This is a genomic window from Pseudomonas sp. B1(2018) (assembly GCF_003097365.1).
GTDB classification, from domain to species: Bacteria; Pseudomonadota; Gammaproteobacteria; order Pseudomonadales; family Pseudomonadaceae; genus Aquipseudomonas; species Aquipseudomonas laurylsulfatiphila.
This window is the reverse complement of the sequence record NZ_PYUK01000009.1, coordinates 172,041-287,383: the sequence shown is the minus strand read 5'-3', so window position 1 is coordinate 287,383 and position 115,343 is coordinate 172,041. Positions and strand designations below refer to the sequence as shown.

Here is a 115,343-nt window from a genome sequence, read left to right as displayed (position 1 = left end):
CCGCGAAGAGGCCGACACATCCAACATTAATGTTGGCTGACTCACCGCCTTCGCGAGCAAGCCCGCTCCCACAGGGGATTTGTGGTGTTTGGGAGGGTGTGGTCAGACCAGGCGCAACCGGGGGCCAGACGCCGGCACCGCCTCATCACCCAACCGCTCGCGCACAAACTCATTGGCCTTGCGCGTCAACTGGTCCAGATGCCGGTCGCGCTGTTTTTCCGCGTCGGTCATGGCCCGCTTGCCGTGCTTTTGCAGCAGGTAGGTATGAATCTGCCGCACTTCCAGCGAGCTGTAGATCGACGCCACGTCCAGCAGCGCCATCAAGCCATCGGTGCTGTGGTCGCGGGTGTTCATCAACACCTGGGTCGCACGCACGCCCACCACCTGAAAACCCATCGCCTCGAAATACGGCACCTTGGCCACCGCGCAGGTCAGCTCGGCATGGGGATAGCGGCCGACCATTTCCCGCAGCATCCGCCGGGCCACACCCTGGCGCCGATACTCGGCCTGTACCGCCATGTACGCCACGCCACACGCCTCGGGGTCGTCCTGCACCGGCAGGTACAGCACAAAGCCCAGCACCTTTTGCGGATCGTCTTCGTCCGTGGCAACGATCAGCTCCACGGCAATGCCTTTTTCACCGTTGAGCGCCTCCAGGTACAGGTGCACCTCATAGCCGATCGCGTATTGATAAAGGTTGTACAGCAGGTTGCTGGGCGGGATCGCGACCATGCTGATGTCGGTCAGGTTGTCGACCACCATCTGCAGGATCTGGCTATTGATGTGCTCGGGGCACGGGGTCTTGAAGTGGCTGATCAGGGGCATTGCGGTGACAGGCTCCGGGAGGCAAGGGCCGCCTATCATAACGCGCCCGACACCTGCGGTCCGAAGGGTGTTTTGGGGGGTAGCAGGTGATTGGGGAAATGGGTGGGTCAAGGCCCCCGAACCTGAGGATTGCTACCCACTTCGGCGCTACAGAAAAGTCTTAATATCTTGATACAAATCAGCCTTCCATACCTTCCGAGACTCCCTCGCGATTGGCGTAGCTCTTGCATCGACCCCATTGCGATCGTCAGCCACATCGGCGCGCCCCGAGGGAAACACCATGAAAAACCTGCCTGACCTCAAACCGCTCGGTTTCAGCAAACCGGGCATCGCCGCTGTGATGCTGATCAACATCAGCCTCGGCACTGTCAACGCCGCACCGCTGGACGATGTCAACCAGCCACCTCCGACGGACCCCTCGGCGTACAGCAACCCGGCAGCCGACCCCCAGGCCGCGCTGGACGCCTTGCTGACCATGCCACCCTCCAATCAGGGTTCCATCGCCCTGCCCAATGGCATGTACGGCACCCGCACCACGCCAACGACCGACAACGTGCTGCAACCAGCCCAGCAAACATCATTCAAGATCCCCACCAACGGCAAACCCAGCCCGTTGTTCGGGGCGCAGCCGTACACTCAGCAACTGCTGTTGTTCGAAGAATTCGGCACGGAAAAACTTGACCCGACACTGCCCGCGCCACCTCTGACCTTCCCGGTTCCGACCGTCGGCCCAGCGCCCAACCAGGACCCGAACAGCATCGCCCGCAGTGGTCCTTCGGCCACGGCGCTCGAAGCTTTCATGCGCCAGCCCGGGCTGTACCCGTTTCCGTCACAGTATTCCAACGTGCTGGACCGTAACCCGTGGCAAGCGCAGATCGAAGCCTTCCTCAACCGCCATCCGGTCGGCTCGCCGGCTGAAGGTCGTCCGCCAGGAAAAGGCTGGTCGCACCAACGCTGGAACGAGTTTTACCCGCAGGTCGCCTTCAAGACCGTGCAAGCCGGCGCCAAGCTCAACGGCGGCATGCGCGACCGTCGGCAATTGCACAACTACGCCGTCGGTGAGTTCGGGCCGGGCGGTCTCTACTACCAGACCTCGGACATCCCGACCACCACGGGCACCACCAAAGGTATCGACACGCGCTTCCACCCCAACATGCCGATTCAGAACCATAAGGCGCTCTGGACCTTCGACGGCACCTTTCCGCCAAAACTGTTGATGGTGCGCTACGGCCAACCGGTGCTGATGCGGCACTACAACGCCCTGCCGATCGATCCATCGGCCAACATGGGCTTTGGCCTGCACACCATTACCACCCACGAACACAACGGCCACTCCCCGGCCGAAAGCGACGGCTTTGCCAATGCGTTTTTCTTTCCCGGGCAGTACTACGACTATCGCTGGCCGATGCAACTGGCCGGTTACGACACCATCAACACCACTGCGCAGGATCCACGCGCGGCCTTCCCCTGCGCCCCGGGCGAAACCCTGTACGTCAACGACGCCACGCCAGGCCTGAAGACCTGCAACAACGGCAGCATCAAGATCCGTGGCGACTGGCACGAAACCATGAGCACCCACTGGTTCCACGACCACATGCTCGATTTCACCGCGCAGAACGTCTACAAGGGCAACGCGGTGATGATGAATTACTACAGTGCCCTGGACCGCGGCAACGAAGCCTTGGAAGACGGCGTCAACCTGCGCCTGCCCAGCGGCTCGGCCTTGCCCTGGGGCAACCGTGACTACGACGTCAACCTGATGGTGGCCGACAAGGCCTGGGACGCCAGTGGCCAGCTGTGGTTCAACCCGTTCAACACCGATGGCTTCCTCGGCGATCAGATCCTGGTCAACTGGCAGTACCAGCCACGCCTGAAAGTGCGCGCGCGCAGTTATCGCTTCCGCATCCTCAACGGCTCGGTGTCGCGCTACCTCAGGATCGCGCTGGTGCGTGAAGTCGCCGGCACCGGTGGCGAATTCCCCGGCCCCGCAGGTTCGGGCGTGTCCTATACCCGCGTGCCGTTCCACATGATCGCCAACGACGGCAACCTCATGGAACACGCCGTGCCGTTCGACGGCAGCATGGACCTGGACGGTGACGGTGATGTGCAGGACCACAACGCCATTCTGCCCACCCAGGGCATTGCCGAACGTTTCGACATCATCGTCAACTTCGCGAAAAACGGGATCTCCGTCGGCGACAAGCTGTACTTCGTCAACCTGATGGAGCACCAGACCGGCAAGCAGCCGGAAAAGAATCCGCTGAGCCTGGCCGATGTCCTGTCCGGCAAGTACAAAGCCGTGCTCAAGTCGGGCAGCAAGGGGCTGGAATGGGACGGCGGCGACCCGGTGGTGGGCAAGTTCATGCAGATGGTGGTGCAGCCTTATTCGGGCCAGGACGTGAGCATGAACCCTGCCGACTACGAACCCGCCAAACCGGGTAAACCGGCCGGCAAGGTGATGATCCCGCTGACCCTCAACCGCGACGATGCGGTCGTACAGGCCAAGCTCAAGGCAGCACGGCATCGCGAATTCATTTTCGGCCGCTCCGATGGCACCGACGAGGCCCCCTGGACCATCAAGACCGACGGCGGCCTGGGCTACAACATGGACCCACGGCGGATCAGCGCCGCCCCACAACTGGCCAACGGCCCGACCGATGCCGGGTTCTCCGGCGACGGCACCCTGGAAGTGTGGAAAATCAAGAACGGCGGCAACGGCTGGAACCACCCGGTGCATGTGCACTTCGAAGAAGGCATCATCCTCAGCCGCGACGGCAAGGCGCCGCCGGAATGGGAAAAATGGGCGCGCAAGGACGTCTATCGCATCGGTGAAGGTATCGACAGTTCGGGAGAGGTGGAAATGGCCATCCGCTTCCGCGAGTTCGCCGGGACCTACATGGAGCACTGCCACAACACCCAGCACGAGGACAACTCCATGTTGCTGCGCTGGGATATCGAGCACCCCGGCCAGTTCCAGTTGATGCCAACGCCCCTGCCTGGCTGGGACGGCGTCAACTACGTGAACTCCGCCGCGCTGCCAACCTTCCGCACGGGCGATACTCGCAACACTGATGGCGATAACAAAAAACCGATCGCCAACCCCGACAGCGCCGCCAGCAACGGCCAGCCAGTGACCATCAACGTGCTGGCCAACGACAGCGACCCTGACGGCAACGTGCCGCTCAAAGTGGTGGGCCTGGAGCAACCGGACTCCGGCAAGGGCACGGTGACCACCGATGGCGTGCGCGTGATCTACACACCACCGGCGACGGTCCCTGCGCCGTTCACCGCGACCTTTACCTACAAGGCCGCCGATGCCAAGGGTGCGGAGTCGGCACCGGCAACGGTGTCCGTGGCGGTCTCGGCAGCGGTCGTCGAGAACCTGATCGTCACCAGCGCTACCGTCACCGCCCGCAGCAACAACCGCTGGTATTGGGTGCTGTCCGGTACCACCTCGCGTGGCACGGGCAATACCATCACCGCGACGGCCACGACCACGACCGGTACGGCGAACCTTGGCACCGCCACCCTGACGCCTACGGCTACAGGCGCGCGCTGGAATATAGCGGTGACGACCGTCGGCAGTGCCCCCTCGCCGAGCCCGACAGCGACCATCAAGTCGGCCTTCGGCAAAACCGTGACAGTGCCAGTGCACTAGAGCGGATTGATCAGCGCCCGGTTCATGCAATGTGGACCGGGCGCTTTTTTTTGCGGATCGTGCGGGGGGACCGAGAGTCTTTTTATTGACTGTTACAACGCCTTCGCGAGCAAGCCCGCTCCCACAAGGAGCTTATGCTCGACGCAGATCCCCTGTGGGAGCGGGCTTGCTCGCGAAGGCGGCCACACAGTCACCGCTGCGGCGCCACCATCCGAAAGCGGATATTGATCTCGTTGGACACCATGCTGTCCGCCCACTCGCCCTCGCCTATCTTGAAGTCGTCACGCTTGAGCACCAGCTGGCCATCGAAGATGCCGATGGAACTCTCCGACTTCAGCAGCACCGGCACACTCACTTCCCGAGTGAGCCCACGCAGGGTCAGTTTGCCGGTGAAGCTGTAGCGGTCATTGCCGAGGGCCTTGATGGACGTCGACTCAAACGTCGCCACCGGATAAGTCGCGGTGTCGAACCACGCCGGTTTTTGCAGCTCGGTGTTGGCGTCGCTGCTACCGGCGTCGATACTGCTCAGGTCGATGGTCAGTGCGGCATGGGCGGCGCCCGGGTTCTCGGTGTCGAAGTCGAGATTGGCCTTGAACTTGCCGAAGGTGCCGTAGGTTTTAGAACCCATCTGCTGATAGGTGAAACTCAAGGTACTGGCCTTGGCGTTGACTTCCTTGTATTCCACGGCGTCAGCGAACGGCGCCAGGCCGAACACCAAGGTGCCGGCCAGAGCGATGCAACGCGCGGATCGAAGGTTCATGGCACTCTCCGGGAGGGCTCCCGTCTTGAGTTGGCGTGCCGCACACAAAGGCCGGCACCAGATGGACTAAAGCAAACAACCGGCGTTTATTCCACCTCAGCCGTTGAATGGCGACCACCTGCCGATGACCGCCAGCGCTACCCGCACGCCTCGCGTTGCCATGCACGCTGCAACAGCTCGATCACCTCGGCATCCGAAGTCTGGGAAAAGTCCATGTACCAATGGCCAATCGAAGTGAACCATTCGGGCATCAGCGGGCAGACCAGTTCATCCACCTCGCGGCGCAGCGCCTCCACCGTCTCTACTGGCGCCACCGGCACCGCCACCACGATACGCGCAGGTTCCTGCACCCGCAGCGCCTGGATAGCCGCCCGCATCGAAGCGCCGGTGGCCAGGCCGTCGTCGATCAGGATCGCCACCTGATCCTTGAGCTGCACCGGCGGCCGCGTGCCGCGGTAGACCCGCTCGCGGCGCAGCAACTCGCGGCTTTCCCGTTCGACCACGGCGTCGAACGCCGCACGGTCAATCGGGTGCACCCGCAGCGCCTCTTCATTACGCACCCGGATGCCACCGCTGGCAATCGCGCCCATGGCGTACTCCTGATGGGACGGCACGCCGAGCTTGCGCACCAGCATCAGATCCAGGCGAACCTTCAGCGCCGTGGCCACCTCATAAGCCACCGGCACGCCGCCACGGGGCAAGGCCAGAACGATGACATCGGGGCGATTGGCGTAAGGCAGCAGCGGCTCGATCAAACGCCGCCCGGCTGCCGGCCGGTCTTGCAGGATGGAATGGGACAAGGGGCTCATGTGAAAACCTCCCCAGGCGATTGCGCCTGTCGGTGAGTCCTGCTCCCACTGATGAGGTTCCTGATTTTCAGTGTGCACAAGACTACAAACACCACCGTCCCTGTGGGAGCGGGCTTGCCCGCGAAAGCGTCAGCACAGTCAACATCTACACCACTGAACCACCACAACCGCGAACAGGCAATCAAAAAACCAACTAAACCAACCGCTCAATCTTCTGATGTTGCCACACCAGTTTGTAATACAGCGTCTGCAGCACCAGCATCCCCGGATACGCCACCGGAAACGCCATCCACACCCCTTGCAGCCCGAAGGATGGAATGGGACAGGGGCTTATGTGGCAGAGGCTTTTGTGGCGAGGGGGCTTGCCCCCGCTGGGCTGCGCAGCGGCCCCAAAATCTCATGACAAACTCAGATCTTTGTGAGCGATTCGCACTCAAACGGGGGCAAGCCCCCTCGCCACAGGGTTCAGTGAACAGCATGCCCCTCCCGACGCGTCCCGCCTACACCAACCGCTCAATCTTCTGATGCTGCCACACCAGTTTGTAATACAGCGTCTGCAGCACCAGCATCCCCAGATACGCCACCGGAAACGCCATCCACACCCCTTGCAGCCCGAACTTCGCATCCAGCAGATAGGCCGCCGGCAACTGCACCCCCACCACGCACACAATCGAAATCGCCACCGGCACCATCACCGTGCCGCTGGCGCGCATGATGCCGCCGATGATCGCCTGGAAGCCAAACACCAACAGGCTCCAGAGCATGATGTGCAACAGGTGCTGAGCCATGGTCCGCGTCGCTTCTTCCGTGAGGAACGAGGCCAGCAGCCAATGCGACAGCAAATACCCGAGCACCACCAGACCACCGGTCAGGCACAGATTGATCATCAACCCCGTGCGCAGAATCGGCCCCATGCGCTCGATGCGCCCCGCCCCAATCGCCTGCGCCCCGAGGATCGACGCGGTAATCGCAATCGACAACGCCGGGAACTGCACGTAATTGACGATCTGCGTCACCGCGCCATAGGCCGCCGTCGCCTGGGAACCGTGCTGGTTCACCAGCGCCAGAATCACCAGCTCCGACAGCGACAACACCACCATCTGCAACCCGGTGGGCAAACCGATGCGCAGCACCTTGCCGAGAATCGCCATGTCCAGCTTCATCGCCGCAAAGAACTCGCGGTCCGGCGCCAGTGGATGGCCCTTGCCAATCAAGCGCCACGCCAGCAACCCCATCGCCACCAGGTTACCCACCAACCCGGCAATCGCCGCACTCTGAATCCCCATCGGCGGCAAGCCAATCCACCCACGAATCAACGCCGGTGTCAGCGCCAACCCGACCATGGTCGACACCACCAGCGCCAACAATGGCGACAAGGTATCGCTTACTCCGCGCAGCAGTTGCGTGAACAGCACAAACACCAACAGCGACGGCATGATCCACAACATCACATGGGCATACGCCACCGCATCGTCCAGCACGTCCGCGGGCGTGCCCAACCCGACCAACGCCGACCGCGCAAACACACTGCCCACCACCGCCGCCGTCAACCCGATCAACCCCCCCAACAACAGGGTTGCCCCGGCAATCGCCTTCACCAGATGCGTCTCCCGCGCGCCCCACGCCTGCCCGATCAACACCCCCGCGCCGGCACCGAGGCCGATCACCAGGGCGATGAAGAAAAACACGATGGGGAACATCCCCGACACCGCCGCCAACGCCTGGGTGCCGAGCATCTGGCCAATGTAGATGCTGTTGACCGTGCCGGACATGGATTGCAGGAAGTTCGACAGCACCATCGGGGCGAGGAAAAACAGGTAGGTGTTCCAGAGGGGGCGTTGGGGCTTGGGGGTTTGCATGGGCGAAGATCCATCTCGACGGCAGGAGCGATGATTAAGGATAGCGTGGGTGGCTGAAACCAAGGGGCGATGACCATCTCAGGTCTGTGTCTGGATTTCCAGCGACCTGAGGTGAAAGGTCTGAAGTTTCATCATCACGGATCTTACGTCAGCCTCGGAATTCCTCACCTTGCCCATGACCTTGATGAAGCTTATAGTCCGCCCCGTCGCCCTAATGGCGACCAGGTTTGGCGACCTGTTCGATCGGATGCAAAAGCACTGTGCTTTTTTGCAGATGCTGTTGCACCTACGCAAAGCTGTCTTTATGGCAGCTGTGCGCGGGAGACCTTCGGGTCTGCCGGTTTTCCGATCCCGGTTCGCCAACCTGCGTACAGCTGTCACCCATTCGTTTGGCGACGAGTGAGGGACAGTCAACCTTTAAACTGATCGGAGTTTCATCTATGGAAAGATACATGCCCCTCACCGGAATCGACCTGGTTCCGGCCTCCCTGCTCATCGACACCCAAGCCCCACTCGACGTCCTGCAAGCCATGGCCGATTACCGTATTCGGACAGTCACGCAGGTGCTGGAAAACATCGCCTACCGTTCCGAGCTCGGTTGCGACACGGTGGTGCTGGAAGACTTTTCAAAGCTGCTGGTCATTCCATTGCGCGATGGTTGTGACTTGATGGATGTGATTGGTCGGCGGCTGCGGGCGCAGGTGGCGCAGTAAATGAAAACGGGCGCAGAACGCGCCCGTCTTTTGTCCGACGAGAAAAATGGCTTAATAGGCGACGCTAGCCTTTGCCTCCGCTAACACTGCCACTTCCACTGCTACTCCCACTCCCACTGCTAGTTCCCTGGTCATTGTTGAACTTGACCTGTGGCCCGACGCCATCTCCCGTACGGAAGGTCGGTAACGCAACCGAGTCCACGAATTTCACGCCGTCCCAGCTGGGCAATGGCGTGGGCATCAACTGGATCTGGCCCGGGTGCTCGGAGTCCCAGCGCAGCAGCATCGAGGTGTCCTCATGCTGTGTGTTGTGGCAGTGCTCCATGTAGGTACCGGCAAACTCACGGATGCGGATGGCCACTTCGACATTGTCGCCGCTGTCCGGATCGGGGCCTATGCGATAGATATCCTTGCGCGCCCCTTTTTCCCATTCCGGTGGAGTCTTGCCACCTCGAGTGAGAATGACCCCTTCCTCGAAGTGCACATGCACCGGGTGATCCCAGCCATTGCCGCCGTTCTGGACCTTCCAGATTTCCAGCGTGCCTTCCCCCTTGAACCCTGCCGGTGTCGGCCCGGTAGCCAGTTGTGGCGCGGCCGAGATCCGGCGCGGGTCCATGTTGAAGCCTGGGCCGCCATCGGTCTTGATCGTCCAGGGCGCAAAATCGGTGCCGTCGGAGCGACCAAAGATAAAGGTGCGATGCCGCGCCTGGGCGAGCCGGGCGATATCGGCAGGGTCGTCGCGGTGCAAGGGCAGCGGGATCATGAACCTGCCCTCAGGCTTGCCAGGCTTGGCGGGCTCGAAGTCGACCGGATTCATGCTGACATCCTGGCCGGTGTAGGGCTTGACGTTCACTTGCATGAACACGCCCACGCCCGGGTCACCGTTGATCCACTGTGGTCCGTGGCTGGTTTGCCTGACCACAGGCAGGTACCTCTCGGAGAGTACATCCGCCAATGGAATGTCACGATTGGGACGCTTGCCGTTTTCATGCTCCTCGATGTTGACGAAGAAAATCCTGTCGCCCGGCTTGATGCCGTTTTTCGCGAAGTCAACGACGATGTCATAGCGTTCGGCAATGCCCATCATCGGCAAAATGGCATTGTTGTCTTGTCTGTCACCGTCACCATCGAGGTCCAGGCTGCCATCGAACGGCACCGCGTGTTCCATGATATTGCCGTCGTTGGCAATCATGTGGAACGGCACCCGGTTATAGGAAACCCCGGAGTTTTTCGGGCCAGGAAACTCGCCACCATTACCATTGACCTGGCGCACCAGCGCCAGCTTGAAGTAGCGGGAAACCGAGCCGTTGAGAATGCGCAACCGGTAGCGGCGGGCACGTACGTCCAGGAAGGGCTTGTACTCCCAGTTGGTCAGCACCTGGTCACCGAGAAAACCGTCGGTGTTGAAGGGGTTGAACCACAACTGGCCGGCCTGGTCCCAGGCCTTGTCGGCGATCGTCAAGTTGATGTCATAGTCGCGGTTGCCCCAGCCCAGCGCCGAACCGCTGGGCAAGCGCAGGTTGACCCCGTCGTCGACCGACTCGTTGCCACGGTCCACGGCGCTGTAGTAGTTCATCATCGTCGCGTTGCCCTTGTAGACATTCTGCGCGGTGAAATCGAGCATGTGGTCGTGGAACCAGTGGGTGCTCATGGTTTCGCGCCAGTCGCCACGGATCTTGATAGTGCCGTGGTCGCAGGTCTTGAAGCCGGGGGTGGCGTCGTTAACGAAAAGCTTTTCTCCGGGATCGCACGGGAACGCCGCACGTGAATCCTGAGCGCTGGTGTTGATGCTGTCGTAACCGGCCAACTGGATCGGCCAGCGATAGTCGTAGTACTGCCCCGGGAAGAAGAACGCGTTGGTAAAACCGTCGCTTTCCGCAGGTGAGTGGCCGTTATGTTCATGGGTGGTGATGGTGTGCAAGCCAAAGCCCCGGTTGGCCGACGGGTCAATGGGCAAGGCATCGTAATGACGCATCAGCATCGCCTGGCCATAGCGCACTAGAAGCAGTTTGGGCGGAAAGGTGCCGTCGAACGTCCACAACGCATTGTGGTCCTGCACAGGCATGTTGGGGTGAAACTGCACTTGAATGCCCTTGGTCGTGCCCTCGTTGGCCGGGTTGCCGTTGGTGTTGTGATAGAGCCCGCCTGGCGCGAATTCCCCCACGGCGTAGTTATGCCGTTGCATACGATCACGCAAGCCGCTGTTGACGTGCGCACCGGCTTGCACCGTCTTGAAGGCGTCGCGCGGGAAAAACTCATTGAAGCGCTGGTGCGACCAGCCTTTTCCCGGTGGCCGGCCTTCTGCGGGCGAATCGACCCGGCGATTGAGGAAATCCTCGATCTGCGCCTTCCAGGGGTTGCGGTCCAGCACATTGGAGAACTCTGTCGGGAAAGGCGTCAATGCCGGCTGCCTGAGAAAGGCATCCAGCGCAGCCGGCGACGGGCCGCTACGCGCCACCTTCAAGGGATCCTGCGCGGGTGCGGGGCCCACCGTCGGGACCGGAAACGGAACGGGTGACGGTGGGTCGGCTGCGTTCAGTTTGTTCGAGCCGAACTCCTCGAAAAGCTCGAGCTTCTGCGTGAACGGTTGAGCCCCGAACACTGGGCTGGCATTTCCGTTGGTGGGGATGTTGAAGCTGGTTTGCAGATTGGGTGGCAGCACATTGTCGGCCAAGGGGGTCGTGCGGTTACCGACCACGCCATTGGGCAGGTCGAAGGCGCCTACATTTGCGCGAGGCAGCTTGAGCAAGTCCCTCAAGGCAGCATTGGGGTCGGCGGGCTGATTGGTGAACGCCGACGGGTCAGTGGGAGGCGGTGCATCGGTGTTGTCGAGGGGGGCTGCCTGGGTCTGGGAAAAGCCCAGCCCCAGCATGATCGCGGCAGCAGAGATACTCAGCGCCAGTCTGGTTTTGGACAATGCACCAGGATTCAACCTTGCGGTATCCAGTTTCATCGCAAACACCTCTGACGGGTTCTACGGAGCGCATGGCAAGACAGGAGCAACGAGCCAATGCGCCTGGCCCGGCTGGCGAAACGCTTGATTTCGAGCCGGGATGGTAACGACGCAACTTCCCTGCCAAAAATGACAGGAGATGACCAATGGCTCCAGGCCATACCCCCGTTGTCTTCTGGCGTGTGGCAGGCGTATGAGAAGCCAGGATGAAAGCCCCGATGACGGGGAATTTCCCCCGATACAGGGTGCGCTGGTGGGGGGTATTGGGGCCACGAAAAATCGCCACTTTCTGAATGTATCGAGCGGTTGAATCCGCAGCCGATCGCTGCTTGTGACGAGTGACTGCATAGACCGATATCGGCCTCGTCAAAGGCTCCAGCGCGTCCCTGCATGCACCCCTATCCCCGCCAATTCGGCATTCCTTGCCTCTAAATCTGACATTGTTTCCCTCTGCCCCGCCAGCCCATCCAGGAATGATGGCAAACGGCTACACTCCTCAGGATTTCTCAACTACACCTCGACCATGGCGGCATCGATTTGCCTCATGGTTAAAGCGATAAAAGGCTTGTCTTCCGGTATCAGTCCAACCCCGGTTTCTTCCCGGTTCGATTACATGGAGTCAGCGTACATGCCCTTCCCCCCTCGCTTCCTCGACCACTACCGCAAAGCCGACCGCATCATGCTGGGCCTGATCTGGCTGATGTTCGCTTTCGCGGTGGGCCTGGCGTTCTGGCACGACACCTTCAAGCAGGCGCTGCTGGTGGGTGGCGGCACCAGCCTGTTGTTGACGCTGTTGTATCGCGCCATCGGCGGCTCGCGGTTGATGCGCTGTTTGCTCGGCGTTGGCTTGATGGTGATGGCGGCGTTGCACATCAATCAGGCCGAGGGGGTCATTGAGTCGCACTTCGGGATTTTTGCGTTGTTGGCGGTGCTCACGTTTTATCGGGACTGGCTGCCGATTCTGGTGGCGGCGGTGACGATTGCGCTGCATCACGTGGTGTTTCATGTGTTGCAGCATCAGGGGTTTCCGGTGTTTGTGATGGCGCATCACGGTGGCTGGACGATGGTGTTCGTTCACGCCTTTTATGTGCTGATGGAGACGGTCGCACTGCTCTATCTGGCGGTGCACAGCCAGGCCGATGCGGTGGAGAGCCAGGACATGCTGGACAAGATGCTCGCCGCGACTTCGCAGCTGACAACCGATCCTGGCAAGGGTGACAAGGCGCGGTTGCATGTGTCGCTGGCGCAGCGGTTCGATCAGTTCCTGATGCAGATCACCGCGTTGGTGGACGGGGTGGTGCGTGACTCCAACGGCTTGGGCCAACTGGGCCAGGAGCTGGCCAAGGCCAGCAACACGCTGGAGCAAGGCGCCAAACATCAGTTGACGGAAATCGCCCGGATGACCGGGTCGATGCAGCGCATGGGCGATGCGATGGAGCACATCGTGGTGCAGGTCGAGCATGCCGTTGAGCATGCCGGCCAGGCCAGTGTGCAGATCACCCGCGGGCAGGAAAGCGTGAACCGCGCGCGGCAGGAAATCACCCAGCTGGCTTCGCGCCTGGAAGGCACCAACCAGACCGTGCAGGTGCTGGCCGGGCAGGCGCAGCAGATCGGTACGGTGCTGGAGGTGATCAGCAGCATTGCCGAGCAGACCAACTTGCTGGCGCTCAATGCGGCGATTGAAGCGGCGCGAGCCGGCGAGCAAGGCCGCGGCTTTGCCGTGGTGGCCGATGAAGTGCGCAGCCTGGCGCAGCGCACGGCGGTGTCGACCAAGGAAATCCGGACGATTATCGAGGCCTTGCAGCAAGGCAGCCGCAAAGCCGTGGAGGCCATGCAGGACAGCCGCGAAGGCGTGGAGCGCTGTGTCGAGGACAGTCAACTGGCGGCGGCGATGTTGCAGGCCATCGGCAGCGACATCTCACAGATCGATGAACTCAACGGGCGAATTTTCACCACGACCCGCGAGCAATCCACGGCGAGTGTCGAGATTGTCGGGCGCTTGCAGTCAGTGCAGAGCATCGCGCAGAACACGGCGGATGATGTGCAGACGCTGGCGTCGAGCAGTCGTCAACTGCCGCCGATTGCCACGCGGCTGGATGCGCTGGGGCGTACCTTTCACCCATGAGGGAGCCGTGATGGGCATGAACAATTTTTCATCCAGTCCATCACGGCCTGATTTCAAAGGATGTGGCGCACACCGTCCCTTCAGCGCTAATGGTTTGTTCTCGATCTACTGACAATCCCATCACATTTCGCCCGATAGCCTTGCTGCTCCAGCCGCTTCTCCGTCGTCACGGTGAGCGCAACGTGCGAAATAATGATGAACCATTCGATAGTCAGGTTTCTGAAAAGTGACCGCGGTGCGCTGATCCTGCTGCTCGGCGTATCGGCGTTTCTATTGCTGTTCGGGTTGGGCGCAAGGGAGCTTTGGGGGGCGGAAACGCGCTGGGCGAACATCGCGTTGCAGATGCTGCAAACCGGCGATTATTTCGACCCTTACCTCAAGGGCATGCCCTATTACGACAAGCCGCTGCCTTCCTATTGGCTGATTACCGCCACGGCCCACCTGATGGGTGGCCTCGGGCACTGGTCACTGCGCCTGTCTTCTGTGTTGGCGGCGTGGCTGAGTATCTGGCTGGTCTATTTGATCGGTGAAAAGTTGTACAGCAAAGGCACCGGCCTGATGGCCGGCTGGTTTCTGGCGACGACCTTCTTTTTCGTGTTCTGGGCCCGGGTTGCCACGGCGGACGTGCTGACGGTTTGCGGTGTGTTGGCCGCTGTCTGGTGGTACTGGCGCGGGCCGGACGACACCCGGCTGAGTCGCTACAGCGTGTTTTTCCTGATGCTGGCACTGACGTCGCTGTTCAAGGGCTTGATCGGGTTCATCCTGCCGGGGCTGATGCTGTTGCCGCACCTGCTCAGCGAGAAGCGCTGGAAAAACCACCTCAATCCACGCCTGTTCCTGGCGATGCTGGTGGGCGGTGTGGTCTACATGCTGCCCTTCATGTTGTCACACCGTTATGGCACGCCGACCTATGGACCGAGCGGATTGGGCCTGGTGTTCCAGGAGAACGTGGTTCGGTTTTTCAAACCCTTCGACAATATCGGCCCGATCTACACCTATCTGCTGTACCTGCCGCTCTACACCCTGCCCTGGGCGCCCTGCTGGATGCTCGGCCTGTGGGTGGCCGTGCGCAGCTGGAAGCACACCGAGCCCAATGTTCGCTGGCTCATCGGGGGCCTGGGGTTGCTGTTCCTGTTCTTCACCGCCAGTGGCAGCCGGCGCAGCTATTACGTACTACCGCTGGTGCCCTTCGCGCAATTGCTGGCGGCCTGGTGGGTCACCCGGCGCATGGCGGCGCGTGAAGCGGCCGGCAAAGCCGGCGGCCTTGGTTGGACCCAAGGCATTGCCGGGGCGGCCGGATTCCTGTTTGTGGTCCTTGGCGTGGTCTATCCCTGGACCAACGGCGGCGCCGGCGGTGTCATGCAATTCACCCGGGATGTGCGTGCCGAAGCCATCAAGACGGCGCCGTGGAACGAATGGCGCATGGTGCTGGTGGATGTCGACAACAAACTGCCCATGTACCTGCAGAATAATGGCTCGCCGTTCTACTACGTGCTCCCGGATTCGGACATCCCACAAACCGGCGACACAGCGGCGCTGATGGCGTGGCTGGAACAGAAAAGTGGCGAGACCTGGAATCCCGAGCGCACGATCATCGTCGAGCAGTACAAGGACCTGAAACAACTGCCGCTGGAGTACCTGACGGCGGACCATCAACTGATCACCACCAAGCCCAACAACGGCGCCCGGTTGTTTCATGCGCATGAGAATGGCAGCGCGGCGTTTATTCCCTACGGGAAAACCGCGGTGGCAGGGCAAGCGGTAACGCAAGCATTGGATCAATGATGTTTTGAGGTGAGCCATCAATAAAAACGGGCGTTTAAGGAACGTCCGTTTGTTCAGATACGACAGTCCACCGGTCGCAGCAAATTTGCTCTACAGATTCATTACAACTATATTTGAATCTACAGACTCAAATAGAGTACGCGAATATGGCCGTCTCCATCCAAGCCCAATCCTTCACAAAAAACCAATGCGTCACCGGCCTGCGCGCCGCCGTGAGCATTCTGGAAAAGTGGCAGGCCACCAGCGACCAGGCCTGTCGCATCCTGCGCATTTCCCGCAGCACCTACACCCGCGCCCGTCAGCGTGACCCGGACTGGGCGGTGGCACTGGATGCGGATCAGATGCAGCGCATCAGCTTCGTGCTGAACATTCACGCCACGCTGCGCCTGGTGTTCGACAACCCGGACAACGTGTACGGCTTTGCCTCGATGGCCAACGACAACGAGTTTTTCAATGGCCGCAGCCCGTTGGAGATCATGGCCCAGGGCGACATGATTGCGCTGTATGAAACCTTCCGCCGCATCGACATGTTGCGGGGTGCGCAATGGTGATGGCGAGTGAGCTGGCGGTGTTTGCCGGTCAGTCGTTGCAGGCTTATCGCCTGGTCAATTCGAAGTTTCCGCCGATAGCGTTGTTTGATGACGTGGCGGATGCGGATGAGTTTGAGGTGCTGTTCGAGATTCAGGCGCTGACCAATCCGCGGTTGAAGAATGAAGTGGGTCAGTTGGAGTTGATTGCGCGCAGCGAGATCCCGTTCGGGATTGCCGGGTGCTCTTACGCCATCGCGCCGTTTACCCATGTCAATCCGGCGGGGTCCCGCTTCAGTGACGGCAGTTTCGGGGTGTTGTACCTGGCGGACTCGATGGAAACGGCGCTGGCCGAAGTGCGGCATCACCAGGCGCTGTATTGGTCGAAGGTGCCGAGCCTGAACTATGAGCGGTTTGTGTTTCGCGGGTTGGCCTGTGCCTTTGGCGATGGCGGGATGAAGGACGCCACCGCCCTGCCGCTGACCGATCCGGTGTATGCGTCGGACGATTACAGCCATTCCCGCGTGCTGGGGCGGGCGGTGCGGGACGCCGGCTGTCCCGGTTTGCGTTATCGCTCGGTGCGAATGCCAGGCAGTCATTGCTGGGCGTTGATGACGCCGAGGCCAGTCTCGTCGATTGTGCAGACGGCGCATTACGAGATGGTGTGGAATGGGCAGATCACCAGTGTCAGCCAGATCAGCGAGGCTTGAGCCCCATTGTCAGGCACATGAAAACCTGTGGGAGCGAGCTTGCTCGCGATTGCTGTGTGTCAATCGACACAGATGTTGAATGTGAAACTGCCATCGCGAGCAAGCTCGCTCCCACATGGATCTGCGATCCATTGACTGCGTCGATAGTCACCATCAGTTCAATGAAGTTCTCTTAAAAAATCCCCGGCGTAACATCTGCTCCATACCCACCCATAAGCACCCCGGAGCACACCATCATGAAACGCCAGACCCTCCTCAGCATCGCTTTCTCGGTTTTCGCAGTTAACGCTTTTGCCGCAAACTCTGCTCAACCTGTGGTCGCTGAAGGCGGCTCGGATCGTCTGATTGAAAGCCGTGTGGCTGAAGGTGGTTCCGATCGCCTGATCGAGAATCGTGTGGCCGAAGGCGGTTCGGATCGCCTGATCGAAAACCGTGTTGCCGAAGGCGGTTCCGACAAACTGCTGCAGAACCGCGTTGCCGAAGGCGGTTCCGACCGTCTGATCGAAAGCCGCGCTGTCTGAATGCAGGGCTTTACCGCAGGACTCAACGAAAAGCCCGGCCTCAACCGCCGGGCTTTTTCGTGCGGGTGATCAATTCGTTCGTTGTTCATGCACTTTCGCATAGCGCGCCAGGCCAATCTTGATGGCGACCAGGAGGGGCGCGGCAAAGACGAACAGCAGGGTCACGGCGAAGAACGCCGTGTCGAAGGCAATCACCGTGGCCTGACCTGACACCGCCTTGCCCAGCAGGCTGCTGGCTGCCCGGCCGGCGGTCAGCGGGTCCATGCCCTTGCCCGCCAGCATCGCGGTTGTGGTCGTCAGCCGCTCGATGAGCGCGTGCCCACCCGGAGTGACGTGTGTGCCGAGGACCACGCCGTTGGTGACGGCGTGATGCTCGATCAGGGTCTGCAGCCCGGCGACGCCCATCAGGCCACCCAGCTGGCGCCCTGTGTTGAACAGGCCGATGCCGCTGGCCAGGTTGCGGCTGTTGAGGTGGGTGAAGGCGATCAGTGTGATCGACAGAAACAGGAAGCCCAGGCCCAGGCCGCGCAACAGGATGGCCGCCATCATGTCATCGCTGCCGCTTTCGCTGGTGGAGCCGGACAGCATCCACATCGCCGCCATGATCAGCAGGATGCCCAAGGGCACGGTGGCCACCGGCGGCACGCGGCGGACCTGGAACAACCAGGCGGCGATGAGCAGCGAGCCGACAAAAAAACCGCCGCTGGGCAACAGCAGCAAGCCGGCATCGGTCGGTGTGAAGGCGAGTACCGACAGGGCGAACGCCGGGATCAGGTAGGCGCTGCCGAACAGCGCGGCACCGGCGACGAAACTGACGATAAAGGCAAAGGTGAAATCGCTCGATTTGAACAGGCTGAAGTCAAGCAGCCCCTGGCTGTCGGCCAGGACCTGTTGGCCGAGAAAGCCCAGCAACGCGCCGATACCGATCACCGTCAGCAGCAGAATGCGCGGCTCCTCGAACCAGTCCCAGCGGCTGCCCTGGCTGAGCACGTAGGTGAAACAGAACAGGGCCGCAGCGAGCAATGAGAACCCGAGCCAGTCAAACGAAGGCTGCCGGCCCCTGGCGGGCATGGGGTGGTCGGCGATGAGCAAGAGCCCGGTGGCAACCAATGCCAGCGGCACCACACTTAAGAAAATCCAGGTCCAGGACTGGCTGTCGATCAACCACCCTTGCAGGGCCGGTGCGAGGGTCGCGGACGCGACCACGGCCGCCATGGCGAACAGGGCTTGCAGGATCGGCTGAAGGGCGCGCAGATAACCGCGAAAGATCATCGCCTGGCCCGCCACCAGCAAAGCGCCGCCGGCGAAGCCTTGCAGGATGCGCAATGCGATCAGCAGCTCCAGCCAGGCGCTGACGGCAGCCACGCAGCACGCCAGGCCCATGACCAGGGTGGCGCCGATGAGCACGTTGCGTGGAGAAAACCGCTGCATCAGCCAAGGGGCAAGCATGAACCCGATCAGCTTGAGGGCGATGTAGCCGACATCCAGCCAGGCGAACTCGTCAGGCGTGGCATAGGTGTCGCCGATGATGTCGCTGCGTCCGAGGGCGAGCACGGTGCTGGCGATCGCTTCGGTCAACGTGGCCAGGACGATGCCCGCGATGAGCAGCACGCCGGTCGTCGGCATGTCGCGACTCATGAGCCGGCCCCTTGCGTAACCTCTACCCGCGCGGACAGCCCCGGCACGATGCGCCCCGGCAGCGGATTGTCAGCCAGGCGGATCTTCACCGGAACGCGCTGTACGACACGCACGAAGTTCCCGGTGGCATTGTCGGGCGGCAGCAGGCTGAACGCCGAGCCACTGCCCGGTGCAAAGCTGTCGACCACGCCGGCCAGTGCCGCATCGGGGTAGCCATCGACCGTGACGCGCACGGGCTGACCGGGGCGAATCTGTTCGAGCTGGGTTTCCTTGAAATTGGCCACGCCCCACACATCGTTGACCGGCACGATATCGAGCAAGGCGACACCCGGCGTGACGAAGCGGCCGAGGCGAACCTGACGATTGCCGACCACGCCATCCACCGGCGCATGCACCACGGTGTGATCGAGATCGATCCGGGCGAGATCACGGGCCGCTTCAGCCTGGGCCACCGCTGCCACGGCCGCCTCTCTTTGCGCCACAAACACACTGATGCGTTGCTGTTGGGCCTCGACCGTTGCCGAAGCGGCCGATACCGACGCCACGGCTCTGGATTGTGCCGTGCCGGTTTCATCGACCAGTGCCTGGCTCACGGCATTGCTGACGATCAGTTTGCGGCTGCGGTCGTGGGTCTTGGCCGCCAGGCTCATGTCGGCGGTGGCCGAGCGCCTTTGCGCTTCAGCCTGCCTGATCAGCGCATGCTGAAGCCGGATCTGCGCGTCGACATGGGTCAGGTTCGCCCGGGCGGCGCTGACATTGGCCTCGGCTTGTGCGAGTCTGGCGCGATAGTCGCGGTCATCGATGCGAAACAGCACATCACCCGCGCGCACGGTCTGGTTGTCCTCGACCTCGAGCACCGTGACATAGCCGGCGACCTTGGCGGCCAGCGAGGTGACGTCGCCGCGCACATAGGCGTTGTCGGTCGAGGTCACGCCACGGGTAAACACCATGGCACCCCAAACCGCCACGACCACCACGGCCGCGACACACAGCAACAGGCCGATGGTCTTGCGCTGGCTGCGCCACACCACGACCACCGGCGTTGCGGCGGCAATGGCGGCCTTGTCCTGGAGCGAGTTCATTTTTTCATTTCCTGTTCAGTGCCAAGCACCAGGCAGCCACGGGGCGGCAGGCTCTGCCGCCCGGCTGTCGGGCCTTCATGAGCGGGTTGACCGGCTCACTGTTTGATCGGGGTGACGAGTACCTTTTCCTCGGTGTCGAGGACGAACACCGCCAACAGGCGTGCCGGTTGGGTGTCACTGGCGTTGGCGCTGACCAGGTGCACGGAACCCGGCTCCTCTACGAAGTTTTCGCCGACCTTGTAGATCTTTTCCGGCTGGCCTTTGACCTGGATGCGAAACGAGCCTTCCAGCACCGTCGCATAGATGAAGGCCGTTTTCGGATGGGTGTGGGCCGGTGACGCGGCACCCGGCCCATACTCGACGACCACGCCCCTCATGCTTTTGCCAGGGATGTTGGGAATGGGACGGTCGAACACCACCGTCACCTTGCCGGGAGGCGGCTCGGCGGCCGAGGCGGCGCTGATCGAGAGCGCTGCGAAGACAGCGGCCATTAGCAATCGGGTAACCATGGGATTTCTCCTGGATGGGTAGGGAAATGTAAGGGTGCGATGCGTTACTGCGCTGTCGACCGGGCCAGCCAGTCGTCGAAGCGGATCGCGCCCAGGCGTGCGTTCTTGCCGGTGACCAGCGATTGATCATTGAGCACGGCGCCGAAGTAACGGGCATGTACATCCGGCACGACCTTGCGGCTGTCCTGGGTGGCTCGCAGATAGCGCCTGGCCAGTTCGTCGATCGGCATGGTTTCCGGACCGCCGACTTCAACCGTGCCATTGAGCGGTGCTGCCAGCACGACATCGGCCAGCGCCGCTACCACGTCGTCGGACGCTATCGGCTGGATCAGCGCCGGCGACGCATGAATCTCATCGCCAACGGCGAACGACTGGACAATGCCGCCGGCAAACTCGGAGAACTGCGTGGCACGCACAATGCTGTAGGGAATGCTGGACGCCTTGATAAGGGCCTCCTGCGCGACCTTGGCCCGGAAATAACCGGTATCGGGAAGCCGTTCGCTGCCGACAATCGACAGGGCCACGTGATGACGAACCCCGGCAGCCGCTTCGGCGGCCAGCAGGTTACGGCTGGAGGTCTGGAAGAAATCGAGAACGGCCTGGTCCTCCCACGACGGCGCGTTCGCCACGTCGACCACCACGTCAGCACCATCCATCGCTGCGGCCAGGCCTTCGCGGGTGATGCTGTTCACGCCCGTGCTGGGGCTGGCGGCGAGCGCATCATGGCCGCGCTCGCGAAGGGTGTTCACAAGTTTCGATCCGATGAGGCCGGAGCCTCCGATGACGACGATCTTCATGACTGTTCTCCACTTGTCGACGGCAACCATTGCGTCGGTATGGAGAGATTGCCTTCACGGGTCAGGCAAGTCCTTGCGTTTGCCTTGGAGAGCGCTTGGATTTTTGTCCAAGGCAACTGACGGTTGTCCAGCCTCCCTTGCCGCTGACGGTGCAGTGGCTGACGAGCTGCCGTATCATTCTTTGCAGTCACAACCAGCCGCCCGGGGATGCCCGTCTTGCCATTCAGCTTTGAAGATTACGTACTCGATCAGGAGCGCCGGGAACTGACCCTGCGCGGGCAAGTCGTGGCCGTCGGACCGCAGGTCTTCGACCTGTTGCTGCTGTTCGTCAACAATCCCGACCGCGTCGTCAGCAAGGACGAATTGCTCAAGGCGGTGTGGGGCGACCGGATCGTTTCGGAATCGACGATCACCAGCCACATCAATGCCGTGCGCAAGGCCATCGGCGATACCGGTGAGGAGCAGCGCCTGGTACGCACCGTCGCCCGCAAAGGCTACCGCTTCGTTGGCCGGATCAACGGCGACCTGACCGGGCAAGCGCGACAGCCCGAGAGCGATGAACACCCGACCGCCGCCCCGAAGCCAAACCCCTCCCCTGCGCTGGTCCTGCCAGAAAAACCCTCGATCACCGTCCTGCCCTTCCAGAACTTGAGCGGCGATCCGGAGCAGGAATACTTCGCCGACGGTGTCGTGGAGGACATCATCGCCGCCCTGTCGCGTCTTCGCTGGCTGTTCGTCATCGCGCGCAATTCGAGCTTCACCTACAAGGGCCAGACGGTGGACGCCCAAGGCGTTGGCCAGGCGCTGGGTGTGCGCTACGTGCTCGAAGGCAGCGTGCGCAAGAGCGGCAACAAGCTGCGCATTACCGGGCAACTGATCGACGCGACCAGCGGTACGCACCTCTGGGCCGAGCGCTTCGAAGGCCTGCTGGACGATATCTTCGAGCTGCAGGACCAAATCACCGAAAGCGTCGTCGGCGCGATCGCGCCGCAACTGGAGCGGGCAGAAATCGAACGCGCCAAGCGCAAGCCGACGGATAGCCTGGACGCCTACGACTACTACCTGCGGGCCATGGCCAAACTGCACAGCGGCGGCCGGGAAGCCATCGAGCAGGCCCTGCCGATGTTCTACCAGGCCATCGAGCTCGATGGGGAATTTGCCTCGGCCTATGGCATGGCTGCCTGGTGCCACTTCTGGCGCAAGCTCAATGGCTGGATGGGCAATCGGCCTGCAGAAATCGCCGAGGGCATACGGCTGGCGCGGCTGGCGGTGGCCCTCGGCCGCGATGATGCCGTCGCATTGACCCGGGGCGGACATGCGCTGGCCCACCTCGCTGGCGAAGTCGACGGCGGCATTGCACTGCTCGACCGGGCGCGCCTGCTCAATCCCAACCTCGCCCCCGCCTGGTTTCTCGGCGGTATCCTGCGGGCACTGCGCGGTGAAACGGACGCGGCCATCGAGCACCTCAACCATGCCGTTCGCTTGAGCCCGCTGGACCCGGAAATGTTCAGGATGCAGGTCGGCATGGCGCTCGCGCATTTCTTCGCCGGGGACTTCGATGCCGCTGCGGCCTGGGCGGACAAGGCGCTGGGTAACCTGCCCAGCCTGCTGGTCGCCGCGGCACTGGTGGCGGCCAGTCATGCGCTCGGTGGTCGAATGGACAAAGCGAATCTGGCGATGCAACGCCTGCTAGCGCTGGATCCCTCTTTGCGCCAGTGCGCTCTCAAGGACTGGCTGCCCATTCAACGGCCTGAGGATTTCGCCCGCTTCGTCGAGGGATTGCGCCTGGCGGGATTGCCGGAGTAAAGGCGACCACCCCTGACCTGTAGGAGCGAGCCTGCTCGCGATGGTCGTCAACGATGACGCGGGTTACCTGATTAAACGCGGCGTCCTCAAGTCCATCGCGAGCAAGCTCGCTCCTACAATAGTTGCACATTGCTACGGTAGGCTAAGCTTTGAGCAACTCGTTGCTCATGATGCTCGGTTCTGCAGGTTTTGGGTGTTTCTGGAGAGCGTCTGCAACAGCGATCTCAGACTGGCCAAAACCTTTCACGCAGGATTGACGTGATGACCGAGCCCCTCCTCAGCTTTGATGCACTCAAACGCGCCGCTGCCGCCGGCGAAATCGACACCGTGCTGGTCTGCATGGTCGACATGCAGGGACGCTTGGTCGGCAAGCGCTTCCAGGTCGAGTTTTTCATCGACAGCGGCCACGAAGAAACCCATTGCTGCAACTATCTGTTGGCCGACGACATCGACATGGAGCCGGTGCCGGGTTACGCCGCGGCCAGTTGGAGCAAGGGCTACGGCGATTTCGTGCTCAAGCCCGACATGTCCACCCTGCGGCGCGTGCCCTGGCTGGAATGCACGGCGCTGGTGCTGTGCGACGTGCTCGACCATCACCATCGCCAGGACCTGCCCCACAGCCCGCGGGCGATTCTGAAAAAGCAGGTCGAGCGCCTGCGCGAGCGTGGCTATACCGGCATGTTTGCCTCGGAACTCGAGTTCTATCTGTTCGATGAGAGCTACGAGGCGATCCACCAGCGCAATTATCACAAACCGAAAACCGCCGGCCATTACATCGAGGACTACAACATCCTCCAGACCACCCGCGAGGAGCCGGTGCTGCGGGCGATTCGCAAGCATTTGCAGGCCTCGGGCATTCCCGTGGAAAACTCCAAGGGCGAATGGGGCCCGGGCCAGGAAGAAATCAACATCCGCTACGCCGATGCCATGACCATGGCCGACCACCACGTCATCATCAAGCACGCCTGCAAAGAGATCGCGCAGTTGCAGGGCAAGGCGATCACCTTCATGGCCAAGTGGCGTTACGACGCCGCCGGGTCCAGCAGTCACATCCATAATTCGCTGTGGGACAAGAACGCGAAGAAGCCGCTGTTCTTCGACGCGAAAGCCGAGTTCGGCATGTCGAAACTGATGCGTGCCTGGGTCGCCGGGCAGCTCAAGTACGCCAACGACATCACCTGTTTTCTCGCGCCCTACATCAACTCCTACAAGCGCTTCCAGGCCGGCACCTTTGCGCCGACGCGGGCGGTGTGGAGCCGCGACAATCGCACCGCCGGCTTTCGCTTGTGTGCCGAAGGCAGCAAGTCCATCCGCATCGAATGCCGCATCGGCGGCGCCGACCTCAACCCCTATCTGGCCTTCGCCGCGTTGATCGCGGCGGGCCTGGCCGGAATCGACGAAAAGCTCGATCTCGTGCCGCCATTCGAAGGGGATGCCTACCAGGACGAGCATTTGCCGGAAGTGTCCAAGACCCTGCGCGATGCGAGCGCCGCCCTCAAGGCCTCCGCCATGTTGCGCGAGGCGTTCGGCGATGAGGTGGTCGACCATTACGTGCACACCGCCGAGTGGGAACAGAAAGAGTACGACCGACGAATCACCGACTGGGAACTGCAGCGCGGCTTCGAGCGCTATTGAGAACATCATGACTGCGAAGGTGCAATTGATCTCCCCGGTCGATGGCCGGGTGTACGTCGAACGAGAGATGGCCGATGCGGCGCAGGTCGAGCAGGCGCTGACCGCCGCTGCCAGCGCACAGGCGGCATGGCAACGCCGCTCACTGAGCGAACGCGCAGCATTGTGCAGCGCCGCAGTGGACGCGATGTTGTCGATGCAGGCCGACATCGTGCCGGAACTGGCCTGGCAGATGGGTCGCCCGGTGCGCTATGGCGCCGGCGAACTGCGCGGTTTTGCCGAACGCGCCCGGCACATGATCGCCATCGCGCCGCAAGCGCTGGCCGCTGTAGAGCCGGCGCCTGTGGCGGGTTTTCGGCGCTACATCAAGCGCGAGCCGCTGGGCACGGTGCTGGTGGTCGCGCCGTGGAACTACCCCTATTTGACGGCGGTGAACACGATCATCCCGGCGCTGATGGCCGGCAACAGCGTGATCCTCAAGCATGCCTCGCAAACCCTGCTGGTGGGCGAGCGTTTCGCCGAGGCCATGCGCCGTGCCCATCTGCCGGATGGCCTGTTCCACAACCTGCTGCTCGATCATCGGCAGACCGCCGCGATCATTGATTCGGGCCGGGTACAGCAGGTCAATTTCACCGGTTCAGTCGATGCCGGCAAGGCCATGGAAAGCGCCGCCACGGGACGCTTCATCGGCGTGGGCCTGGAGCTCGGCGGCAAGGATCCGGCCTACGTGCGGGCTGACGCCAACCTCGAACATGCGGTGGAAAACCTGGTGGACGGCAGCTTCTTCAATTCCGGGCAGAGTTGCTGCGCCGTGGAGCGCATCTACGTCGACCAGAAAATCTTCCCGGTGTTTGTCGAGCGCTTCGCCGAACTGACCCGCCAGTACGTGCTGGGCAACCCGCTGGACGAAGCCACCACCCTCGGTCCGATGGTGACACCGGGCGCCGCCTTTTTCGTGCGTGGCCAGATCGCCGAAGCGCTCGCCCAGGGCGCGACGGCGCTGATCGATCCGCAGGCCTTCAGCGCCGACGTGCCGGGCAGCGCCTACCTCGCGCCGCAGGTCCTGGTCGATGTCAGCCACCAAATGTCGGTCATGCGCGACGAAAGCTTTGGCCCGGTGGTCGGCATCATGCCGGTGGCCAGCGATGACGAGGCCATTGCCTTGATGAACGACAGTGAGTTCGGGCTCAGCGCATCCATCTGGACCCAGGACCTCGCAGCGGCCGAACGCCTGGGCAACCAGGTCGCCACCGGCACGCTGTTCATGAACCGCTGCGATTACCTGGACCCGGCGCTGGCCTGGACCGGCGTGAAGAACAGCGGGCGCGGCGTCACCCTGTCGCCACTGGGCTACGAGCACCTGACCCGGGCCAAATCCTTTCATCTGCGTCACGAGGTGTAGACCATGAACCTGACAGGAAACTGGAACTACCCCACGAGCGTTCGGTTCGGCGTCGGGCGCATCGCCGAGCTGGCCGACGTCTGTCGCAGCCAGGGTATCGAGCGCCCCTTGCTGGTCACCGACAGCGGCCTGGCCCGCGCGCCGATCACCACGTCGGCACTGGACGCGCTGCGCGCCGCCGGCCTGGGTGTGGCGTTGTTCTGTGACCTCAAGCCCAACCCGGTGGAAGCCAACCTGGCCGGCGGGCTCGACGCCTGGCGTGCCGGCAAACACGACGGTGTGATCGCGTTCGGCGGCGGCAGTGGCCTGGACATGGGCAAGCTGATTGCCTTCATGAGCGGCCAGACCCGCCCGGTCTGGGACTTCGAAGACATCGGCGACTACTGGACCCGCGCCGACGACAGCCGCATCGCCCCGGTCATTGCCGTGCCGACTACGGCGGGGACCGGCTCGGAAGTCGGGCGTGCGGCGGTGATCATCGATGAGCGCACCCACACCAAACGCATCATCTTCCACCCGAAAATGATGCCGCGCGTGGTCATCAGTGACCCGGCCCTCACCGTCGGCATGCCCGCCAAGGTCACCGCCGGCACGGGCATGGACGCGTTGTCGCATTGCCTGGAAGCGTACTGCGCCCCCGGTTTTCATCCCCTGGCCGATGGCATTGCAGTGGAAGGCATGCGCCTGGTGGCCAACGCCCTGGTGAAAGCGGTACACACGCCGTCGGACCTCGAGGCGCGCGCGCAAATGCTCGCGGCGGCGGCCATGGGCGCCACGGCATTCCAGAAAGGCCTGGGCGGGATGCATGCGCTTTCCCATCCGGTGGGTGCGCTGTACGACACCCATCACGGCATGACCAACGCCACCTTCATGCCCTATGTCCTGCAATTCAATCGAACGGCCATCGAGGAGCGCATCACCCGCCTGGCGGCGTACCTGCGCCTGCCCTCCCCGGGGTTCGACAGTTTCCTGGCCTTCGTCCTCAAGCTGCGCAAGGACATCGGCGTGCCCCATACCCTGGTTGAACTGGGCGTGGATGACCGGCAGGCGGACCTGATCGCGGACATGGCGATTGTCGACCCCTCGGCAGGTGGCAACCCGCTGCCCTTGACCCGAGACGGCGTGGCAAAGATTTTCGACGCGGCACTTCACGGCCGTCTGTAGGAGCGAGCCTGCTCGCGATGGACGTCAACGATGACGCGGGGAGCCTGACACCCCGCGTCGTCCTCAAGTCCATCGCGAGCAGGCTCGCTCCTACAGAAAACCAAGGTCGAGCCTACGGCGGCTCAGTTCGGCCTGTCCAACACCTGCAAAGGGGCACACAACAATGAACCCAACAAGCCAGCCGGGCACCGACGCGCATGACGAGGACGTCAAGGTGCTGCACAGCATGGGCTACGCCCAGCAACTCTCACGACGAATGGGTGTTTTCTCCAACTTCGCCATTTCCTTTTCGATCATCTGCATCCTCTCCGGTGGCATCAACTCACTGGCCCAGGGCACCTCGGGCGCGGGCGGCATATCCATCGGGATCGGCTGGCCGATCGGCTGCCTGATCTCCGGGGTGTTCGCCATGGCCATGGCGCAGATTTCCTCGGCCTACCCTACCGCCGGCGGCCTGTACCACTGGGGCTCGATCCTCGGCAACCGCTTCACCGGCTGGCTGACCGCGTGGTTCAATCTGCTGGGGCTGGTCACGGTGCTGGGGGCGATCAACGTCGGTACCTATTACTTCTTTTTCGGTGCCTTCGGACCGGCACTGGGCATGGAGGACACGACCACGGTCAGGGTGATTTTCCTGGCAATCCTCACGGGCCTTCAGGCCTTGTGCAACCACTTGGGTATCGGCCTGACGGCCAGGCTCACCGACTTCTCCGGCTACCTGATCTTCGCCACGGCGCTGGCGCTGACCATCGTCTGCCTGATCTCGGCACCCAGCTATGAATTCGCGCGGCTGTGGACCTTCGGCAACTATTCCGGCGAAGCCGGCGGCAGCGTCTGGCCGCAGGTCTCCAACGGCTGGGTGTTCATGCTCGGCCTGCTGCTGCCGATCTACACCATCACCGGCTATGACGCCTCGGCGCATACCTCCGAGGAAACCCGCAACGCGGCCATGTCGGTGCCCCGCGGCATGGTCATGTCGGTGGTCTGGTCGCTGCTGTTCGGCTGGCTGATGCTCAGCGCGTTCGTGCTGATGCTGCCGAGCATGGACGAGGCGGCCAAGCAAGGCTGGAACGTGTTTTTCTGGGCCATGAACACCCAGGTCAACCCGACATTGAAACTGGTGCTCTACCTGGCGATTTTCATCTCGCAGGTGCTCTGCGGGCTGGCCACCGTCACCTCGGTTTCGCGCATGATCTTCGCCTTCTCCCGGGACGGTGGCCTGCCCTGCTCAAAAGCCCTGGCCTCGGTCTCGCCGACCTTTCGCAGCCCGGTGGCGGCGATCTGGACCGGTGCCACCCTTGCCGTGTTGTTCGACTGGGGCTCGTCGGTGATCTCGGTCGGGACAACGCCGGTCTACACGATCGTGGTGTCCTGCACGGTGATCTTCCTGTTCTTCTCCTTCGCCATCCCCATCGTGCTTGGCCTGTTTACCTACGGGACGTCGAAGTGGCCGACCATGGGGCCATGGAACATGGGGCGATTCTGGTACTCGGTGTTCGCCATCCTCTCGATCCTGTCGATGATCATCATATTCGTCATCGGCATCCAGCCACCGAACGATTGGGCGCTGTACATCACCATCGGTTTCCTGGTGCTGACCGCCATCGTCTGGTTCGGTTTTGAAGCCCGACGCTTCCAGGGGCCACCGGTGGGCGACATGATCGTCAAGCGCCAGGCTGAAATTGCTGCGGCGGAGGCGGCGTTGAACAAGAAATAGAGAGCGCAACGAATAATCTGTGGCGAGGGAGCTTGCTCCCGTTGGGCTGCGTAGCGGCCCCAAAAATGTTGGCAACAATGCCGATTTTTGTGAGTGCTCCGCACTCAAGCGGGAGCAAGCTCCCTCGCCACAGGTACGGTGTTGTTTATCAAGTGAAAAACACTATCCTGTGCCTCCCCCGATTTCATCCCGGAGACACCTGTGCCCGCCCTCACCGCCCGCGAGGTTTACCAGCCGTTGCGCGATGCCGCCCAGGGTATTCGCACCTTCAAGCGTATCGATGAACACTGCACGTCGAACCTTGTACAGGTCGACATCGACGGCTGGCGCCTGTTGCTCGACGTCGACGCCGGCCACTTGCGCCACTGCCTGCACGGTCAATGCCCCGATGGCCGCGAGTATGCGTTCGACAACGGGCAGCGCTTCGGCACCGACCCGGTGAGTTTGCTCAGCACCTGGGAACTGGCGCAGATTGAGCGGTTGCTGGCCTGAATCATTCGCAACCTGTCGTTCCCTGGCCGCACTTGTGATACACAAGCCGGAGTGATTTTTGCGTCCAAGGAGTTTTTGTCCATGCCCCGTTCCCCACGCCTTTCGCACTGGCTGGCCTGCACCCTGCTCGGAATGTTCGCCGGCGGTGCCCAGGCCGGCACGACGCCCCCGGCACCCGATGCCCTGCAACCCTTGCTGGCGACCATGAACGAGCGCTTGAACATCAGTGAGCTGGTGGCGCTGACCAAGTGGGACAGCGGCAAACCGGTCCAGGACAATGCCCGGGAAGCGCAAGTCATCGCCAACGCGCGCCAGCAGGCGGACCAGCGCAAGCTCGACCCCGACGATGTCGCCGACCTGATCGCGGCCCAGATCGAAGCCAGCAAACTGGTGCAATACGGCCGGCTCGCACAATGGCAAGCGGCGCACAAGGCACCGGACACGCCACGGCCGGACCTCAACAACGACATCCGACCCAGACTCGACAAGCTGCAGAACCTGCTGCTCAATCAGTACGCCGCGTTCCTGCCCTACCGCAACGACCCGAACTGCCCGCAATGGCTGGCCACCGAACGCTCGGCGCTGATCAAGGATTACCTGCATGGGCAGGCAATGATTCGTGCGACCGGGGAGCTGTGTATTGCGGGGCGATAACGTCATATGAGCCGGGTTGAAACCCTCGCCAAAATTTTGCTCGGCCCATTGCTGCTGATGCAGGGCCTGTACACGCGACGGGTGACGCCCAGACTGCCGGAGGCCGAAGGTGAACGCCAGGGCGAGGCCGGCAGCGGCGACGTTCTGCGCTTGTTGATTGTCGGCGACAGTGCCGCGGCGGGTGTGGGGGCGGCGACTCAAGGTGAGGCGCTCAGCGGTCGGTTGGTGGAGCGCCTGGCCGATGATTATCGGGTGTCGTGGAAACTCTGGGCGCGCACCGGTCTGGATTCGCAAGGGTTGCTGGAGCTGCTCGAACAGCACGCCCCCGAGCCGTTCGATGTGGTGCTGTTGTCGATTGGCGTCAACGATGTCACCAGTTCGCTCCCCCTGGATCAGTGGCTCGCTCGGCAACAGCGATTGATGGCGCTGTTGTGCGACAGGTTCGCGGTGAGGCAGGTTGTGGTGTCGCCGCTTCCGCCGATGCATTTGTTCCCCGCCCTGCCACAGCCGCTGCGCTGGTTTCTGGGGTTCAGGGCAAGTCGTTTCAACGCACGGCTTGCGGATTTGGCCGCCGGCGTGGATCAATGCACGATGCTGACCACCCCGCTGGCGCCCGAACCGGGCTTGATGGCCAGCGACGGTTTTCATCCGGGGCCGATGCTTTATCGTCAATGGGCCGACGATGCCGCCATGGTTATCGATCAACGCTTTCGCACCACAACAATAAAAACAGGAGTTGAAGATGTCTGAGCTGAACCTGAACCCCAACGTCGCCGCGTCCTTGAAGCAGTGGCACGCGATGCTCGGCAACCGCGACTTGAGCGCCTTGCCCGAATTGCTCGATCCGCAGGCGGTGTTCCGCTCGCCGATGGCGCACACGCCGTATCCGGGGGCGCCGGTGGTGTCGATGATCCTCAACACGGTCATGAACGTGTTCGAGGATTTTGCCTATCACCGCGAGCTGGCGACGGCGGATGGCTTGAACGTGATTCTCGAATTCAGTGCGAGGGTCGGCGAGAAAGAGCTCAAGGGCATCGACATGATCCGCTTCAACGAACAGGGCAGGATTGTCGAGTTTGAGGTGATGGTGCGACCGCTGAGTGGCTTGCAGGCGTTGGGTGAGGAAATGGGGCGGCGCCTCGGGGCTTATCTGAAGGCCAGCAGGGCCTGATTTACCTGATTCACCCAAAACTCCTGTGGGAGCGAGCTTGCTCGCGATTACGGTGGGTCAGTGAACAAGATGTTGACTGACACTCCCTCATCGCGAGCAAGCTCGCTCCCACAGGTTTTGTGTAAGCCTGAAATCATCACACCATCGGCTGATGACTGGTCACGCAGTGTATGCCGCCCCCGCCCGCGGAGATCGCGTCGATGTCGAGCTGCACCACTTCACGCTCCGGGTAAAGTTCGGACAGCAGGTCGAAGGCCTTGGCGTCCGCTTCTTCGTCGCCGAACTGCGGCGCAATGATCGCGCCGTTGATCACGAAGTAGTTGATGTAGCCGGCGGCGAAGTCCTGGTTGTCCTTGCTGAACTGGCTGTTGCGCGGGTTGAGCGGTGGCGAAACGGTATGCACCTGCAATTTGCGGCCATCGGCATCCGTGGCGTTTTCCAGGATCTGCAGATGGGCGCGAGTGACCTTGTAGTCGTAGGACTCGGGGTCGTTGTCGAGGTTGGCGATCACCACCCCGGGCTTGACGAAGCGCGCATAGAAGTCGACGTGGGCGTCGGTGATGTCCTTGCCCTTGATGCCCGGCAGCCAGATGATTTTGCGCAGGCCCAGGCGTTCCTTCAGTTCCGCTTCGACCTCGGCCTTGCTCCAGTCGGGGTTGCGATTGCGGTTGATCCAGCTGCTTTCGGTCATGATCCCGGTGCCGTGGCCATCCACTTCGATGCCACCGCCCTCGCCCACCAGTTCGCTGCGCTGGTACTCGGCCTTGGCGTTTTGTGCGACCTGGGCGGCCAATTGCGCATCGTCCTCATGCTGCTGTTTGTTGCCCCAACCGTTGAAGTTGAAGTCCACGGCGCCGAGGTTGCCGTTGTCATCGACGACAAAGTTGGCGCCGATGTCGCGCATCCAGATATCGTCCAGTTCGGTGATCACGAAGGTGGTGTTGCGGCTGCCGCATTTGGCTTCGGCCAGGCGCCGCTCGCTCTGGCGACAGAACACCGTGACCGGCTCGTATTCGGCGATGCTGCGGGCGATCCGGCCAAGGGCGTCTTGCACGTGGGGCGTGAAATCCTCCCAGATCGCAGCCTGTGCGCCGAAGGCGATGAAGGCCCGCTGGTGTTTTTCACCTTCATCGGGCATGTACCCCTTGCCTTTGCCGGCCGCGCGCACCGGCAGAGCGGCAAAGCCCAATCCCATGGAGGCTACTGCGCCCAGCCCGGCGATGACCGATACCTGCTTGATGAATGTTCGACGTGTCGGCATGTGTTTTCCTGAAATCCGGGGTTTGGCCGGCCCGCGGGCCGGCCGGTGATCAATTGACCGTAGCAGTCTTGAACTTGGTCCAGGTGCGCATGCGTGCCCGCATGTCGGCCTGGGGAATGTCCTTGCCGGGAATCAACCGCGCGTAGGTGGCTTCATCGAGGTAGATGTCCGGGTTGTTGCGCATCGCGGCATCGACGTCCGGCCTTGCCTTGGCGTTGGAGGTCGGATAGCCGGTGAAGTTGCTGATGGCCGCCATGTTTTGCGGGCGCATCACGAAGTTGATGAACGCGTAGGCGTATTCCGGGTGCGGGGCGTCGACGGGAATGGCCATGGTGTCCATCCACACCGTGGTGCCTTCGCGGGGAATGCGGTAGTGGAAGGTGGTTTTCTTGCCGGCGCTGTCGGCCGTGCGCTGCGCCTGGGTCATGTCGCCGCTGTAGCCCAGGGACATGCACAGGTTGCCGTTGACCAGATCGGTCACCGGTTGCGACTGGAATTTGCGCACGTACGGCCGCATCTTCATCAACAACTCACTGGCCGCCGCCAGGTCCGCCGGTTTGCCGCTGCGTGGGTCGCGGCCGAGGTAGTTGAGCACCACCGCCAGCACTTCGTCCGGCGAGTCGATCATCGAGATGCCGCAGTCGGCAAACTTCGCCGCCAGCTCCGGCTTGAACAGCATGTCCAGGCTGTTGACCGGTGCGTCCGGCGCACGCTGGGCGACCTGTTCGGCGTTGTAGGTCAGGCCGATGGTGCCCCAGGTGTAGGGAACCGTGGCGTTGCTCGAATGCTCATAGTGCGAACGCAGCTTCTGCAACCCCGGTTCGACGTCGTTCAAGGCGGCGATTCTGGACTGATCCAGGGGTTGCAGGCTGCCGGCGCGCACCAGGCGTTCGGCCACGGTGTCACCGGGGAAGATCAGGTCGTAACCACTGCCGCCGGCGAGCATCTTGGCTTCCAGGGTTTCACTGCCGTCCATGACGTCGTAGATCACCTTGATCCCGGTTTCGGCGGTGAACCTGCTCAGGGTGTCCTCGGCAAAATAGTCGGCCCAGTTGTACAGCCGCAGGGTTTTCTCCTCGGCGTGCAACGCAGGCATCGCACAGGTCAGCGCCAGCCCCATGGCCAGGCAGAGCTTGTTGATCGTGTTCATGTCACACCCCTTGGGTTGCCCAGCGTGAGTGGATCTGGCGACCGTCCTGGGTCAGCAAGGCGCCGTACATGTCCGGACGGCGGTCGCGGTAGATGCCCCAGGTCAGGCGATCTTCGCGTATGGCCGCCAGGTCCAGGGTGTGGACCAGCACGCCGGTGCTGTCGCGGTCGGCTTCGGCGAGCAACTTGCCCTTGTGATTGCAGATGAACGACGAGCCGTAGAAGCTCATTTGCAGGGTCGGGTCGGTGGTCGCCGCTTCCCGGCCGACACGGTTGGCCGCCACCACCGGCAGCAGGTTGGCGGCGGCGTGACCGCGCATGGTCATCTGCCAGTGATCGCGGGAATCCAGGGTGGCGCAGCCAGGCTCCGAGCCGATGGCCGTGGGGAACAGCAGCACTTCGGCGCCCATCAAGGCCAGGCAGCGCGCGGTCTCGGGGAACCACTGGTCCCAGCAGATGCCCAGGCCGATGCGCCCGAACGCGGTGTCCCAGACCCGGAACCCGCTGTCGCCGGGGCTGAAGTATTCCTTCTCCTGATAGCCGATGGCGTTGGGGATGTGGGTCTTGCGATACACGCCCAACAGGCGCCCGTCGGCGTCGGCCACGCTCAACGAATTGAAGTAGGCATTGCCGGCCTTCTCGTACCAGCTCAGCGGCAGCACCACGCCCAACTCTTTGGCCAATGCGGCAAAGCGCTTGAGCACGTGGCTGTCGCGATATTCCTCGGCCAGCGCCAGGTGTTTGTGGTGTTGCTCGATGCAGAAGTACGGCGTGGCGAACAGCTCCTGCAACAGGATGACCTGCGCGCCCTTGGCCGCGGCCTCGCGGACCAGTTGCTCGGCCTGGTCGAGGTTATTTTTCAGGTCCCAGGTGCAGGGCATTTGCGTGGTGGCGATGGTCAACAGTGTCATGGCATCACCCCCGCACCGGCCAGGCCGGCTGTTGCTGGGTGATGCAATGCACACCGCCGCCGCCATGGGCCAGATGGTTGATCCGCACCGGCACCACTTCACGACCGGGGAACGCCTGCGCCAGCACTTCGGCAGCGACCTTGTCGGCATCGATGCCGTAGGCCGGCATGATGATCGCGCCGTTGGCGATGTAGAAATTGGTGTAAGAGGCGCAGAACACTTCGGCCTCGGTGTCCACCGCGTCGGTGGCTTCATGGAGTTCGATCAGCTCGAATTTGCGGCCTTGGGCATCGGTGGCCAGTTCAAGGGCACGACGATTCTCCCGGGCGACTTCGGCGTACACCGATTGTTGGTCGTGGGTGGCGTCCACCAGCAACACGCCAGGGCGGGCGAAGGCGCACACGCCATCGACGTGGCCGTCGGTCATGTCACCGGTCACGTAGTCCGGATCGCCCGGCAGCCAGATGGTTTTCTTCACGCCCAGCAGGCGGGTGAAGATCTCTTCGATCTCGGCCTTGGTCACGCCCGGGTTGCGGTTGGGGTTGAGCAATACCGACTCGGTGGTGATCAGCGTGCCCTCGCCGTCCACATGGATGGCGCCCCCCTCGTTGCTCAGCGCGGTGCCGAAACACTCCAGGCCCAGATGGTTGAGCGCGCGGCGGGCCAGGCTTTCGTCCAGATCGTGGGCCGATTTGCCGCCCCAGGAATTGAAGCGCCAGCTCACACCGGCCAGGCCTTGCTGCGGGTGGCAGACGAAGCTCGGGCCGGAGTCGCGGCACCAGCTGTCGTTGACCGCCAGTTCGATCAACTCGATGTTCGGCCCGCACAAGGCTTTGGCGCTGGCGACCGCTGAAGGATCGACCACCAGTTTCACCGGTTCGAATCGGGCGATGGCGTTGGCCACCCGGGCGAAGTCCTCTTGAACCTGGCACAGCGTCACCCGCCAGCCTGACTCCCACAGGGTCTTGTTGTGCGGCCAGACCATCCAGGTGGCGGCGTGGGTGACCCATTCGGCCGGCATCGTCCAACCGCTGTTTTGAATAACGTTCTGCTGCATGACAAGTACCTCTGAGTTAAGTCATTGTGTTCAATGAAAACGCCCTTGGCGGTCTTGGCATGCATGCTACGGCTGGTAAAACGGGCAAACAAACGATGTATTTTGCAGGAAACTGATTAGAGGAACTTATCGATATGCTCAAACACTGGCCACCCCTGAGCACCCTGCGCGGCTTCGAAGCCGCCGCCCGGCTGGGCAGTTTTCACAAAGCCGCCGAAGAGTTGCACCTCACCCAGTCGGCGATCAGCCAGCAGATCCGCAGCCTTGAGGCGTACCTGGAGCAACCGCTGTTCTATCGCAGTGGGCGCAGCGTCAGCCTGACCGATGCCGGTCACGATCTGCTGAGCACCACCCAGGCGTTGTTGCAGCAACTGGCCGTGGGCATTCGCCGGCTGGGGCAATACCAGAAACCCAATCAACTGGTGCTCAACACCACCCCGGCGTTTGCCCGGCACTGGTTGTTGCCACGCCTGGGGGATTTCCGTCGACAGCATCCGCAGGTCGATCTGTGGATCTTCAGCACCGATGAAGTGCCGGACATGGCCAGCCAGACCATCGACCTGGCGGTGCGCGATGACATCAGTTCCCAGGCCGAGTGCAGTTTCAAGGTGCTGCACGCCGACCGCCTCTACCCGGCCTGTCACCCGAGCCTGTTGGCCGTGCCGGTGCAACAGCGCACCACCCTGCATGGCGAGCGGGAAATGGACTGGAGCCACTGGGCGGTGGAATCGGGCATCGATGTGGGGCAGATGGATCAGGGGCTGAACTTTTCCGATCCGGGGCTGCTGCTGGACGCCGCCTGCACCGGGCTCGGCATTGCGCTGGTGAGCCAGTTGCTGAGCCGGCAGGCGCGGGCCACCGGGCTGTTGCAGCCGATGGTGGAACAAACCATCCGCGGCCCGAACTGGGCGCTGCTGACCCATCGTGACAGCGAAAACACGGCGATGGCGCGCAGCTTCACGCAATGGCTGGTGGAGAACCTGGGCGAGTGATTACTGCGCCGGAAACGTTTGCAGATAGGCCAACAGGTCTTCGATTTTTTCCGGGTCACTGAGGCCCCAGAAAATCATGCGCGTGCCGGGCACCACTTTCTTCGGCGCCTCGAGGTAGGCGATCAGGGTTTCGCGATCCCAGACCAGGTTGGCGGATTTCATCGCGTCGGAATACACGTAGTCGGTGGTGACGGCCGAGTGGCGACCGATCACGCCATTGAGTTGCGGGCCGAAGAAGGCGCGAGCCGATTCGCCGATCTGATGGCAGCCGCTGCAGAGGCGTTTGAACACTTTCTCCCCGGCCTGGACATCGCCCGCAGCCAGGGTGGGAGTGCTGAACAGGCCAGCGATGAGCGCCAGTGTGAAAGTCAGGGCGGCGATTTTCTTCATGTTGCGTTTCCAGTCTGCGAAGGCTCGCTATTGGAACATGACAGCTGAGCATATCCAAAATGGTCAGGTGGGCACCGCCCCCTGTGGGAGCGAGCTTGCTCGCGATGAGGGAGTGTCAGTCGACATCAAAGGTGCCTGACAGATCGCTATCGCGAGCAAGCTCGCTCCCACAGGGGGGCTGTGTACTGAGTTACTTTTTGATTCGGGAGGTATTAAGTTCAATCGCCGCCTGAATCAACGCCGTCAGCGCCTTTTCATCAATCTGCTCGCCCTCGCGAACATCGATGGCTCGGCGGGTATTGCCTTCAAGGCTTGCATTGAACAGCTTCGACGGATCGTCCAGCGATGCGCCCTTGGCGAAGGTCAGCTTCACCACTTGCTTGTAGGTCTCGCCGGTGCAGAGGATGCCTGCACGGGACCACACTGGCACGCGCCACTTCCACTCTTCGATCACTTCGGGGTCGGCCTGCCGTATGATCTTGCGCAGGCGGGCCAGGGTTTCGCCGCGCCAGTCGGCCAGATCCCGGATTCGCTCGTCGATCAGTGCCGAGGCTTCGTTTGATTCAACCTTGTCCGTTTTCATCACCGTCCGCACCCTCATCATGATGGTTGTGACCGATGAGGGTAGACGCTGTTGGCGGGTTTTCACGGTGACGAACCAAAACCCGGCGCTGAAGGCCAGGAAGACGGCCGGGACGGTACGGCGATCCGACAGGCTCCCTCGCCACAATTGTTCATTTGTCATCGAATTGTCATGAAGTGGGCGCCATACTCAGCTCATCCAATGCGTGCTTTAACTTTCTGCTGCCTCTCCCGGCGGCTTTTTTTTGCCTGAAATGGCGCTTACAGGCATTCCTGCGCTGCACGCTCGAAACTGGACGGCACGAAGGTCGACGCCAGCAGCTTGCGCTCGTACAGGAACACCTTGCCGCCGTTCGAGGCCTTGTAGGTTTCAAGCACGTTGTCCGCCGCCACTTTGCTCGATACGACAATCCGGTAGCTGCGCTGGGTCTGCGACACCGTGGGCGCCAGTGCATCGTGCTGCAACTTCGGCACCACGCAATGGGTGTATTCCTCGGGCGACTTGCTGGTCTGCAAGGTCAGCGTCGGATTGTTCGGCGTGGCGCAACCGGCCAGCAACAGCGAGGCGAAGGCCAGGGTCGGGGCAAAAAAAGTGCGCATGAGTCAGGTCCTGAAAAGCAATCTACGGTGAATGGGCTTGCCCGCCGTTCAACGGACGTCGGGCTGATTAATTTGTTGTTGCGGTCAATCCGGCGGTTACCAGCGCCTTCAACGACGCATCGAACTGTTTCAACGCGGTCAGTTGCAGGTCGCGTTGCTGTTCGATTTGCGCGGCAATCTCGGGCGCGGTCTTGTCATGTACCCACACCGACGGCAGCTGTTTTTCCACCGTGCCTTCGGCCTTGCCGATGTATTGCAGGCCGGCGTCGTAGAACCGCGCGGCGAAACGCGCCTCGACCCGGTCGTTACGCTGGGTCAGCAACTGGTTGTGGGTATCGAGCATCACCACGACATCGGGATGGGCCTGCACCAGGGCATCGAGGCTGTCGTAGACCGTCACGGACAGAAAGGTCTTGTGCAACGAACCCATCAGCCAGTCGATGGCCAGTTGCGGATCGGAGCTGTCGACGAAGGCCTGGCGAATTCGCGCATCCAGTGCGTGCTTCGCGCCATTGACGGCCACCGAGTGGTATTGCTCAAGGTATTGCAGGTTTTCCACAGTACGTTCGCTGTAGAGCACCCCGACCGTCTGCCCGTATTGCAAGCCGCCCTGGCTTCCGGTGATGGGCGGCAGGTGGCAGGCGCGTGCGTCCTCGGCAAAGGCCGATGCGGTAGACGCAACACTGCCCAGCAACAGGGCGATCACAGCCAGTCGGGTCAAGATTTTCATCGCGCAGGTTCCTTGAGCAGCGTGTTCAATGCCGGCAATTTTCCGCCTTTGCGCCAAAAACAGAACTTGCGATTCTTGATGGTGACTATTGACTGAACCAATAGTGCGGCGGCGCCAGCACAGGCCTCTGGCGCAAACTTGCCGGTGAATGTCGAACAAGCGGCTGTGCCGGGCGCCCACTGTTCATTACAGTGGCGACTGCCCCCAAAACCTGATCAAGGAGTGAAACAATGGTGACCTGCTACCTGAAATACGTGCTCGACCCCTACCAGCTCGACGCCTTCGAGCACTACGGCAAGTTGTGGATTCCCCTGGTGGAGAAGTTCGGCGGCCAGCACCACGGCTACTTTTTGCCTTCGGAGGGCGCCAACAATATCGCCCTGGCGCTGTTCACCTTTCCCAGCCTGGCAGCCTACGAACATTACCGGCAGCAATCGATGAACGATCCGGCGTGCATTGCGGCGTTCAAATACGCCGAAGACCGGAAATTCATCCTCAGCTACGAGCGTTCATTCATGCGGCCGGTGTTTGCCTGAAAGGCTCGCTGATTCAGTCTTTTTTCAGATCCAGGCAGTAGGTGTAGTAACCGGGGTCGCGCACCCAGCCCAGGGATTCATACAGGCGCTGGGCGGTGAAATTGTCGGTGGCGGTTTCCAGGGTCATGCCTTTGCCACCGGCCAGCCTTGCAAAATCCCGGGCGGTGTTCATCAGCAAGGTGCCGACGCCTTTGCCCCGTGCAGCGGGCGTGGTGAACAGATCACCGAGCAGCCAGGTGCGATGGGCATCGATCGAGGAAAAGGTCGGGAACAGCTGGACGAAGCCGAGGTTTTCTCCGTCGGTGTCCCGGGCAAGAAAAATCACCGATTCATCCCGGGCGATGCGCTCGGCGATGAAGGCGCGTGACTGCGCCAGGTTCGACGGCTGCTCGTAGAACATCCGGTAGGCGTCAAACAGAGGGGCGATCTGGTCGATATGCGATGCGTCGGCGCGCAGGGCCTGAATAGCCATGAGGGTGCTCCATTGCGGTCTCAAGGATTTACAGACTAGCAATGGAGATGCACAAGGCAAGATCAAAAGATCGCAGCCTGCGGCAGCTCCTACATTGGAATGTGTTTCCCTGTAGGAGCTGCCGCAGGCTGCGATCTTTGCTTTTGGATCAGACCCGCACGTTACGCCCTGGCAACGACGTCCGCTGGCTGCTCTCCCAACCCTCCACCAACCCCACCGGCACATCCGACGCCGGCAGCATCTGCACGCCACGCACCAGGTCGGACGCCCGCTCAGCCAGCATGATGGTCGGTGCATTGAGGTTGCCGTTCGGCTCGGTCGGGAACACCGACGAATCGATCACCCGCAGACCGGCGATACCACGCACGCGCAGCTCGGAGTCGACCACCGCCATGTCGTCCTCGCCCATGCGGCACGAACCGCAGGGATGGTAGGTGCTTTCCAGGTTGTCGCGCACGAAGGCATCGAGGTCTTCATCGCTGGTCACCTGCGCGCCTGGGGCGATTTCGCCGTCGCGGAAGCGGTCCATGGCTTTCTGGCCGATGATCTCGCGGGTCAGGCGAATGCAGCGGCGGAAGCCTTCGCGGTCCTCTTCCCGCTCCAGATAGTTGAAGCGAATCTCCGGATGCTCGTACGGGTCGGCTGAGCGCACGCGCACGTAACCACGGCTTTTCGGTTTGTTGGGACCGGTGAGCACCATGAAGCCATGGCCCTTGATCGGCTTGTTGCCGTCGTAGCGCATCGCTGCCGGCAGAAAGTGGAACTGGATGTCCGGCCAGCGCAGGCCTTTCTCGGAGCGAATGAAGCCACCGGCCTCGAAGTGGTTGGTGGCGCCCAGGCCGTCCTTGAACAGCAGCCAGCGCAGACCGATCATCAGCTTGCTCAGCGGGTCCATCTTGCTGTTGAGGGTCACCGGTTCCTTGCAGCCGAACTGGATGTACACCTCGGCGTGATCCTGCAGGTTCTCCCCTACTCCCGGCAGGTCATGGCGCACGCCGATCCCGGCCTTGCGCAGGACGTCCGCCGGGCCGATGCCGGAGCGTTGCAGCAGGTGCGGCGAGCCAATCGGGCCGGACGAGATCAGCACTTCGCGGTTGCAAAGCACCTGGTGGGTCTGGCCGCCGTGGTCATACATGACCCCCACCGCACGCTTGCCTTCGAGGATGACCTGGCGGGTCATCGCATGGGTGATCACCGTCAGGTTCGGACGGCCCATGGCCGGACGCAGGTAGGCATTGGCCGTGGAGCAGCGCACACCGTTTTTCACGGTCATGTGCATGGCGCCGAAACCCTCCTGCATGTAGCCGTTGCAGTCTTCGGTCTTGATGTAGCCCGCCTCCGCGCCGGCTTCGACCCAGGCGCCATACAGCGGATTTTTCATGTGGTTGCCGTTGGTGGTGTGCAAGGGGCCGGTCTGCCCGCGATAGCTGTCGCCGCCCGACTCATAGCTCTCGGCACGCTTGAAGTACGGCAGGCAGTTGCGATAGCCCCAGCCTTCGGCACCCAGGGATTCCCACTCGTCGAAATCCAGCGCATGGCCGCGGATATACACCAGGCCGTTGATCGACGACGAACCGCCCAGCACCTTGCCCCGCGGGCAGTGAATGCGCCGGCCGTTGAGGAAAGTCTCCGGCTCGGTCTCGTAGCGCCAGTTGTATTTCTTGGTGTTCATCGGGATCGAGAAGGCACTGGGCATCTGGATCACTACGCTCTTGTCGCTGCCGCCGAATTCCAGGACCAGCACCGAGGTGTCCGGGTCTTCGCTCAGGCGGTTGGCCAACACACAACCTGCCGAGCCTGCGCCAATGATGATGTAGTCGTATTTTTGCGTGCTCATGGTCATCTCCCGACCGTCGATTCAGTGAATACCGGCAGTGGCTGCTGCTTGTGGGTCAGCGTGTCGCCGGTGGTGTATTGCGGGGAGGTTTTTTCGATCTGCTGGATCACCGATTCTTCCCGCTTGAGGTCGATTGAGCGGCTCAGCCAGTAGTAGGCCAGGCCCGACACGATCAGCCCGACCAGCCAGGCGATGTCGATGCTGCCCAGTGCCTTGGCGAGCGGGCCGACATACACCTCACGCTGTTCAACGCCGTCGAAGATGTAGAAGAACGGAATCATCGAGATAAAACCGATGGCATAGGCGGCGATGCCGCGCAGTCCCCAGCTGCCATAGATGTTGCCGTGGGGCATGAAGAAGTGCGGGATGGCGTAGCGGCCCTTGCGCACGAAGAAGTAATCGGTGAGGTTGACCGAGGTCCAGGGCACCAGGAAGTACAGCATCACCACCAGGTAGATCCCCAGCACCGACAGGCCTTTGCCCGAACTCTGGATGCTCAGGGCCACGCCCAGTTGCAGCAGGATCACGAAGCCGATGGCCAGGATGCGTGCCTTGCGGGTGGGTTCGATGTGCTTGATCGAGTCGACGCAGGTCAGCGTAGTCAGCTTGGCGCTGTAGATGTTCATCGCGATCACCGGCAGGAACGCCAGGATGGTGACGACCACCACCGCCGTGCCCATCAGTGGCGACACGGTGTTGCCGACTTGCCCCAGGGCCACCAGCACGTCAGTGGTATGCAGGTGATCGGCCAGCCAGCCACCCACGGAAATCATCCACGCGCCGGACAGCGAAGCCCCGAGGAACACCACGGCGATCAGCTTGCCGCTGGAGGTGTTTTTCGGCAGGTAGCGCGAGTAGTCCGACACATAGGGCGCATAGGCGATGTTGTAGCTGGCGGCCGCCGCAAACTGCGCAATGAAACCGGTCCAGTTGAAGCCCAGCGGCTCCCGGGCCACTTCGCCTTCCGCGAGTGCCGGCAGCACCGCATCCGGCACCCAACCCATCAGCACCGCCATGGTCACCAGGCCATACAGCGGCAACGACAGGAACAGCGCCCATTTGAAGCTGCGGTGCATCCAGTCATGGCCGAGGATTGCCAGCACCGCCGCCGGGATGGTCACCGCCACCGCGATCACCGCCGGGCTGAAACCGAACAGCGTGTGCAACCCCTGCATCATCAACACCAGATTGACGATGTTGAAGCCGGCGAACACGAACAGCGTCGCCAGCAGCACCAGGATTACCCCGCGATAACCGAACTGCGCGCGGGACTGGATCATCTGCGGCAGGCCCAGGTGTGGGCCTTGCGAACCGTGAAACGCCATGAACAGCGTGCCGAACATGATGCCCAGCGTGCCGGCGAGCGTGGTCCAGAGCGCGGTCAGGCCGACGCTCGGGCCGACGAAGCCGATGGTCATGGTGAAGAAAGTGAAGTTGCCGAGGAACCAGAACGGGCCCTGGCTCGACAGTTTGTCGGTGCGCTCGTTCTCGGGGATGAAGTCGATCGAATGGCTTTCGACGACGGGTTTGTCATCGAGGCTGGACACGCTCGGGGCTGACTTGGCGTTAGTGTTCATGATGGTCTCTTATTGTTGGAAGATCATGACGAGATAGGTGTACACCCTTGTAGGAGCTGCCGCAGGCTGCGATCTTTTGATCTTGATCTTCAGCCGTCCGACAGGACAGCAAAGATCAAAAGATCGCAGCCTGCGGCAGCTCCTACAGGGATTGAGTCAGCCTTGACTCAGGGGAGCGTGATCCAGACTGCCTTGGTTTCGAGCAGGTAATCGAGCTGCTCGGCGCCCAGGTCCTTGCCGAACCCGGACTGCTTGTAGCCACCGAACGGCATCGACGGATCGAGGGTGCCGTGGGCGTTGACGTAGACCGAGCCGGCCTTGAGGCGCGGAATCAGGCTGTGCACTTTGCCAAGGTCGTTGGAATACAGTGCGGCAGCCAGGCCGTAAGGCGAGTCGTTGGCCAGGGCCAGGGCCTCTTCTTCATCGTCGAAGGGTGCGGTGACCAGCACCGGCCCGAAGATCTCTTCCTGGACAATGCGCATGTCGTTGCGGCAATGGGCGAAGATGGTCGGCTCGACGAAGAAGCCAGGGCCATCGACCGCTTGTCCGCCGTAGACCAGTTTCGCGCCTTCGGCCTTGCCGGTCTCGATGTACTCGGTCACGCGCTGCTTTTGCAGGGCCGAAACCAGTGGGCCGATGAAGCAGTCCGGGTCCAGGCCCGGGGCCATTTTCAGGGTGCGCGTGTAGGCGATCAGCTCACCCAGGAATTGGTCGTAGACGCTGCTATGAATATAGGCCCGTGTACCGGCGTCGCATACCTGCCCGGAGTTGAAAAACACGCCGTTGGCGACCGCTTGGGCGGCGGCCGGGATGTCGGCGTCGGCGCAGACGATGACCGGTGATTTGCCACCGAGTTCGAGGGTCAGGCGCTTCATGTCATCCAGCGCTGCGCGGCCGACAGTCTGGCCGACCGGGGTCGAACCGGTGAAGGTCAGTTTGTCGATGCCGGGGTGGGTGGCCATGGCCGCACCGACCACACTGCCGCGCCCGGTGACGATGTTGATCACGCCGTCGGGGATGCCCGCTTCCTGCACCAGTTCAGCGAAACGCAGGGCCGACAACGAGGTCAGTTCGGCGGGTTTGACTACCACTGTGCAACCGGTCGCCAGCGCCGCGCCCAGCTTCCAGGCCATGGTCTGCAAGGGGAAGTTCCACGGCACGATGGCACCGACCACGCCGACCGCTTCCTTGCGGGTATAGGCCAGGTAGTTGCCCGGCAGCGAAGGTTCGACGGTGCGGCCGTGCAGCTTGGTGGCCCAGCCGGCGAAGTAACGCAGGGTATCGACAGTGCCCTGGATGTCCACGTCCTTGGCGAAGGCCACGGATTTGCCCATGTCGATGGATTCGATTTCCGCCAGTTCGGCAGCGTTCTGTTCGATCAGGTCGGCCAGGCGCTGCATCATGCGCTCGCGCTCGGCCGGTTTGGCCTGGCGCCAGGCGCCGCCGTCGAACTGCGCGCGGGCGGCTTGCACGGCGCGGTCCAGGTCAGCGGTGGTGCCCATGGGAATGCGGGTGATCAGGCCTTCGGTCGAAGGTTCGATGACATCGGAGGTCTGGCCGTCGCTGGCTTCGACCCAGGCGCCGCCGATGAACATTTTCTGGACCTTGCTGAGGAAGGTCTGGGTGGCTTCGCTGACGCCGAATTTCTGCAGGTAACTCTTGACGATCGTGTCCATTTTTATTCTCTCTGCCCGGCAGTCAGGTCCTGCCGGGGCTCTGGTTTTTGAGCTCTGGTTTCTGAGCTTTGGTCTCGATGATCAGGCTGGAGTGGTTTCGCTCTCGGCGGCTGCACGCACCTTGCCGCGCTCGTGGAAGATGAAACCGATGCTGTTGAGCAGCAGTTGCGCGGCGAGGATCGAAGTCATGCCGGTCGGGTCGTACACCGGCGCCACTTCCACCAGGTCCATGCCGACGATGTTGCCCTTGCTGCGCTTGGCCAGGGCCTGGATGATTTCCAGCACTTCGTAGTAGAGGAAGCCGCCGTGGCTCGGGGTGCCGGTGCCGGGGGCGATGGACGGGTCGAAACCGTCGATGTCGATGGTGATGTAGTAGTTGATGTTCTGCGGGATCAGCGCCAGCACACCCTCGACACCGAGGCGGCGAACGTCACGTACCGAGAGGATTTTCGAGCCGGCTTCATGGGCCGCTTCGTAGTCGTCACGGTTGGACGAGGACACGTTGCGGATGCCCATCTGGGTCATGCCGACGATGTGGTTCATTTCCGAAGCGCGGCGCAGCGGGTTGCCGTGGCCGTAGCGCACACCGTGGCGCTCGTCGACGAAATCCAGGTGCGCATCGAAATGGATGATGTGGATCGGGCCACGGCCTTCGAAGGCCTTGATCACCGGCGCGTGCACCGAGTGATCGCCGCCGAGCACCACCGGCATCACGCCGGCATCGAGGATCTTGCGCACGGCGTATTCGGTGTTCTTGTTGCTGGTGGCCATGTCGGTGTGGACGATGTCGGCATCACCGACGTCGACCATGCGCACATCCGATGCGGTGAGGTACATCACGTCATCTTCGTGATCGTAGGCACCGGCGTGGCCGAAGGAAAACAGCGTCGATGCTTCACGAATCCCGCGGGGTCCGAAGCGTGCGCCGGAGCGCCACTGGGTGCCCATGTCGTTGGGCACGCCGAGCACCGCGACGTCGGCATCCAGCGCGTCCCAATCGGTGCACACCGGGGATTTGCCAAAGGTGCAATGACCTACGAATGGCAGGTTCAGGCGACCGGATTCATAACCGTTGTTCGACATTTCTAGCCTCTCCACTTCTTGTTATCGGCCTGGCGGACTGCAAGGCGACCGCCGTTGGAAAGACTATGGGCGCAGGTTTTCGTGGAAAAAATGCTAAACATCAGATACTCATATCGGCATTCCCGATGCGTCCACAGGCGGAGGTCCAAGATGATCCAGCTGCACGATGTCGACCTGAAGCTGCTCAGGGTGTTTGCCACGATTGTCCGCTGCGGCGGCTTCTCGGCCGCGCAGGCGGCGCTGAATGCCGGGCAGTCGACCATCAGCGAGCAGATGACCCACCTGGAAACCCGCCTGGGGGTCAAACTCTGCCAGCGCGGGCGCAGCGGCTTTCGCCTGACCGAACAGGGCGTGGCGATTCATGAAGCCACCCAGCGCCTGCTGTCGGCGGTGGAAAACTTCTGCATGGACGCCGACGTGCTCAAGCAGCACATCAGCGGCAAGCTCAACCTGGGGATCATCGACACCACGATCACCGACCCCGACTCGCCGATCCCGCGCACCACCCAGCGCTTCGTCTCACGGGGCCATGACGTGCACTTGAACGTGTATGTCGGCACCCCGGCGGAACTCGAAGAGCGGGTACTCGACGGTCGACTCCATCTCGCCATCGGGCACTTCCCGATCCATGTGCCGGGGCTGCTGCAATCGCCGCTGTACCAGGAAGCCCTGGGCTTGTATTGCGGGCGGCGCCACCCGCTGTTTGGCAGCCAGGCTGAAGGTGAGGAACTGCTCGAAGAAGTCGCTGCCGGGCGCATCGTCGTGCGTGGCTACATGCAGCAATACGACCTCGAACACCTGGGCGTGAGCAAGGCGGCCGCCACCGTCGACAACATCGAGGCTTCGGCCATCCTGATCATCTCCGGCGCCTATGTAGGCTTCCTGCCCGAGCACTTCGCCAGCCAGTGGGTCAAGAGCGGCGAGATGCATCAACTGGCAGCCGCGAGCCTGCGCCTGAAGTCACCCTTCGATGTGATCACCCGGCGCGGCACGGCACCGCCGCCGATCCTCCAGGCGTTCCTCGAGGACCTGGCCGCCAGCGCCCGTAAAACCGCCAAGCCGTGACATGCCACTCGCCAAATTGAAATTTTGCCGGGCATACTGATTTTAGTTCGCCAACCTTGCAGGCCCGTCATGCGCATCCACGTCACCTTCATCGACCGCGTCGGCATCACCCAGGAAGTGCTGGCGCTGCTCGGTGGACGCAGTTTCAACCTGGACGCCGTGGAGATGGTCCCGCCGAACGTCTACATCGATGCGCCGACCCTCGGCGCCGAGGTGCTCGAAGAGCTGCGCGAAGCCCTTTTCGATGTGCGCGGCGTGCAGGCCGTGACCATGGTCGACATTCTTCCGGGGCAACGCCGGCGCCTGCAACTGGACGCCTTGCTGGCCGCCAGCTCCGACCCGGTGCTGGCGGTGGATGACCGTGGTCATGTGCTGCTGGCCAACCCGGCGCTGATCGCCCTGTGCGGCCGCGAACCGGCCGGTGAGTCGCTGACCGCCCTGTTCGACGATGCCGATTTGCAGCGCACCCTGATCGCCCATCATTTCCGCCTGCCGATGCACGAGGTCAGTCTCGGTGGCCAGACCTTGCTCCTCGACGCGATGCCGATCACCGACGCCGGCGCCCTGCTCACCCTCTATCAACCCAATCGCATCGGCGAACGCCTGTCGGCGTTGCATCACGACCATGCCGAAGGCTTCGATGCACTGCTCGGCGAATCGCCGCCGATCCGCGCGCTCAAGGCCCGCGCGCAACGGGTCGCAGCATTGGATGCGCCACTGTTGATCCAGGGTGAAACCGGCACCGGCAAGGAGCTGGTGGCCCGTGCCTGCCATGCCATCAGCCCGCGTCACGACGCGCCATTCCTGGCCCTGAACTGCGCGGCACTACCGGAGAGCCTCGCTGAAAGCGAGCTGTTCGGCTACGCCCCCGGCGCCTTCACCGGCGCGCAACGGGGCGGCAAGCTCGGCCTGCTGGAACTGGCGGATCAGGGCACGGTATTCCTCGACGAAGTCGGGGAAATGTCGCCTTACCTGCAAGCCAAGTTGCTGCGCTTTCTCAGCGATGGCTGCTTCCGTCGGGTGGGTGGCGACAAGGAAGTACGGGTCAACGTGCGGGTGCTCAGCGCCACCCACCGCGACCTGGAAAAAATGGTCGCCGAAGGACGTTTCCGCGAGGACCTGTTCTACCGCCTCAACGTGCTCAACCTGCAAGTGCCGCCGCTGCGCGAGCGCGGTCACGACATCCTGCTGATGGCCAATCACTTCATGCAACAGGCCTGCGCGCAGATCCAGCGGCCGGCCTGTCGCCTGGCACCGAGCACCTTCGGCGCCCTGCTCGGCAACCGCTGGCCGGGCAATGTGCGGCAACTGCAAAACGTGATCTTTCGCGCGGCGGCGATTTGCGAAAATCCGCTGGTGGACATCGACGACCTCGACATCGCCCGCACCGCCGTCGAGCGGCAAAACGACGGTGAAGTCGGCAGCCTGGAAGAGGCCGTTGGCGACTTTGAAAAGAACCTGCTGGAACAGCTTTATCGCAGTTATCCGTCCAGTCGATTGCTCGCTGCGCGGTTGCAGACGTCCCATAGCGCCATCGCGATTCGCCTGCGCAAATACGGAATTCCCGCCAAGCCCTGAAGCCGCTGCACGGCTCTCTGTAGGAGCTGCCGAAGGCTGCGATCTTTTGATCTTGATCCGTTCAAGATCGCTGAAAATCAAGATCAAAAGATCGCAGCCTTCGGCAGCTCCTACGGGATGTGCGACGTCCATGTCTGCGAATCGATACAGCGTAGCGAAATCAAGACAACCCTGCCCTGCCAGCAATCACGGTGCTTGCGTCCGAGGCTTTACCTGCCTGTATTGATTTCAGTACAACGTCAGTCACCGCCATTCTTAAAAACATCTTCAAACCATTGATTTAAAACAACTAATAAACCTTGGCACCGCCCTTGCTATCACTCCTGCAACCCCGCTCGTCGCCCCGCCACGAGCCTTAAAACAATAAGGAGTTGATATGAGCCAATTGCGTTTTACCGTCGATCACGAATGGTTGCGCCTTGAGAGCAATGGCCTGGTCACCGTCGGCATCACGGCATTTGCCCAGCAGGCGCTGGGGGATGTGGTGTTCGTTCAGGTGCCTGAATTGGGCGCCTTCGGTGCCGGCGCAGAAGTGTCGGTGCTGGAGTCGGTGAAAGCCGCCAGCAGCATCGGCATGCCGCTGGACGGTGAGGTGGTCGAAGTCAACGACACGCTGGAAAGCACCCCGGAACTGGTCAACGAAGACCCGTTGGGCGAAGGCTGGTTCTTTCGCTTCAAACCGGTCGATGTCGAGGCGTTGAGCGACTTGCTCGATCAAGACGCCTATGCACGCCTGACCGCCGAACACGCCGACGCTTGAAGCCCCCACGAATCCGGAAACAGGACCACACCATGTTCAGCAAACACGACCAGATCAAAGGCTACGACGACGAACTGCTGGCGGCGATGAATGCCGAGGATGCGCGGCAGGAACACCATATCGAACTGATCGCCTCGGAAAACTACACCAGCCAGCGGGTCATGCAGGCCCAGGGCAGCGGCCTGACCAACAAGTACGCCGAAGGGTATCCGGGCAAGCGTTACTACGGTGGCTGTGAGCACGTCGATGTGGTCGAACAACTGGCCATCGATCGCGCCAGACAACTGTTCGGCGCCGACTACGCCAACGTCCAGCCGCACTCCGGCAGCCAGGCCAACGCCGCGGTTTATCTGGCGTTGCTGCAAGCGGGCGACACCGTGCTCGGCATGAGCCTGGCCCACGGCGGCCACCTGACCCACGGCGCCAAGGTGAGCTTTTCCGGCAAGCTGTACAACGCCGTGCAGTACGGCATCGACACTGCCACCGGCCTGATCGATTACGACGAAGTAGAGCGTCTGGCGATCGAGCACCAGCCGAAGATGATCATCGCCGGCTTCTCGGCCTATTCGAAGACCCTGGACTTCCCGCGTTTCCGTCAGATTGCGGACAAGGTCGGCGCCTACTTCTTCGTCGACATGGCCCACGTCGCCGGGCTGGTGGCCACGGGTCTGTACCCGAACCCGCTGCCCTACGCCGACGTGGTCACCACCACCACCCACAAGACCCTGCGCGGCCCCCGTGGCGGTCTGATTCTGGCCAAGGCCAACCCGGAGCTGGAGAAGAAGCTCAATGCCGCCGTGTTCCCCGGTGGCCAGGGTGGCCCGCTGATGCACGTGATCGCCGCCAAGGCCGTGTGCTTCAAGGAAGCGCTGGAGCCCGCATTCAAGACTTATCAGGCGCAGGTGATCCGCAATGCCCAGGCCATGGCACAGGTGTTTATCGAGCGCGGTTATGACGTGGTTTCCGGCGGTACCGACAACCACCTGTTCCTGGTCAGCCTGATCCGCCAGGGCCTGACCGGCAAGGACGCCGACGCCGCCCTCGGGCGTGCCGGCATCACCGTGAACAAGAACGCCGTGCCCAATGATCCGCAATCGCCGTTCGTGACCTCCGGCCTGCGCATCGGTACGCCGGCGATCACCAGCCGTGGCTTCAAGGAAGCGCAAAGTATCGCCCTGGCTGGGTGGATCTGCGACATCCTCGATCACCTCGGCGATGCCGATATCGAAGCCAATGTCGCCCGCCAGGCGGCGGCCCTGTGCGCGGACTTCCCGGTCTACCGCGACTAAGCACACAACACAAAACCCTGTGGGAAAAACCTGTGGGAGCGAGCTTGCTCGCGATGGCGGACTTTTATTCAACATCAATGCTGAATGTAATGGCCTCATCGCGAGCAAGCTCGCTCCCACAGGGTCTCTCACAGGTTCTGTACCCTGTTGCACAAGGAAAACACCATGAACGCCATTGTCGAATCGACTGGCAACCACCCGGCCAAAGTGGAAGTCGGCACCAAACTGCGCGGCGCCGAAAAGGTCGCGCGGATTCCGGTGAAGATCATTCCCACGGATGAATTCCCGCGCAAACCCGACTGGATCCGCGTGCGCATGCCGATCTCTCCCGAGGTCGAGCGGATCAAGCAACTGCTGCGCAAGCACAAGCTGCACAGTGTCTGCGAAGAAGCCTCGTGCCCGAACCTCGGCGAGTGTTTTTCCGGTGGCACCGCGACCTTCATGATCATGGGCGACATCTGCACCCGGCGCTGTCCGTTCTGCGATGTCGGCCATGGCCGGCCCAGGCCGCTGGACGTCAACGAGCCGATGAATCTGGCCGTGGCGATTGCCGAGCTGCGCCTGAAGTACGTGGTGATCACCTCGGTGGATCGCGACGATTTGCGCGACGGCGGCGCCCAACACTTTGTCGATTGCCTGCGCGAGATCCGCAAGCTGTCCCCCGGCGTACAACTGGAGACCCTGGTGCCGGATTATCGCGGACGCATGGACGTGGCCCTGGCGATCACCGCCACTGAGCCGCCGGATGTGTTCAACCACAACCTGGAAACCGTACCGCGCCTGTACAAGGCCGCGCGCCCCGGCTCGGACTTCGAGTGGTCGCTGGACCTGCTGCAGAAGTTCAAGCTCGCCGTGCCCCACGTACCGACCAAATCCGGGCTGATGCTGGGCCTGGGCGAAACCGACGAGGAAGTGATCGAGGTCATGCAGCGCATGCGTGAGCACGACATCGACATGCTGACCCTCGGCCAGTACTTGCAGCCCTCGCGCAGTCACCTGCCGGTGCAGCGCTTCGTGCACCCGGACACCTTTGCCTGGTTCGCCGAGGAAGGCACGCGCATGGGCTTCAAGAACGTCGCGTCCGGTCCGCTGGTGCGTTCGTCCTATCACGCCGATCAACAACTTCATGGAGGTGCCGGCGGTTTCCAGCCATGATGGAGTGACTGGTCATGCATGGAGCCGTTCCCGATGCCGCGTTCACCCTGTCTGTTGTTGCTGTGCCTGAGCCTTGCCACGCCGTGCATGGCCGACGAACCGAAACCCGGGCACATGCTGTATGTGCGCAGCGTCGACCCGGGCATCGTGCAGGACATCCGTTACGCCAGCGCGCACAACTTCACCGGGCACCCGCTCGACGGCTACCAGGCGGCGGAGTGTCTGCTATCGCAGGACGCGGCGAAGGCATTGGCCCGAGTGCAAAGCGCACTGAAAGCCGAAGGCTACGGCTTGAAGGTATTCGACTGCTATCGCCCGACCCGCGCGGTGGCGGACATGGGCCGTTTCGCCAGCGAACCCGGCGACCCGCTCAAGACCGAGTTCTATCCACGGGTCGACAAGCAGGACTTCTGGCGCCTGGGGTATGTGGCCCGGGTGTCCAATCACTCCCGGGGCAACACCGTCGACCTGACGATGACCGGCCCCGACGCCCTGCCCGCCGACACCTGGACGCCTTCGGTGAAACCGGTGGATTGCACCGCCCCTTACGGCGAGCGCTGGCACGACGGCGCGCTCGACATGGGCACCGGTTTCGATTGCTTCGATGAGCGCGCGCACACCGACTCGGCGCTGATCAACGCCACGGCCAGGGCCAATCGCCAGCGACTGACCGATGCCATGGCCAAGGAAGGCTTTGTGGGTTATTCGGCCGAATGGTGGCACTTCACGTACAGCGGCAATCCGCCGAAGCCGGACGTCATGGACTTCCCCATCACGCCGTTGACGCCATGAACCCTCTGCTCAAGGCCCTGTTGATGGCGTTTTTTCCGCTGGCCGCCATGGCCCAGGGACTCGACGGCAGCGACCAGTTGATCGTGGTCACCAGCAAGAACTGGGATGACATTCAAGCCACTGCCCAGCGTTATGAACGGCGTGGCAAGACCTTTGAAAAATTCGAAGCACCCTTTGCGGTGGTGCTCGGCAAGAATGGCATGGGCTGGGGCAAGGGGCTGCTCGACAGCGGGCCACCTGGAGGACCGGTCAAACAGGAAGGCGATGGAAAGGCACCAGCTGGCATGTTCAAGCTGGGCACGGCGTTTGGCTACGCGCCTTCGGCCGATACCCGCCTGCCCTATCTGTCGCTGACACCGAGCATCGAATGCGTGGATGACAGCCAATCGACTCGCTACAACGAACTGGTCGACGGCGCGGTCGTCGAAAAGGACTGGAGCAGCTCCGAACGGATGCGCCGCCCGGATGAGTTGTACCGCCAGGGCATTTTCATCGAGCACAACACCCCGGCCTCTCCCGCTGCCGGCTCGTGCATTTTCTTCCACATCTGGCGCAGCCCCACGGCGCCGACCCGTGGCTGTACGGCCATGGACCCGGCGGATATTGCGCGGCTGTTGGATTGGCTGGACCCTGGCAAATCCCCGGTGCTGGTGCAATTGCCGCAAGCACAGTACGAGCAGTTGCGTGAGCACTGGAAACTTCCGGAACGCTAGTCACCGCCGGCCCCTGTGGCGAGGGAGCTTGCTCCCGCTGGGGCGCGAAGCGGCCCTAAAAGATGGGACTGCTACGCAGTCCAGCGGGAGCAAGCTCCCTCGCCACAAATGCTAGTCTCTCCTGGTCGTGTTAACCCCGCTCAACCACCACGCCACTCATCGAAGGCCTGGCCAGCGCGTAGTAGATCACCCCAGGCACCAACAACCCGACGATCCACGAAATGTCCACGCCGCCCAGTTGCGCAACCATCGGCCCGGAGTAGAAATGGGTGTCGACAAAGGGCAGCTGGATCAACACGCCGATCACATAGACGCTGATCCCCAGCACGTTCCAGCGACCGTAGCGGCCTGTCGGGTCGGACAGCGCCGGGATGTCGTAGCGTTCCTTGTTGATGAAGTAGTAGTCCACGAGGTTGATCGCGCTCCACGGGGTGAAAAACGTCAGCAAGAACAGGATGAAGTACTTGAACGCGTTGAGGAACGAGTACTGCCCCGCCAACGCCAGCGCGGTGGACGCCGCGACGATCAGCAGCACAAACAGCATGCGCTGGCGGGCGCTGATTTCCAGGCGACGGCGAAAGCCACTGATGATGGTGGCGATGCACATGAAGCTGCCGTAGGCGTTGAGGGTGGACACCGTGACCTTGCCGAAGACAATGCTCAGGTACAGCAAGGAGGCGATCACCCCGGTGCTGCCCAGGCCGACAATGGTCGCCACTTCATGCCCACGGAAATTCGCCCCGGCCAGTGCGGCGGCGAACACCCCGAGCACCATCGAAGCCTGGGCCCCCAGCACCGTGCCGAGACCGACAGCGGCGAAGGTTTTCCACGACGACGTCTTGCTCGGCAGGTAGCGCGAGTAGTCCGCCACATAAGGGCCGAAAGCGATCTGCCAGGAGGCCGAGAGCGACACCGCCAGGAGGAACGTGCTCCAGCTGAAATGACGGTTGTCGAGCAGCAGGCCAATGTCGTTGAGGGTCATCAACCGGGTGAACAGATAGGCGAAGGCGATGATGCCCAGCACGCTGGCCACCCGCCCGACCAGGTGAATCACCCGATAGCCGAAGATCGTCAGGAAGGCGATGCACGCCGCGAAAATCAGGATGCCGGCGCTGTCGCTGACGCTGATCAACTGCGCAATCGCCTGCCCCGACAACACCGCGCCGGTGGCACTGAAACCGAGGTACATCAGGCACACCAGGACAATCGGGATCGCCGCGCCATACACCCCGAACTGCACGCGGCTGGAGATCATCTGCGGCAGCCCGAGCTTCGGCCCTTGCGCCGCGTGCAGTGCCACCACGGCGCCGCCGAGCACCTGTCCGATCAGCAAACCGATCAGCGACCAGAACACATCGCCACCCAGTACCACGGCAAGCGCACCGGTGACGATGGCGGTGATTTGCAGGTTGGCGCCAAGCCACAGGGTGAACTGGCTGTAGAGGCTGCCGTGACGCTCGGCCTCGGGGATGAAATCGATCGAGCGGGTCTCGATCAGGGGACTGCGTTGCGCACTCATGACGGTGTTTCCTTTGAGGAACTGTTTTTGTTGTCGGGGGTGAATCAAAAGGTCTTGGTGGCGCTTGCAACGACCGTGGCCGAGCACAGGTCATCATAGCCATACCAACTGCTGCACTCGCTTTTCGACAAGTCCGTGTCGACGTAGCTCAGGCCCCAGGTCACGCCGACGAAGTCGCGTGTCAGCTTGGCCTCCCACTCGTAGTAAGACTCGCGGTTATCGCCACTGGCGGACCAGAACGCGGGGTCTTTCACATCGTTGCGTCCAAAGCGCAGGTCCAGGCCGACTTCAGCCGGCAGATCGATTTTGTAGCCCAGGTAGGTGTAAAGGGTGTCCTGGTCCTCGCCGAAGAAGTTCGGCGTGTCCTTTGAGTAATAGGCACCGAGCTTGACGCCATAGACATCGACAATGGCGTACACCTCACTGAGGTTGAATTCGGAGTTTTTCGGGTAGTCGTACTTGATGTAGCCCAGGTCCAGGCTGATGGCCTCGGTCGCCTGCCAGAAGTAACCCGCGTAGTACTCAAGCTCCTGCCGGGTATCGAAGCCGCCACCGAAATCCACGTTGGAGGTCCAGGCGCCGATGTACAGGCCACTGCTGTGCAGCAGCGTTGCCCCGCCCTGCACGGCCGGATCCCCCAGGGTTTGCGAGATGCCACGGGAACGGTAGTCGCTGACGACGCCCAGGGTCATGTCAAGGCTGAAGTCGTCGTTGAGGGCCAGGGCTTGGCTGCTCAGGGGGGCCAATGCCAGTGTGGCGAGGGTCAATGCTGAAAGTGCGTTCATACAGTTCTCTTGTTGTTATGGCGTACGGGGAATTTCAGGCATGGCGATACCAGGCCCCTCGCGCTGCGAGGGGCTGGCGGTTTTTGCGTGTGTCGGGTGTTCGCAGGTCAGGACGCGGGGGCGTAGACCTGCTTGCCGGCGAAGAAGGTGTTCAGGACTTTGGTTTCGAACAGGTCGTCATCGCTGACCTTGAACACGTCGCGGTCGAGGATGATCAGGTCAGCCTGCTTGCCCGGTGCCAGCGAACCGATCTGCTTGTCCAGGCGCAGGGTTTTCGCCGCGTTGAGGGTGTAGGCATAGAACATGCTCTGGCGGTCGATGCTTTCCTTGGCATTGAGTACGCCCAACGGCCCCTTGCGCGTGCTGGCCTGGGCAATGGCGTTGAACGGATTGGCGCTCGACACCGGCCAGTCGCTGCCACCGGCAATCGTTGCACCGGCGTCATGCAGGGACCGCGCGGGATACTGGTAACCGTAGGCAAAGGCGCTGATGTAGGGCTTGACCAGTTCGACGGTGTAGGACTCGCCGGTGGCCCACAGCAGTTGCATCGAGGCGATCACGCCCAGTTGCTTGAAGCGTGGGAACTCCTTGGGATTGACCAGCTGCAGGTGCGCGATGCTGTGCGGCACCGGGCTCGGGCTGAGCTTGCGCGCATAGGCCACGCCATTGAGCGCTTCACGCACCGCGCGGTCACCGACGGCGTGCATGTGCACGATCCAGCCGCGTTTTTCCGCCGCCACCACCAGTTCACCGAAGTGCGCCGGGTCGGTCAGCAGTTGTCCGTCCTTGTGGCTGTTCTTGTACGGCACGATGACCGCAGCGGTTTGCCCCGGGAACTCGAGGATGCCGTCGACAAAGACCTTGATGCCGGGGAACGTCAGGTTAGGCACGCCCTCGAACTGCTTCATCACCGTGGCGATCACTTCCAGGTCGGCCGGTTTGCTCTTCGGGTTGGTGACCATCAACGCGGCGACGTGGGCGCTGAGTTCGCCGTTCTGCGCCAGCGCCTTGTACAACGGCAGGACGCCGACGCTTTCGGCGGTGGCATGAAAATCGAACAGTGAGTCTTCACTGCCGCCGTTCGCCGCGGCGTCCATCCACGCAGTGATGCCGAACTGGTTGTTGACCCGCACCGCCTCTTTCGCGGCCTTGAGCATGGTCTCCTGGCTGGGCGCGGGAATTGCGCTGCGCACCACGTCCCAGCGTGATTCGGCAAAGTAGCCATTCGGCGTGAAGTCCGCTTCATGGCCGACGTAACCGCGCTCTTTCTCCGGCAGGCTCTTGACCAGTGCCGCGTCGATGTTCAGACGCTTGAGCATCGCGTTGTTGGCCCAACCGGTGTGGCCGTCGATGCCGCTGAAGACGACAGGCTGATCGGCCCAGCGCCCCTGATTGAACACCTTGCCCAGCTCACGGCTTTTTTCCCAATAGGCCGAACTGACCCCGGCAACGCTGATCACATCGCCAGCCCGGGCCCGCCCGGCCTTGTCCTCTTCAATCAACCACTGCTCAAGTTCCGGCAGCGGTTTGACTTCGTCCAGCAGGTTGGCCTTCATGCTGTCGAACGCCCCCACCACCGGGTGGCTGTGGGTGTCGATCATGCCTGGCATCAACACCTTGCCCGCCAGGTCGATGCGCTGGGTCCCGGCATCGGCCAGGGCGTTGATTTCGGCATCGCTGCCGACTTTCAGAATCTTGCCGTCTTGCACCGCAACGGCCTGTACCAGCGCCTGGCCGGGTTCGGCGGTAAAGACCTTGCCGTTGAACAACACCAGGTCAGCGGCGGCCATGGCCTGCACCGACGACAAGGCCAGTGCGGCGGCCAACAGGTTTGGAATCAATCGCATCGGAACGCTCTCTAGTTTTTATTGGGCGGATCGGGAAGTAACAGCCTGGGAAACCACGTGCGGCGCAAGCCCCAGGAACGGCGCCTTGGCCCACACGACCTTGCCGCCGACCAGCGTCAGCAGCACGTCATTGCGACCCAGTTCCTCCTCGGGCACCTGCATGAAGTTCTTGTCGAGCACGATCAGGTCAGCGAACTTGCCGACTTCGACCGAGCCCAGCACCGCCTCCAGCTTCAGCTGTTGCGCGGCATTGAGGGTGATGCTGCGCAGCACTTCGGCTCGCGACATGGCCGGATCGCTGTTGAGCCGCCCGGCATATTTGGGTCCATAGCTGTGCGGATTGGTGGGGTCACCGGAGCGGGTGACACCGACTTTCAGCGCCAGGAACTCATCGAGGGGATCGACCGGCCAGTCGCTGCCAAACGCCACACGGCCGCCGGCACGGGCGATGCTGCCCGAGGGCTCCATGCGCTCGAAACGCTCGGCGCCGAGGTGATCGCTGGTGCCGTCGACCGTGGACGGTGCCTGCTGTGCCCACTGGAACGACATGGTCGCGGTGACATCCAGCGCCTTGAAGCGTGAATAGTCGGCAGGATCGACCGACTCGGCGTGCGCGATGGCCGGGCGGAAATCCGCACCGGGCAGTTCTTTGCGCACATAGGCGACGCTGTCCAGTGCATCGCGCACCGCGCGCTCGCCGGTGGCGTGCAGGTGCGGATCGAGACCGGCCTTGACCGCTTGCAACACCAGCGGATTGAGCACCTGCGGCGGGAAGTACAGCTCGCCCAGGTTCTTGCCCGGCGTCCACTTCGGCGCCTTGTCGGTGCCGCTGTTGTGCAGGTACGGGGTCAACATGGCGCCGGTATCCGCCGGGGCATTGATGATGCCGTCCATGAACAGTTTGACGTGGCGCATGCTCACGCCCGGCGCGACACGCACTTCGCCCTGGTCGTAGGTGTTGGCCAGGGCCTTGGCCTCGGCGATGGTTTTCACCGGGTCGGCGGCCGCGGCGGCCGGGTCCAGCTTGATCGCCAGCAAGGCCCTGGCGGTCAGTTCGCCGGACTTTTGCAGAGTGGTGAAGGCCTTGCCGCTTTCCGGCCCCGACAGGGCATCGAAGAAGCTGGTGATGCCCTGCTGGCGCATGGCGTCGAGGGCCGCACGGGTCTGGTTGAGTTTTTCCGCGTCGGTGGCGGGCGGCACCACGGCGGCCAGAGACTCGGCGGCGCCGTCCTCGCAGATGCCGTTCGGGTTGCCGGCGCTGTCACGTCGGTACTTGCCGTCTTCGGGGTCGGCGGTGCTCTTGTTGATCCCGGCCAGTTCCAGGCCGCGAGAGTTGGTCAGCACGGTGTGAAAATCGGTGGAGCGCACCTGGATCGGACGCTGGGTCTTGAGCGCATCCAGGGTCGATTTGTCGGCGTCGCCGTCAAGCCCGGTCATGCCCATGCGATCCCAACTGCCGACTTCCAGCCAGACATCCGGGCCCTTGTCCTTCTCGGCATCGAGGCAGGCCTGGATGCTCGCCTGAAACTGCGCGCGGGTCATGGTCTGGTATTTCAGGTCGCACAGCGTCATGGCGCGACCGCCATCCCCCGGGTGCATGTGCGCATCGACGAAGCCCGGCATCAGCATGCGCCCGGCCAGGTCGATCAGTTGTGTCTGCTTGCCGATGTAGCCGTCGACCCCGGCATCGCTGCCGACGTAGACGATCTTGCCGCCCGAAATGGCGATGGCCTGCTGCACGGAATTCTGGCCATCGACCGTGTAGACGTAACCATTGCGCATGACCGTGTCGGCGGGTGTCGCCGCCAACGCCATGCCGGAAAATGTCGTGGTCGCCGCAATGGCGACAAAAAGCCTGGAAAGTCTCAAATGCCTCACCCCTGTTCTTATTGTTTTGAAGCGGCCCGAACGGCTGCACAAGCCCTTGTATAGACAGGGCCTACCCTATAGGGCGCAGCGTTCGAATGGACCTCTGCAAATGAGGAGGGGTCAGGCAAATAATTGAAACGGCAGGGATTAATCCCGGCGTACGGACTCCGTCAGCGCACCCGGCGAACGCAGGACAGAGCCCAGCTCCACCTTGCTTTTCACACCGAGCTGCAAGTAGCAATTGCGCAGGTAGGTCCGCACGGTAGACGGGCTCAAGGCGAGCATTCTGGCGATTTCCTTGTAGGAGTGGCCAGCGGCGAACAGCATCGCCGCCGTGCGCTCCCGAGGTGCCAGGCCGTCCCCGCCCGAGGGGGCTTCGAGGGACAGGATGACATGTTCGGCGTTGGGGCTCAGGGTCAGGGCGCAGCGGCCCAGACGGATCACGCAGGGGGCTCTGGACAGTTGCGCGATCACCTCGGGTGGCAGCGTGGAACCGCTCCAGCCGGGCAGTTCGCGCTGGATGGCAACGCACAACCTGGCCCCCACATAGAGCAGACTGCCGTCCATGCGCGCGATGCCAAAATCACTCGCGCCGTTTTCGCTGTCGAAGCGAATCATGTCCTGCACTTGAAACCGCCACAGCTGGAACAGGTGATCGCAAAACGCCAAAAACAGCTCGGCTTCGTTCTCCTCGAACGCCTGTTCATCCTCACCCCGGTAGAGGCAGACGAAAAACATCAGGCCGCTTTCGGGCAATTCGTAGGTGATGCTCATCAAGTGATAGAGATCGAAGCGTCGGGCGAAATCATTGACTGCCTCGCAAGGGTCGGTGAAACCCTTGTCGCGCACCACTTCACCGGGACGATTGAGCGTGGCGTAGGAGAACTGATCGTTGGCCGCCACCGGATGCCATTCGGCAGCAAAGGACTCAGGAAGATTGATGCTGCCATGCATCCAGCTTTGCATGGGCACATCATGACCTGGCGCAGACATTTCGCCCCACCAGGCAGAGGCGAAGGGCACCAGTTGACCGAATGCCTGCAGCCCATCGGCGATGAATCGCGACGCCCCGCTCTCCCGCGCCAGCCGGCCAAGGTGCAGTACGCAATGATTGAACGCCTTGAGCGTGACCATCGTTGCGTCACCGTCGACTTTATTTCCCGCCCCCATCATTGCGATCCCGTTCACTGCATGGCCTTTCGTTTCGACGATGCCATAGGCCCCTGACGGGCGTCCAGCACGCAATGACATCATCGGTTACAAAGTGCTGTGCAACCCGTACAGCTGTGGCCGGCGGTCCTGATGCAGGTCGTTGCGGGCGCTGATGCGCTTGTTGCGCGCTTCGGCGAGGTTCAGCGTCGCCAGCAGGATCTGCTCGCCGCCCTGCTCCGCCGGACCGGCCAAGGGGTAACCGTCGGCATCGACGATGACCGACCCTTGCACCCAGCCGACCCCGCGCTCATGGCCATAGCGATCGCACGCGGCAATGAACAGGCGGTTCACCGAGGCATTGGCCTGCACCCGCAGGACTTCCGCCGGGCGCTCGGTTTGCGGCCGCGGACCGTCGGGCCAGTTGACCGGCGCGCACAACAGATCGGCGCCGGCCAGCGCCGGCAGGCGCACCCACTCGGGGAATTCCAGGTCGTAGCAGATCAGCATGCCGAGCCGTCCATGCAGCGTTTCGACCACCGGCGGCGGTGCATCGCCGGCGGTGAAGATGTCCTTTTCGGCATCCCACAAATGCGCCTTGCGGTACACCGCGCGCAGGCCATTGGCGTCGATCATCGCCGCGCTGTTGGCCAGCTCATCTCCGGGCAGGCGTTCGCAGAAGCCGCCGACGATCACCAGGTTCAGCTCACGGGCCAGGGCCTGCCACAACTGCAAGGTCGGACCGTCAACGGTTTCCGCCAGGCTCAGCGCTTCATCGCGGTCGGCAAACACATAGCCGCTCTGCACCAGTTCGGGCAACACCACGACCTGCGCCCCCTGAAAGGCCGCTTGGCGAATCGCGCGCTCGGTGAGTGTGCGGTTATAGGTCAGGTCACCTATTTTCGGTGCCAGTTGGCAGCAGGCGACCACGGTATTTTTTGCGTTGTTCAACGCCCTGCCTCCGCAGATGAATGGGTCATGGCGACGATGTCGCTCTCGCTCAGGGCGTCGATCACCCGGCGTTCGGCGGCCAGGTCAATCGAGCGGCTGAGCAGGTAATAGGTCAGCCCCGACACCACCAGGCCCACCAGCCAGGCGATGTCCACGCCTTCCAGTACCCGCGCCAGCGGGCCGACAAACACCTCTTTGCCGGCGGCGGCATCGAAGATGTAGAAGAACGGCACCATCGCGGCGAAGCCGATCAGGTACGAAACGATGCCGCGAAATTGCCAGGCGCCGTAGATGCCCTTCGGTGTGAAGAAATGCGGGATCGCATAGCGGCCCTTGCGCACGAAGAAGTAGTCCACCAGGTTGACGGCGGTCCACGGCACGAGGAAGTACAGCAACAGCACCAGGAAGGTGTTCAGCAGCGCGATGCCGTCCCCTTTGATCGACAGCACGCAGGTCAACAGAATCACGCTGATCACACTGATCGACAGCACGCGGGCGCGGGGTGTCGGGGTGATTTTCCTGATCGAGTCGACACCGGTCAGCAGCGTCAGCATGGCGCTGTAGGTGTTGAGCGCGATGATCGGCAGGAAGCCCGCCACCGAGACGATCACCAGCAGATTGCCCAACCCCGGCACCATGGATGAACCGACCTGGTTCAACGCCACCAGTGCATCCGCTGCTTTCAACTGCTGCGCCAGCCAGGCGCCGAGGCCGATCATCCAGCTGCCGGACAACGAGGCACCGATGAACACCGCCGCGATCAATTTCACCCGGCTGGTGTTTTTCGGCAGGTAACGGGAATAGTCGGACACGTAGGGCGCATAGGAAATGTTGTAGCTGGCACCGATGGCGAACAGCGTGGCGAAAGCCACCCAGTTGAAGCCCAGATCGGTCGCCGGCGTGACACCTTCCTGACCCGCACCGAACATCAGGGCGATGGTCACCAGGGCGTACAGCGGCAAGGTCGCCAGCAAGGCCCACTTGAACGCCTTGTGCATCAGGTCGTGGCCGTAGATCGACAACAGCGCACCGATCAGCACCACGGTGACGGCGACGATGGTCGGGTCGATGCCGAACACATGTTCAAGGCCGTTCATGATCAGCGAGATGTTCACCACGTTGAATCCGACGAACACGAACATGGTCGCCATCAACGCCAGGATCACCCCGCGATAGCCGAACTGGGCGCGGGACTGGATCATCTGCGGCAGGCCCATTTCCGGGCCCTGGGAGCCGTGGAACGCCATGAAAATGGTGCCGAACATGATGCCCAGGGCACCGGCGAGCATGGTCCACAGTGCGGACAAGCCGAGGCTCGGGCCGACAAAGCCGATGGAGATGGTGAAGAAGTGGAAGTTGCCGAGGAACCAGAAAGGCCCCTGGCTGCTGAGTTTGGCGTGACGTTCGTTTTCCGGAATGTAATCGATGGAGTGGCCTTCGATGGCCAATCCGCCACTCGCCTCGGTGGCGCGCGCAGACACTGGGGAACCTGACATACGATTGTTCCTATGCTGGTGTTTGTTGTTTTTGTGGTTACAGCGCTCGCTACGACGTCCAGATCGGGTGAAACTCCAGAAAAAGCTGACGATGACGCTGGTTTCACGGCAATGTAGGGTGTGAGTCCGGGCAGTAAAATATCGCAGGCACACTGTTCACATAGATCAGCACCTATGTAATCGAGAATCGGGAGCCCCCATGCTGGGAACTGTAACGGAGCTGGATCTGCGTCTGATCCGGGTATTTCTGACCGTCGTCGAGGCCGGTGGCATCTCGGCGGCGCAAACCGCCCTCAACACCACGCAACCGACGATCAGCGCGCAATTGGCGACGCTGGAAGCGCGGGTCGGTTTCCGTCTGTGCGAACGCGGGCGTGGCGGGTTTTCCGTCACGCCCAAAGGCACGCAGTTCATCGAGGCGGCCCGACGCTTGCTGGCGGCGGCCGAAGGATTCCGGGTCGAGGTGCAGCACATCAACCGCAAAGTCTCGGGCAGCATCAACATCGGCCTGCTGGGGCAGATCGATCCGGTGGCGAACAAGAAAATCGGCCTGGCCATTGCCCGTTTGCGGGCTCGGCACGAAGGGCTGTACTTCCATTTCACCGAGCTGTCGTCGTCCCTGCTGGAAGAGAAAATCATCAACGGCCATATCGACCTGGCCATTGGTTACTTCTGGCACCGCTTGCCCAGCATCGATTATTTCCCGCTGTTCCCGGAAACCCAGATTGCCTACTGCGCGCCCTCGCATCCGTTGTTCGGCCAGGTCGGCGCACTGACCCGCGAAGATGTCAGCGGTTTTGACTGGGTCTGGCCGAGCCATCCGCTGCCGGAGATGCCGGCCCCCACCTCCATCGAACGCCTGACCGTGCTCACCGACAGCATGGACGGCGCCGCCCTGTTGATCCTGTCCGGCCAGCACCTGGGGTTTCTGCCGCAGCACTACGCGACCCGGCATGAACAGCTGGGGCAATTGCACCCGCTGAACCCGGAGCTGCTGCGCTATGAGGTGAGCTTTCATGCGGCGGTGCGGCACTCATCTCGTCAGAAGGACCTGGTGAGTGCGTTCCTCAACGAACTGATCGAGATTTTCGGTGCGGTGTAGGGCCCTGTGGGAACGGGCTTGCTCGCGATAGCGGTGGGTCAGCCAACACCGATGCTGGCTGTAATGACGCCATCGCGAGCAAGCTCGCTCCCACAGGGGTTGGCGGGTGTACGCAACATCTGCCAGCAACCGGGATTACTGTGGGAGCAGCTTGCTCGCGATAGCGGTGGGTCAGCCAACACCGATGCTGGCTGTAATGACGCCGTCGCGAGCAAGCTCGCTCCCACAGGGGTTGGTGGGTGTACGCAACATCTGCCAGCAACCGAAATCACTGTGGGAGCTTGCTCGCGATAGCGGTGGGTCAGCCAACACCGATGCTGGCTGTAATGACGCCATCGCGAGCAAGCTCGCTCCCACAGGGGAAATGTGGTGGATTAGAGTTGAATATCTTTGGCCGGTATCACATCGATCCGCGCCACGGAACCGGTCAGGCGCTTCAGGTCCTTGTTGTGTTCGGCGATGATGTCTTCGGCGGTCTGGTTGCCGTTGTCGACGGTGGAATGTGCGTCGCTCGCCAGCACCACGTCGTAGCCCAGTGTCAGGGCCTGGCGCACGGTGGTATTGATGCAGTAATCGGTTTGCAAACCACAGATGACCAGGTGATCGAATTCTTGCACCGGCAACAGTTTTTGCAGGTTGGTCTTGTAGAACGAATCCGGGGTGGTCTTGCGCACGCGATGATCTGTGGGCAAGGTTTGCAGCCCTTCGGCCAGTTGCCAGCCGGCAGTCTCATGCGCCAGCGGGCTGCCCGCTTCTTCGTGCTGGATCAGCACCACGGGCACGGCGGCCTTGCGCGCCCGCGCAGACAAGTCATTGATGTTGTCGATGACCCGGCCGATCTCGAAGCACTCGTACTCACCGGAACACAAAGCCTGCTGGACGTCGATGATTAACAACGCAGTGGTCATGATTTCCTTCCTTGAACGGTCGATGGTTCAGGGGACGAACATAAGCCCGTCCCCCTCCGGACACAACCCTCAGTAACCCAGCGACAACCCGGTGTTACGCCGTGGGTCGTTCGCCCCGTAGAAACGGTTCTTGCCCACCGGCTTGCCACCCAGGGACGGCGCACCGACCAGGATCGCCGCCAGGTGGTTGGCGTCCTGTGGACCGGCAAACTTGTGCCCCCAGCTTTCGAGGATCTTCACCGTGTCCGGGCTGGTGGTGAAGGCTTCCAGGTTGGTCTCCTCCGGCAGCCACTGCTGGTGGAAACGCGGTGCATCCACCGCTTCCTGGATGTTCATGCCGTAGTCGATCACGTTGAGCATGGTCAGCAAGGTTGCGGTGATGATGCGGCTGCCACCCGGAGTGCCGACCACCATCACCACTTTGCCGTCCTTGGTGACGATGGTCGGGCTCATGGACGACAGCGGCGCCTTGCCGGGTGCGATGGCGTTGGCCTCGCCCTGCACCAGGCCGTACATGTTCGGCACGCCGATTTTCGAGGTGAAGTCGTCCATTTCATCGTTGAGGATGACCCCGGTCTTGCTCGCCATCACGCCCGCGCCGAACCAGTCGTTGAGGGTGTAGGTCACCGACACCGCGTTGCCCCACTTGTCGACGATGGAGTAATGCGTGGTGTTGTTGCCTTCATGGGGCGCTACGCCGGGCTTGAGCTCACTCGATACCGCGGCTTTTTGTGGCTTGATCGCTTCGCGCAGCTTGGTCGCGTAGTTTTTATCCAGCAAATGGGCAATCGGGTTCTTCACGAAATCCGGATCGCCCAGGTAGCTGTTACGGTCCACATAGGCGTGGCGCATCGCTTCGATCTGATAGTGCATGCCCTGGGCCGAGTGATCGCCCAGTTCCTTCATCGGATAGCCTTCGAGGATGTTCATGATCTCGCAGATCACCACGCCGCCGGAGCTCGGTGGCGGTGCCGAGACCACGTGGTAGCCACGGTAGTCGCACTCGATGGGCGCCAGTTCGCGGGTCTTGTATTTGTCGAGATCGGCCTGGGTGATGATGCCCTTGTTGGCCTGGCTGGAGGTGACGATGGCGTCGGCCACCCAGCCCTTATAGAAACCGTCGGCGCCTTTCTCGGAGATTTCCCGCAGGGTCTTGCTCAGGTCCTTTTGCACCAGCTTCTGGCCGACCTGCATCGGCTCGCCGTTGCTGAGGAAGATCGAGCCGGAATCCTTCATGTCCTTCTTGAACATGTCGGTGGCGTAGTCCAGCAGATCGACGTCGCCCTGCTCCAGCACGAAACCGTCTTCGGCCAACTTGATGGCCGGGGCGATGATTTCCTTGCGCGGTTTGGTGCCGTACTTGGACAGCGCCAGTTCCATGCCGGAAACGGTGCCCGGCACACCCACGGCCAGGTGGCCACGGGTACTCAGATCGGGAACGACGTTGCCGTCCTTGTCCAGGTACATGTTGGCTGTGGCGGCCAGCGGCGCTTTTTCACGGAAGTCGAGGAAGGTCTTGCGCCCGTCCGCCAACTGGATGGTCATGAAACCACCGCCACCGAGGTTGCCTGCCGCGGGGTACACCACCGCCAGCGCATAGCCGACCGCGACCGCTGCGTCGACGGCGTTGCCGCCGCTCTTGAGCACATCCACGCCCACATGGCTGGCCAGATGCTGGGCGGTGACCACCATGCCGTTTTCCCCCGTCGCCGGGGCCACGGAGGCAGCGTGAGCAGTCAGGCAGCTTAGAGCCAATGAGGTCGCAATCAGCGATTTGGCAAAAGGTTCGTACTTCATGAGTCGGTCTCTTCTTGTCATTAACCAGGGGAACGCTTCAAAAGCCGTGAGCAAGTATGGTCGGGATTACGTATTGCGCCTCCTCGTCGAGGCAGTATCCTTAACGCTTGTTCAGCAATTTTCCGCGAGCCCTGGCATGACCTATACCTGCATCACCGTGGCTTCCCCGGTCGGCCAGTTGAAGCTGGTGGCGAACGGTTCGCGACTGGCAGCCATCCTCTGGGAAAACGACAAACCCGGACGGGTGCGCCTCGGCCCGATGAGCGAGGCGCCGGACAACCCGATCCTGGTGCGCACCGCCGCGCAGCTGCGCGAATATTTTTCCGGCACCCGCGATCGCTTCGAACTGGAACTGGACTTTGCCGGCACGGAATTTCAGAAAAAGGTCTGGGCGGCGCTGCTGACTATCCCGTTTGGCGAGACCCGCAGCTACAGCCAGATCGCCGAACAGATCGGCAACCCGGCGGCGGTCAGGGCGGTGGGTGCGGCGAATGGCAAGAACCCGATTTCGATCGTGGCGCCGTGTCACCGGGTGATTGGCGCGTCGGGCAAGCTCACCGGGTTTGCCGGTGGGCTGGAGGCGAAGGCGTTGTTGCTCACCCTTGAAGGCGGGCAAACGCCCAGTACCGCGCGCCTGCCCGGCTTTTGACCTTGTAGGAGCTGCCGCAGGCTGCGATCTTTTGATCTTGCATTGAAAAGATCAAAAGATCGCAGCCTGCGGCAGCTCCTACGGGGAGATCAGGGTTGATTGAAGAGGTTTTTCATCGCCGCATACTGCAACAGCATGATGGTCTTGGCGTCGCAGATCTCGCCACGGTAGAACGCTTCGAGGGCGTCGTCGAACGCCCACTCCAGTACTTCCAGCTCTTCGGTTTCTGCCTCCAGCCCGCCACCGTCGCTGACTTTCGACCTGGCGTCGTACTCGGCAATGAAGAAGTGCAGTTTTTCCGTCACCGAACCGGGGCTCATGTACGCCTCGAACACCTTCTGCACATGGTGCACGCGGTAACCCGTTTCCTCCTCCGCTTCATCACGGATGCGGTCTTCAGGCGCCGCGCCTTCCAGCAACCCCGCCGCCACTTCGATCAACAGCCCGTCGTGACCGTTGACGAACACCGGCAGGCGAAACTGTCGGGTCAGTACCACGGTTTTCCTTTCGCGGTTGTACAGGAGAATCGCCGCGCCGTTGCCACGGTCGTAGACCTCTCGCACCTGGCGTTGCCACTCGCCGTTGTTGCGTTGGTAATCGAAGGTGATTTTCTTCAGCAGGTACCAGTCGTGGGACAACACCTGGGACTCGAGGATGTTGACCCGCTCGGCTGTGTTCGACATGACAACGCGTCCTGTTATTTCTCAGAGAGTGCACATGTTAGGTGAAAACCTGCCTCCTCAAGCAAGCTGCGCCTGGTACTCCTTCTCGTATTGCCCGGCCAACGACTCTTTCTGTTTGTCGTCGAGCAGCTTGCCGGCCATCTGGAAGAACTTCTGCTCTTCTTCCTCGAGGTGGTGATGCACCTTCTCCGAGAGCTTCTTCGCGGTCACCAGCCAGGCCGGGCTGGACATTTCGGTGTCATCGAGCGCCTCCATCATTTCGTCCATTTCGTGATGTTCGGCGATGCCATGACGACTGAGGTCGACCCCGTTGTCGAACTTCATCAGCGGAATGTAGAAATGCCGCTCTTCGGCCGTGGCGTGAGCCTGCAATTCTGACTTGAGTTGCTTGTACGCCTCGACCCGCTCAGGCGTATCGCCGCTGGTATGGATCAGCGCCTTGGCATAGGTCCGTTGGCGTTCGTGGCTTTCGCGCAAGGCTTCAAAAATGTTCACGGGGCGTTGTCCTCATCGGCGGCGTCTGGAGTGACGCGTCTTAAGGAATGACAGCTGTGCGTTGGCGACGGTTCAACTTTCCCGGGGATGGAACAATCACAGCAACCGGGATAGGCTGCGGCTTCACTGCCATAAGGATATAGCCATGAACCTGCGTATCGAACGCAAGCACAACCCCAGCACCGAAGAGCGCGAGGCAATCCTCGTGCCGTTGCGCGCCTACAACGCCTCGAAGTCTGCAAGCCCGCCACCGGAACATATCGCATTGCTGATACGCGACGACAACGACGATATCGTCGGCGGCGTTTACGCCCGGTTGTTTTATCAGTGGTTGTTCATAGACTTGCTGGCGGTGCCGGAACAGGCCCGGGGACAAGGCATGGGCACCAGGTTGATGCAGATGGCCGAAGACCTTGCGCGCGAAAAGGAATGCGTCGGTCTGTGGCTGGAAACCTTCGAATTCCAGGCGCCGGAGTTCTACAAGAAATGCGGCTACAGCGAGATCGGGCACATTGCCGATTACCCGCCGGGGCACAAGCACTTCTTCTTCCAGAAGCGCCTGAGCTATTGATTCATACCGCCCCCCTGTAGGAGCGAGCTTGCTCGCGAAAAAAACCGGAACGCCGCGGGGTGTCAGGCACCCAGCGTTTTCGTTGACGACCATCGCGAGCAAGCTCGCTCCTACAGGGGGGGTACTCAGATCACAGGCAAGTCGCCAACGCCGCCAACCGGCGCTTGGCCACGAAATCATCCTTCTGTGCGTAGTAGCTCAACACCGTGCCCGAGGCATCGGTGGTCACGTCGACGAAGGACTCCGCCGAACGGGTATAAACGGTCGTGACACCCTTCTCGCCAGGCTCCAGATAGCCGGCGGCATCCACGCCGAACACAGCCTCGTCCTGCCAGGAAAACTGCACGCACTGGGCGACGTCCTTTCCCGGTTTATCCGAGTTCAGGGTCTTGTACGGGGCCTTGGTGCGGGCGTCGTTCATCGCCGAGCTGGCGCATCCGGCCAGCAACGTCACGGCCAGCGCCACCATCAGAATTCGCATTGCATTCACTCGTCGGGAAAAAGCGGACTTTATCACCCCGGCAGCCCGTATCGTTCTGCTTTACTGCATTTATACCGCGACAGCGCACAACGATTCGCGCACCCTGTCGCGCCAATAACGCCCCATCGCACCCCTGACTGGAAATCTGATGACACCTAATGCCGAGTTCTACAAACCGAGCACTGAATATGCCGACAAGCTGATCAGCCAGATCGGGCAGACGCCGTCCTGGATCGCCAAGCGAATCGGCGTCACCGACAAGCGGATTCGCTACATCCTCGACGGCGAAAGAACCGTCAAAGGCGAAACCACGCCGATCCAGATGACCTACACCGAGCAGTTTGCCCTCGAATGCCTGGCGGCAGCGGCCAAGGCCAGCAAGCAGCAATCCTCGTAATCCGTTCTCAAGGAGCGACCATGGCGGCAACCGAGCAGCAACATGAACAGGCACTGAAGCGGTTTCTCGACGAACGCCCCGAGTTGCGCCACGACCTCGACAACCTCAACCCGTTGCAGGCCCAGGCCAAGGGTGAAACCCCGGCGCAGTACCGCGACGAACGCCTGCACGAAGCCTTCGAAGCCGAGGCGGAACGGCAAGGATTGTTCGCCTGGGAGCTGACGCTGCAACTGACGGCGGCTACGGCCGAAGACTACGAAGCGCAGCGCCTGGAAGTGCACCGGGAAGTCGCGGAAATGGCCGGTATGGACTGGCTGGAGTATTGCGAGTTGAATGGGATAAAACCTTAAGCCTGTTCAAGGATGCCGTCGCCAATGCTGCCCAACACCGCCAGGACCCACGCCAGCCCCGGTCACTTGCACACGCAGAAATGGCGCGGGCGCATAGGCCTGAGCCTGGTGGCCATGCTCTCGGTACTCGCCGGCATGACCGACGCCATCGGCTTCATGGCCAGCGGCGACTTCGTCTCGTTCATGAGCGGCAACACCACCCGGATGGCGGTCGCCATCAGTACTGGCGACCTTGGCTTGACCCTGCGCCTGGTGATCCTCGTCGCGACCTTCATCGTCGGCAACGCGCTGGGCATTATCGTCAGCCGCCTGGGTCGCCGTCGGGCCCTGCCGCTGCTGTTGTGCATCGCCACCCTGCTGTGCGCCGCCGCAGCCTGGCCTTATGACGCGCAACTGCCGGCCCTGCTGGCGGCAATCATTGCAATGGGCATGCTCAACGCCGCGGTGGAAGAAGTGAACGGCCTGCCGGTGGGCCTGACTTACGTCACAGGTGCCCTGTCGCGTTTCGGCCGCGGACTGGGCCGCTGGATGCTCGGCGAGCGCCGCAACGGCTGGCGCGTGCAGCTGATTCCCTGGACCGGCATGTTCGCCGGCGCGGTACTCGGTGCCGTGCTGGAGCATCACCTGGGACTCAAGGCGTTGTTTGCCAGTGGCCTGCTGGCTGCCGCGCTCGGGGTATTGTCGTTGAAGATCCCGCGACGCTGGCAGTTGGGGTATATGCCGCGCTGAGTTTTGCATCGCCTGTTCGGCCGCCTTCGCGGGCAAGCCCGCTCCCACAGTGATCTGTGCAATGCCAGAGATTACGGCATGACCACAAAACCTGTGGGAGCGGGCTTGCCCGCGAAGAGGCCCGCCCGGACAACATCACTTTGGCCGCCCCGCCGATAAAGCATTATCATGGCCGCAGTTTCGCTGATCGAGTCTGTCATGAAGTTCGCCATCGCCGTGTTTTCCGCCGCCCACGCGCCCTCCTCGCGCCGCGCCCTGCTGTTCGCCCAAGCGGCGCTGGCCGGCGGGCATGAGATCGTCCGGCTGTTTTTCTATCAGGACGGTGTCTACAACGCGTCCTCCAGCGTGGTCACGCCCCAGGATGAAGCGGACTTGCCCAAGCAATGGCGCGCCTTTGTCAGCGACCACCAACTCGATGGCGTGGTGTGCATCGCCGCCGCCCTGCGTCGTGGTGTCTTGAATGAAGAAGAAGCCCGGCGCTATCAGCGCGAGGCCGTTGCCGTCGGTGCGCCGTGGGAATTGTCCGGCCTCGGCCAATTGCATGACGCGGCGCAGGATGCCGACCGCCTGATCTGTTTCGGAGGCGCATGACATGGCCAAATCCATATTGATCATCAGCCGCCAGTCGCCATGGTCCGGCCCGGGCGCGCGGGAAGCGCTGGATATCGTGCTGGCCGGCGGCGCCTTCGATCTGCCGATTGGCCTGTTGTTTCTCGATGACGGCGTGTTCCAGCTCGCCGCCGGCCAGAACGCCAGGACCTTGCAACAGAAAGACCTGAGTGCCAACCTGCAAGCCCTGCCGCTGTTCGGTGTCGAGGAACTGTTCGCCTGCGGCGACAGCATCACCCGGCGCGGCCTCGACCCGAGCGGCCTGGCGCTGGAAGAAGCCCGGGTGTTGGCCGCCGACGAAATCACCGCCCTCATTGACCGTTACGACCAGGTGATCACCCTCTGATGTCGACTTTGCATGTGTTGTCTCACTCCCCGTTCGGTGACGAACGCCTGACCAGCTGCCTGCGCGTGATCGGTACCAACGACGGGTTGCTGCTGTCCGGCGATGCCGCCTATGCGTTGCAGCCAGGCACCGCGCCGTTCACGACGCTCAGTGCCCGTGGCCTGAAGCTGTTCGTCCTGGCCGAAGATGCCCAGGCCCGTGCGCTGGTGGTTCCGGACTGGGCCCGGGCGATCGATTACCCGGCCTTCGTCGAACTGTCGATTCACTATGACAAGGTCAACAGTTGGCTATGAATGCACTGACGGTCGGCGCTCGCGCCATCGAGCTGGACAAGGACGGTTTCCTGGTCGAACTGAATGACTGGTCTGCCGATGTGGCCAGTGCCCTGGCGGCGGCCGAAGACATCGAGCTGACGCCCGAACACTGGGAAGTCCTCGAACTGCTGCGCAGTTTCTACGCCGAGTTCCAGCTGTCACCGGCCACCCGCCCGTTGATCAAGTACACCGCATTGAAACTCGGCCCGGAAAAAGGCAACAGCCTGCACCTGAACCGACTGTTCAAAGGCACCCCCGCCAAACTCGCCGCGAAGCTGGCGGGCCTGCCCAAACCGACGAATTGCTTATGACCGATTACCCAGCACTGACCCTCGAAACACCCGCCGAGCACCCGTTCGCGCAGTTCGTGCGGATCCTCGGCAAAGGCAAGCGCGGCGCCCGTGACCTGACCCGGGTCGAAGCCCGCGAAGCCATGGGCATGGTGCTCGATGAAAAGATCGAGGAAACCCAGCTCGGCGCATTCCTGATGCTGTTGCGGCACAAGGAAGAAAGCGCCGAGGAAATGGCCGGGTTCACCGAAGCCCTGCGCGAACGCCTGAACCCTCCGGCGCTGGCGGTGGACTTGGACTGGCCGACTTACGCCGGCAAGAAGCGGCACTTGCCGTGGTACCTGTTGGCAGCCAAGTGCCTGGCGCAAAACGGCGTGCGGATTTTCATGCACGGCGGCGGCGCCCACACGGCCGGTCGCCTGTACAGCGAGCAACTGCTGGGTGAATTGAACATCCCGCTGTGCCGCAACTGGCAACAGGTCGGCTCGGCGCTGGATAACGGCGGCCTGGCCTTCATGCCGCTGGTGGACTGGGCACCGCAGTTGCAACGGATGATCGACCTGCGCAACACCCTCGGTCTACGCTCGCCGATCCACTCACTGGCGCGGATTCTCAATCCGCTGGGCGCGCGTTGCGGCCTGCAGAGCATTTTCCACCCCGGCTATCAGGCCGTGCATCGCGATGCCAGCGGCTTGCTCGGCGATACCGCGATCGTGATCAAGGGCGATGGCGGCGAGATCGAGATCAACCCGGACGCCGACAGCCATCTGTACGGCACCACTGGCGGCCAGAGCTGGGACGAAGAATGGCCGCAGTTGTCGGCGCAGCGTCACGTCAAACCCGCCTCGCTCGATCCCGAGCATTTGAAAGCGGTGTGGCGTGGCGAGGTGGTCGACAGCTACCCGCAAATGGCCCTGATCTCGACCATGGCCCTGGCCCTGCGTGGACTCGGCCAGAGCCGCGAACAGGCCTTTGAAACCGCCGAACAATACTGGGCCGCGCGCAACAAATCGATTTAACCGATCATTCGCGCCCGATCTTTGCGCTTTTTGTTCGAACCCATGGGAATAGACTCGACTCCAACGTATATTGGCTTCTGGAGTCTTGAACATGGGTTTGTTAGTCGATGGCCGCTGGCAGGACAAGTGGTACGAAAGCAGCAAGGACGGCGCGTTCCAGCGTGAACAGGCGCAACGTCGGCACTGGCTGACCGCAGACGGCAAGCCGGGGCCGACCGGCGTCGGCGGTTTTGCCGCAGAACCCGGTCGCTATCACCTGTACGTGTCCCTGGCCTGTCCGTGGGCCCATCGCACCCTGATCCTGCGCAAACTCAAAGGCCTCGAAAGCCTGATCGACGTTTCGGTGGTCAGTTGGCTGATGCTGGAAAACGGCTGGACCTTCGACAAAGCCCTCGGCTCCACCGGCGACAAGCTCGATCACTTCGACTTCATGCACCAGCGCTACACCGCCGATACCGCCGATTACACCGGCCGCGTTACCGTGCCGGTGCTGTGGGACAAACAGCACAAACGCATCGTCAACAATGAATCATCGGAAATCATCCGCATGTTCAATGGTGCCTTCGACGACCTGACCGGTAACGACCTGGACTTCTACCCGGCGCCGCTGCGTGGTGAGATCGATGCGTTGAACGAGCGGATTTATCCGGCGGTGAACAATGGCGTGTACCGCGCCGGATTTGCCACGTCGCAACAGGCTTACGAACAAGCCTTCGATGAGGTGTTTGCCGAACTGGACCGTCTGGAGCTGCTGCTGGGCGCCAACCGCTATCTGGCAGGCGAATACCTGACCGAAGCGGACATCCGCCTGTTCACCACGCTGATTCGCTTCGATGCGGTGTACTACGGGCACTTCAAGTGCAACCTGCGGCGGATTGCGGATTATCCGAACCTGTCGAACTGGCTGCGGGAGATTTATCAGTGGCCGGGGATTGCCGAGACGGTGGATTTTGAACACATCAAGCACCACTACTACGCCAGCCATCACACCATTAACCCGACGGGTGTGGTGCCCAAGGGGCCGGCTCAGGACTTTACCGTGGCGCATGACCGGGAGCGGTTGAGTGGGAAAGGGGTTTGGCGTCAGGTTTAAAAGATCAAAAGATCGCAGCCTTCGGCAGCTCCTACAGGGTGTACACCTTGTAGGAGCTGCCGAAGGCTGCGATCTTTTTCCAACAAACACTACAGATCTCAAACCTGTGATTGAGCCCCTTCAAACCACGCCAGTTTCTCGCGCAGTTGCACCACCTCACCGACGATCACCAGCGTCGGCGCATGCACTTCATGCTCCGCCACCAATCGTGGCAAGTCGGCCAGGGTTCCGGTGAAGACACGCTGATTGACCGTGGTACCCTGCTGGATCAACGCCGCCGGGGTATCAGCGCCGCGACCGTGCTTGATCAGTTGCTCGCAGATGATCGGCAAGCCCACCAGGCCCATGTAGAACACCAGCGTCTGTGCCGGCGCGACCAGATCGGCCCACGGCAAATCGGTTGAGCCGTCCTTCAGGTGCCCGGTGACAAAGCGTACCGACTGCGCGTAATCGCGGTGGGTCAGCGGAATCCCGGCATAGGCCGCGCAACCACTGGCCGCCGTGATCCCCGGCACGACCTGGAACGGGATGCCATGGGCCGCCAGTTCTTCGATCTCTTCACCGCCACGACCGAAGATGAACGGATCGCCGCCCTTCAGTCGCACCACTCGCTTGCCCTGTTTGGCCAGGTCCACCAATTGCTGGTTGATCTGATCCTGCGGCACCGCGTGATCGGCTCGGCGCTTGCCAACGTAGACCCGCTCGGCGTCGCGACGGCACAGTTCGAGAATCGCCGGCGCCACCAGACGGTCGTACAGCACCACGTCGGCTTGCTGCATCAGACGCAGTGCCTTGAACGTCAGCAGATCGGGATCACCTGGCCCTGCGCCCACCAGATAGACCTCACCGGTCGCCACGGGAGCTTCGCCATCGATTTTCGCCTGGAGCAAACGCTCGGCTTCAGCGCCCTGCCCGGCCAGTTGCCGATCGGCAACCGGGCCCTGGAAAACATCTTCCCAGAATGCCCGGCGCTGCTGCACATCCGGAAACAGGCCTTTGACCTGATGACGAAAACGCGCCGCCAGTCCGGCCAGTTGACCGTAGGTGGAAGGAATCCAGGTTTCGATCTTGGCGCGGATCAAGCGTGCCAGCACCGGCGCATCGCCACCGCTGGACACGGCAATGATCAATGGGGAGCGGTCGACGATGGCCGGGAAGATCACGCTGCACAGGGCCGGCGCGTCCACCACGTTGACCGGCACGCAACGCCGATGGGCATCGGCGGAGACTTGTGCGTTCAGCGCTTCGTCGTCGGTGGCAGCAATGATCAGCCCGCAACCGTCCAGATCCGCCTCGGCGTAGCCACGCAACAGGCACTCGCCACCGCTGCCGGCAACCAGTTCGCGCAGTTGTGCTTCGATTTCAGGTGCAACCACCCGCAGCTGCGCACCGGCATCGGCCAGCAGGCGGGATTTGCGCAAGGCAATTTCCCCCCCACCGACGACCAACACACGACTGCCGCGAAGGTTGTGAAACAGCGGCAGATATTTCATTTAGCCGATGACCTCAAGGCCACCCATGTACGGCTTGAGAACCTCGGGCACACGGATCGAACCGTCGGCCTGCTGATAGTTCTCCAGCACCGCCACCAGGGTGCGACCCACTGCCAGGCCGGAGCCGTTCAGGGTGTGTACCAGTTCCGGCTTGCCGGTTTCCGGGTTGCGGAAGCGCGCCTGCATGCGGCGGGCCTGGAAGTCGCCACAGTTGGAGCACGACGAGATTTCGCGGTACTTGTCCTGGCTCGGGATCCACACTTCCAGGTCGTAGGTCTTGACCGCGCTGAAGCCCATGTCGCCGGTGCACAGCGCCAGGGTGCGGTAAGGCAGCTCCAGCAGTTGCAGGACTTTCTCGGCGTTGGCGGTCAGGCCTTCCAGCGCTTCCATCGATTTCGACGGTTCGACGATCTGCACCATTTCAACCTTGTCGAACTGGTGCTGACGGATCATGCCGCGGGTGTCACGGCCCGATGCGCCGGCTTCACTGCGGAAGCACGGCGTGTGGGCGACGAACTTGATCGGCAGCAGTTTCGAATCGACGATTTCGCCGGCGACGATGTTGGTCAGCGACACTTCGGCGGTCGGGATCAGGTACAGATCGGCCTCGCCTTCGCGGGCGATCTTGAACAGGTCTTCTTCGAACTTCGGCAGTTGGCCGGTGCCTTGCAGCGCCGGGGCCTGAACCAGGTAAGGCGTGTAGGCCTCTTCGTAGCCGTGCTCGGTGACGTGCAGGTTGATCATGAACTGCGCCAGGGCGCGGTGCAGACGGGCGATCGGGCCGCGCAGCAAGGCGAAACGGGCGCCGGACAGCTTGGCGGCGGTTTCGAAGTCCAGCCAGCCGAACTTCTCGCCCAGGGCCACGTGGTCCTGAACCGGGAAATCGAAGGCAGTCGGCGTGCCCCAACGGCGCACTTCGACGTTGCCGTCTTCGTCTACGCCAACCGGCACGGATTCGTGCGGCAGGTTGGGAATGCCCAGCAGGATCGAGTCCAGTTCGGTCTGGATCGCGTCCAGTTCGACTTTACCGGCACTCAATTCGCCCGCCATGCGCTCTACATCCGCCATCAGCGGTGCGATGTCTTCGCCGCGCTGCTTGGCCTGACCGATGGATTTGGAACGCGCGTTACGCTCAGCCTGCAGTGCTTCGGTGCGGGTCTGGACGGTCTTGCGCTGTTCTTCCAGCGCTTCGATGCGCGCAACATCCAGCACAAAGCCACGGGATGCCAGGCGGTCCGCTACGTCCTGAAGGTTGCTACGTAACAGTTTGGAATCGAGCATGTCGGTTTCTCGTTTATCAAAGTTTGGTCAAGGACAGGCCGGCCCAGGTGGCAAGCAGCCCGCCGAATACGCTGAGTGCCGCATAGCCCAGGGCCAGCGGCACTTGCCCGCTTTCCAGCAGGCGCACCGTATCCAGTGAAAAGGATGAAAAAGTCGTCAGCCCCCCGAGGAAGCCGACCATCAACCCGGCGCGCACCTCGATGGGCACCTCCGGGCGTATCAAAAACAGACCGTATAGAACGCCGATCAGCAAACAGCCCACGATATTAACGGCCAGCGTCGCGGTATAGAAGTGCCGCGGCCAATTCGCGTTGATCCAGTTACCCGTGGCAAAGCGCAACAGCGTGCCGGCCATCCCGCCGACGGAAACCGCAACGATCAAGGGAAGCACTATTTTCTCCGCTGCCGGGGGCTTAAACGGTCGAGTTTTGCCAGGTGGTTGAGTTTTTCGCCGATCTTCAACTCCAGGCCACGGGGCACGGGCTGATAGAACGGAATAGGGTCGAGTTCTTCGGGGAAATAGTCTTCCCCGGCAGCGTAGGCATCCGGTTCGTCGTGGGCATAACGGTATTCGTCGCCGTAGCCCAATTGTTTCATAAGCTTGGTCGGCGCGTTGCGCAGGTGCAGCGGCACCTCCAGCGAGCCGTGTTCGGCGGCGGCGCGCAATGCGGTCTTGAAGCCCATGTACACCGCGTTGCTTTTTGGCGCGCAGGCCAGATAGGTGATGGCCTGGGCCACCGCCAGCTCACCTTCGGGGCTGCCGAGGCGCTCCTGCACTTCCCACGCCGCCAGGCACAGGCTCAGGGCGCGCGGGTCGGCGTTGCCGATGTCTTCGCTGGCCATGCGCACCACACGCCGTGCCAGGTACAGCGGATCACAACCGCCGTCGATCATGCGCGCGAACCAGTACAGCGCGCCGTCGGGGTTGGAGCCGCGCACCGATTTGTGCAGCGCGGATATCTGGTCGTAGAACGCTTCGCCACCCTTGTCGAAGCGTCGACGGGTGTCGCCGAGCAGGCTTTGCAGAAGCTCGGTACCGATCTCGCTGTTGTCTTCGGCCAGGTCAGAGGCGTTCTCCAACAGGTTGAGCAGGCGTCGACCATCGCCGTCCGCGGCCGACAGCAGCATCTGGAAGCCTTCATCGCTGAGGGTCAGGTTGCGCTTGCCCAGGCCCCGCTCTTCGGTCAGCGCTCGCTGCACCAGTTTGCGCAGGGCCGCTTCGTCGAGGCTCTTGAGCACGTAGACGCGGGCGCGGGACAGCAAGGCGTTGTTGAGTTCGAACGAAGGGTTTTCCGTGGTCGCGCCGATGAAAATCAGCGTGCCGTCCTCGACATAAGGCAGGAACGCGTCCTGTTGGGACTTGTTGAAACGATGCACTTCGTCGACGAACAGAATGGTGCGGCGGCCGTACTGCGCGGCCTGCTGCTTGGCGATTTCCACCGCCTGACGGATCTCCTTGACCCCGGCCAGCACCGCCGAGACCGTTTCGAAGTGTGCGTCCGAGACTTCCGCGAGCAATCGCGCCAGGGTGGTTTTGCCCACGCCCGGCGGGCCCCAGAAAATCATCGAATGCAGGGCACCCTGCTCCAGCGCTTCGCGCAAGGGCTTGCCGCGAGCGAGCACGTGTTCCTGACCGACGTACTCGTCCAGGTTGGCCGCGCGCAGGCGGGCGGCCAGGGGCTGGGCAATGGGGGTGCTGCGAAACAGGTCCATGACTATCTACAAAACCTCACTGGTTCTTTATCCCTTGTAGGAGCGAGCCTGCTCGCGATGGACGTTAACGATAACGCTGGCAGCCTGACACCCAGTGGTGTCCTTGAGTCCATCGCGAGCAGGCTCGCTCCTACAGGGGTTCTGCGTTTTATTCCTGGATTACATCGGCACCCTTGGGGATGTCGAACTTGAACTTGGAAGCCGGGATCGGCTCGTTGGCCTTCACCCCGGTGAACAGGATATTGGTGCGCTGACCAACGCTGTCGATCAGTTGCATGTCGTTGACCAGACCATTGCGGAACGACAGGCGCAGGCTGTCGAACAGGGTGTCCTTGGTTTTCGGTTTCAGAGTGAAGTCGATCACGCCGCCGGCTTCCTTGGCGCTGATGTCGAAGCTCTGGCTGATCTTGGACACGTCACCGGACAACAGCAAGGCTGGCGTCTGGGTCAGGCGCTGGTCGAGGTTCTTGATGGTGGCCTGTTCCAGGTCCGGGTCCCACAGGGTGACCTTCTTGCCATCGGACACCATGGTCTGTTCGGCCGGTGCATCGGTGTGCCAGTAGAACAGGCCCGGACGCTGCAGGGACATGTCGCCGGCGGTTTCCTGCAACTGGGTGCCGGTGCCATCAAGGGTCAGTTGCGAGAAACGCGCAGTCAGGGTCTGGGATTTTTCCAGCAGTTGGGTCAGGCGTGCCACATCCTTGTCATCGGCGTTAGCCTGGAGCGTGGTCAAAGCCAGTACCGGCAGCAACAGCATGCGGATCAGACGCATGGGAGTCCTCATAACATTCGTGGGAGTGCGAGCGGCGCCATAGGGCGCCACCCTTTCATATTCGGGTCAGTCGCGCACCGGGCCCGGGGCCAGGACTTCACGCGAACCGTTGGTGTTCATGGACGTCACGACCCCGGCCATTTCCATGGCTTCGATCATGCGAGCGGCGCGGTTGTAGCCGATCTTGAGCTTGCGCTGAACCGCGGAAATGGAGGCGCGACGGCTTTCCAGCACGAACTGCACCGCTTCGTCGTACAGCGCGTCGGCCTCGGGATCGTCACCGTCGCCGCCCCCGCTGCTGCCTTCGAAGCCGCTGCCCGCCTCTTCGACGCCATTGAGGATGTCGTCGTTGTATTCCGGCGCGCCCCGCAGCTTCCAGGCCTCCACCACACGGTGAACCTCATCGTCGGACACGAAGGCACCGTGAACACGAATCGGCAGACTGGTGCCCGGCGGCATGTACAGCATGTCACCGTGGCCCAGCAGTTGTTCGGCGCCGCCCTGGTCGATGATGGTCCGCGAGTCGATCTTGCTCGACACCTGGAACGCCATGCGGGTCGGGATGTTGGCCTTGATCAGACCGGTGATCACATCCACCGACGGACGCTGGGTCGCGAGGATCAAGTGGATACCGGCCGCCCGCGCCTTCTGGGCGATACGCGCGATCAGCTCTTCAACCTTCTTGCCGACGATCATCATCATGTCGGCGAATTCGTCGACCACCACCACGATGGTCGGCAGCTTTTGCAGGAGCGGCGCTTCGTCGTGGATGCTTTCGCGCTTGTACAGCGGATCGCTCAACGGCTCGCCGGCATCCTGGGCTTCCTTGACCTTGGCGTTGAAGCCCGACAGGTTTCGCACGCCCATCTTGGCCATCAGCTTGTAGCGTCGCTCCATCTCGGCAACGCTCCAGCGCAGGGCGTTGGCGGCGTCCTTCATGTCGGTGACCACCGGGCACAGCAGGTGCGGAATGCCCTCGTAGATCGACAGTTCCAACATCTTCGGGTCGATCATGATCAGCTTGGCGTCTTCCGGGCCGGACTTGAACAGGATCGACAGGATCATCGCGTTCACGCCCACCGACTTACCGGAACCGGTGGTACCGGCCACCAGCAGGTGTGGCATCTTCGCCAGGTCGGTGATGACTGGTTTGCCGCCGATGTCGTGGCCCAGGGCCAGGGTGACCGGGGATTTGAAGTTGTCGTACTCGGGGGTCGACAACACCTCGGAGAAACGCACGATCTGCCGGTCTTCGTTGGGAATCTCGATACCGACCGTGGTCTTGCCCGGAATCACTTCCACCACGCGCACGCTGGTCACGGCCAGGGAGCGGGCCAGGTCTTTGGCCAGGTTGGCGATGCGGCTGACCTTGACGCCGGCGGCGGGCTGGATTTCGTATCGGGTAATCACCGGACCCGGGTGGATCGAGTCCACGGTCACTTCGACGCCGAACTCCTTGAGCTTGATTTCCAGCAGGTGGCCGACCGCCGCCAGGGATTCGGGCGAATAATTGAGCTGTTTCTTTTCCGCGGGATCGAGAATCGAGATCGGCGGCAAGGTGCCTTCAACGGCGCTGTCGACGAACAGTGGCGCCTGTTTCTCTTTTTCCACGCGTTTGCTCGGTGCGGCCGGTTTTGGCGGCGCGGGTGCAATGACCGGCGGCACCTGCTTCTCACGCTCGGACATGTGCTTGCTCAGGGCCTGCTCACGCTCGATCAACCGCTCCTTGACCTTGGCCTGCTCGCGCTTGTCGGTGACGGTCGGCGCAACCACTTCATCCATACGGTCATCGACTTCACGCAACTGGGCGACCAGTTGTTTGCGCTCGGTACGGGCCGCCCACCAGCGATTGGCCGCGCCCTGGAACAGTTCGAACAGGTCGAGGGTGATCTTGCCGGTGATGTCCATCACCTTGAACCACGACAGGTCGGTAAACACCGTCAGGCCGAACAGGAACAACGCGATGAACAGCAGCGTACTGCCCTGGATATTCAGGGCGTTCCTCGCCAGTTCGCCGAGGCTTTCCCCCAGCGCACCGCCTGCACCGGCCGGCAGACCGGTCGCGGCATGGAAATGGATATGGGCCAGCGCGGCCCCCGACAGCACCAGGAACACCAGGCCGATCAGGCGCCAGGAGAACAGCCAGCCGCTCCACTGCCACGGTTCGTGACGCTGGCGGAAGATCTGGTACGCCTTGACCGCCAGCAGCAACGGGAAGATGTAGGCGAAGTAACCCAGCACCATGAACAGGATATCGGCACTGTAGGAGCCCGCGGGCCCGCCGAAATTCTGCACGTCGTCGATCTTGCTGTTATGGCTCCAGCCCGGATCATCCTTGCCATAGGTCAGCAAGGCCATCATCAGGAACAGGCACAGGGCACCGATGGCGATCAGCGCACCTTCCTTGAGTCGGTAGTGCAAGTGCTGGCGCCAGAGCGGAACGACGGCTGGTTTAGGTGCTGCGGTGGATTTCTTCAAAACGCTACTTTTCCTGCGCCAATGGCGCGTCCATCTGTTGAAAGTCTAAAAACTGCCCAATCCAGGCAGGTAAAAAAGTTAACACACGTAACCGGGACTACTTTTAACACTGCGCCCCGGTTTTTATAAACACGGTGCGCACTGAATATATGTAACACGCAGGGCATTGTACGGGTTTGTACGCACGACGCCATGCTTGAGACCCTTGGGTGTAGCATAGTCAACAGCACATGACATGCTATTCAATTTGAGCATGCATTGTCTTTTGTGACAAAGGCTTATGAGGTGTTTTTATGAGCGAAGCGAAGCATTCCCGCTTGATCATCCTGGGCTCCGGCCCTGCCGGTTACAGCGCAGCCGTTTATGCCGCCCGCGCCAACCTCAAGCCCGTTGTCATTACTGGCATACAGGCAGGTGGCCAGCTCACCACCACTGTCGAAGTCGATAACTGGCCAGGCGACGTCGAAGGCCTGACCGGCCCCGTGCTGATGGAGCGCATGCAAAAACACGCCGAGCGTTTTGCCACCGAGATCGTTTACGACCACATCCATACCGCCAAGTTGCAACAACGGCCGTTCGAACTGATCGGCGATGGCGGCACCTACACCTGCGACGCCCTGATCATTGCCACCGGCGCCTCCGCGCAATACCTGGGCCTGCCGTCGGAGGAAGCCTTTGCCGGCAAAGGGGTGTCGGCGTGTGCGACCTGTGACGGGTTCTTCTATCGCAACCAGGTGGTCGCGGTGGTCGGCGGTGGCAATACGGCGGTAGAGGAAGCGTTATACCTGTCGAACATCGCCAGGGAAGTGCACCTGATCCATCGACGCGACAAACTGCGCTCGGAGAAAATTCTCCAGGACAAACTCTTCGAAAAAGCCGCCAACGGCAATATCCGGCTGCATTGGAACCAGAACCTGGACGAAGTGCTCGGCGATGCCAGTGGCGTGACCGGTGCCCGCCTGCGGGACAGCCAAACGGGTGAAACCACAGAACTGCTGCTGGCCGGGGTGTTTATCGCCATCGGCCACAAACCCAACACCGATCTGTTCATCGGACAACTGGAAATGCGCGACGGCTATCTGCTGGTCAAGGGCGGCAGCGAAGGCGATGCTACCGCCACGGCGATTGCAGGCGTGTTTGCCGCCGGCGATGTGGCCGATCATGTTTATCGCCAGGCCGTTACGTCTGCCGGGGCCGGTTGCATGGCGGCGCTGGACGCCGAAAAATACCTCGACGACATTCCTGCCGTTTGAAGGCAAACTTTATGGCGGGCCAACGCCCGCCACTGCCCTCCCCTTCTGCAAGCCCGGATGCCATGCTGACTTGGTTACAACGCAACACCTTGCATTTCCCACCGCTGGAAAAGGCCATGCGCGACCCCAACGGGCTGCTGGCTGCCGGTGGCGACCTGTCCGCCGATCGGCTGATCTCGGCTTATCGCCATGGCTGCTTCCCATGGTTTTCCGAAGGCCAGCCGATTCTCTGGTGGTCGCCGGACCCGCGCACGGTTCTGTTTCCCGACGAATTGCACGTCTCGCGCAGCCTGAACAAACTGCTGCGCCAGCAACGCTATCAAGTGACCTTCGACCAGGACTTCGCCGCCGTCATTCGCGCCTGTGCGGCTCCCCGGGATTACGCCGACGGCACCTGGATCACCGAAGCGATGCAAGAGGCCTACATCGAACTGCACAGGCGTGGTCACGCGCACTCGGTGGAAGTGTGGGACGGCGACGAACTGGTCGGCGGCTTGTATGGCCTGGCCATGGGGCAATTATTTTTTGGCGAGTCGATGTTCAGCCGCGCTGACAACGCCTCTAAATTCGGCTTTGCCACCCTGGTCCGGCATCTGAAAGACTCGGGTTTTGTACTGATCGATTGCCAGATGCCCACCGATCACCTGCACAGCCTGGGCGCCCGAGCGATACCCCGCCGCGAATTTGCGAGCTATCTGGTCAGACACCTGGACCAACCCAACACCGCCACCTGGGTTTGCTGAGCGACTTTCTCCCGCGTGGCTTACACTTATTCAAAAGCATTATCCCGAGGGTTGATCATGACCGAGTTGGCGCGTTTGAAGTTCTATGCCACTCAGCCGCACTCTTGCAGTTATCTGCCCGATGAGCAGGCCACAACCCTGTTCCTCGACCCTAGCCAGCCCATGGATGTGCATGTCTATGCAGACCTGTCGGAGATGGGGTTTCGTCGCAGTGGCGATCATCTCTACCGGCCGCATTGCCAGAATTGCAATGCCTGCGTTCCGGCGCGCATTCCCGTGGGGCCGTTCACGCCCAACCGGCAACAGAAACGCATCTTCAAGCGCAACGCGGACTTGCAGGTGCGTCCGGCCAAGCCCTGCTTCAACGAAGAGTACTTCGAGCTTTACCAGCGCTACATCGAACAGCGTCACGCCGATGGCGACATGTACCCGCCCAGTCGCGACCAGTTTTCGACTTTCCTGGTGCGGGACCTGCCGTTTTCACGGTTTTATGAATTCCGCCTGAACGGTCAACTGCTGGCCGTTGCTGTCACCGATTTGCTGCCGAACGGTATTTCGGCGGTCTACACCTTCTACGAACCATCCGAAGAGCGCCGCAGCCTTGGGCGCTATGCAATCCTGTGGCAAATCGCCGAGGCCCGGCGACTGGGACTAGAGGCGGTCTACCTCGGCTACTGGATCAAAAACTGCAAAAAAATGAATTACAAGACTCAATATCGCCCCATTGAGTTGCTGATTAATCAGCGCTGGGTGGTTCTAAACTAGAGCCGGCCCTAAACCCCTTGGCTTAAACCCCACTTTTCGGGCACAATGCACGCCGCTTTTGCCTGGCGCAGTTGCACCGGGCCATTCATTGGACACCGAGGGCTTTACTGCATGTCGAAAGAAGACAGCTTCGAAATGGAAGGCACTGTCGTCGACACCCTGCCCAACACCATGTTTCGTGTGGAGTTGGAAAATGGGCACGTCGTAACCGCGCACATCTCCGGCAAGATGCGCAAGAACTACATCCGTATTCTTACCGGCGACAAAGTGCGCGTAGAGCTGACTCCCTATGACTTGAGCAAAGGGCGCATCACTTACCGCGCCCGCTAATCTGGTCAATACAAGACGCCCGGCTTATGCCGGGCGTTTTTGTTTGTGTGGGATTTGACCCACTCTCGAATTCCTGACACTGATCCCCTGTAGGAGCTGCCGCAGGCTGCGATCTTTTGACTTTGATTTTTTTAATAACAAGATCAAAAGATCGCAGCCTGCGGCAGCTCCTACAAGGGGGATTCGTGATCCAGATAACAAAAAGGCGCCTTTCGGCGCCTTTTTGCATTGCTTCCAAACGTCAGGCCATCTCGGCCGTGGTCTCGAACTCGAAGGTCAGCTCGCCATCCTTGATGTCGATGTGCACCACACCGCCATGTTCGGCCAGTTCGCCAAAGAGAATCTCCTCCGCCAGTGGACGCTTGATCTTGTCCTGGATCAAGCGAGCCATTGGGCGAGCACCCATCGCTGCGTCGTAGCCACCCTCGGCCAGCCAGCTGCGGGCCGCATCGGTGACTTCCAGCAACACTCGTTTGTCTTCCAGCTGCGCCTGAAGCTCGGTAAGGAACTTGTCCACCACGCTCTTGATGACCTCATGGCTGAGGCGACCAAACTGGATAATGGTGTCCAGACGGTTGCGGAATTCCGGCGTGAAGCTCTTCTTGATCACTTCCATCGCATCGGACGAGTGGTCCTGGAAGGTGAAACCGATCGAAGCACGAGCAGCTGTCTCGGCACCGGCGTTGGTCGTCATGATGACGATCACGTTACGGAAATCCGCCTTGCGCCCGTTGTTATCGGTCAAGGTACCGTGGTCCATGACCTGCAGCAGCAGGTTGAAGACTTCCGGATGCGCTTTCTCGATTTCATCGAGCAACAGCACGCAGTGTGGTTGCTTGGTGATGGCTTCGGTCAGCAGACCGCCCTGATCGAACCCGACATAGCCCGGAGGCGCACCGATCAGACGCGATACGGTGTGGCGCTCCATGTACTCGGACATGTCGAAGCGAATCAGCTCGACCCCCAGCGCCTTGGCCAACTGACGCGCCGCTTCGGTTTTACCGACACCGGTAGGCCCGGCGAACAGGAACGAACCGACAGGCTTGTCAGGGGACTTGAGGCCAGCACGGGACAACTTGATCGCGGTGGCCAGCGAGTCGATCGCGGCATCCTGACCAAACACGGTCAACTTCAGGTCACGCTCGAGGTTACGCAGCAATTCCTTGTCGGAGCTGGTGACGTGTTTTGGCGGAATCCGCGCGATTTTCGCGACGATGTCTTCGACCTGAGGCACTTCGATGCGTTTAACGCGCATCTCGACCGGTTGCAGGCGCTGGTAGGCACCCGCTTCGTCGATGACGTCGATCGCCTTGTCCGGCATGTGGCGATCGTTGATGTAACGCGAAGCCAGTTCGGCAGCCGCGCGCAGGGCTTCATCGCTGTATTCGATATTGTGATGGCTTTCGAAACGCCCCTTCAGGCCGCGCAGAATGCCAATGGTGTCTTCCACCGAAGGCTCCGACACATCGACCTTCTGGAAACGCCGGGCCAAGGCACGGTCCTTCTCGAAGATGCCGCGGAATTCCTGGAAGGTGGTCGATCCGATGCAACGGATATCACCCGAGGACAGCAGCGGCTTGAGCAGGTTCGAGGCGTCCATGACACCACCGGACGCAGCACCCGCACCAATGATGGTGTGGATCTCGTCGATGAACAGGATCGCCTGCGGCCGCTTCTTCAGCTCATTGAGCAACGCCTTGAAGCGCTTCTCGAAATCGCCACGGTACTTGGTACCGGCCAGCAAGGCACCCAGGTCGAGGGAGTAAACCACGCTGTTGGCCAGCAGGTCCGGCACCTGGTTGTCGACAATGCGCTTGGCCAGGCCTTCGGCAATCGCGGTTTTACCCACGCCCGCCTCGCCCACCAGCAGCGGGTTGTTCTTGCGCCGACGCGCCAGGATCTGTGCGACACGCTCGACTTCCAGCTCACGCCCCACCAACGGATCGATACGACCCTGGCGCGCGAGTTCGTTGAGGTTGCTGGCATAAGCATCCAGGGGATTGCCCGAGGAAGAAGACTCACCGCCCTCGTCGTCCTGCATATCTTGCTCACCTTCAGAGTGATCGCCATGCCCCGGCACCTTGGAAATGCCATGGGCGATGTAGTTGACGACATCTATGCGGGCAACGCTCTGCTGTTTCAGCAGGAACACTGCCTGACTCTCTTGCTCACTGAAGATCGCGACCAGCACGTTGGCACCAGTCACTTCGCGTTTGCCCGAGCTCTGTACGTGAAACACAGCACGTTGCAGGACACGCTGGAAGCCCAGGGTTGGCTGGGTTTCGCGATCCTCGTCATGCACGGGGATCAATGGCGTGGTGGAGTCGATGAACTCCTGCAGGTCATGCTTGAGTTTGTCGAGGTTTGCGCCGCACGCACGCAAAACGGTGGCGGCAGCCTCATTGTCCAATAGGGCCAGCAGGAGGTGTTCGACGGTCATGAACTCATGACGCTTCGAACGGGCTTCCTTGAAGGCAAGATTGAGGGTGACTTCGAGCTCGCGGTTTAACATAGCTTCACCTCATACCCAAGTGGTCGGCGATTAACCGTCCTTCTCGATTTCACAGAGTAGCGGATGCTGGCTTTCCCTGGCGTACTGGTTGACCTGCATGGCCTTGGTCTCCGCGATGTCGCGGGTAAACACTCCACATACTGCCCGCCCTTCTGTATGGACGGCCAGCATGACCTTGGTCGCCAGCTCGCGATTCAGGTTAAAAAACACCTCGAGCACTTCGACGACGAAATCCATCGGTGTGTAGTCATCATTGAACAAAACCACCTTGTACATCGGCGGCGCCTGTAGAGCAGGCTTTGCCTCCTGAACAGCAATGCCTGCGGAATCGTCGTCGTGTAAATCAGGGCGATCCTGATTGAATGTTAGTCGAATCTGGCTGATTGCATGCATGGAAAGAAAGGTTCGTCAGTTGTTCAAATACAGTGGTGGGGGCGGCTATCAGCGATTTCAACTCCGACTGCCGGTCAGCTTGACTATCGGCAAAAGGGTGTTACAACCAATAGAGCCCACAGTGGGTAAAAAAGGTCCGCGGAGTCAAACTTATTTACAGGTTCGACTGCGGATGTAGTGGATGATACTCCAGTGATGGAGTCTGTTGCAGAGGGAGTTGGGTATGGCAGTCGGCAAGGTGAAGTGGTTCAACAACGCCAAGGGTTACGGTTTCATCAACGAGGAAGGCAAGACAGAAGATCTGTTTGCCCACTACTCGGCCATTAAAATGGAAGGTTATAAAACCCTGAAAGCCGGGCAAGCTGTCGTATTCGACATCATCCAGGGCCCCAAAGGTCTTCACGCGGTCAACATCGGCAACCCGGTGGATGCCTCGAAAACCGCGACACAGTCACCTGAGCAGACCGTTTCGGTTTAATATCGCCGCGTCATCCAGTCATAAAAAAACCGCCTGACTCAACTTCTTGAATCAGGCGGTTTTTGTGTGCCTGCGTTTTCTTACATGTGCGAGATCAGCGCATCACCGAAACCGGAAGACGACACCAGTTTCGCCCCTTCCATCAGACGCTCGAAATCATAGGTCACGGTCTTGGCGGAAATCGCGCCATTGGTGCCCTTGATGATCAGGTCGGCCGCTTCGGTCCAGCCCATGTGGCGCAGCATCATTTCAGCGGAGAGGATCAGCGAACCCGGGTTGACCTGGTCCTTGCCGGCGTACTTCGGCGCCGTACCGTGGGTGGCTTCGAACATGGCCACGGTGTCGGACAGGTTGGCCCCCGGTGCGATACCGATACCGCCCACTTCCGCCGCCAGGGCGTCGGAGAGGTAGTCACCGTTCAGGTTCAGGGTCGCGATCACATCGTACTCGGCCGGGCGCAGCAGGATCTGCTGGAGCATGGCGTCGGCGATGGCATCCTTGACGATGACGTTCTTGCCGGTTTTCGGGTTCTTGAACTGCATCCACGGACCGCCGTCGAGCAGGGTCGCGCCGAATTCTTCAGCCGCCACTTCGTAGGCCCATTCCTTGAAGGCACCTTCGGTGAACTTCATGATGTTGCCTTTGTGCACGATGGTCAGCGAATCGCGATCGTTGTCGACCACATATTGCAGGGCCTTGCGCGCCAGACGCTTGGTGCCTTGCAGCGAAACCGGCTTGACACCGATACCGCAGTTCTCGTCGAAACGGATCTTGGTGACGCCCATTTCTTCCTTGAGGAACTTGATGACCTTGGTGGCTTCCGGCGTACCGGCCTTCCACTCGATGCCGGCGTAGATGTCCTCGGAGTTCTCGCGGAAGATGGTCATGTCGACGTCACCCGGCTTCTTGACCGGGCTAGGCACGCCTTCGAACCAGCGCACCGGACGCAGGCAGACGTACAGGTCGAGTTGCTGACGCAGGGCCACGTTCAGCGAACGGATGCCGCCACCGACCGGGGTGGTCAGCGGGCCCTTGATGGAAACCACGTAATCCTTGACCGCGTCCAGGGTCTCCTGAGGCAGCCAGGTGTCCTGATCGTAGACCTGAGTCGCTTTTTCCCCGGCGTACACTTCCATCCAGGAAATCTTGCGCTCGCCACCATAAGCCTTCTTAACAGCAGCATCGACAACCTTGATCATGACCGGGCTGATGTCGACGCCAATGCCGTCGCCTTCGATGAAGGGGATGATCGGGTTATTAGGAACATTGAGAGAATGGTCTGCATTGACGGTGATTTTGTCGCCGACGGCTGGAACCTGAATCTTCTTGTAACCCATGCTGAACTCCATTGATTGGATTGAACATCTGGCTTGGTTCGAGCGTAACCCAGTTGAATCGGCGCGCAAACCCTATGTTCTGTCCATATGCCGCAAAGCCGCACAACCAGCGGTCTACAAGCCTGAAAGCAAAGGGAAAAACGCCAAACTCAAGCACGACGAATGACCTTACGCCCTCCTCGCCCCTGCGACCTTTAGACCAATGGACGACATTCGTTGCGTATGAACCATCGGCAGATTGCCAGCTACCTATGTATAATGCCGCCGCTGACTAAAGGGTCACGACGGACTGAGCAGCTCTACGATGAGTGTTTACGCCCGATTAGCCGGTCTGTTACCGCAGTCCGACTGCATGACGCCCTACTGATGCACCCAACATCACAGCAACGAAACCTCGATATTCGGCTCATGGATGACTTTGAACGAACGCGCTTACCCGGCGCCCTCGAGTTTCTGCGCACGCTTTAGCAAAGAAGAGAGAGTTAATCCGAATATGCCCACCCGCTCGAAGATCATCTATACCTTCACCGACGAAGCTCCTGCCCTCGCCACCTATTCACTGTTGCCTATCGTAGAGGCGTTCACCGCCTCGGCTGATATCGCCGTTGAAACCCGCGATATCTCTCTTGCAGGGCGCATCCTGGCCAGCTTCCCCGAGCAACTGGGTGACAAAGCCGTAGCCGACCACCTCGCCGAACTGGGCGCCCTGGCCGTTACGCCTGAAGCCAACATCATCAAGCTGCCGAACATCAGTGCTTCGGTCCCACAACTGCAAGCCGCGATCAAAGAGCTGCAAGCCCAGGGCTACAACCTGCCGGACTACCCGGAAACCGTGACCTGCGACGCCGACAAAGAAGCCAAGGCGCGCTACGACAAGGTCAAGGGCAGCGCCGTGAACCCGGTTCTGCGTGAAGGCAACTCCGACCGTCGCGCTCCGCTGTCGGTCAAGAACTACGCGCGCAAGCACCCGCACAAAATGGGCGCCTGGGCCAATGACTCCAAGTCCCACGTTGCACACATGAGCACCGGCGATTTCTACGGCAGCGAAAAAGCCGCCCTGATCGACGCCGCTGACGCCGTGAAAATCGAACTGATCGCTCAAGACGGCAGCGCCACCGTCCTGAAAGAAAAGACCAGCGTACAAGCCGGTGAGATCCTCGATTGCGCGGTCATGAGCAAAAACGCCCTGCGCAGCTTCATCGCCGCTGAAATCGAAGACGCCAAGGCACAAGGCGTGCTGCTGTCGGTTCACCTGAAGGCGACCATGATGAAGGTCTCCGACCCCATCATGTTCGGCCAGATCGTTGCCGAGTTCTATAAAGAGGCACTGGCCAAGCACGCTGACGTGCTGGCACAGATCGGCTTCAACCTGAACAACGGCATCGGCGACCTGTACGCTCGCATCAAGGCCCTGCCTGCTGAACAGCAAGCAGCCATCGAAGCGGACATCCAGGCGGTCTACGCCGCTCGCCCTTCCCTGGCGATGGTCAACTCCGACAAAGGCATCACCAACCTGCACGTACCGAGCGACGTCATTGTCGACGCCTCGATGCCGGCGATGATCCGCGACTCCGGCAAGATGTGGGGCACCGACGGCCAGCTGCACGACACCAAGGCCGTGATCCCGGATCGTTGCTACGCCACCATCTACCAGGCCGTGATCGAAGATTGCAAAGCCAACGGCGCATTCGACCCGACCACCATGGGCAGCGTGCCGAACGTTGGCCTGATGGCGAAGAAAGCCGAAGAATACGGTTCCCACGACAAGACCTTCCAGATCAAGGTTGACGGCGTTGTTCGCGTCACCGACAGCAAGGGCAACCTGCTGCTGGAGCAGTCGGTCGAAGCCGGCGACATCTTCCGCATGTGCCAGACCAAAGATGCACCGATCCAGGACTGGGTCAAACTGGCGGTCAACCGTGCTCGCGCCAGCAGCACGCCGGCGATTTTCTGGCTGGACCCAATGCGCGCCCACGACGGCGTGGTGATCGAGAAAGTTCAGGCCTACCTGAAGGATCACGACACTGCCGGCCTGGACATCCAGATCATGTCGCCGGTTGACGCCATGAAGTACACCCTGCAGCGCACCCGCGAAGGCAAGGACACCATCTCGGTGACCGGCAACGTACTGCGTGACTACCTGACCGACCTGTTCCCGATCATGGAACTGGGCACCAGCGCCAAGATGCTGTCGATCGTGCCGCTGATGAACGGCGGTGGCCTGTTCGAAACCGGCGCCGGCGGTTCGGCGCCGAAGCACGTTCAGCAACTGCTGGAAGAGAACTTCCTGCGCTGGGATTCGCTGGGTGAATTCCTGGCCCTGGCCGCGTCCCTGGAACACCTGGGCGTGACCTACAACAATCCAAAGGCGCTGGTACTGGCCAAGACCCTGGACCAGGCCACCGGCCAGTTCCTGGACAACAACAAGTCGCCATCGCGCAAAGTCGGCAACATCGACAACCGCGGCAGCCACTTCTACCTGGCGCTGTACTGGGCTCAAGCCCTGGCCACCCAGACCGAAGACGCTGCACTGCAAGCGCAGTTCGCGACCCTGGCCAAAACCCTGACCGAGAACGAGGCGACCATCGTTGCCGAACTCAACGCCGTTCAGGGCAAGCCAGTGGACATCGGCGGTTACTACCACGCCGACGCCGAGCTGATCAGCAAGGCCATGCGTCCAAGCGCAACCTTCAACGCAGCGGTTGCGGCGTTGGCTTAAGGTTGTAAGGAAGCACCACAAACCCCGGCCATGCGCCGGGGTTTGTGTTTCTGGCAAAGATCAAAAGATCGCAGCCTTCGGCAGCTCCTACACCGATCCTTGTAGGAGCTGCCGAAGGCTGCGATCTTGTCAATTCCGAATACCGAGGAAATCTCATGGACTGGAAACCCCACATCACCGTCGCCACCATCGTCGAAGACAACGGCCGCTTCCTGATGGTCGAAGAACTCAAGCACGGTCGCGTGGTGCTCAACCAGCCCGCCGGCCACCTGGACCCGAACGAAACCCTGACCGAAGCCGCCGTGCGCGAAACCCTCGAGGAAACCGGCTGGGACGTCGAACCGACCGGCGTACTGGGCATTTACCTCTACACCGCCCCGAGCAACGGCGTGACCTACCAGCGAGTGTGCTTCATCGCAAAACCGCTGAAACACCACCCCGATTATCAACTGGACGACGGCATCGTCGGCGCCAAGTGGTTGACCCGCGAAGAATTAATGGCACAACGCGACAACTGGCGCAGCGAGCTGATCATGCGCTGCATCGATGACTATCTGGCAGGCATTCACTTCGGCCTTGAATTGATCCGTCCTTCTCTTTAGCCATGCAGGCTCCAGCCTGTTAGAATCGCGTCCTTTTTCAAGACACTCATTGAATCCCTATGCGTGATCCAGCCCCTTCTGACACACAAAAGAAGCGCGTCATTGTCGGCATGTCCGGCGGCGTGGACTCTTCCGTTTCCGCCCTCCTGCTGATCGAGCAGGGTTATGAGGTGGAAGGCCTGTTCATGAAGAACTGGGAAGAAGACGATGGAACGGAATACTGCACCGCCATGGATGACCTGGCGGACGCCCAGGCCGTGTGCGACAAGATCGGCATCAAGCTGCACACCGCCAACTTCGCCGCCGAGTACTGGGACAACGTGTTCGAGCATTTCCTGGCCGAATACAAGGCCGGACGCACGCCGAACCCGGACATCCTGTGCAACCGCGAAATCAAGTTCAAGGCGTTCCTCGACTACGCCATGGTGCTTGGCGCCGACCTGATCGCCACCGGCCACTACGTGCGTCGCCGCGACATCGATGGTCGCACCGAACTGCTCAAGGGCCTGGACCCGAACAAGGACCAGAGCTACTTCCTGCACGCCGTCGGCGGCGAACAGATCGCCAAGACCCTGTTTCCGGTCGGCGAACTGGAAAAACCGCAAGTGCGCGCGATTGCCGAGAAATACGAGCTGGCGACCGCGAAGAAGAAGGACTCCACCGGGATCTGCTTCATCGGCGAACGCCGTTTCAGCGATTTCCTCAAACAGTACCTGCCGGCACAACCGGGCGAGATCAAGACCACCGAAGGTGAAATCATCGGCCGTCATCACGGCCTGATGTATCACACCATCGGCCAGCGTCAGGGCCTGGGCATCGGCGGCCTGAAAGACGCCAGCGACGAGCCGTGGTACGTGCTGATCAAGGACCTGGAGCACAACGAGCTGATCGTTGGCCAGGGCAATGACCACCCGTGGCTGTTCTCCCGCGCCTTGCTCGCTTCCGATATCTACTGGGTCAACCCGATCGACCTGAGCCAGCCACGCAAGCTGACCGCCAAGGTTCGTTATCGTCAGAGCGACCAGCCCTGCACCCTGGAAAAAACCGCCACCGGTTATCGCGCTACCTTCGATGATCCGCAACGCGCGGTCACTCCAGGCCAGTCCGTGGTGTTCTACGACGGTGAGATCTGCCTCGGCGGCGGCGTGATTGAAGTAGCCGAGCCGTGGACGAGCAAGGGCCAGGCCCTATGAACCCGATTCAGGAGCAACTGACAGCACTGGGCGGCGTGTTTCTCGCCGCCGTGCTGGTGGACAGGATTGCCAAGAGCGGCCAGACCAACGAGGCCGGCCTGAGCTGCATGCTCGGCAGCCTGCTGATCCGCGACCCCAAGGACACCCTGGAAGTCTATGGCGGCGATGACATCAACCTGCGTGAAGGCTATCGCGCCCTGATCGGCGCCCTCGAGCGCGACCCGAGCGCCCTGCAGCGCGAGCCGCTGCGCTATGCCCTGGCGATGCTCGGTCTTGAGCGCCAACTGGCAAAACGTGGCGACATGCTCGAGGTGATCGGCAAGCGTTTGCCGCAGATCCAGTCCCAGGTCGAACACTTCGGCCCTGCCCACGAAAATGTGATCGCCGCCTGCGGCGCGCTGTACCAGGACACGTTGAGCACCTTGCGCCAACGCATCCAGGTTCACGGCGACATGCGCAACCTGCAACAACCGAGCAACGCCTCGAAAATTCGCGCCCTGCTGCTGGCCGGCATCCGTTCTGCACGCCTGTGGCGGCAATTGGGCGGTCATCGCTGGCAGCTGGTGATCAGCCGTCGCAAATTGCTCAAAGAGCTTTACCCCTTGATGCGTAACGAATAACCCGCATCGACAGAACAGAACTTAGCAATACGCGTAATACGCCGGTCAGTTGGCGACGGACCGGCGGATTTTTTCATGTATGATACGCGCCCCATTTCGTTGCCCGACTGTCCGAGAACACCCCATGCAGCTCTCTTCGCTCACTGCGGTTTCCCCTGTTGACGGCCGCTACGCCGGCAAAACCCAGGCCCTGCGCCCAATTTTCAGCGAGTACGGCCTGATCCGTGCCCGCGTTCTGGTTGAAGTGCGCTGGCTCCAGCGCCTGGCCGCTCACCCTGCCATCAGCGAAGTGCCGGCGTTCTCCGCCGAAGCCAACGCTGTGCTCAACACCCTGGCGGAAAACTTCTCTCTGGAGCACGCCGAGCGCGTCAAAGAGATCGAGCGCACCACCAACCACGACGTCAAGGCCATCGAGTACCTGCTCAAAGAGCAAGCGGCCAAGCTGCCGGAACTGGCCAAGGTCAGCGAGTTCATCCACTTTGCCTGCACCAGCGAGGACATCAACAACCTGTCCCACGCCCTGATGCTGCGCGAAGGCCGTGATGACGTGATGCTGCCGCTGATGCGCCAGACCGCCAACGCCATCCGCGAACTGGCCATCCGCTTCGCCGACGTGCCTATGCTGTCGCGCACCCACGGTCAACCGGCCTCGCCGACCACCCTGGGCAAAGAACTGGCGAACGTGGTTTACCGCCTGGAGCGCCAGATCGCTCAAGTCGCTGCCGTTCCGCTGCTGGGCAAGATCAACGGCGCTGTCGGCAACTACAACGCCCACCTGTCGGCCTACCCCGAGATCGACTGGGAAGCCAATGCCCGCGCCTTCATCGAAGACGAACTGGGCCTGGGCTTCAACCCGTACACCACGCAGATCGAACCGCACGACTACATTGCCGAGCTGTTCGACGCGATCGCCCGCTTCAACACCATCCTGATCGACTTCGACCGCGACATCTGGGGCTACATCTCCCTGGGTTACTTCAAACAGCGCACCATCGCTGGCGAAATCGGTTCGTCGACCATGCCGCACAAGGTCAACCCGATCGACTTCGAAAACTCCGAAGGCAACCTGGGCATCGCCAACGCACTGTTCCAGCACCTGGCGAGCAAGCTGCCGATCTCCCGCTGGCAGCGCGACCTGACCGACTCCACCGTACTGCGCAACCTCGGCGTCGGCTTCGCCCACAGCGTGATCGCGTACGAAGCCAGCCTCAAGGGCATCAGCAAGCTTGAGCTCAACGAGCAGAAGATCGCCGCCGACCTGGACGCTTGCTGGGAAGTATTGGCCGAGCCGATCCAGACCGTGATGCGTCGCTACAACATCGAAAACCCGTACGAAAAACTGAAAGAACTGACCCGCGGCAAGGGCATCAGCCCTGAAGCACTGCAGACTTTCATCGACGGCCTGGACATGCCAGCCGCCGCCAAGGCCGAGCTGAAACTGCTCACCCCGGCGAACTACATCGGCAACGCTGTAGAGCAAGCCAAACGCATCTGATCGATCGCTAGACCCTTTGAAGACGCCCGGCCGCGCCGGGCGTTTTTATTCCCGTCTGAAAAGTGCATTTTTTCAATAGGTTACACATGAATCCTGATATTCCTCTTCAACTTCTGGGCGGCATCACGGCACGGGAATTCCTGCGCGATTACTGGCAGAAAAAGCCGCTGTTGATCCGCCAGGCGATTCCTGATTTCGAAAGCCCGATCGACGCCGACGAACTGGCCGGCCTGGCGCTGGAAGAAGAAGTCGAATCGCGCCTGATCATCGAGAATGGCGAGCGTCCATGGGAACTGCGTCGCGGCCCGTTCGCCGAAGATGAATTCAGCAAGCTGCCTGAGCGTGACTGGACCCTGCTGGTTCAAGCCGTGGATCAGTTCGTCCCGGAAGTCAGCGAACTGCTGGAAAATTTCCGCTTCCTGCCGAGCTGGCGCATCGACGACGTGATGATCAGCTACGCCGCGCCAGGCGGCAGCGTGGGTCCGCACTTCGACAACTACGACGTGTTCCTGCTGCAAGGCCACGGCAAGCGCAACTGGAAGATCGGCCAGATGTGCAACACCGAGAGCCCGATGCTGGCCCACGCCGACCTGCGCATCCTCTCCGAATTCGAAGCCACCGATGAATGGGTGCTGGAACCGGGCGACATGCTCTACCTGCCGCCGCGCCTGGCCCATTGTGGCGTCGCTGTGGATGACTGCATGACCTACTCGGTGGGCTTCCGCGCGCCGAGCGCCGCTGAAGTGCTGACCCACTTCACCGACTTCCTCAGCCAGTTCCTGTCGGACGAAGAACGCTACACCGACGCCGACGCCTTGCCGACTGCCGACCCTCACCAGATCCAGCGCGATGCACTCGATCGCCTCAAAGGCCTGCTGGCCGAGCACATGAGCGACGAGCGCCTGCTGCTGACCTGGTTCGGCCAGTTCATGACCGAGCCACGCTACCCGGAACTGGTGGTGGGTCCGGAAGACGTCGAAGAAGAGGACTTCATGTCCGCCCTGGAGCAAGGCGCGATCCTGATTCGCAACCCGAGCGCGCGCCTGGCATGGTCCGAAGTCGATGACGACCTGCTGCTGTTCGCCAGCGGCCAGAGCCGTTACCTGCCGGGCAAACTGCGCGAACTGCTGAAGATGATCTGCGCCGCCGACGCCCTGCACGCCGACAACCTCGGCGAATGGCTGAGCGATGAAGACGGCCGCGGCCTGCTGTGCGAACTGGTCAAGCAAGGAAGCCTGGGGTTTGCCGATGAATAAGATTCACGTACGTGTCGCAGACTGGCAAAAGGACAACGCCGAGATCCGGCGCATTCGTGAAGCGGTGTTCGTCGCCGAGCAATCCGTTCCGCCAGAACTGGAATGGGACGCCGATGACATTGATGCCGTGCACTTCCTCGCTTACGAAGGCGACTTTCCGATTGGTACCGCGCGCCTGCTGCCCGATGGACATGTCGGCCGGGTATCGGTACTCAAGGACTGGCGCGGGCTGAAAGTCGGCGATGCGCTGATGCAAGCGGTCATCGGCGAAGCCGAAGAGCGCGGACTCAAGCAGCAGATGCTCAGCGCCCAGGTACAAGCCACGGCGTTCTATGAGCGCCTGGGGTTCCACATGGTCAGTGAGGAGTTCCTGGAAGCCGGGATTCCGCATGTGGACATGGTCCGGCACAGTTAAACCTTCTCCTGTAGGAGCTGCCGCAGGCTGCGATCTTTATAGGCAGCACACCACAAAACGCCTCGCTATCTTCGGATACCGGGGCGTTTTGCTGTCTACCATTCAACTTGCCCCATCCCGGGCCGACAAAGTGGCACTATCAATAAAAATCCAAGGGCAAGATCAAAAGATCGCAGCCTTCGGCAGCTCCTACGGGCTTTGTTTATTTGGCGGAGATAACGGATATGTCCCTACGCACCCTGCTCACCACACTGCTGCTGGGCTGCAGTTTTTCGGTGATGGCAGCCACAGAAATCGTCCCCCTCAAGCACCACACCAGTGCCGATCTTCTGCCGGTGGCGCAGGATTTCGTCGGCAAGGACGGACAGGTCAGCGCCTACGGCAATCAACTCATCGTCAACGCTGATCAGCGCAAGATCGACGAACTTAAAGCCCTTCTTTCCCAACTCGACACGGCACCCAAGCGCCTGCTGATCACCGTCGACACCAGTGACAACAACTTCCAGGATGACCAGGGTTCTTCAACCAACGGCGCCAGGACCCGCATCATCAACTACAGCACCGACAGCCGCGACGGCGGCATTCAGCAGGTACAGGCCAGCGAAGGCGCACCGGCGCTGATCCAGGTCGGCCAAAGCGTGCCACTGACCAGTTCGCAGACCGATGGCTATGGCGACCTGCGCAGCCAGACAGAATACCGCAACGTCACCCAGGGCTTTTACGTCACCGCAAACGTCACCGGCGACATCGTTCACCTCTCGATCAGTACCAACCGTGACCGCATGAGCCAGGAGCGTCCCGATGTAGTGAACGTACAAAGTACCGACACAACCGTCACCGGCCACCTCGGTGAGTGGATCCTGCTGGCCGGGGTCAATGGCCAGACCCAGGCCGATAAACAGGGCCAGACCCGCAGCTACTCAACCCAGAGCCGCAACGACATGACTTTGCGCGTGAAAGTCGACACCCTGGACTAAATCACCAAAAACTGACTGACGAGTCGTATTAGACCAAAGATGTAGTGCTTGAAAAAAAGCACTACAAAACGTTTGACGAGCCAAAAAAGCGAAGGCATGATGGCCTCGCTCCCGCTAATCAGGGGCCCTGGCAAGGGCCTTCGAGGCGATGTTCGCACCTACCCCGCGAACCGCTTCGTGTCTGTACCGCCCACAAGGTGTGTTTGACGAGGTTGTCGACTGGAACGAAGTTGTCCCGAGGGACGGAAGCGTAATAGGTAACCCGGCACCACACTGATGTTCGTACCAAGGCCCACGACGCCCGAATGCGCCCGCAGTTCGCCTTTACCTGCTCACTTCCCCTCGAGCCCATCGTTCATCCCGTCGCCCTCCCCGCCGAATCCGACTTGACCGCTTAAGCTTCTGGTCAGCGAGCGCAGGAATTTTCCACCGCAGAACAACTTTTCATAAAGACGCGACGAGGTTTATCTCCCATGGCACTGACACGCGAACAGCAAATTGCAGCCCTCGAAAAAGACTGGGCTGAAAACCCGCGCTGGAAAGGCGTGACACGCACTTACTCCGCTGCTGACGTCGTCCGCCTGCGTGGCTCGGTTCAACCTGAGCACACCTTTGCAAAAATGGGCGCCGAGAAGCTGTGGAACCTGGTCACCCAGGGTGCCAAGCCAGCCTTCCGTCCTGAGAAAGATTTCGTCAACTGCATGGGCGCCCTGACCGGCGGCCAGGCTGTACAACAAGTCAAAGCCGGTATCCAGGCGATCTACCTGTCGGGCTGGCAGGTTGCTGCGGACAACAACTCCGCCGAATCGATGTACCCGGACCAGTCGCTGTACCCGGTGGACTCGGTTCCAACCGTGGTCAAGCGCATCAACAACTCGTTCCGTCGTGCCGACCAGATCCAGTGGAAAGCCGGCAAGAACCCTGGCGACGCTGGCTACATCGACTACTTCGCGCCGATCGTGGCTGACGCCGAAGCCGGTTTCGGCGGCGTACTGAACGCCTACGAACTGATGAAGAGCATGATCGAAGCAGGCGCCGCCGGCGTTCACTTCGAAGACCAGCTGGCCTCCGTGAAGAAATGCGGCCACATGGGCGGCAAGGTACTGGTTCCTACCCAGGAAGCCGTACAGAAGCTGACCGCTGCCCGTCTGGCAGCTGACGTCGCCGGTACTCCGACCATCATCCTGGCCCGTACCGACGCCAACGCCGCTGACCTGCTGACGTCCGACTGCGACCCGTACGACCAGCCATTCGTGACTGGCGAACGTACCCAGGAAGGCTTCTACAAAGTGCGCGCCGGTCTGGACCAGGCCATCGCTCGCGGCCTGGCCTACGCTCCGTACGCCGACCTGATCTGGTGCGAAACCGCCAAGCCGGACCTGGACGAGGCTCGTCGCTTCGCTGAAGCGATCAAGAAGGAATACCCGGACCAACTGCTGTCGTACAACTGCTCGCCTTCCTTCAACTGGAAGAAAAACCTGGACGACGCGACCATCGCCAAGTTCCAGCGCGAACTGTCCGCCATGGGCTACAAGCACCAGTTCATCACCCTGGCCGGCATTCACAACATGTGGCACAGCATGTTCAACCTGGCGCACGACTACGCCCGCAACGACATGACTGCCTACGTGAAGCTGCAAGAGCAGGAATTCGCCGACGCCGCCAAGGGTTACACCTTCGTGGCTCACCAGCAGGAAGTGGGCACCGGCTACTTCGACGACATGACCACCGTGATCCAGGGTGGCTCGTCTTCGGTTACCGCACTGACCGGCTCGACAGAAGAAGAACAGTTCCACTGATCGGCTTCTTGAGTAAACAGCCGCCGCGGACCGGATAGAAAGCTAACCGCAGCGCTGCACATCTGACGCCCCGACTGGTTCGGGGCGTTTTTTTGCCTGCGATTCAACAACCTCCGCGCCCCCCCCCTGTAGGAGCTGTCGCAGGCTGCGATCTTTTGATCTTGTTTTTTAAAAATCAAAATCAAAAGATCGCAGCCTGCGGCAGCTCCTACAAGGTCCGGTGGCAGGCGGGCAAAACATTGATCCAGAGCGCTATCGCTGGCAGAAAAATCCGCTAAAACGCTCACCGCCGCTACTTGCAGTAACGCCCATATAAGACAACTTCCCGAACACCTGAGGGACAACCAGTTTAAAAATCAAGCCAAACAATATTGATTATCATTCAGATGCAACTATGTTCGTTACATTCCCTACAAAACATAATTGGCGAAATGTCGGCTAATGCCCGTAACGCATGGGCTGCAGGGCCTTTATGGCTCGCTATGTCCTTATTCCTATAAATAATTTCGCTATAGGAATTTTACTTGCCGGGTGTTTAGCCATAAAATCAGCGGGATTGATTGCTGCGACATATCGTCACTGCTTTTGTTTCTTTTCAAGCTCAGAGACCTTTGCTCTCTGTTAAGGATTACCAGCATGCCCGAAGCGACAGGACTCATGGCCCACAACTGGGGCTTTGCCATTTTCCTTCTAGGCGTCGTCGGCCTCTGCGCCTTCATGCTGGGCGTCTCCAGCCTCCTCGGGTCAAAAGCCTGGGGCCGCAGCAAAAACGAACCGTTCGAGTCCGGCATGCTACCTACAGGTGGCGCCCGCTTGCGGCTCTCAGCCAAATTCTATCTGGTCGCGATGCTCTTCGTGATCTTCGATATCGAAGCCCTCTTTCTCTTTGCATGGTCTGTGTCCGTCCGCGAAAGCGGCTGGACCGGATTCGTCGAAGCTCTCGTTTTCATAGCAATTCTGTTGGCAGGCCTTGTCTACCTATTCCGAGTGGGCGCCCTTGACTGGGCTCCGGAAGCTCGGCGCAAGCGGCAAGCGAAGCTGAAACAATGAGGCTTTGGCAATGCAATACAATCTCACCAGGATCGACCCCGATGCTCCTAACGAGCAGTATCCGATTGGCCAACGGGAAACCGTTTCCGATCCGTTAGAAGATCAAGTCCACAAAAACATTTTCATGGGCAAGCTCGAAGACGTGCTCAACGGCACGATCAACTGGGGGCGCAAGAACTCCCTGTGGCCGTATAACTTCGGTCTTTCGTGCTGCTACGTGGAAATGACCACCGCCTTCACGGCGCCCCACGACATCGCGCGCTTTGGCGCCGAGGTTATCCGGGCATCGCCGCGCCAGGCGGATTTCATGGTTATCGCCGGTACCTGCTTCATCAAGATGGCGCCGATCATTCAGCGTCTCTACGAGCAAATGCTCGAGCCTAAATGGGTCATTTCCATGGGTTCGTGCGCCAACTCCGGTGGCATGTACGACATCTACTCCGTCGTTCAAGGGGTGGACAAGTTCCTGCCCGTGGACGTCTACGTGCCTGGCTGCCCGCCCCGCCCTGAAGCTTTCCTGCAAGGCCTGATGCTGTTGCAGGAGTCGATTGGCCAGGAGCGTCGCCCACTTTCCTGGGTCGTTGGCGATCAAGGCGTGTATCGCGCCGAGATGCCTTCCGAGAAGGAAAAGCGCCGCGAACAGCGTATTCAGGTAACCAACCTGCGCAGCCCCGACGAAGTCTGATCCAGATCTGCTGTTTCAAAGAAACGAGAAGCTGGCTTCATTCTTTACGTTGACCGAAAGCGATAAATAACCATGACTACAGGCAGTGCTCTGTACATCCCGCCTTACAAGGCAGACGACCAGGATGTGGTCGTCGAACTGAACAACCGTTTTGGCCCGGAGGCGTTCACCGCCCAGCCTACCCGCACCGGCATGCCGGTGCTTTGGGTTGCCCGCGCCAAACTCGTCGAAGTCCTGACTTTCCTGCGTAACCTGCCCAAGCCGTACGTCATGCTCTATGACCTGCACGGCGTGGACGAGCGTCTGCGCACCAAGCGTCAAGGGCTGCCAAGCGGCGCCGACTTCTCCGTGTTCTACCACTTGATGTCGATCGAACGTAATAGTGACGTAATGATCAAGGTCGCCTTGTCCGAGAGCGACCTCAGCCTGCCGACCGTCACCAGCATCTGGCCGAACGCCAACTGGTACGAGCGTGAAGTCTGGGACATGTACGGCATCGACTTCAAAGGCCACCCGCACCTGTCGCGCATCATGATGCCGCCGACCTGGGAAGGTCACCCGCTGCGCAAGGACTTCCCGGCGCGCGCCACCGAGTTCGATCCGTTCACCCTGAACCTGGCCAAGCAGCAGCTCGAAGAAGAGTCCGCGCGCTTCAAGCCGGAAGACTGGGGCATGAAGCGCTCCGGCCCGAACGAGGACTACATGTTCCTCAACCTCGGCCCGAACCACCCTTCGGCGCACGGTGCGTTCCGCATCATCCTGCAGCTGGACGGTGAAGAGATCGTCGATTGCGTACCGGACATTGGCTACCACCACCGTGGTGCCGAGAAGATGGCCGAGCGTCAGTCGTGGCACAGCTTCATCCCGTACACCGACCGTATCGATTACCTCGGCGGCGTGATGAACAACCTGCCGTACGTGCTCTCGGTCGAGAAGCTGGCCGGCATCAAGGTACCGGAGAAGGTCGACGTCATCCGCATCATGATGGCCGAGTTCTTCCGGATCACCAGCCACCTGCTGTTCCTGGGTACCTACATCCAGGACGTCGGCGCCATGACCCCGGTGTTCTTCACCTTCACCGACCGCCAGCGCGCGTACACGGTGATCGAGGCCATTACCGGTTTCCGTCTGCACCCGGCCTGGTACCGCATCGGTGGCGTCGCCCACGACCTGCCGCGCGGCTGGGAAAAGCTGGTCAAGGACTTCGTCGAGTGGATGCCCAAGCGTCTGGACGAATACCAGAAAGCCGCCCTGGACAACAGCATCCTGCGTGGCCGGACCATCGGCGTCGCCGACTACAACACCAAAGAGGCCCTGGAATGGGGCGTCACCGGTGCCGGCCTGCGTTCGACCGGTTGCGATTTCGACCTGCGTAAAGCGCGCCCGTACTCGGGCTACGAGAACTTCGAATTCGAAGTGCCGCTGGCCGCCAATGGCGATGCCTACGACCGCTGCATCGTGCGTGTCGAGGAGATGCGCCAGAGCATCAGGATCATCGACCAGTGCCTGCGCAACATGCCGGAAGGCCCGTACAAGGCGGATCACCCGCTGACCACGCCGCCGCCGAAAGAGCGCACCCTGCAGCACATCGAAACCCTGATCACGCACTTCCTGCAGGTTTCGTGGGGCCCGGTCATGCCGGCCAACGAATCCTTCCAGATGATCGAAGCGACCAAGGGCATCAACAGTTATTACCTGACGAGCGATGGCGGCACCATGAGCTACCGCACCCGGATTCGTACCCCAAGCTTCCCGCACCTGCAGCAGATCCCTTCGGTGATCAAAGGCAGCATGGTCGCGGACTTGATCGCGTACCTGGGTAGTATCGATTTCGTTATGGCCGACGTGGACCGCTAAGCATGAACAGCACGCTTATCCAGACAGACCGTTTCACCTTGAGTGAAACCGAGCGCTCGGCCATCGAGCACGAGTTGCATCACTACGAAGACCCGCGCGCGGCGTCGATCGAAGCCCTGAAGATCGTCCAGAAGGAACGTGGCTGGGTGCCGGACGGCGCCCTGTACGCCATCGGCGAGATCCTCGGCATCCCGGCCAGCGACGTTGAAGGCGTCGCGACGTTCTACAGCCAGATCTTCCGTCAGCCGGTCGGCCGCCACATCATTCGCGTCTGCGACAGCATGGTCTGCTACATCGGCGGCCACGAGTCCGTGGTCAGCGAAATCCAGAGCAAGCTCGGCATCGGCCTGGGTCAGACCACCGCCGACGGTCGTTTCACCCTGCTGCCGGTCTGCTGCCTCGGTAACTGCGACAAGGCGCCGGCGCTGATGATCGACGACGACACGTTCGGTGATGTGCAGCCAGCAGGCGTTGCCAAATTGCTCGAGGGCTACGTATGACCCTGACTTCCTTCGGTCCAGCCAACCGCATCAAGCGTTCGGCCGAGACTCACCCGCTCACCTGGCGTCTGCGCGACGACGGCGAAGCCGTATGGCTCGACGAGTACCAGGCCAAGAACGGTTACGCCGCTGCACGCAAGGCCTTCGCCGACATGGCCCAGGACGACATCGTCCAGACCGTGAAAGATTCCGGCCTCAAGGGTCGCGGTGGTGCGGGCTTCCCCACGGGCGTGAAGTGGGGCCTGATGCCCAAGGACGAATCCATCAACATCCGCTACCTGCTATGCAACGCGGATGAAATGGAGCCGAACACCTGGAAAGACCGCATGCTGATGGAGCAACTGCCCCATCTGCTGATCGAAGGCATGCTGATCAGCGCCCGCGCGCTGAAAACCTACCGTGGCTACATCTTCCTGCGTGGCGAATACACCACCGCCGCCAAGCACCTGAACCGTGCCGTGGAAGAAGCCAAGGCAGCTGGCCTTTTGGGCAAGAACATCCTGGGCAGCGGTTTCGATTTCGAGCTGTTCGTCCACACCGGTGCCGGGCGTTATATCTGCGGTGAAGAAACCGCACTGATCAACTCCCTCGAAGGCCGCCGCGCCAACCCGCGCTCCAAGCCGCCCTTCCCTGCCGCCGTTGGCGTGTGGGGCAAGCCGACTTGCGTGAACAACGTCGAGACCCTGTGCAACGTGCCGGCGATCATTGCCGACGGCGTGGACTGGTACAAATCGTTGGCTCGCGAAGGCAGTGAAGACATGGGCACCAAGCTCATGGGCTTCTCCGGCAAGGTCAAGAACCCGGGCCTGTGGGAATTGCCGTTCGGCGTCACCGGTCGCGAGCTGTTCGAAGACTACGCCGGTGGCATGCGCGACGGTTACAAGCTCAAGTGCTGGCAGCCAGGCGGCGCCGGTACCGGCTTCCTGTTGCCGGAACACCTGGACGCACAAATGTATGCCGGCGGCATCGCCAAAGTGGGCACCCGCATGGGTACCGGCCTGGCCATGGCGGTGGACGACAGCGTCAACATGGTGTCCCTGCTGCGCAACATGGAGCAGTTCTTCGCCCGCGAATCCTGTGGCTTCTGCACCCCGTGCCGCGATGGCTTGCCATGGAGCGTCAAGCTCCTGATGGCCATCGAGAACGGTGAAGGCCAGCCAGGCGACATCGAGACCCTGCTGGGTCTGGTCGGTTTCCTCGGCCCGGGCAAGACCTTCTGTGCTCACGCACCGGGCGCCGTGGAGCCGTTGGGCAGCGCAATCAAATACTTCCGTCCAGAGTTCGAAGCCGGTATCGCGCCTGTCAGCGCCGCCGTCCCGCCTCTGGCAAGGCCGATCGTAGTCGGCGCGTAACCGCTTAAAAAGGCGAAGGGTCCGTGCCCTTCGCTTTTCGTGTGATGACGCCGTAAGCGGCTGTGTTGATTCACGCGAATAACAAGATTCCATTAGCCACGCCCGCTGACACCGGGCCAACGAAGAACTTTGAACCATGGCCACTATCCACGTAGACGGCAAAGCGCTCGAAGTCGATGGGGCAGACAACCTGTTACAGGCATGTCTGTCTCTGGGCCTCGATATTCCGTATTTCTGCTGGCACCCTGCCCTGGGCAGCGTTGGCGCTTGCCGCCAGTGCGCGGTCAAGCAGTACACCGACGAGAACGACACCCGTGGTCGTATCGTCATGTCCTGCATGACCCCTGCCACCGACAACACCTGGATCTCCATCGATGATGAAGAATCCAAGGCTTTCCGCGCCAGTGTTGTTGAATGGCTGATGACCAACCACCCTCACGACTGCCCGGTCTGTGAAGAAGGCGGTCACTGCCACCTGCAAGACATGACGGTAATGACCGGCCACAACGAGCGCCGTTACCGCTTCACCAAGCGTACCCACCAGAACCAGCAACTGGGCCCGTTCATTTCCCACGAAATGAACCGCTGCATCGCTTGCTACCGCTGCGTGCGCTTCTACAAGGACTACGCCGGCGGCACCGATCTGGGTGTGTTCGGCGCCCACGACAACGTGTACTTCGGTCGCGTTGAAGACGGCACCCTGGAAAGCGAGTTCTCCGGCAACCTCACCGAGGTCTGCCCGACCGGTGTGTTCACCGACAAGACTCACTCCGAGCGCTACAACCGCAAGTGGGACATGCAGTTCTCGCCGAGCATCTGCCATGGCTGCTCCAGCGGTTGCAACATTTCCCCGGGCGAGCGTTACGGTGAACTGCGCCGCATCGAAAACCGTTACAACGGTTCGGTGAACCAGTACTTCCTGTGCGACCGTGGCCGTTTCGGCTATGGCTACGTCAACCGCGAAGACCGCCCACGTCAGCCGCTGCTGGCCAACGGCACCAAGCTGAGCCTCGACGACGCGCTGGATAAAGCTGCTGATTTGCTGCGCGGTCGCAACATCGTCGGTATCGGTTCGCCTCGCGCCAGCCTCGAAAGCAACTACGCGTTGCGCGAACTGGTCGGTGCCGAGCACTTCTACTCGGGTATCGAAGCCGCCGAACTGGAGCGCATCCGCCTGGTCCTGCAAGTGCTCAAGGACAGCCCGCTGCCAGTGCCGAACATGCGCGACATCGAAGACCACGACGCCGTGTTCGTCCTCGGTGAAGACCTGACCCAGACGGCTGCGCGCATGGCCCTGTCCCTGCGTCAATCGGTCAAGGGCAAGGCCGAAGACATGGCCGACGCCATGCGCGTCCAGCCCTGGCTCGACGCCGCGGTGAAGAACATCGGCCAGCACGCGCTGAACCCGCTGTTCATCGCCAGCCTGGCTGAAACCAAGCTCGACGACATCGCCGAAGAGTGCGTTCACGCCGCTCCAGACGACCTGGCCCGCATCGGTTTCGCCGTGGCGCACGCCCTCGACGCCAGCGCACCGGCCGTTGAAGGCCTGGATGCTGAAGCCCTCGAACTGGCCAAGCGCATCGCCGATGCCTTGCTCGCGGCCAAGCGCCCACTGATCATCGCCGGTACTTCCCTGGGCTCCAAAGCCCTGATCGAAGCTGCCGCGAACATCGCCAAGGCCCTGAAGCTGCGCGAGAAGAACGGTTCCATCAGCCTGATCGTGCCGGAGGCCAACAGCCTCGGCCTGGCCATGCTCGGTGGCGAATCGGTCGACGCCGCGCTGCAAGCCGTGATCGACGGCAAGGCTGACGCCATCGTCGTGCTGGAAAACGATCTGTATACCCGTACCGACAAAGCCCGCGTCGATGCCGCCCTGACTGCCGCGAAAGTGCTGATCGTGGCCGACCACCAGAAGACTGCCACCAGCGATCGCGCGCACCTGGTTCTGCCAGCCGCCAGCTTCGCTGAAGGCGACGGTACCCTGGTCAGCCAGGAAGGCCGCGCCCAGCGCTTCTTCCAGGTCTTCGATCCGAAGTACATGGACGCGAGCATCCTGGTCCACGAAGGCTGGCGCTGGCTGCATGCCCTGCGCGCCACCCTGCTGAACCAGCCGATCGACTGGACCCAGCTGGACCACGCCACCGCCGCTGTCGCTTCCAGCACACCGGTCCTGAACCGCATTGTCGACGCCGCACCGTCCGCCGCGTTCCGCATCAAGGGCATGAAACTGGCCCGTGAACCGCTGCGCTACTCCGGTCGTACCGCCATGCGCGCCGACATCAGCGTGCACGAACCGCGTACCCCGCAGGACAAGGACACCGCGTTCGCCTTTTCCATGGAAGGTTACTCGGGTTCGGCCGAACCGCGTCAGCAAGTGCCATTCGCCTGGTCTCCGGGCTGGAACTCGCCGCAAGCCTGGAACAAGTTCCAGGACGAAGTCGGTGGTCACATCCGCGCTGGCGACCCGGGCACCCGCCTGATCGAAAGCACCGGTGACTCGCTGAACTGGTTCGCCACTGTTCCGCGCGCGTTCAACCCGGCTCCAGGTACCTGGCAGGTCGTGCCGTTCTTCCACCTGTTCGGCAGCGAAGAGAACTCTTCGAAAGCCGCTCCGGTTCAGGAACGCATTCCGGCGGCCTACGTTGCACTGGCCAAGTCCGAAGCCGACCGCCTGGGCGTCAACGACGGTGCCATGCTGAGCCTGAACGTGGCCGGCCAGACCCTGCGTCTGCCGCTGCGCATCAATGAAGAACTGGGCGCAGGCCTGGTGGCCTTGCCTGCGGGCATCGCCGGCATTCCGCCAGCAATCTTTGGCAAATCCGTTGACGGTCTGCAGGAGGCAGCTCAATGACCTGGTTCACTCCTGAAGTGATCGACGTGATCATCGCGGTCCTCAAGGCCGTGGTGATTCTGCTCGCCGTGGTGATCTGCGGCGCCCTGCTCAGCTGGGTCGAACGTCGTTTGCTCGCCCTCTGGCAGGACCGTTACGGTCCGAACCGCGTCGGCCCGTTCGGCGCGTTCCAGATCGCCGCCGACATGATCAAGATGTTCTTCAAGGAAGACTGGACGCCTCCATTCGCCGACAAGATGATCTTCACCCTGGCACCGGTCGTGGCCATGAGCGCCCTGCTGATTGCCTTCGCGATCATCCCGATCACCCCGACCTGGGGTGTGGCGGACATCAACATCGGCATCCTGTTCTTCTTCGCCATGGCTGGTCTCTCGGTCTACGCGGTGCTGTTCGCCGGCTGGTCGAGCAACAACAAGTTCGCCCTGCTGGGCAGCTTGCGTGCCTCGGCGCAAACCGTGTCGTACGAAGTGTTCATGGGCCTGTCGCTGATGGGCATCGTGATCCAGGTCGGCTCGTTCAACATGCGCGACATCGTTGAATATCAGGCGCAGAACCTGTGGTTCATCATTCCGCAGATCTTCGGGTTCCTGACCTTCTTCATCGCTGGCGTGGCCGTGACTCACCGTCACCCGTTCGACCAGCCGGAAGCGGAACAGGAACTGGCCGACGGTTACCACATTGAATACGCCGGCATGAAATGGGGCATGTTCTTCGTCGGCGAGTACATCGGCATCGTGTTGATTTCGGCGCTGCTGGTGACCTTGTTCTTCGGTGGCTGGCACGGTCCGTTCGGTCTCCTGCCGCAGATCCCGTTCATCTGGTTCGCACTGAAAACCGCGTTCTTCATCATGATGTTCATCCTGCTGCGCGCGTCGATTCCGCGCCCACGGTATGACCAGGTGATGGATTTCAGCTGGAAGTTCTGCCTGCCGCTGACCCTCGTCAACATGCTGGTGACCGCTGCGATCGTGTTGCTCAACACGCCCGCCGTCGCGGCTCAGTGAGGATAGAGAATCATGAAGTACATATTTGACATCGTGCATGGCTTCTACACCCAGCTTCGCAGCCTGGTGATGATTTTCGGCCACGCCTTCCGCAAGCGCGACACGCTGCAGTACCCGGAAGAACCGGTCTACCTGCCGCCGCGCTACCGTGGACGCATCGTCCTGACCCGTGACCCCGATGGCGAAGAGCGTTGCGTAGCCTGCAACCTGTGCGCCGTGGCCTGCCCGGTCGGTTGCATCTCGCTGCAGAAAGCTGAAACCGAAGACGGTCGCTGGTACCCGGACTTCTTCCGCATCAACTTCTCGCGCTGCATTTTCTGTGGCCTCTGCGAGGAAGCCTGCCCGACCACCGCGATCCAGCTGACACCGGATTTCGAGATGGCCGAGTTCAAACGTCAGGACCTGGTTTACGAGAAAGAAGATCTGCTGATCTCCGGCCCCGGCAAAAACCCTGATTACAACTTCTATCGTGTTGCAGGTATGGCGATTGCCGGGAAGCCGAAAGGCTCCGCGCAGAACGAAGCCGAACCGATCAACGTGAAGAGCTTGCTGCCTTAAGGAAGAAAGATGGAATTCGCTTTCTATTTCGCATCGGGTATCGCTGTGGTGTCCACGCTTCGCGTGATCACCAACACCAACCCTGTGCACGCCCTGCTCTACCTGATCATTTCGCTGATCGCCGTGGCCATGACGTTCTTCGCCCTCGGCGCACCGTTTGCCGGTGTCCTGGAAGTGATCGCCTACGCTGGCGCCATCATGGTGCTGTTCGTGTTCGTGGTGATGATGCTGAACCTGGGCCCCGCCTCGGTTCAGCAAGAGCGCGTCTGGCTCAAGCCCGGCATATGGGGCGGCCCGGTCCTCCTCGCCTCGCTGCTGCTGGTGGAACTGCTGTACGTGCTGTTCTCCCACCAGACCGGTGAAGCCGTCGGCCACACCACCGTAGACGCCAAGGCCGTGGGCATCAGCCTGTTCGGTCCTTACCTGCTGGTGGTCGAACTCGCCTCGATGCTGCTGCTCGCCGCAGCCGTCACGGCGTTCCACTTGGGCCGCAACGAAGCCAAGGAGCAATGACGATGCCTGCTATCCCCATGGAGCATGGTCTGGCGGTCGCCGGCATCCTGTTCTGCCTCGGTCTGGTCGGCCTGATGGTCCGCCGCAACATCCTTTTCGTGCTGATGAGCCTGGAGGTCATGATGAATGCCTCCGCTTTGGCGTTCATCGTTGCCGGTAGCCGCTGGGCGCAGCCGGATGGACAGATCATGTTCATCCTGGTGATCAGCCTGGCAGCCGCCGAGGCCAGTATCGGCCTGGCGATCCTGCTGCAACTGTATCGCCGCTTCCACACGCTCGATATCGACGCTGCCAGTGAGATGCGCGGATGAACCTTCTCTATCTGACTTTCGTATTCCCTCTCATCGGTTTCCTGCTGCTGTCGTTCTCCCGTGGACGCATCTCGGAAAACCTGGCCGCGCTGATTGGCGTCGGCTCCATCGGTCTGTCGGCGATCGTTACCGCCTACGTGATCTGGCAATTCAACGTCGCCCCGCCGGAAGGCGGTCACTACACCCAGGTGTTGTGGCAGTGGATGGCGGTGGAAGGTTTCACGCCGAACTTCGCCCTGTACCTGGACGGCCTGTCCGTGACCATGCTCGGTGTGGTCGTCGGCGTCGGCTTCCTGATCCACCTGTTCGCGTCCTGGTACATGCGCGGTGAAGCCGGTTACTCGCGTTTCTTCGCCTACACCAACCTGTTCATCGCCAGCATGCTGTTCCTCGTGCTGGGCGATAACCTGTTGTTCCTGTACTTCGGCTGGGAAGGCGTGGGCCTGTGCTCGTACCTGTTGATCGGTTTCTACTACAGCAACCGCAACAACGGTAACGCCGCACTCAAAGCCTTCATCGTGACCCGCATCGGTGACGTGTTCATGGCCATCGGCCTGTTCATTCTGTTTGCCCAACTGGGCACGCTGAACGTTCAGGAACTGCTGGTGCTGGCACCGCAGAAATTCCAGGCCGGCGACTTCTGGATGGTCATGGCCACCCTGATGCTGCTGGGCGGCGCTGTCGGTAAATCCGCGCAACTGCCACTGCAAACCTGGCTGGCGGACGCGATGGCCGGTCCTACTCCGGTTTCGGCACTGATCCACGCCGCAACCATGGTGACCGCCGGTGTCTACCTGATCGCCCGTACCCACGGCCTGTTCACCCTGGCGCCGGAAATCCTGCACCTGGTAGGCATTGTCGGTGGCGTGACCCTGGTCCTGGCTGGTTTTGCAGCCCTGGTTCAGACCGACATCAAGCGTATCCTCGCCTACTCGACCATGAGCCAGATTGGCTACATGTTCCTGGCCCTGGGCGTCGGTGCCTGGGATGGCGCGATCTTCCACCTGATGACCCACGCCTTCTTCAAGGCCCTGCTGTTCCTTGCATCCGGTGCGGTGATCGTTGCCTGCCACCACGAGCAGGACATCTTCAAGATGGGCGGTCTGTGGAAAAAGCTGCCACTGGCCTACGCCAGCTTCATCGTCGGCGGCGCGGCCCTGGCGGCCCTGCCACTGGTCACCGCGGGCTTCTACTCCAAGGACGAAATCCTCTGGGAAGCGTTTGCCAGCGGTAACGAAGGTCTGCTGTATGCAGGTCTGGTCGGTGCGTTCATGACTTCGCTGTACACCTTCCGCCTGATCTTCATCGCGTTCCACGGTGAAGCGAAGACCGAAGCCCACGCCGGTCACGGCATTGCCCACTGGCTGCCACTGTCGGTGCTGATCGTGCTGTCGACCTTCGTCGGCGCAATGATCGTTCCACCGCTGCACGGCGTGCTGCCTGAGAGCGTCGGCCATGCCGGCGGCGAAGCCAAGCACAGCCTGGAAATCGCTTCGGGCGCCATCGCCCTGGCCGGTATCCTGCTGTCTGCGCTGCTGTTCCTCGGCAAGCGTCGCTTCGTGACGGCCATCGCCAACAGCGGCATCGGCCGTGTCCTTTCGGCCTGGTGGTTCGCTGCCTGGGGCTTCGACTGGATCTACGACAAACTGTTCGTCAAGCCGTACCTGGCGATCAGCCACATCCTGCGCAAAGACCCGCTCGACCAGACCATCGGTCTGATCCCGCGCATGGCCAAAGGCGGTCACACCGCCCTGAGCCGTACCGAGACCGGTCAACTGCGTTGGTATGCCGCCTCGATGGCTGCTGGTGCCGTGCTGGTCATCGGCGCCGTCGTGCTGGTAGCGGTCTGATATGAACCTTGCGAATTTGCGAAAGGAAACGAACCCGTCATGATTCTGCCTTGGCTAATCCTGATCCCCTTCATCGGCGGCCTGCTGTGCTGGATGGGTGAGCGCTTCGGCGCCACCCTCCCCCGCTGGATTGCGCTGATCACCATGTCCCTGCTGCTCTCCCTCGGCCTCTGGCTGTGGGCCAACGGTGACTATTCATTTGCTCCGGCACCGGGTGCCGATCCGACCTGGGCGCTTGAGTTCAAGCATGTCTGGATCCAGCGCTTCGGCATCAATGTGCACCTGGCCCTCGACGGCCTGTCGCTGTTGATGATCATGCTGACCGGCCTGCTGGGTGTCCTCTCGGTACTCTGCTCGTGGAAAGAGATCCAGCGTCACGTTGGCTTCTTCCACCTGAACCTGATGTGGATCCTGGGTGGTGTCGTCGGCGTGTTCCTCGCCCTCGACCTGTTCATGTTCTTCTTCTTCTGGGAAATGATGCTGGTGCCGATGTACTTCCTCATCGCGCTCTGGGGTCACAGTTCTTCGGACGGCAAGAAAACCCGGATCTACGCGGCGACCAAGTTCTTCATCTTCACTCAGGCTTCCGGCCTGATCATGCTGGTGGCGATCCTGGGCCTGGTACTGGTCAACTTCAACGACACCGGCGTGATTACCTTCAACTACGCCGACCTGTTGAAGACCAAGATGTCGACGACCACCGAGTACATCCTGATGCTCGGCTTCTTCATCGCCTTCGCGGTCAAGCTGCCAGTCGTACCGTTCCACTCCTGGCTGCCTGACGCTCACGCCCAGGCACCGACCGCAGGTTCCGTCGACCTCGCCGGTATCTTGCTGAAAACCGCTGCCTACGGCCTGCTGCGTTTCGCCCTGCCGCTGTTCCCGAATGCATCGGCCGAGTTCGCGCCGTTCGCCATGACCCTGGGTCTGATCGGGATCTTCTACGGTGCGTTCCTGGCGTTCGCGCAAACCGACATCAAGCGTCTGATCGCCTTCTCGTCCGTTTCCCACATGGGTTTCGTACTGATCGGCATCTACTCCGGCAGCCAACTGGCGCTGCAGGGCGCGGTGATGCAGATGCTGGCCCACGGTCTGTCGGCAGCGGCACTCTTTATCCTGAGTGGCCAATTGTACGAACGCACTCACACCCGCGACATGCGTGAAATGGGTGGCCTGTGGTCGAAGATCGCCTACCTGCCGGCCCTCAGCCTGTTCTTCGCGGCGG

The 115,343-nt window shown here is 61.5% G+C and carries 106 protein-coding genes and 2 pseudogenes (1 of these 108 only partly in view); 65 read left to right on the top strand and 43 right to left on the bottom strand.

Features of this window, described 5'->3' with window-relative positions; all coding sequences use genetic code 11:
- Nucleotides 1-102 precede the first annotated feature (102 nt).
- A complete protein-coding gene (locus C9422_RS16915) occupies nt 103-825 on the bottom strand; it encodes a GNAT family N-acetyltransferase (protein ID WP_116581425.1) in 723 nt (240 codons plus the stop codon).
- A gap of 280 nt (nt 826-1,105) precedes the next feature.
- Between C9422_RS16915 and C9422_RS16910 the strand changes: the two genes are divergently transcribed.
- Nucleotides 1,106-4,483, top strand: a complete 3,378-nt coding sequence (locus C9422_RS16910; protein ID WP_116581424.1) for an Ig-like domain-containing protein — start codon at nt 1,106-1,108, stop codon at nt 4,481-4,483.
- A gap of 190 nt (nt 4,484-4,673) precedes the next feature.
- Here C9422_RS16910 and C9422_RS16900 read toward each other — a convergent pair whose 3' ends face one another.
- From C9422_RS16900 to C9422_RS16890, 3 genes are all read right to left on the bottom strand, one after another.
- On the bottom strand, nt 4,674-5,243 hold the full coding sequence (locus tag C9422_RS16900; RefSeq protein WP_116581422.1) for a YceI family protein: 570 nt from the start codon (nt 5,241-5,243) through the stop codon (nt 4,674-4,676).
- Nucleotides 5,244-5,380: 137 nt separating this feature from the next.
- Entirely contained in the window at nt 5,381-6,052 is a 672-nt protein-coding gene (locus tag C9422_RS16895; RefSeq protein WP_116581421.1) for a phosphoribosyltransferase, read from the bottom strand.
- Between the two features lie 500 nt (nt 6,053-6,552).
- Nucleotides 6,553-7,911: an MATE family efflux transporter gene (locus C9422_RS16890; RefSeq protein WP_116581420.1), complete on the bottom strand. Its 1,359-nt coding sequence runs from the start codon at nt 7,909-7,911 to the stop codon at nt 6,553-6,555.
- A 440-nt stretch (nt 7,912-8,351) separates the two neighbouring features.
- Here C9422_RS16890 and C9422_RS16880 point away from each other — a divergent pair, with 440 nt between their 5' ends.
- Nucleotides 8,352-8,624 carry a hypothetical protein gene (locus C9422_RS16880; protein WP_116581418.1) on the top strand — a complete coding sequence of 91 codons (273 nt, stop codon included), beginning with the start codon at nt 8,352-8,354 and terminating at the stop codon, nt 8,622-8,624.
- A gap of 64 nt (nt 8,625-8,688) precedes the next feature.
- Here the strand turns inward: C9422_RS16880 and C9422_RS16875 are convergent, their stop codons facing one another.
- Nucleotides 8,689-11,577, bottom strand: coding sequence for a multicopper oxidase domain-containing protein (locus C9422_RS16875; protein ID WP_116581417.1), 2,889 nt, complete (start codon nt 11,575-11,577; stop codon nt 8,689-8,691).
- A gap of 628 nt (nt 11,578-12,205) precedes the next feature.
- Between C9422_RS16875 and C9422_RS16870 the strand changes: the two genes are divergently transcribed.
- The 5 genes and pseudogenes from C9422_RS16870 to C9422_RS16850 form a co-directional block, all read left to right on the top strand.
- Complete coding sequence (locus tag C9422_RS16870) at nt 12,206-13,702, top strand: methyl-accepting chemotaxis protein (RefSeq protein WP_116581416.1); 1,497 nt, start codon at nt 12,206-12,208, stop codon at nt 13,700-13,702.
- Between the two features lie 195 nt (nt 13,703-13,897).
- On the top strand, nt 13,898-15,487 hold the full coding sequence (locus C9422_RS16865; RefSeq protein ID WP_116581444.1) for a glycosyltransferase family 39 protein: 1,590 nt from the start codon (nt 13,898-13,900) through the stop codon (nt 15,485-15,487).
- A 146-nt stretch (nt 15,488-15,633) separates the two neighbouring features.
- Entirely contained in the window at nt 15,634-16,038 is a 405-nt protein-coding gene (locus tag C9422_RS16860; protein WP_116581415.1) for an antitoxin Xre-like helix-turn-helix domain-containing protein, read from the top strand.
- The gene (locus tag C9422_RS16855; protein WP_116581414.1) at nt 16,032-16,724 is read left to right on the top strand and encodes an RES family NAD+ phosphorylase; all 693 of its coding nucleotides are present in this window, start codon (nt 16,032-16,034) and stop codon (nt 16,722-16,724) included. Before C9422_RS16860 ends, C9422_RS16855 begins: the two co-directional genes overlap by 7 nt.
- A gap of 236 nt (nt 16,725-16,960) precedes the next feature.
- Nucleotides 16,961-17,236 (top strand): annotated as a pseudogene (locus C9422_RS16850) (hypothetical protein); the annotation flags it as partial.
- Between the two features lie 78 nt (nt 17,237-17,314).
- On the opposite strand, the gene C9422_RS16845 reads toward C9422_RS16850, so the two are convergent.
- The 4 genes from C9422_RS16845 to C9422_RS16830 form a co-directional block, all read right to left on the bottom strand.
- Nucleotides 17,315-18,883, bottom strand: coding sequence for a DHA2 family efflux MFS transporter permease subunit (locus tag C9422_RS16845; protein ID WP_116581412.1), 1,569 nt, complete (start codon nt 18,881-18,883; stop codon nt 17,315-17,317).
- A complete protein-coding gene (locus tag C9422_RS16840) occupies nt 18,880-19,965 on the bottom strand; it encodes an HlyD family secretion protein (protein WP_116581411.1) in 1,086 nt (361 codons plus the stop codon). The genes C9422_RS16845 and C9422_RS16840 overlap by 4 nt, the downstream gene beginning before the upstream one ends.
- A 95-nt stretch (nt 19,966-20,060) precedes the next feature.
- Complete coding sequence (locus C9422_RS16835; RefSeq protein ID WP_007979246.1) at nt 20,061-20,474, bottom strand: cupin domain-containing protein; 414 nt, start codon at nt 20,472-20,474, stop codon at nt 20,061-20,063.
- A gap of 44 nt (nt 20,475-20,518) precedes the next feature.
- On the bottom strand, nt 20,519-21,271 hold the full coding sequence (locus tag C9422_RS16830) for an SDR family oxidoreductase (protein ID WP_116581410.1): 753 nt from the start codon (nt 21,269-21,271) through the stop codon (nt 20,519-20,521).
- A gap of 216 nt (nt 21,272-21,487) precedes the next feature.
- Here C9422_RS16830 and C9422_RS16825 point away from each other — a divergent pair, with 216 nt between their 5' ends.
- The 9 genes from C9422_RS16825 to C9422_RS16775 all read left to right on the top strand — a co-directional run bounded on the left by C9422_RS16825 (nt 21,488) and on the right by C9422_RS16775 (nt 31,309).
- Nucleotides 21,488-23,077, top strand: a complete 1,590-nt coding sequence (locus tag C9422_RS16825; protein ID WP_116581443.1) for a winged helix-turn-helix domain-containing protein — start codon at nt 21,488-21,490, stop codon at nt 23,075-23,077.
- Nucleotides 23,078-23,338: 261 nt separating this feature from the next.
- Nucleotides 23,339-24,712 carry a glutamine synthetase family protein gene (locus C9422_RS16815; RefSeq protein ID WP_116581408.1) on the top strand — a complete coding sequence of 458 codons (1,374 nt, stop codon included), beginning with the start codon at nt 23,339-23,341 and terminating at the stop codon, nt 24,710-24,712.
- 7 nt (nt 24,713-24,719) lie between these two features.
- Nucleotides 24,720-26,111, top strand: a complete 1,392-nt coding sequence (locus tag C9422_RS16810) for an aldehyde dehydrogenase family protein (protein ID WP_116581407.1) — start codon at nt 24,720-24,722, stop codon at nt 26,109-26,111.
- 3 nt (nt 26,112-26,114) lie between these two features.
- Nucleotides 26,115-27,275, top strand: coding sequence for an iron-containing alcohol dehydrogenase (locus tag C9422_RS16805; protein WP_116581406.1), 1,161 nt, complete (start codon nt 26,115-26,117; stop codon nt 27,273-27,275).
- A gap of 163 nt (nt 27,276-27,438) precedes the next feature.
- Nucleotides 27,439-28,992, top strand: a complete 1,554-nt coding sequence (locus C9422_RS16800) for an amino acid permease (RefSeq protein WP_116581405.1) — start codon at nt 27,439-27,441, stop codon at nt 28,990-28,992.
- A 201-nt stretch (nt 28,993-29,193) separates the two neighbouring features.
- Entirely contained in the window at nt 29,194-29,484 is a 291-nt protein-coding gene (locus tag C9422_RS16790) for a hypothetical protein (protein ID WP_116581403.1), read from the top strand.
- A gap of 81 nt (nt 29,485-29,565) precedes the next feature.
- Complete coding sequence (locus tag C9422_RS16785; protein ID WP_116581402.1) at nt 29,566-30,138, top strand: chorismate mutase; 573 nt, start codon at nt 29,566-29,568, stop codon at nt 30,136-30,138.
- Nucleotides 30,139-30,144: 6 nt separating this feature from the next.
- A complete protein-coding gene (locus C9422_RS16780; protein WP_116581401.1) occupies nt 30,145-30,888 on the top strand; it encodes an SGNH/GDSL hydrolase family protein in 744 nt (247 codons plus the stop codon).
- Nucleotides 30,881-31,309 carry a nuclear transport factor 2 family protein gene (locus C9422_RS16775; RefSeq protein ID WP_116581400.1) on the top strand — a complete coding sequence of 143 codons (429 nt, stop codon included), beginning with the start codon at nt 30,881-30,883 and terminating at the stop codon, nt 31,307-31,309. Before C9422_RS16780 ends, C9422_RS16775 begins: the two co-directional genes overlap by 8 nt.
- A gap of 136 nt (nt 31,310-31,445) precedes the next feature.
- On the opposite strand, the gene C9422_RS16770 is transcribed toward C9422_RS16775, so the two are convergent.
- Genes C9422_RS16770 through C9422_RS16755 form a run of 4 tightly spaced genes read right to left on the bottom strand, consistent with a single transcriptional unit; the run spans nt 31,446 to nt 35,687 of the window.
- Nucleotides 31,446-32,570 (bottom strand): agmatine/peptidylarginine deiminase, encoded by a 1,125-nt coding sequence (locus tag C9422_RS16770; RefSeq protein WP_116581399.1) that lies wholly within the window; start codon nt 32,568-32,570, stop codon nt 31,446-31,448.
- Between the two features lie 49 nt (nt 32,571-32,619).
- Nucleotides 32,620-33,720 carry an extracellular solute-binding protein gene (locus tag C9422_RS16765; RefSeq protein ID WP_116581398.1) on the bottom strand — a complete coding sequence of 367 codons (1,101 nt, stop codon included), beginning with the start codon at nt 33,718-33,720 and terminating at the stop codon, nt 32,620-32,622.
- Between the two features lies 1 nt (nt 33,721).
- Nucleotides 33,722-34,630 carry an N-carbamoylputrescine amidase gene (gene aguB, locus C9422_RS16760; RefSeq protein ID WP_116581397.1) on the bottom strand — a complete coding sequence of 303 codons (909 nt, stop codon included), beginning with the start codon at nt 34,628-34,630 and terminating at the stop codon, nt 33,722-33,724.
- Between the two features lie 4 nt (nt 34,631-34,634).
- Entirely contained in the window at nt 34,635-35,687 is a 1,053-nt protein-coding gene (locus tag C9422_RS16755; RefSeq protein ID WP_116581396.1) for an agmatine/peptidylarginine deiminase, read from the bottom strand.
- A 134-nt stretch (nt 35,688-35,821) separates the two neighbouring features.
- Between C9422_RS16755 and C9422_RS16750 the strand changes: the two genes are divergently transcribed.
- Nucleotides 35,822-36,679: a LysR substrate-binding domain-containing protein gene (locus C9422_RS16750; protein ID WP_116581395.1), complete on the top strand. Its 858-nt coding sequence runs from the start codon at nt 35,822-35,824 to the stop codon at nt 36,677-36,679.
- Here the strand turns inward: C9422_RS16750 and C9422_RS16745 are convergent, their stop codons facing one another.
- The 4 genes from C9422_RS16745 to C9422_RS16730 all read right to left on the bottom strand — a co-directional run bounded on the left by C9422_RS16745 (nt 36,680) and on the right by C9422_RS16730 (nt 38,981).
- The gene (locus tag C9422_RS16745) at nt 36,680-37,069 is read right to left on the bottom strand and encodes a c-type cytochrome (RefSeq protein WP_116581394.1); all 390 of its coding nucleotides are present in this window, start codon (nt 37,067-37,069) and stop codon (nt 36,680-36,682) included. It lies immediately after the preceding gene.
- Nucleotides 37,070-37,259: 190 nt separating this feature from the next.
- A complete protein-coding gene (locus C9422_RS16740; protein ID WP_116581442.1) occupies nt 37,260-37,652 on the bottom strand; it encodes a DUF1801 domain-containing protein in 393 nt (130 codons plus the stop codon).
- A 260-nt stretch (nt 37,653-37,912) separates the two neighbouring features.
- A complete protein-coding gene (locus C9422_RS16735; protein WP_104447739.1) occupies nt 37,913-38,251 on the bottom strand; it encodes a hypothetical protein in 339 nt (112 codons plus the stop codon).
- 67 nt (nt 38,252-38,318) lie between these two features.
- Nucleotides 38,319-38,981 (bottom strand): ATPase, encoded by a 663-nt coding sequence (locus tag C9422_RS16730; RefSeq protein ID WP_116581393.1) that lies wholly within the window; start codon nt 38,979-38,981, stop codon nt 38,319-38,321.
- Between the two features lie 230 nt (nt 38,982-39,211).
- On the opposite strand from C9422_RS16730, the gene C9422_RS16725 reads away from it, so the two are divergent.
- A complete protein-coding gene (locus tag C9422_RS16725) occupies nt 39,212-39,517 on the top strand; it encodes an NIPSNAP family protein (protein WP_007980671.1) in 306 nt (101 codons plus the stop codon).
- A gap of 13 nt (nt 39,518-39,530) precedes the next feature.
- Here the strand turns inward: C9422_RS16725 and C9422_RS16720 are convergent, their stop codons facing one another.
- The 5 genes from C9422_RS16720 to speB all read right to left on the bottom strand — a co-directional run bounded on the left by C9422_RS16720 (nt 39,531) and on the right by speB (nt 46,162).
- Nucleotides 39,531-39,989 carry a GNAT family N-acetyltransferase gene (locus C9422_RS16720; protein ID WP_104447741.1) on the bottom strand — a complete coding sequence of 153 codons (459 nt, stop codon included), beginning with the start codon at nt 39,987-39,989 and terminating at the stop codon, nt 39,531-39,533.
- 148 nt (nt 39,990-40,137) lie between these two features.
- Nucleotides 40,138-41,826: a choline dehydrogenase gene (gene betA, locus C9422_RS16715; RefSeq protein WP_116581392.1), complete on the bottom strand. Its 1,689-nt coding sequence runs from the start codon at nt 41,824-41,826 to the stop codon at nt 40,138-40,140.
- A gap of 2 nt (nt 41,827-41,828) precedes the next feature.
- Nucleotides 41,829-43,403 (bottom strand): cytosine permease, encoded by a 1,575-nt coding sequence (locus tag C9422_RS16710; RefSeq protein ID WP_116581391.1) that lies wholly within the window; start codon nt 43,401-43,403, stop codon nt 41,829-41,831.
- A gap of 167 nt (nt 43,404-43,570) precedes the next feature.
- Nucleotides 43,571-45,079, bottom strand: a complete 1,509-nt coding sequence (locus C9422_RS16705; RefSeq protein ID WP_116581390.1) for an aldehyde dehydrogenase — start codon at nt 45,077-45,079, stop codon at nt 43,571-43,573.
- A gap of 81 nt (nt 45,080-45,160) precedes the next feature.
- Nucleotides 45,161-46,162, bottom strand: coding sequence for an agmatinase (speB, locus tag C9422_RS16700; protein ID WP_008049320.1), 1,002 nt, complete (start codon nt 46,160-46,162; stop codon nt 45,161-45,163).
- Between the two features lie 150 nt (nt 46,163-46,312).
- Here speB and C9422_RS16695 point away from each other — a divergent pair, with 150 nt between their 5' ends.
- The 8 genes and pseudogenes from C9422_RS16695 to C9422_RS32935 form a co-directional block, all read left to right on the top strand.
- Nucleotides 46,313-47,227 (top strand): LysR family transcriptional regulator, encoded by a 915-nt coding sequence (locus C9422_RS16695; RefSeq protein WP_102699166.1) that lies wholly within the window; start codon nt 46,313-46,315, stop codon nt 47,225-47,227.
- Nucleotides 47,228-47,296: 69 nt separating this feature from the next.
- Nucleotides 47,297-48,805, top strand: coding sequence for a sigma-54-dependent transcriptional regulator (locus tag C9422_RS16690; protein ID WP_116581389.1), 1,509 nt, complete (start codon nt 47,297-47,299; stop codon nt 48,803-48,805).
- A gap of 376 nt (nt 48,806-49,181) precedes the next feature.
- On the top strand, nt 49,182-49,565 hold the full coding sequence (gene gcvH, locus C9422_RS16685; protein ID WP_116581388.1) for a glycine cleavage system protein GcvH: 384 nt from the start codon (nt 49,182-49,184) through the stop codon (nt 49,563-49,565).
- A gap of 32 nt (nt 49,566-49,597) precedes the next feature.
- Nucleotides 49,598-50,854, top strand: a complete 1,257-nt coding sequence (glyA, locus tag C9422_RS16680; protein ID WP_116581387.1) for a serine hydroxymethyltransferase — start codon at nt 49,598-49,600, stop codon at nt 50,852-50,854.
- A 165-nt stretch (nt 50,855-51,019) separates the two neighbouring features.
- Nucleotides 51,020-52,009 carry a lipoyl synthase gene (gene lipA, locus C9422_RS16670; protein ID WP_116581385.1) on the top strand — a complete coding sequence of 330 codons (990 nt, stop codon included), beginning with the start codon at nt 51,020-51,022 and terminating at the stop codon, nt 52,007-52,009.
- Nucleotides 52,010-52,042: 33 nt separating this feature from the next.
- Entirely contained in the window at nt 52,043-52,801 is a 759-nt protein-coding gene (locus tag C9422_RS16665; RefSeq protein ID WP_116581441.1) for a M15 family metallopeptidase, read from the top strand.
- Entirely contained in the window at nt 52,798-53,514 is a 717-nt protein-coding gene (locus C9422_RS16660) for a L,D-transpeptidase (RefSeq protein WP_116581384.1), read from the top strand. The genes C9422_RS16665 and C9422_RS16660 overlap by 4 nt, the downstream gene beginning before the upstream one ends.
- A 10-nt stretch (nt 53,515-53,524) precedes the next feature.
- Nucleotides 53,525-53,623: pseudogene (locus C9422_RS32935) on the top strand (N-acetyltransferase); the annotation flags it as partial.
- A 21-nt stretch (nt 53,624-53,644) separates the two neighbouring features.
- Here the strand turns inward: C9422_RS32935 and C9422_RS16650 are convergent.
- The 7 genes from C9422_RS16650 to C9422_RS16620 form a co-directional block, all read right to left on the bottom strand.
- A complete protein-coding gene (locus C9422_RS16650; RefSeq protein WP_116581383.1) occupies nt 53,645-55,033 on the bottom strand; it encodes a cytosine permease in 1,389 nt (462 codons plus the stop codon).
- Between the two features lie 44 nt (nt 55,034-55,077).
- Nucleotides 55,078-55,818 carry a TorF family putative porin gene (locus tag C9422_RS16645; RefSeq protein WP_116581382.1) on the bottom strand — a complete coding sequence of 247 codons (741 nt, stop codon included), beginning with the start codon at nt 55,816-55,818 and terminating at the stop codon, nt 55,078-55,080.
- Nucleotides 55,819-55,925: 107 nt separating this feature from the next.
- On the bottom strand, nt 55,926-57,665 hold the full coding sequence (locus tag C9422_RS16640; RefSeq protein WP_116581381.1) for an amidohydrolase: 1,740 nt from the start codon (nt 57,663-57,665) through the stop codon (nt 55,926-55,928).
- An 18-nt stretch (nt 57,666-57,683) separates the two neighbouring features.
- Nucleotides 57,684-59,480 carry an amidohydrolase gene (locus C9422_RS16635; protein WP_116581380.1) on the bottom strand — a complete coding sequence of 599 codons (1,797 nt, stop codon included), beginning with the start codon at nt 59,478-59,480 and terminating at the stop codon, nt 57,684-57,686.
- 201 nt (nt 59,481-59,681) lie between these two features.
- Entirely contained in the window at nt 59,682-60,704 is a 1,023-nt protein-coding gene (locus C9422_RS16630; protein ID WP_116581379.1) for a helix-turn-helix transcriptional regulator, read from the bottom strand.
- 87 nt (nt 60,705-60,791) lie between these two features.
- Nucleotides 60,792-61,634 carry a nitrilase family protein gene (locus C9422_RS16625; RefSeq protein ID WP_116581378.1) on the bottom strand — a complete coding sequence of 281 codons (843 nt, stop codon included), beginning with the start codon at nt 61,632-61,634 and terminating at the stop codon, nt 60,792-60,794.
- Nucleotides 61,631-63,130: a cytosine permease gene (locus tag C9422_RS16620; protein WP_116581377.1), complete on the bottom strand. Its 1,500-nt coding sequence runs from the start codon at nt 63,128-63,130 to the stop codon at nt 61,631-61,633. Before C9422_RS16620 ends, C9422_RS16625 begins: the two co-directional genes overlap by 4 nt.
- A 199-nt stretch (nt 63,131-63,329) precedes the next feature.
- On the opposite strand from C9422_RS16620, the gene C9422_RS16615 reads away from it, so the two are divergent.
- A complete protein-coding gene (locus C9422_RS16615; RefSeq protein ID WP_007980619.1) occupies nt 63,330-64,232 on the top strand; it encodes a LysR family transcriptional regulator in 903 nt (300 codons plus the stop codon).
- A gap of 374 nt (nt 64,233-64,606) precedes the next feature.
- Here C9422_RS16615 and C9422_RS16605 read toward each other — a convergent pair whose 3' ends face one another.
- The gene (locus C9422_RS16605) at nt 64,607-65,140 is read right to left on the bottom strand and encodes a cysteine hydrolase family protein (RefSeq protein ID WP_116581375.1); all 534 of its coding nucleotides are present in this window, start codon (nt 65,138-65,140) and stop codon (nt 64,607-64,609) included.
- 69 nt (nt 65,141-65,209) lie between these two features.
- A complete protein-coding gene (gene ggt / locus C9422_RS16600) occupies nt 65,210-66,937 on the bottom strand; it encodes a gamma-glutamyltransferase (protein WP_116581374.1) in 1,728 nt (575 codons plus the stop codon).
- Between the two features lie 136 nt (nt 66,938-67,073).
- Here ggt and C9422_RS16595 point away from each other — a divergent pair, with 136 nt between their 5' ends.
- Nucleotides 67,074-67,586: a methylated-DNA--[protein]-cysteine S-methyltransferase gene (locus C9422_RS16595; RefSeq protein ID WP_116581373.1), complete on the top strand. Its 513-nt coding sequence runs from the start codon at nt 67,074-67,076 to the stop codon at nt 67,584-67,586.
- 89 nt (nt 67,587-67,675) lie between these two features.
- Here C9422_RS16595 and C9422_RS16590 read toward each other — a convergent pair whose 3' ends face one another.
- Nucleotides 67,676-68,269, bottom strand: coding sequence for an NUDIX domain-containing protein (locus C9422_RS16590; RefSeq protein ID WP_116581372.1), 594 nt, complete (start codon nt 68,267-68,269; stop codon nt 67,676-67,678).
- Nucleotides 68,270-68,326: 57 nt separating this feature from the next.
- Complete coding sequence (locus C9422_RS16585; RefSeq protein ID WP_116581371.1) at nt 68,327-68,764, bottom strand: hemerythrin domain-containing protein; 438 nt, start codon at nt 68,762-68,764, stop codon at nt 68,327-68,329.
- 145 nt (nt 68,765-68,909) lie between these two features.
- Between C9422_RS16585 and C9422_RS16580 the strand changes: the two genes are divergently transcribed.
- Nucleotides 68,910-69,335, top strand: a complete 426-nt coding sequence (locus tag C9422_RS16580) for an N-acetyltransferase (protein WP_116581370.1) — start codon at nt 68,910-68,912, stop codon at nt 69,333-69,335.
- 130 nt (nt 69,336-69,465) lie between these two features.
- Here the strand turns inward: C9422_RS16580 and C9422_RS16575 are convergent, their stop codons facing one another.
- Nucleotides 69,466-69,816, bottom strand: coding sequence for a hypothetical protein (locus tag C9422_RS16575; protein WP_116581369.1), 351 nt, complete (start codon nt 69,814-69,816; stop codon nt 69,466-69,468).
- A 148-nt stretch (nt 69,817-69,964) separates the two neighbouring features.
- On the opposite strand from C9422_RS16575, the gene C9422_RS16565 reads away from it, so the two are divergent.
- The 9 genes from C9422_RS16565 (at nt 69,965) to C9422_RS16525 (ending at nt 74,963) form a co-directional block, all read left to right on the top strand.
- Nucleotides 69,965-70,213 (top strand): hypothetical protein, encoded by a 249-nt coding sequence (locus C9422_RS16565; protein WP_095966482.1) that lies wholly within the window; start codon nt 69,965-69,967, stop codon nt 70,211-70,213.
- A gap of 20 nt (nt 70,214-70,233) precedes the next feature.
- Entirely contained in the window at nt 70,234-70,563 is a 330-nt protein-coding gene (locus C9422_RS16560) for a DUF6388 family protein (protein ID WP_015094410.1), read from the top strand.
- Nucleotides 70,564-70,587: 24 nt separating this feature from the next.
- Nucleotides 70,588-71,292: a YoaK family protein gene (locus C9422_RS16555; protein ID WP_007977063.1), complete on the top strand. Its 705-nt coding sequence runs from the start codon at nt 70,588-70,590 to the stop codon at nt 71,290-71,292.
- Between the two features lie 198 nt (nt 71,293-71,490).
- Nucleotides 71,491-71,883, top strand: coding sequence for a sulfurtransferase complex subunit TusD (gene tusD / locus C9422_RS16550; protein ID WP_116581368.1), 393 nt, complete (start codon nt 71,491-71,493; stop codon nt 71,881-71,883).
- A 1-nt stretch (nt 71,884) separates the two neighbouring features.
- A complete protein-coding gene (gene tusC, locus C9422_RS16545; RefSeq protein ID WP_116581367.1) occupies nt 71,885-72,247 on the top strand; it encodes a sulfurtransferase complex subunit TusC in 363 nt (120 codons plus the stop codon).
- Nucleotides 72,247-72,540, top strand: coding sequence for a sulfurtransferase complex subunit TusB (gene tusB, locus C9422_RS16540; RefSeq protein WP_116581366.1), 294 nt, complete (start codon nt 72,247-72,249; stop codon nt 72,538-72,540). The genes tusC and tusB overlap by 1 nt, the downstream gene beginning before the upstream one ends.
- Nucleotides 72,537-72,872, top strand: a complete 336-nt coding sequence (locus C9422_RS16535) for a TusE/DsrC/DsvC family sulfur relay protein (RefSeq protein WP_015094405.1) — start codon at nt 72,537-72,539, stop codon at nt 72,870-72,872. Before tusB ends, C9422_RS16535 begins: the two co-directional genes overlap by 4 nt.
- Nucleotides 72,869-73,870, top strand: a complete 1,002-nt coding sequence (locus C9422_RS16530) for a glycosyl transferase family protein (protein WP_116581365.1) — start codon at nt 72,869-72,871, stop codon at nt 73,868-73,870. Before C9422_RS16535 ends, C9422_RS16530 begins: the two co-directional genes overlap by 4 nt.
- Nucleotides 73,871-73,961: 91 nt before the next feature.
- Complete coding sequence (locus C9422_RS16525; protein ID WP_116581364.1) at nt 73,962-74,963, top strand: glutathione S-transferase family protein; 1,002 nt, start codon at nt 73,962-73,964, stop codon at nt 74,961-74,963.
- A gap of 98 nt (nt 74,964-75,061) precedes the next feature.
- Here C9422_RS16525 and cysG read toward each other — a convergent pair whose 3' ends face one another.
- The 6 genes from cysG to C9422_RS16495 all read right to left on the bottom strand — a co-directional run bounded on the left by cysG (nt 75,062) and on the right by C9422_RS16495 (nt 82,700).
- The gene (gene cysG / locus C9422_RS16520; protein ID WP_116581363.1) at nt 75,062-76,456 is read right to left on the bottom strand and encodes a siroheme synthase CysG; all 1,395 of its coding nucleotides are present in this window, start codon (nt 76,454-76,456) and stop codon (nt 75,062-75,064) included.
- Nucleotides 76,457-77,737, bottom strand: coding sequence for a serine--tRNA ligase (gene serS / locus C9422_RS16515; RefSeq protein WP_116581362.1), 1,281 nt, complete (start codon nt 77,735-77,737; stop codon nt 76,457-76,459).
- A 16-nt stretch (nt 77,738-77,753) separates the two neighbouring features.
- Complete coding sequence (crcB, locus tag C9422_RS16510; protein ID WP_008049383.1) at nt 77,754-78,128, bottom strand: fluoride efflux transporter CrcB; 375 nt, start codon at nt 78,126-78,128, stop codon at nt 77,754-77,756.
- The gene (locus tag C9422_RS16505) at nt 78,128-79,450 is read right to left on the bottom strand and encodes a replication-associated recombination protein A (protein WP_015094400.1); all 1,323 of its coding nucleotides are present in this window, start codon (nt 79,448-79,450) and stop codon (nt 78,128-78,130) included. The genes crcB and C9422_RS16505 overlap by 1 nt, the downstream gene beginning before the upstream one ends.
- Nucleotides 79,451-79,598: 148 nt before the next feature.
- The gene (gene lolA / locus C9422_RS16500) at nt 79,599-80,222 is read right to left on the bottom strand and encodes an outer membrane lipoprotein chaperone LolA (protein ID WP_095966491.1); all 624 of its coding nucleotides are present in this window, start codon (nt 80,220-80,222) and stop codon (nt 79,599-79,601) included.
- Between the two features lie 66 nt (nt 80,223-80,288).
- Nucleotides 80,289-82,700 carry a DNA translocase FtsK gene (locus tag C9422_RS16495; RefSeq protein WP_015094398.1) on the bottom strand — a complete coding sequence of 804 codons (2,412 nt, stop codon included), beginning with the start codon at nt 82,698-82,700 and terminating at the stop codon, nt 80,289-80,291.
- A 293-nt stretch (nt 82,701-82,993) separates the two neighbouring features.
- Here C9422_RS16495 and trxB point away from each other — a divergent pair, with 293 nt between their 5' ends.
- The 4 genes from trxB (at nt 82,994) to infA (ending at nt 85,791) form a co-directional block, all read left to right on the top strand.
- Nucleotides 82,994-83,953: a thioredoxin-disulfide reductase gene (trxB, locus tag C9422_RS16490; RefSeq protein ID WP_116581361.1), complete on the top strand. Its 960-nt coding sequence runs from the start codon at nt 82,994-82,996 to the stop codon at nt 83,951-83,953.
- A 62-nt stretch (nt 83,954-84,015) separates the two neighbouring features.
- Nucleotides 84,016-84,696 carry a leucyl/phenylalanyl-tRNA--protein transferase gene (aat, locus tag C9422_RS16485; protein ID WP_116581439.1) on the top strand — a complete coding sequence of 227 codons (681 nt, stop codon included), beginning with the start codon at nt 84,016-84,018 and terminating at the stop codon, nt 84,694-84,696.
- Between the two features lie 57 nt (nt 84,697-84,753).
- Nucleotides 84,754-85,461: an arginyltransferase gene (locus C9422_RS16480; protein ID WP_116581360.1), complete on the top strand. Its 708-nt coding sequence runs from the start codon at nt 84,754-84,756 to the stop codon at nt 85,459-85,461.
- Between the two features lie 111 nt (nt 85,462-85,572).
- A complete protein-coding gene (infA, locus tag C9422_RS16475) occupies nt 85,573-85,791 on the top strand; it encodes a translation initiation factor IF-1 (RefSeq protein ID WP_002553999.1) in 219 nt (72 codons plus the stop codon).
- A gap of 241 nt (nt 85,792-86,032) precedes the next feature.
- Here the strand turns inward: infA and clpA are convergent, their stop codons facing one another.
- Nucleotides 86,033-88,303 carry an ATP-dependent Clp protease ATP-binding subunit ClpA gene (gene clpA / locus C9422_RS16470; protein WP_007972069.1) on the bottom strand — a complete coding sequence of 757 codons (2,271 nt, stop codon included), beginning with the start codon at nt 88,301-88,303 and terminating at the stop codon, nt 86,033-86,035.
- A gap of 30 nt (nt 88,304-88,333) precedes the next feature.
- Complete coding sequence (clpS, locus tag C9422_RS16465) at nt 88,334-88,696, bottom strand: ATP-dependent Clp protease adapter ClpS (RefSeq protein ID WP_015094394.1); 363 nt, start codon at nt 88,694-88,696, stop codon at nt 88,334-88,336.
- 223 nt (nt 88,697-88,919) lie between these two features.
- Between clpS and cspD the strand changes: the two genes are divergently transcribed.
- Nucleotides 88,920-89,174 carry a cold shock domain-containing protein CspD gene (gene cspD / locus C9422_RS16460; RefSeq protein WP_116581359.1) on the top strand — a complete coding sequence of 85 codons (255 nt, stop codon included), beginning with the start codon at nt 88,920-88,922 and terminating at the stop codon, nt 89,172-89,174.
- An 80-nt stretch (nt 89,175-89,254) separates the two neighbouring features.
- Here the strand turns inward: cspD and icd are convergent, their stop codons facing one another.
- Nucleotides 89,255-90,511, bottom strand: a complete 1,257-nt coding sequence (gene icd / locus C9422_RS16455; protein WP_007972065.1) for an NADP-dependent isocitrate dehydrogenase — start codon at nt 90,509-90,511, stop codon at nt 89,255-89,257.
- Between icd and C9422_RS32235 the strand changes: the two genes are divergently transcribed.
- The 22 genes from C9422_RS32235 to nuoM all read left to right on the top strand — a co-directional run.
- Nucleotides 90,510-90,677: a hypothetical protein gene (locus C9422_RS32235; protein WP_165824784.1), complete on the top strand. Its 168-nt coding sequence runs from the start codon at nt 90,510-90,512 to the stop codon at nt 90,675-90,677. The two genes, icd and C9422_RS32235, sit on opposite strands and share 2 nt — an antisense overlap.
- A gap of 327 nt (nt 90,678-91,004) precedes the next feature.
- Nucleotides 91,005-93,230, top strand: coding sequence for an NADP-dependent isocitrate dehydrogenase (locus tag C9422_RS16450; RefSeq protein WP_116581358.1), 2,226 nt, complete (start codon nt 91,005-91,007; stop codon nt 93,228-93,230).
- Between the two features lie 155 nt (nt 93,231-93,385).
- A complete protein-coding gene (locus tag C9422_RS16445; RefSeq protein ID WP_116581357.1) occupies nt 93,386-93,832 on the top strand; it encodes an NUDIX hydrolase in 447 nt (148 codons plus the stop codon).
- Between the two features lie 59 nt (nt 93,833-93,891).
- Nucleotides 93,892-95,025 carry a tRNA 2-thiouridine(34) synthase MnmA gene (mnmA, locus tag C9422_RS16440; RefSeq protein WP_116581356.1) on the top strand — a complete coding sequence of 378 codons (1,134 nt, stop codon included), beginning with the start codon at nt 93,892-93,894 and terminating at the stop codon, nt 95,023-95,025.
- The gene (gene hflD / locus C9422_RS16435) at nt 95,022-95,645 is read left to right on the top strand and encodes a high frequency lysogenization protein HflD (protein ID WP_007972088.1); all 624 of its coding nucleotides are present in this window, start codon (nt 95,022-95,024) and stop codon (nt 95,643-95,645) included. Before mnmA ends, hflD begins: the two co-directional genes overlap by 4 nt.
- Nucleotides 95,646-95,769: 124 nt before the next feature.
- Nucleotides 95,770-97,140 carry an adenylosuccinate lyase gene (purB, locus tag C9422_RS16430; RefSeq protein WP_007972090.1) on the top strand — a complete coding sequence of 457 codons (1,371 nt, stop codon included), beginning with the start codon at nt 95,770-95,772 and terminating at the stop codon, nt 97,138-97,140.
- Nucleotides 97,141-97,226: 86 nt separating this feature from the next.
- Nucleotides 97,227-98,396, top strand: a complete 1,170-nt coding sequence (locus C9422_RS16425) for a cupin domain-containing protein (protein WP_007972092.1) — start codon at nt 97,227-97,229, stop codon at nt 98,394-98,396.
- Nucleotides 98,389-98,811 (top strand): GNAT family N-acetyltransferase, encoded by a 423-nt coding sequence (locus tag C9422_RS16420; RefSeq protein WP_033047574.1) that lies wholly within the window; start codon nt 98,389-98,391, stop codon nt 98,809-98,811. Before C9422_RS16425 ends, C9422_RS16420 begins: the two co-directional genes overlap by 8 nt.
- Before the next feature lie 224 nt (nt 98,812-99,035).
- Nucleotides 99,036-99,788 (top strand): secretin N-terminal domain-containing protein, encoded by a 753-nt coding sequence (locus tag C9422_RS16415; RefSeq protein ID WP_116581355.1) that lies wholly within the window; start codon nt 99,036-99,038, stop codon nt 99,786-99,788.
- A 473-nt stretch (nt 99,789-100,261) separates the two neighbouring features.
- Nucleotides 100,262-101,587, top strand: coding sequence for an isocitrate lyase (gene aceA / locus C9422_RS16410; protein WP_007970439.1), 1,326 nt, complete (start codon nt 100,262-100,264; stop codon nt 101,585-101,587).
- Nucleotides 101,588-102,223: 636 nt separating this feature from the next.
- On the top strand, nt 102,224-102,637 hold the full coding sequence (locus C9422_RS16405; protein ID WP_003223812.1) for an NADH-quinone oxidoreductase subunit A: 414 nt from the start codon (nt 102,224-102,226) through the stop codon (nt 102,635-102,637).
- 10 nt (nt 102,638-102,647) lie between these two features.
- Complete coding sequence (locus C9422_RS16400) at nt 102,648-103,322, top strand: NADH-quinone oxidoreductase subunit B family protein (protein ID WP_007970441.1); 675 nt, start codon at nt 102,648-102,650, stop codon at nt 103,320-103,322.
- A gap of 72 nt (nt 103,323-103,394) precedes the next feature.
- Nucleotides 103,395-105,179, top strand: coding sequence for an NADH-quinone oxidoreductase subunit C/D (gene nuoC, locus C9422_RS16395; RefSeq protein ID WP_116581354.1), 1,785 nt, complete (start codon nt 103,395-103,397; stop codon nt 105,177-105,179).
- A 2-nt stretch (nt 105,180-105,181) separates the two neighbouring features.
- Nucleotides 105,182-105,679 (top strand): NADH-quinone oxidoreductase subunit NuoE, encoded by a 498-nt coding sequence (nuoE, locus tag C9422_RS16390; protein WP_008020715.1) that lies wholly within the window; start codon nt 105,182-105,184, stop codon nt 105,677-105,679.
- Nucleotides 105,676-107,031 carry an NADH-quinone oxidoreductase subunit NuoF gene (gene nuoF, locus C9422_RS16385; protein ID WP_095966502.1) on the top strand — a complete coding sequence of 452 codons (1,356 nt, stop codon included), beginning with the start codon at nt 105,676-105,678 and terminating at the stop codon, nt 107,029-107,031. Before nuoE ends, nuoF begins: the two co-directional genes overlap by 4 nt.
- 136 nt (nt 107,032-107,167) lie before the next feature.
- Entirely contained in the window at nt 107,168-109,882 is a 2,715-nt protein-coding gene (gene nuoG, locus C9422_RS16380; protein WP_116581353.1) for an NADH-quinone oxidoreductase subunit NuoG, read from the top strand.
- A complete protein-coding gene (gene nuoH, locus C9422_RS16375) occupies nt 109,879-110,886 on the top strand; it encodes an NADH-quinone oxidoreductase subunit NuoH (RefSeq protein ID WP_116581352.1) in 1,008 nt (335 codons plus the stop codon). The genes nuoG and nuoH overlap by 4 nt, the downstream gene beginning before the upstream one ends.
- 12 nt (nt 110,887-110,898) lie before the next feature.
- Nucleotides 110,899-111,444: an NADH-quinone oxidoreductase subunit NuoI gene (gene nuoI / locus C9422_RS16370; protein ID WP_007970449.1), complete on the top strand. Its 546-nt coding sequence runs from the start codon at nt 110,899-110,901 to the stop codon at nt 111,442-111,444.
- A gap of 9 nt (nt 111,445-111,453) precedes the next feature.
- Nucleotides 111,454-111,957 (top strand): NADH-quinone oxidoreductase subunit J, encoded by a 504-nt coding sequence (gene nuoJ, locus C9422_RS16365; RefSeq protein WP_116581351.1) that lies wholly within the window; start codon nt 111,454-111,456, stop codon nt 111,955-111,957.
- A 2-nt stretch (nt 111,958-111,959) separates the two neighbouring features.
- Nucleotides 111,960-112,268: an NADH-quinone oxidoreductase subunit NuoK gene (nuoK, locus tag C9422_RS16360; RefSeq protein WP_007946416.1), complete on the top strand. Its 309-nt coding sequence runs from the start codon at nt 111,960-111,962 to the stop codon at nt 112,266-112,268.
- Nucleotides 112,265-114,118, top strand: a complete 1,854-nt coding sequence (gene nuoL, locus C9422_RS16355) for an NADH-quinone oxidoreductase subunit L (RefSeq protein WP_116581350.1) — start codon at nt 112,265-112,267, stop codon at nt 114,116-114,118. Before nuoK ends, nuoL begins: the two co-directional genes overlap by 4 nt.
- 39 nt (nt 114,119-114,157) lie before the next feature.
- On the top strand, nt 114,158-115,343 hold the 5' portion of the coding sequence (nuoM, locus tag C9422_RS16350) for an NADH-quinone oxidoreductase subunit M (RefSeq protein ID WP_104447789.1). 347 nt of this gene lie beyond the right edge of the window; the window shows 1,186 of its 1,533 coding nt (coding positions 1-1,186); the start codon lies at nt 114,158-114,160; its stop codon lies beyond the right edge, outside the window.

Coding starts and splice junctions, on each gene's coding strand:
- aguB (WP_116581397.1), bottom strand. CDS start 34,630: ATGACACTGTTGACCATCGCCACCACGCAAATGCCCTGCACCTGGGAC.
- C9422_RS16695 (WP_102699166.1), top strand. CDS start 46,313: ATGATCCAGCTGCACGATGTCGACCTGAAGCTGCTCAGGGTGTTTGCC.
- C9422_RS16800 (WP_116581405.1), top strand. CDS start 27,439: ATGAACCCAACAAGCCAGCCGGGCACCGACGCGCATGACGAGGACGTC.
- icd (WP_007972065.1), bottom strand. CDS start 90,511: ATGGGTTACAAGAAGATTCAGGTTCCAGCCGTCGGCGACAAAATCACC.
- C9422_RS16560 (WP_015094410.1), top strand. CDS start 70,234: ATGGCGGCAACCGAGCAGCAACATGAACAGGCACTGAAGCGGTTTCTC.
- C9422_RS16480 (WP_116581360.1), top strand. CDS start 84,754: ATGACCGAGTTGGCGCGTTTGAAGTTCTATGCCACTCAGCCGCACTCT.
- C9422_RS16580 (WP_116581370.1), top strand. CDS start 68,910: ATGAACCTGCGTATCGAACGCAAGCACAACCCCAGCACCGAAGAGCGC.
- trxB (WP_116581361.1), top strand. CDS start 82,994: ATGAGCGAAGCGAAGCATTCCCGCTTGATCATCCTGGGCTCCGGCCCT.
- C9422_RS16630 (WP_116581379.1), bottom strand. CDS start 60,704: ATGGGGGCGGGAAATAAAGTCGACGGTGACGCAACGATGGTCACGCTC.
- tusC (WP_116581367.1), top strand. CDS start 71,885: ATGGCCAAATCCATATTGATCATCAGCCGCCAGTCGCCATGGTCCGGC.
- C9422_RS16785 (WP_116581402.1), top strand. CDS start 29,566: ATGCCCCGTTCCCCACGCCTTTCGCACTGGCTGGCCTGCACCCTGCTC.
- C9422_RS16525 (WP_116581364.1), top strand. CDS start 73,962: ATGGGTTTGTTAGTCGATGGCCGCTGGCAGGACAAGTGGTACGAAAGC.
- aceA (WP_007970439.1), top strand. CDS start 100,262: ATGGCACTGACACGCGAACAGCAAATTGCAGCCCTCGAAAAAGACTGG.
- tusB (WP_116581366.1), top strand. CDS start 72,247: ATGTCGACTTTGCATGTGTTGTCTCACTCCCCGTTCGGTGACGAACGC.
- C9422_RS16845 (WP_116581412.1), bottom strand. CDS start 18,883: ATGAGTCGCGACATGCCGACGACCGGCGTGCTGCTCATCGCGGGCATC.
- C9422_RS16505 (WP_015094400.1), bottom strand. CDS start 79,450: ATGGACCTGTTTCGCAGCACCCCCATTGCCCAGCCCCTGGCCGCCCGC.
- C9422_RS16730 (WP_116581393.1), bottom strand. CDS start 38,981: ATGAAAATCTTGACCCGACTGGCTGTGATCGCCCTGTTGCTGGGCAGT.
- C9422_RS16765 (WP_116581398.1), bottom strand. CDS start 33,720: ATGAACACGATCAACAAGCTCTGCCTGGCCATGGGGCTGGCGCTGACC.
- C9422_RS16870 (WP_116581416.1), top strand. CDS start 12,206: ATGCCCTTCCCCCCTCGCTTCCTCGACCACTACCGCAAAGCCGACCGC.
- C9422_RS16605 (WP_116581375.1), bottom strand. CDS start 65,140: ATGACCACTGCGTTGTTAATCATCGACGTCCAGCAGGCTTTGTGTTCC.
- nuoI (WP_007970449.1), top strand. CDS start 110,899: ATGAAGTACATATTTGACATCGTGCATGGCTTCTACACCCAGCTTCGC.
- cysG (WP_116581363.1), bottom strand. CDS start 76,456: ATGAAATATCTGCCGCTGTTTCACAACCTTCGCGGCAGTCGTGTGTTG.
- nuoH (WP_116581352.1), top strand. CDS start 109,879: ATGACCTGGTTCACTCCTGAAGTGATCGACGTGATCATCGCGGTCCTC.
- ggt (WP_116581374.1), bottom strand. CDS start 66,937: ATGAAGTACGAACCTTTTGCCAAATCGCTGATTGCGACCTCATTGGCT.
- C9422_RS16860 (WP_116581415.1), top strand. CDS start 15,634: ATGGCCGTCTCCATCCAAGCCCAATCCTTCACAAAAAACCAATGCGTC.
- C9422_RS16705 (WP_116581390.1), bottom strand. CDS start 45,079: ATGGACACGATCGTCAAGAGTTACCTGCAGAAATTCGGCGTCAGCGAA.
- C9422_RS16740 (WP_116581442.1), bottom strand. CDS start 37,652: ATGAAAACGGACAAGGTTGAATCAAACGAAGCCTCGGCACTGATCGAC.
- C9422_RS16840 (WP_116581411.1), bottom strand. CDS start 19,965: ATGAACTCGCTCCAGGACAAGGCCGCCATTGCCGCCGCAACGCCGGTG.
- glyA (WP_116581387.1), top strand. CDS start 49,598: ATGTTCAGCAAACACGACCAGATCAAAGGCTACGACGACGAACTGCTG.
- C9422_RS16890 (WP_116581420.1), bottom strand. CDS start 7,911: ATGCAAACCCCCAAGCCCCAACGCCCCCTCTGGAACACCTACCTGTTT.
- clpS (WP_015094394.1), bottom strand. CDS start 88,696: ATGCATGCAATCAGCCAGATTCGACTAACATTCAATCAGGATCGCCCT.
- mnmA (WP_116581356.1), top strand. CDS start 93,892: ATGCGTGATCCAGCCCCTTCTGACACACAAAAGAAGCGCGTCATTGTC.
- purB (WP_007972090.1), top strand. CDS start 95,770: ATGCAGCTCTCTTCGCTCACTGCGGTTTCCCCTGTTGACGGCCGCTAC.
- C9422_RS16770 (WP_116581399.1), bottom strand. CDS start 32,570: ATGCCGACACGTCGAACATTCATCAAGCAGGTATCGGTCATCGCCGGG.
- C9422_RS16640 (WP_116581381.1), bottom strand. CDS start 57,665: ATGCGATTGATTCCAAACCTGTTGGCCGCCGCACTGGCCTTGTCGTCG.
- C9422_RS16530 (WP_116581365.1), top strand. CDS start 72,869: ATGACCGATTACCCAGCACTGACCCTCGAAACACCCGCCGAGCACCCG.
- cspD (WP_116581359.1), top strand. CDS start 88,920: ATGGCAGTCGGCAAGGTGAAGTGGTTCAACAACGCCAAGGGTTACGGT.
- aat (WP_116581439.1), top strand. CDS start 84,016: ATGCTGACTTGGTTACAACGCAACACCTTGCATTTCCCACCGCTGGAA.
- C9422_RS16735 (WP_104447739.1), bottom strand. CDS start 38,251: ATGCGCACTTTTTTTGCCCCGACCCTGGCCTTCGCCTCGCTGTTGCTG.
- C9422_RS16755 (WP_116581396.1), bottom strand. CDS start 35,687: ATGCAGCAGAACGTTATTCAAAACAGCGGTTGGACGATGCCGGCCGAA.
- C9422_RS32235 (WP_165824784.1), top strand. CDS start 90,510: ATGCTGAACTCCATTGATTGGATTGAACATCTGGCTTGGTTCGAGCGT.
- C9422_RS16420 (WP_033047574.1), top strand. CDS start 98,389: ATGAATAAGATTCACGTACGTGTCGCAGACTGGCAAAAGGACAACGCC.
- C9422_RS16690 (WP_116581389.1), top strand. CDS start 47,297: ATGCGCATCCACGTCACCTTCATCGACCGCGTCGGCATCACCCAGGAA.
- hflD (WP_007972088.1), top strand. CDS start 95,022: ATGAACCCGATTCAGGAGCAACTGACAGCACTGGGCGGCGTGTTTCTC.
- C9422_RS16910 (WP_116581424.1), top strand. CDS start 1,106: ATGAAAAACCTGCCTGACCTCAAACCGCTCGGTTTCAGCAAACCGGGC.
- C9422_RS16405 (WP_003223812.1), top strand. CDS start 102,224: ATGCCCGAAGCGACAGGACTCATGGCCCACAACTGGGGCTTTGCCATT.
- C9422_RS16595 (WP_116581373.1), top strand. CDS start 67,074: ATGACCTATACCTGCATCACCGTGGCTTCCCCGGTCGGCCAGTTGAAG.
- C9422_RS16830 (WP_116581410.1), bottom strand. CDS start 21,271: ATGAAGATCGTCGTCATCGGAGGCTCCGGCCTCATCGGATCGAAACTT.
- C9422_RS16780 (WP_116581401.1), top strand. CDS start 30,145: ATGAGCCGGGTTGAAACCCTCGCCAAAATTTTGCTCGGCCCATTGCTG.
- C9422_RS16535 (WP_015094405.1), top strand. CDS start 72,537: ATGAATGCACTGACGGTCGGCGCTCGCGCCATCGAGCTGGACAAGGAC.
- betA (WP_116581392.1), bottom strand. CDS start 41,826: ATGAGCACGCAAAAATACGACTACATCATCATTGGCGCAGGCTCGGCA.
- C9422_RS16900 (WP_116581422.1), bottom strand. CDS start 5,243: ATGAACCTTCGATCCGCGCGTTGCATCGCTCTGGCCGGCACCTTGGTG.
- nuoL (WP_116581350.1), top strand. CDS start 112,265: ATGAACCTTCTCTATCTGACTTTCGTATTCCCTCTCATCGGTTTCCTG.
- C9422_RS16555 (WP_007977063.1), top strand. CDS start 70,588: ATGCTGCCCAACACCGCCAGGACCCACGCCAGCCCCGGTCACTTGCAC.
- C9422_RS16865 (WP_116581444.1), top strand. CDS start 13,898: ATGAACCATTCGATAGTCAGGTTTCTGAAAAGTGACCGCGGTGCGCTG.
- gcvH (WP_116581388.1), top strand. CDS start 49,182: ATGAGCCAATTGCGTTTTACCGTCGATCACGAATGGTTGCGCCTTGAG.
- C9422_RS16650 (WP_116581383.1), bottom strand. CDS start 55,033: ATGAGTGCGCAACGCAGTCCCCTGATCGAGACCCGCTCGATCGATTTC.
- C9422_RS16415 (WP_116581355.1), top strand. CDS start 99,036: ATGTCCCTACGCACCCTGCTCACCACACTGCTGCTGGGCTGCAGTTTT.
- C9422_RS16855 (WP_116581414.1), top strand. CDS start 16,032: ATGGTGATGGCGAGTGAGCTGGCGGTGTTTGCCGGTCAGTCGTTGCAG.
- lipA (WP_116581385.1), top strand. CDS start 51,020: ATGAACGCCATTGTCGAATCGACTGGCAACCACCCGGCCAAAGTGGAA.
- C9422_RS16400 (WP_007970441.1), top strand. CDS start 102,648: ATGCAATACAATCTCACCAGGATCGACCCCGATGCTCCTAACGAGCAG.
- clpA (WP_007972069.1), bottom strand. CDS start 88,303: ATGTTAAACCGCGAGCTCGAAGTCACCCTCAATCTTGCCTTCAAGGAA.
- C9422_RS16745 (WP_116581394.1), bottom strand. CDS start 37,069: ATGAAGAAAATCGCCGCCCTGACTTTCACACTGGCGCTCATCGCTGGC.
- C9422_RS16805 (WP_116581406.1), top strand. CDS start 26,115: ATGAACCTGACAGGAAACTGGAACTACCCCACGAGCGTTCGGTTCGGC.
- C9422_RS16750 (WP_116581395.1), top strand. CDS start 35,822: ATGCTCAAACACTGGCCACCCCTGAGCACCCTGCGCGGCTTCGAAGCC.
- nuoF (WP_095966502.1), top strand. CDS start 105,676: ATGACCCTGACTTCCTTCGGTCCAGCCAACCGCATCAAGCGTTCGGCC.
- C9422_RS16565 (WP_095966482.1), top strand. CDS start 69,965: ATGACACCTAATGCCGAGTTCTACAAACCGAGCACTGAATATGCCGAC.
- C9422_RS16710 (WP_116581391.1), bottom strand. CDS start 43,403: ATGAACACTAACGCCAAGTCAGCCCCGAGCGTGTCCAGCCTCGATGAC.
- C9422_RS16875 (WP_116581417.1), bottom strand. CDS start 11,577: ATGAAACTGGATACCGCAAGGTTGAATCCTGGTGCATTGTCCAAAACC.
- C9422_RS16895 (WP_116581421.1), bottom strand. CDS start 6,052: ATGAGCCCCTTGTCCCATTCCATCCTGCAAGACCGGCCGGCAGCCGGG.
- speB (WP_008049320.1), bottom strand. CDS start 46,162: ATGTCGAACAACGGTTATGAATCCGGTCGCCTGAACCTGCCATTCGTA.
- serS (WP_116581362.1), bottom strand. CDS start 77,737: ATGCTCGATTCCAAACTGTTACGTAGCAACCTTCAGGACGTAGCGGAC.
- C9422_RS16615 (WP_007980619.1), top strand. CDS start 63,330: ATGCTGGGAACTGTAACGGAGCTGGATCTGCGTCTGATCCGGGTATTT.
- C9422_RS16815 (WP_116581408.1), top strand. CDS start 23,339: ATGACCGAGCCCCTCCTCAGCTTTGATGCACTCAAACGCGCCGCTGCC.
- C9422_RS16720 (WP_104447741.1), bottom strand. CDS start 39,989: ATGGCTATTCAGGCCCTGCGCGCCGACGCATCGCATATCGACCAGATC.
- nuoE (WP_008020715.1), top strand. CDS start 105,182: ATGAACAGCACGCTTATCCAGACAGACCGTTTCACCTTGAGTGAAACC.
- C9422_RS16450 (WP_116581358.1), top strand. CDS start 91,005: ATGCCCACCCGCTCGAAGATCATCTATACCTTCACCGACGAAGCTCCT.
- C9422_RS16810 (WP_116581407.1), top strand. CDS start 24,720: ATGACTGCGAAGGTGCAATTGATCTCCCCGGTCGATGGCCGGGTGTAC.
- C9422_RS16775 (WP_116581400.1), top strand. CDS start 30,881: ATGTCTGAGCTGAACCTGAACCCCAACGTCGCCGCGTCCTTGAAGCAG.
- nuoC (WP_116581354.1), top strand. CDS start 103,395: ATGACTACAGGCAGTGCTCTGTACATCCCGCCTTACAAGGCAGACGAC.
- lolA (WP_095966491.1), bottom strand. CDS start 80,222: ATGCGTCTGATCCGCATGCTGTTGCTGCCGGTACTGGCTTTGACCACG.
- C9422_RS16590 (WP_116581372.1), bottom strand. CDS start 68,269: ATGTCGAACACAGCCGAGCGGGTCAACATCCTCGAGTCCCAGGTGTTG.
- C9422_RS16665 (WP_116581441.1), top strand. CDS start 52,043: ATGCCGCGTTCACCCTGTCTGTTGTTGCTGTGCCTGAGCCTTGCCACG.
- infA (WP_002553999.1), top strand. CDS start 85,573: ATGTCGAAAGAAGACAGCTTCGAAATGGAAGGCACTGTCGTCGACACC.
- C9422_RS16835 (WP_007979246.1), bottom strand. CDS start 20,474: ATGGTTACCCGATTGCTAATGGCCGCTGTCTTCGCAGCGCTCTCGATC.
- C9422_RS16635 (WP_116581380.1), bottom strand. CDS start 59,480: ATGGCGTTGGCGGCGACACCCGCCGACACGGTCATGCGCAATGGTTAC.
- nuoK (WP_007946416.1), top strand. CDS start 111,960: ATGCCTGCTATCCCCATGGAGCATGGTCTGGCGGTCGCCGGCATCCTG.
- nuoG (WP_116581353.1), top strand. CDS start 107,168: ATGGCCACTATCCACGTAGACGGCAAAGCGCTCGAAGTCGATGGGGCA.
- C9422_RS16645 (WP_116581382.1), bottom strand. CDS start 55,818: ATGAACGCACTTTCAGCATTGACCCTCGCCACACTGGCATTGGCCCCC.
- tusD (WP_116581368.1), top strand. CDS start 71,491: ATGAAGTTCGCCATCGCCGTGTTTTCCGCCGCCCACGCGCCCTCCTCG.
- C9422_RS16620 (WP_116581377.1), bottom strand. CDS start 63,130: ATGTCAGGTTCCCCAGTGTCTGCGCGCGCCACCGAGGCGAGTGGCGGA.
- C9422_RS16445 (WP_116581357.1), top strand. CDS start 93,386: ATGGACTGGAAACCCCACATCACCGTCGCCACCATCGTCGAAGACAAC.
- C9422_RS16660 (WP_116581384.1), top strand. CDS start 52,798: ATGAACCCTCTGCTCAAGGCCCTGTTGATGGCGTTTTTTCCGCTGGCC.
- C9422_RS16880 (WP_116581418.1), top strand. CDS start 8,352: ATGGAAAGATACATGCCCCTCACCGGAATCGACCTGGTTCCGGCCTCC.
- C9422_RS16425 (WP_007972092.1), top strand. CDS start 97,227: ATGAATCCTGATATTCCTCTTCAACTTCTGGGCGGCATCACGGCACGG.
- C9422_RS16575 (WP_116581369.1), bottom strand. CDS start 69,816: ATGCGAATTCTGATGGTGGCGCTGGCCGTGACGTTGCTGGCCGGATGC.
- C9422_RS16725 (WP_007980671.1), top strand. CDS start 39,212: ATGGTGACCTGCTACCTGAAATACGTGCTCGACCCCTACCAGCTCGAC.
- nuoJ (WP_116581351.1), top strand. CDS start 111,454: ATGGAATTCGCTTTCTATTTCGCATCGGGTATCGCTGTGGTGTCCACG.
- C9422_RS16915 (WP_116581425.1), bottom strand. CDS start 825: ATGCCCCTGATCAGCCACTTCAAGACCCCGTGCCCCGAGCACATCAAT.